The following is an 81,317-nucleotide window of genomic DNA, read 5'->3' as shown; positions in this document are numbered from 1 at the left end:
GTCAGTATTACTGACCTATACCGCATCAAATGTTCGTTTTTCTTTTACTTTCCACGTCGATAACGTGCGGCACGAATCAATGACCGGGCGCGCGTGACCCTTTTTCATCTTATCCTAGTGGCCGTGATCCAGGGGCTGACCGAGTTTCTGCCGGTCTCTTCCTCGGGGCATCTGATCCTGCTGCCTGAACTCAGCGGCATGGCGGACCAGGGGCAGGTGATCGACGTGGCCGTCCATGTGGGCACGCTCTTTGCGGTCGTGCTCTACTTCCGCGCAGACGTGGCGGTGGCCGTGGCCGGGGTCGGGCGGCTGATCCGGGGGCGGATTGACACCCCGGGAGCATTCCTCGCGCTGTGCCTGCTGATCGCGACGGTGCCGGTGATGGTGGTCGGGCTGGCGCTGAACCTGACGGGGCTTGACCAGGCCCTGCGGTCGATGGCGGTGATCGGCTGGACCATGCTGATCTTCGGGATCGTGCTCTACTGGGCGGACCAGAGGGGGCCGGTGACGCGCAAGGCCGGGGCCTGGACCCTGCGGCATGCGGCCATCATGGGCCTGTGGCAGGCGCTCGCGCTGATCCCGGGCACGTCACGGTCGGGCATCACGATCACCGGCGCGCGGCTTCTGGGCTACGGGCGGGAGGATGCGGCGAAATTGTCCATGTTGATGTCGATCCCGACGATCCTGGCCTCCGGCGGCCTGCTGGGCGTCGAGGTTGCGGCACAGGCCGATTGGGCCCTGCTCAAGGACGCCGCGATCGGGGCGGTTTTCGCGTTCGGCGCAGCACTCCTGGCGCTGACGCTGATGATGCGCCTGCTGCGCACGGTGAGTTTCACCCCCTACGTGATCTACCGCGTCTGCCTCGGCACGATTCTGCTGATCATCGCCTATTCCTGACGCCACGGAAGCCGATTTTTCCGCGGTGCAGCGTTTCCGAACGGCGGATTATCTTGTGGAAAGCTTCGGATTGTCAGGAAATTTATTACTTGAATTCAGAGCCTTGCAGGTCGCCTGGCGCAAAGTCTTAACAAACCATTAATTTCCTTGCGGGATGAGCGGATTTTCGCATACGAATTATCGAGTATTTCGTAGTGGAGTAATGGTTCCGTTCATGGGTCAATGTGTACGATCAGAACGGATTGGGTAAAAGACATTGACGGTGTTGTGTAACGAGTGGCCTTCGGGCGTGCTTTCATTGTCTTTGCGCGTTTTTCGTGTGTGCATCACTGCCCCCATTTCCCCGCTGAACACAAAGCGTTCGGGGAACGACCCGAACAGGTCTGACGAGGGAACAGTGTGATGACCACCACTTATGAGTTTACGGCATTTTCCGAGGACGATCTTGTCCGGCAGGGCACTATCGGAAAGGGTCTGGGTGTCGGCGACAAGTTCGTCATGCCCGCAGGGGCGACTTACACCATCTCCACCACGGATGACGACAACAAGCTATCCGGCGACAAGGACGATGATGCCACGGATTCCACGGGCCAGTATGCGGTCGTGAACGGTGTCGAGGTTCCCCACAAACAGGTCTACATCGAAAAATATTACGTGCTCAAAGGCTCGGACGGCAAGACCTACAAGCTCGCCGAGATCGAGATCGAGGATTACAAGGCTCCCGGCCAGGGCGATGATTTCTTCACCTTCATCGGGGACGTCCCCCCGGCCGGTGTCGAGCTGAAGGTCAAGGACGACAGCGGCAGCAAGGGCATCGAATACGCCAAACTGGGCGCGGGCCCTCTGGAAGGCGATACCGGCGGCAAGACCACCTTCGTGATCGAAGCCGAAGACATGAACGATAACGGCTTCCGCACGGTGCATGGAGATCAGGCCTCCGGCGGCGAACTGGTGAAGCTGGAGGGGCACGAGGGTCGGCTGTCGACCCATTTCGACGGCCCCTCGGCCACCTATGATCTGACGCTCTTTGCCCAGGACGAATGCGACGGGGAATCCCGGATCAAGGTGTTCATCAACGGCGTGCTGGTCGAGAGCTTCAAGCTGGACAACGACAATGACGGCGGCGGCAGCGACAATGGCGGCTTCAGCGCCTTCACCATCGAAGGTCTGCACATCCCCCAGGGCGCCAAGATCGAGATCAAGGCCGAGCGTGACGACGGTGAATGGGTGCGGATCGACAAGATCGAGCTGACCACCGACGACTCGGCCCCGGCCAACACCGCGCCGGTCTTCGACAACCTGCCCGACAACGGCATCCTGCATGTGGATGAGAACGAAACCGAGATCTTCAACATCGACAGCACCGATGCCGAGGGCGACAGCTTCACCTACAGCATCGTGGGCGGGCGCGACGGCGCGATGTTCGAGATCGACCCCCACACGGGCGAACTGAGCTTCAAGACCGCCAAGGATTTCGAGAATCCGACCTCCGGCGGCAACAACAACACCTATGACGTGACCGTGGCCGTCACCGACGAGAACGGCAACGCGACGACCAAGGACCTGTGGGTCAAGGTCAAGGACGTGGACGAGCCGAACCCGACATGCATCGTGATCGAAGCCGAGGACATGCATCTTTCGGGTTACTCCGTCGAGCATAATGGCGACGCCCATGGCGGGGCCAACATCAAGCTCGCCGAACATTGCGGCGTGGCGGAGACCGTGTTCTCGGGGCCCTCGGGCACCTATGACCTGAGTGTGTTCTCGATGGACGAGAACGATGGCAACGGCGCGATCGACGTGTTCGTGAACGGTCACTACGTGGACACGATCTGGCTCGACCAGGGCAATGACGGGCAAGGCGGCGCGAATTCCGGTTCGACCTTCTCCGAAGATGTCTTCCAGGACCTGATGTTGAACACGGGCGACGTGATCAGCCTCGTGGGCTACATGGATGGCGGCGAGTTCGCGCGGATCGACAAGATCGAGCTGTGCCAGGACGGCAAGACCTGCCCGCCGGATTTCCTGAAGCTCGACTTCTCGGGTCTGACCAGGGGCACCACCGTTTCGAACCAGTTCGAGGGCGTGACCATCACCGCCCAGAAGGCGGGCGACGGGGCCGGATCGCCCAACGACGCGATGATCTTCGACAGCAACAATCCGACCGGGGGCGATCACGACCTGGGTTATAACGGGCTGGGCAACATCCTGATCATCTCCGAGGACAATGACGCGTCCGATCCCGACGACAATGCCCATGGCGGCGTCATCACCTTCGACTTCGACGCGCCTTCGGACCTGCAGAACATCCGTCTGCTTGACATCGAGGAGAGCGGCGGGACGATCAAGCTGTTCGACGCGGATGGTACCCTGATCAAGACCGTGGGCATCCCGGCGGCGGGCGACAACTCCAACCAGCTGATCGATCTGGATGCGGCGGATGTCGGGTCCATGCAGATCCATCTGGTGGGCTCCGGCGCGGTCGATGACCTGTGCTGGAAGCCGGGCGAACCGGCACCGGAGCCGGCCTCCATCGCCGGGCGCTATTTCTGCGACGAGAACGACAATGACGTGGATGATGGCGAGCCGGGCGTCGCGGGGGCGACGGTCGAGTTGCTGGATGCGGCCGGGAACGTGGTCGCGACCACGCAGACCGACGACACGGGCGGTTACAGCTTCACCGGGCTGGACGCGGGCACCTATGCGGTGCGCTTCGCCCCGGACGCAACCGGCAAGACCTTCGTGGCGCAGGATGTGGGCAACGACGCCGATGACAGCGATGTCGATCCGACCACCGGGACCACCGGGCCGATCACGTTGATGGCGGGCGAGGACAAGACCGACGTGGATGCCGGGGTCGAGGATCCGGGTACGGCGTCGGTGGGCGACACCGTATGGTTCGATGCGAATGGGAACGGCCTGCTGGATGGTGGCGAGAATGGCGTGTCCGGTGTGAGCGTCACCCTGACCGGGGCTGGCGCCGATGGCGTTCTGGGCACGGCGGATGACACCAGTGTCACGGATGTGACCGACGGCAACGGCGAATACCTCTTCGAGGGGCTCGATGCCGGGTCCTACAAGGTGACCTTCGATGCCTCTACTACGGGGGGGCTTGTCTTCACGACCGAAGGTGCGGCGGCGGACGATGCGGTCGATGGCGACAGCGACGCGGACGCGACCACGGGCATGACCGAGGCGTTCGAGCTGAGCATCGGCGAGGCCGAGCGCGACATCGACGCGGGTCTGGTCGATCCGGGCACGGCGACCCTTGGCGGGCGCTATTTCTGCGACGACGACAAGGACGGGCTGGAGGACAGCGGCGAGCCGGGTCTTGTCGGTCTGACCGTCGAGCTGCTGGATGCGGCGGGTAACGTGGTGGATGACACCACCACCGGGGCGGACGGGTCGTACCTGTTCACCGGGCTGGAGGCAGGTACCTATTCGGTGCGGTTCCAGGCCGATCCCGATGGCAAGGAGTTCGTGGCCCAGAATGTCGGCAGTGACGACACCGTGGACAGCGACGTCGACCCCAGCACGGGTGTTTCCGATCCGGTCGTCGTCGGCGTGGGTGAGGACGTGCGCGACGTGGATGCGGGCGTGGCAGATCCGGGTACGGCGGCCATTGCCGGGCGCCTGTTCTGCGACGAGAACGACGACTCGGTCGACAATAACGAGCCGGGCGTCAGTGGCGTCGAGGTGCAGCTGCTGAACGCCGCGGGGGCCGTGATTGCCACCGCGACCACGGCAACCGACGGCTCCTATGAGTTCACTGGGCTGAACGCCGGGGATTACTCGGTGCGCTTCCCGACCGAGGTGGATGGCAAGGTCCTCGTGGACAGCAATGTCGGCGGCGATGACACCATCGACAGCGACGCGGACCAGGGCACGGGCGAGACCGGAACCATCACCCTGGCCATCGGCGAGCGGTCGGAAGACAACGACGCCGGGATCGAGGATCCGGGCACGGCATCCCTGGCGGGTCGCTATTTCTGCGACGAGAACGACAACGATCTCGACGACAACGAGCCGGGCATCGCGAATGCGCGGGTCGTGCTGCTCACCGCGGCGGGGGCCTTCGTGGCCGAGACGGTGACCGCGGCGGATGGCTCTTACGAGTTCACCGGTCTCGCGGCGGGGGACTACAAGGTGTCCTTCGCCCCGGATGTGCTGGGCAAGGTCTTCGTGGCGCAGGATGCCGGTGACGATGCCATCGACAGCGACGTGGATCCGAACACCGGCGAGACCGGCGTGATCTCGGTGGCCATCGGTGACGCGATCACCGACGTGGATGCCGGGGTCGAAGACCCGGGCACCGCGTCCCTGGGCGACAAGGTCTTCCTCGACGCCAACGGCAACGGCGTGCAGGACGCGGGCGAGGCCGGTGTGGCCGATGTCACCGTGCTGCTGCTCGACGAGACCGGTGCGGTGATCGGGACCACCGAGACCGACGATCTGGGCATGTACAGCTTCGGCGGCCTGGATGCTGGCACCTACGCGGTCCAGTTCGTGGAGCCGGACGGGTTCGACTTCACCACGCCGAATGTCGGGGGCGATGACACCGCCGACAGCGATGCGGAGGCCAGTGGCATCACCCAGCAGGTCACTTTGGCGATCGGCGAGAACAACCCGACCCTCGACGCGGGCCTCGTGGTCGAGAACGGCGATCCGACCCCCATGGACGACATGGGCAAGATCTGCGCCAACGAGCTTCTGACCCTCGATGTCCTGGCCAACGACACCGATCCCGATGGCGACAGCCTGACGATCACCGAGATCAACGGCAACGAGATCATCGACGGTCAGACGCTGGAGATCGACGGTGTGTTCGTGACCCTGAACGGCGGGTCCCTGACCTTCGACGGGGAAGCGGCCTTCGAGGCGCTCGACATCGGCGAAGAGGCAGACGTGACCTACAGCTATACCGTGACAGACGGGAATGGCGGCTTCGCCCAGGCGGATGTGGATGTCACCTTCTGCGGGACGGCGGAGGATCTTGCGGACATCGCACTCAGCTTGCCCGTGCAGGTAGAATACCAGATCATCGACGGCTACAACCTCGGGAACAGCGACGCCTATACTGTGCAGCTGACGAGCACAGATGCGCGCCTCGATGGGCTCATCACCGAGGCGGCATACTGCGTCAGCGCGTTCGATCCGGCAGCCGCAGGACCGGACTTTGCGACGGCCCCGGTTCTCGGCGGGAACCTGTTTGTGGCTGATGCAGCTCTGCTGCCGGACAATGTTCTGGACGGTCAGGTTGGGATTAATGGTCAAAGCGCCGAGGAAAATCTCGATCTGGTCAACTGGATCCTGAACCAGGACTTCGAGAGCCAAGGTTTTACAGACGCCGAGGTTCAGGCAGCGATCTGGGGCCTGACCGATAGCATTGATTTCATCCCTGGCATCTTCGGTGACCTTGAGGATGTTCGCGAGATCGTTGCCCTCGCAGAAGCGAACGGGGAAGGCTTTGAAGCAGGCGCTGGAGATGTGGTCGGTCTGATCATCGATCCGAACCCGGCGACAAGCACAAACTCACAGCCGTTCATCATCGGAGTGGAGTTCGACAATATCGACTGCCTCTGCTGAGTTCAAAACAAAGGGAGGCAGAATGCTTCTGCCTCCTGACATTCGCCTAAAGGCATTTTCGAATGGCGATGCGCCGCCTGTAATTCTTAGGACCTACTTTGCGCATGAAGGGGTCGCTCACAGGGAGTTTTCCCATGGTACGTACCGCACTTACGACGGCATCGATCACGATGTTCAGTGCAGTCGCAGCGTTCGCCACACCTACTGGTGGCTGCGACCCTCTTACAGGCGCAGGCTGCACACCCGTTCCGGAAATCAGCGCCCTCGAAGGCACTGCAGCGCTCGCCGCTGTTGTCGCCATCGTGGCTCTGGTCTGGGAGCGTCGCCGCCGCGCGGCCTGAGACCCCGTCTCAGACATGACAATCGGGCGGCCCCGGGGTGAGTTTTGCCACGGGGCCGTTCCATTTTGGCCCCTGTCCCGTCCGCTTTGCCAGAGATAGATCCCGCCATGAGCACCTTTTCCGAGACACCGCAGACCAGATCCACGCAGCGCCTCGCCTGGGGTGTGGCGGGCAGCCTCCTGGTGGTGGAGTTGTTGGTGATTTCCCTGCTCTACCAGCACAATTTCGAGTTTACCTGCCGCGACCTTGCTCCGGACGGGTTTTGTGCCTTTGCCAGCCGGATCGTGCCCCGCACCCTCGGGTTGCTGGCGGCTTTCGGCGTCTTCGCCATGGCTCACGGCGCCCTGGTGCAGGACACCCTGCGTGTGCCCGGCCCGATCCGCAGCGGCGTAAGCCTGAGCCTGGCGGGGTTCGCGCTGGCGCTGGCGCCGTGGTTCTTCCTGAGCGACGCCGCCAGCCCGGCGCTGGTCTTCGCGGGCGGTGCGGGGTGGCTTGTGGGCGCGGCGCTGGCCGGGATTGGCGCGGCCCTGATCCTCGCGCCCTGGCCCGCCTGGCGCGGGCTGATCGCGCAGAAGGGCGTCCTGCTCGCCACGCTGCTCGCGGCCGGCCTCGCCCTGCCGGAGCTGTCGGATCTGATCCAACCCCTGTGGCGCGCGGACTGGGTGACGGAGATCACCTTCCAGGCGGTCCTGTGGGTCTTGAACGCTGTGGGCTATGGCACGGAGGCCTACCCCGAGACCAAGATCATCGGCATCCTCGGCGCAACGGAAGCGGAGAATTTCTTCGTCGCGGTGGGGCCGCAATGCTCCGGCGTGGAAGGCTTCGCGCTGATCTCGGTGTTCCTGACGGTCTACATGCTGCTCTTCCGGCGGGATCTGGCCTTCCCCCATGCGCTGCTGCTGTTCCCGATCGGGATTGTGCTGAGCTGGAGCTTCAACGTGGTGCGGATCGCGGCACTCCTGAGCCTCGGATACGAGGTGTCACCGGATCTGGCCATCGGCGGGTTCCACAGCCATGCGGGCTGGCTCGCCTTCACCACGCTATCCGTGGGGCTGATCCTGGTGGCGCGGCATGTGGCGTTCTTCAACAGGGCCGAGGCGGTTGCCACCGCGCCCGCGCCGCTGCCGCCGTTCTTCGAGGATCCGGTGGCCGCCAAGGTGCTGCCCTTCGCGATCTTCATGGTGTCGGCGCTGCTGGCGTCGACCTTTTCCGAGACACCCAGCCTGCTCTACCCGTTCCGGGCGCTGGCCATGGCGGCGGCACTTGCGCTGTTCTGGTCCGTGCTGCGCGCGCTGCCCTGGCGGCTCGACGGGCTGGCGGTCGGATCCGGGCTGGCCATCGGGGTGCTTTGGATCGTCACCGGTCCGGAGGCGGGGAACGGGCCGCCGCCTTTCGGCGCGCTGACCGGCGGGATGCTGGCGCTGTGGATCACCGCCCGGGTGATCGGGACGAGCCTGCTGGTGCCGGTGATCGAGGAGCTTCTGTTCCGCGGCTACCTGCTGGAGAAGCTCGCGCCCGCCGGCAAGGGGCTGCGAATGGCGCTTGCGGTGGTGATCAGTGCGGGGCTTTTCGCGGTGCTGCATGACCGCTGGATCGCGGCGGGGCTGGCCGGGCTGGTCTTCGGCGCGCTGGTCTACCGGTCAGGCAATGTCACCGACGCCATCGTCAGCCACGGGGCTGCGAACGCCTCCATCGCGGCCTGGGCATTGGCGACGGGGGCCTGGCACATCATCTGAGCCGCGCCGGTTCGGGGCGCCCTCAGGTCCGCAGGTTCTTGCCGGATTTCTTCATCTCTTCGTACTGTCCCGCCGGGCGGAAGCGCCACAGGTACTCGGGCAGCACCGCCTCCAGCGCGACCGGCTCGATCCCCAGATCGTCGAACCCCATGGCATCCGCAGCGACCACGTTGTCCTTGGCTAGGTTGCGCACCTGGTCGTGGGTCAGCATGCCGTTGTGGATGATCCCCAGCGAGAGCTTCTGCACCAGGTCGAGGGTCATGCCCATCACATGGGCGACCGGGAAGGGGACGTTGACGATCAGGCGGCGGCGGTCGATGACAGAGAGCATATGCGCCATAAGCTCGCGGAAGCTGTTCACGTCGGGCCCGCCCAGTTCGTAGATGCCGGGTTTGGCCTGGCCGAGAGCCGCCTTCACCGCTGCGCGGGCCACGTCATCCACATAGACCGGCTGGAACTTCGTCTCGGCGCCGACCACGGGCAGGATCGGTCCGAGGCGCGACATGGAGGCGAAGCGGTTGAAGAACTGGTCCTCGGGCCCGAAGACGATGGAGGGGCGCAGGATCACGGCCTCTGGCATGGCCTGGAGCACCGCCTGCTCGCCCTCTGCCTTGGTGCGGGCATAGTCGCTCTTGGCGGCAGGGTCGGCCCCGATAGCGGAGATCTGCACAAACCGGCCGACGCCGGCCTCGGCAGACAGGCGCGCGACCCGGGCAGCACCGTGGCTCTGCACCAGGCCGAAGGTGTTCTTGCCGGTCTCCGACAGGATGCCGACGCAGTTGATCACGACATCGGCGCCGGTCACCGCGGCCTGTACAGAGGCATCGTCGCGGATGTTGCTCAGGATCGGTTCCACCTGCCCCACGGCGCCATAGGTGCGCACGAACAGGGCCTCGTTCGGGCGGCGAACCGCGACGCGTACGCGCCAGCCCTCTTGCGCCATGCGCCGGGCGATATAGCGGCCCACGAAGCCGGACCCTCCAAAGATGGTCACGAGTTTGGACATCTTGTGCTCCTTGATCCCGAGTCGTCTGAGGGTTTAGCGAGCGGGCAAAACCGCCACAAGGCGCAGGTCGTCGCGCCCCCGGCGCGCAAGGTCACAATGCCCCCGGCGCGCAAGGTCACAATGCCCCCGGCGCACACGGCAAAGATGGCCTCTGGGCAGGCGGATCGCGACCGGGATGCCGCGCCCCGAAAGCGGCGCGAAAAATCTCCGGAAATCACGAACGGGGCCGTTGACTCCCCCCGCAACCGGATGTACCTCCCCGGCTCACGACACCTGCCCAGGTGGCGGAATTGGTAGACGCGCTAGCTTCAGGTGCTAGTGTCCGTATGGACGTGGAGGTTCGAGTCCTCTCCTGGGCACCATTCCCCTTCCGCCGCCATTTCGCGAATTCACGAGGGGATCCCATGACCAATCATTTGCATTCACATGACCTGCCCGACGGGCTGGACCTCGGCCCCGTTGTGGCGATCGACACCGAAACGATGGGGTTGGTGCCGGCGCGTGACCGGCTCTGCGTGGTACAACTGTCGTCCGGGGACGGGGACGCGCATATGGTGCAGATCGCCCAGGGACAGACCGAGGCCCCGAACCTGACCCGGATGCTGACCGATCCCAAGGTGCTGAAGCTGTTTCACTATGCCCGGTTCGACGTCGCGGCCCTGGAAAACGCGTTCGGGGTGCGGACCGCACCGATCTATTGCACCAAGATCGCCTCGAAACTGGTGCGCACCTATACGGACCGGCACGGGTTGAAGGCGCTGCTCAGCGAGGTGCTGGGCGTCGATGTGTCCAAGGCGCAGCAAAGTTCGGACTGGGGGGCGCCGACCCTGTCGGCGGCGCAGCTGGATTATGCGGCGTCGGACGTTCTGTACCTTCACCGGTTGAAAGAGGCGCTGGACGGGATGCTGGCGCGCGAGGGGCGGACAGAGCTGGCGCAAGCCTGTTTCGAGTTCCTGCCCACGCGCGCCCGGCTCGATCTGGGCGGCTGGTCCGAGATCGACATTTTCCATCACTGAGTGGGGCCCATGAGCACCGACACCTTTCTCGACATCGCCCGCCGGGTCATCGCGGTGGAGGCCGAGGGCCTTGCGCAGCTGGCCGCCGGGCTCGACGACAGTTTCGCCCGCGCGGTCGATACGATCCTGAGCGCCAAGGGCCGGGTGATCGTGTCGGGCATGGGCAAATCGGGCCACATCGCGCGCAAGATGGCGGCGACTTTCGCGTCGACCGGGACGCCTGCGCATTTCGTCCACCCCGCCGAGGCGAGCCATGGCGATCTGGGAATGATGGCGGCGGGCGACGTGGTACTGGTGCTGTCGAACTCAGGCGAGACGCCGGAGCTCGCGGATCTCGTGGCCTACACGCGGCGGTTCCGCATTCCGTTGATCGGGGTGGCGAGCAATCCCGACAGCACGCTGTTGCGCCAGTCCGACGTGGCGCTGGTGCTGCCGAAGGCGCCGGAGGCCTGCGGGACCGGCATCGTGCCCACCACCTCGACCACCATGACCCTGGCCTTGGGCGATGCCCTGGCGGTGGCCCTGATGGAGCATCGCGAGTTCAGCCCCCAGAATTTCCGCGACTTCCACCCCGGCGGCAAGCTGGGCGCGCGGCTGTCCAAGGTCGGGGATCTGATGCACAGGGGCACAGAGCTGCCCCTGATCGCCGAAGACGCCGCCATGGGCGACGCCCTGCTGGAGATCAGCCAGAAGGGCTTCGGCGTGGTCGGGGTGACCCGGGACGGGCTGCTGACGGGCGTGATCACCGACGGGGATTTGCGGCGGCACATGGACGGGCTGCTGGGGCTCGCGGCGGGCGACGTGATGACCCGCGATCCCCTGACCATCACCCCCGACGCCCTGGCCGAAGAAGCCGTGGCGGTGATGAACGCGCGCAAGATCACCTGTCTGTTCGTGGTGCCTGAGGACGGGCCGAAGGCGCCTGCCGGGTTCCTGCATATTCATGACTGTCTGCGGGCCGGGATCGGCTGAGCCATGCCGCGCGCCGACAACCGCTATTCGCAGTTTGTCCTGGCGGCGAAGATCGTCCTGCCGCTGCTGGCGCTGGGGCTGTTGTCGAGCCTGTTCCTGCTGTCCGGCGTGCAGGATGGCGAGCAGACGATCCCCTTCTCGGATATCGAGCTGGAGGAAATCGTCGAGGGCCAGCGCATCCTGCGCCCGCGCTACCAGACGGTTCTGGACAGCGGCGCGCTCGCACGGTTCACCGCCGAGAGCGCCCGGCCCGATATCGGCAATCCGGACCGGTTCATGGCCAGCGAGATCACCGGACGCATCTTGCAGAATGACGGGCTTCAGGTCGATATTCGCGGCGCAGAGGGCGTGATGGACAATGCCAGCCGCACGGTCCGCATCGAGGGCGGACTGCGGCTGTCGCGCACCGACGGTTACACGCTCAGCACCGAAGGGGCAGAGGTGCGGCTGGACGGCCAATGGGGGGAGACCACGAGCGACGTGATCGTGCTCGGCCCCGGGCTGACCCTGAGCGCCGGGCGGGCACGGATGCAGCCCGACGCCGCGACCGGCAACCGGGAGGTGGTGTTCACAGACGGGGTGAAGCTGGTATATACCCCCCAGTGATTTCGGAGGCCGCATGGTGGATTTCAGACGCATCGCGATGTGCACGGCACTCGCCCTGGGCCTCGGCCTCCCCCTGCCCGCGCCGGTCTGGGCGCAAGGCTCCCAGGTGGCCCTCGGAACAGCCCGGGTGGACCGCGACGCGCCCGTGGAGATCGACGCGGACAGCCTGTCGGTGAACCAGCAGAACGGCAGCGCGGTGTTCTCCGGCAATGTCCAGGTGACGCAAGGCGCGCTGCGGCTGGAGGCGGACGAGGTGACCGTCAGCTACGACCCCGGGAGCGACACCACCGCCAGCGAGATCCGCGAGGTGCGCGCCGAGGGCAATGTCCTGATGGTCAGCGGACCCGATGCCGCCGAGAGCCAGAGTGCCGTCTACACCCCCGCCAGCAACGAGATCCGGCTGAGCGGCGACGTGCTGCTGAGCCAGGGTCCGGTGGTGATCGCGGGGGACGCGCTGGTGGTGGACCTGCTGACCGGGATCGGCGAGATGGAGGGGCGCGTCCGCACCGTCCTGCAGCCGGAATGAGCGCGGACGGACCGGACCTGTCGGTGACCGACGGCACCCCGGGGCTGCGGGTGCGCAACCTGCGCAAGAGTTACAAGCGCCGCCCGGTCATTCGCGACGTCAGCCTCGAGGTCACGCGCGGCGAAGCGGTGGCCCTTCTGGGTCCGAACGGGTCGGGCAAGACCACCTGTTTCTACGCCATCGCCGGGCTGCTGGCGCCGGAAGCCGGGATCGTGTCGATCGACGGGCGCGATGTGACGCTCCTGCCGATGTATCGCCGCGCCAAGCTGGGCATCGGGTATCTGCCGCAGGAAATGTCGATCTTCCGCGGGATGAGCGTCGAGGACAACATCCGCGCCATCCTGGAGGTCAACACGCGGGACCGGACCACCCGGATGGAGCGGCTGGAAGAGCTGCTGGCCGAGTTCAACATCGAGCACCTGCGCCGCACTTCGGCCCTGGCCCTGTCGGGCGGCGAGCGGCGCAGGGTGGAGATCGCGCGCTGTCTGGCCGCGGATCCGAAATACCTGCTGCTGGACGAGCCTTTCGCGGGGGTGGACCCGATCGCCGTGGGCGATATCCGGGCGCTGGTCGCCCAGCTCAAGACCCGTGGGATCGGCGTGCTGATCACCGACCACAACGTGCGCGAAACCCTGGAGATCGTGGACCGGGCCTATATCCTCCATGACGGGGTAGTCCTGATGAGCGGGACCAAGGACGAGGTCGTGCGCGACGAAAACGTCCGTCGGGTCTATCTCGGCAACACCTTCACGATGACCTGAGGCGCGCGATGCGGCACCGGGAGGGGCTGACGCTCCGGCAGCAACAACGCCTGACCCTGACGCCGGAAATGCGCACGACCCTGTCGGTGCTGCGGATGTCCGCCGCGGCGCTGGAAGAGTTGCTGGTGCGGCAGGCGGAGGAAAACCCGATCCTGAGCCTGCGCCGCCCCGGCCCGCCGCCGGCGGCACAGGCCACCGCCTACGAGGTGGCGCTGGACACCACCGTGGCCGAGGTCAGCCTCGGCGATCACCTGCGGGCGCAACTCGGGCTGATGAGCCTGGCGCCGCCAGTCCACCAGGCGGCCCTCGCCCTGAGCTGGTCCTTGACGGAAACCGGATACCTCGACAGCACGCCCGCCGAGATCGCCCAGGAATGCGCCCTGGACGAGGCGACGGTGCTGCTGGGCCTCGCGGCGCTGCAGGGCTGCGAGCCTGTGGGTGTGGGCGCGCGAAGCCTCGCGGAATGCCTGCGCCTGCAACTGGTGGACAAGGGGATTGCCCCGGCGGTCGCCGCCCGGGCGACAGAGGTGCTCGACCTGTTGGTGGGCAGCGATGTCGCCCGCGCCGCCCGCCGCACCGGCATCCCGGCAGAGGATCTGGGCGCGGTGATCCGGCTGCTGCCGGAGCTTAGCCCCTATCCCGGCCAGCGTTTCAGCCCGACGCCGCAGGTCAGCGCGCCCGACGTGGCGGTGCATTTCCCCGACGGCGCGGGCCCCGAGATCCGGGTGCTGCGCGGCCGCCAGAGCGACCTGGCCCTCGACCCCGAACTGATGGCCGCCGCCAGGCGCGAAGCAGCCGATACGGCACTGGCCCGCTACGGGGCAGAGGCAGAAGCGCTGCACCGGGCGCTTGGCTACCGGGCCAACGCGCTGGAACGGATCGTCGCCTTCCTGGTGGACTACCAGAGCGGATTCTTTCGCGAAGGGGGGGCAGCGATGCGCCCTCTGACCCGCGAGGTACTGGCCGCACGGCTGGGTCTGCACGCGGCCACGGTGGGGCGTGCTGTCGCAGACAAGACCCTGGCCCATGCGGGCGGCGTGATTCCCCTGTCGGCGTTCTTTTCTGCCCGTTTAGGCCCGGAAACGGGCGCTGCGACCAGTGCTTACGGGGTTCAGAGCCGGATCGCCGCACTCGTGGCCGCCGAATCCGAAGACGCGGTTCTCACCGATGGCGAAATAGCGCAGAGGTTGAAAAAGGAGGGCGTTGACATCGCCCGCCGAACTGTCGCCAAATACAGGGGATGCTTGAACATCCCGTCATCCTACGACCGCAAACGGCTGAACGCCGCGGCCCGGATGCGCGGCCGGATGATATCATCCGGGTAATCCCACTTCTTGCAAGTGGCTGTTTCTGCTCCGGATAACCGGACCGGCGCCGCTTGCGCACTCAGGGAGGCACTATGCGCTACCAAATCACCGGAAAACAGATCGACATCGGCGAGGCTCTGCAGCGCCACGTGAAAGCGGAACTCTCGGAGGTTGTGGGCAAGTATGCCGAGCGGCCGACAGATGCCAATGTCGTGTTTTCCAAGGACGCCTATAATCACGTCTGTGAAGCCACGGTGCACCTGTCCACCGGACTGACCGCGCAAGCCAAGGCCTCGGCCCACGAAATCTATGCCGCTTTCGACAAATGCAGCGAGAAAATGGAGAAACAGCTGCGCCGATACAAGCGCAGGTTGAAGAACCATCACCGGGACCGCACCGAACCCGTTGCACTTTCCGGCGCGTCTACCTATATCCTCGATGGCTCGGAGGGGTCCGATGAGCATGAGCCGGAGACCCTGCAACCAATCATTGTCGCCGAAATGGAGACAACCATTCCGTCAGTTTCGGTCGGGGAGGCCGTGATGCAGATGGAACTGGCCGAGGCACCCGTACTGGTGTTTCGCAATGAGGGACACGGTGGGATCAACGTCGTATATCGCCGGGATGACGGCAACATCGGCTGGATCGATACCAAGATGGACAGCTAACCCCGCCAAGTGACACGGCGGAGACAAGAGCGATCGGAATGGATTTATCGAATTTGCTCGTGCCGGAAGCCGTGAAGGTGATCGGGCATCTGAGCAGCAAGAAGCGCTTGATGCAGGAGCTGAGCGACATCGTCTGCGATGCGTACGGGGTGTGTCCGGTGAATGCCGTGGACGCCCTTCAGGAGCGCGAAGCATTGGGGCCGACCGGGGTCGGCCACGGCGTGGCCCTGCCCCATGCGCGGCTCCGTGACATCGACCGGGTGGTCGGTGTGTTCGTACGCCTCGACAAACCCTTGCCCTTCGATTCGGTCGACCGGCAGCCCGTGGACCTGGTCTTCGGGCTGTTCGCACCCGAAGACAGCGGCGTGGCGCATCTCAAGGCGCTGGCGCTGGTGTCGCGGACCCTGCGCGACCCGAATATCTGCGCCAAGCTGCGGGCCAATGGGGATCCAAGCACGCTCTATACGGTTCTGACCGAAAGCGAGAGCACCCGCGCCGCCTGAGCCTGCCCGGCTCAGGCCTTTGTCGGCGTCCAGGGGCCGAACCCGAAACTGGCGTAATCCACACCGTAAGCCGCCTGCGCGGCTTTTTCCATGTCCGGTGTATATAGCGCGCCGAGATTGCCAGTCTCGAAAACCACCGGCACGTCCGGTGCCGGGCGCCCGGCGCGCGCGGCGAGACCCGCGAGATCCGTCTGCAGCGTCGGACCATCGCGCAGGATCACATCCGGCATCGCGACCTGGGCCATGCCCTGCAGCACCGTCATCTGCGCCGCCCAGGACGGGTCGATCCGCAGGCTGGTCTGGGCCGCCAGGTTGGGCTTGAGAAACTTCAGAAATCGCAGGAAGGCCTTGCCGATCCGGTCCGGGTCCACCTCGTCGGCCGGGAAATGCTCCGGCAGGGGCAGCTTGTAGGCGGCGATCAACCCATGGCGCAACTCGGCATAGGCCTGCAATCCGCTGGGCAGGATACGGGTGACAAAGGCCGTGTGGGCGCGGGCGACGGGATGGCGCAGCACCGTGAAACAGCGTGCGTTCGGATGCGCCTGGCGCCAGGCGCGCAGGTCTTTCTGGCGCATACCCGTGATCAGTGCGTCCTTGGGCACCCCGTCCAGCGCGGCCATCCAGGCCAGCACCGGGTCGGGCTCCGGCCCCGCCATGGGCAGATAGAGCAGCCCCGTGTCGGGACAGGCGACATAGCTGGGCACCGCGGGTCCGCGCGGCGGCGCGGAGGGGGGCAGATGGTCGATCCCGAACGGGTCGAGCCCCGCCACCGCCGCGCGCAGGACCGCCATATCCGTCACCTTCCCCTCCAACGGTTCGGGGTTCTGGCGTTTCAGTGTGCGTTCGGGGCGTGCAAGCCGGTGAGGCGAGCCCAGATAGGCCAGCGCGCCATTGATCACCTCGATCTGCTGCAGATCCTCGTAGCGCAGGGTCAGCGCGGTCTGCCCGGCGCGGGCCAGCCCTTGCCGCACGGCGGTGAAGTAATCGGTCTGATCCGCCAGGAAAGTCGCAAATCCCGGCCCGTCGAAATCGATGGCGGGCGTGTCGATCTGGCCCTTGGCGTCCGTGAGCACCCACTGGTTCGACGCCAGCGCCCGGCAATAGGAGACATAGCTGTCCAGTGGATTGCGCGTCAGGATGATCTTGCCCGCGCGCGGGTCGGCAAGTGCCCGGTCGCGCACCCGCTGGTCATGATCGTGAAACAGCCGAAACCCCGGCAGGCCCACGGTTTCTTCCCGGATGCGCGCGATCAGGGCGTCCGGGTCGGCCTCGCGCTGCGCGAGGGTGAGGCCGAGGAACGACTCCTGCCCCTCATGGGCGATGAAATAGGGGTTGTAGAGCTCGCCGTAGCAACGCAAGTCCGGCGCGGCGTTGAGGTTCCGCTCCAGGTAGTTGGAACCGGTGCGCATCCCGGCGAAGATCACGAAATAGTCGAAGCGATCGGGCATGGCGGGTCAAGTCACCAGATAGGGTTTGGCGGGCGTCGTCGGCTGCCCGAGCCCCGCGGTGTCGAGCGGGAAATCTCCGGTCAGGTAGGGCTTCATCCCGGCGTTCTTGAGCGCCTGCAGGAAGCCGCCGAACCCCGCCAGATCGACCAGCGGCGGGGGCGCAGCGAGGCGGCGCTGGGACACCGGCGTCATCTGGTCGAGCACGTCCTGAAGCTGCCCGACCGGGTCGGCCACGAACTCCGCCAGGGAGGTGACACGCACCCGACTAGGCAGGCCCCGGCGGCGCAGCTGGCCGAGGAAGTGGTCCTCGACCTTCTGCATCCAGGCCGCCTCCCGCCTGGCATCGCGGAAGGGCAGGTCCGACCGGAAAAGTTTCAACGCCCAGGCCCCGGTGATGATCGAGATATGGGCGTTGGGGTCCCACATCATGTAGTCATTCAGGTCCTGCCGGTCATAGGGGGCAATCTGGAAACACTGGGGCTCCCCGCGGCTGTTCCAGATCAGGTTGGTCAGGAAGGCCTGCGGGTTGTAATCCCGCAGGCTGACCGCATCCGACAGACCGCCATTGAAACACCGCACCCTCTCGGCGAATTGCACCTCGGTCCAGTCGAACAGATGCCCGTGAACCCGCGCGCCGCTGCGTTGGGCGAGCCAGGGCGCGAAGCCCTCGATCACCTCGTCATAGCCCTGGAAGGCGAAATAGGGGGCGGCGGTCTTGCCCGACTGCCAGGTATCGCTGGGAAAGCGGCTCTGCATGAAGAGCCCGGGTCGCCCTTCGCGCCCGCGCTGCATCGCCTCCTCGAAGGTCTGCTCGATCCGGTGCGGGTCGCTCGGCCCTTGCTCGGGCGCGCCCAGCGCGGGGTCGAGCAGTTGCGCATAGAGCCTGTCGGCCCGGGGCCAGACCTTGCGCAGCAGGAAGCAGTCCGACTGGCCCACCAGGTCGAGATGGTCGTCGTAGAACACGAAGGGTTTGCCCTGGGTGTCGAATTTCGACAGCATCAGAGACCGGCTTTCGATCTGCGTGGAGACCCGACGCACGAGGGTCTGGAAGTAGGACTCGTCCGGGATCCAGACGCGGGCGAAGTAGCCTTCGAACTCCGCCCGTCGGGGGTCTTCGAGGATCGCCTCCAGGCTGCGGCGGGTCAGGCACCACCATTGCGAGCCCAGATGCGGCACCAGGCCCTTGGGCACGCGGCGGCGCACGCCCAGACGGCGCTGGATCTCGACATACTTGTCGAAGAGCTTGCGCCGGGTCCGCCAGGAGAACGGGAAGCGCAGCGTGAAACGCTCCTGCTGCAGGCCGCCGATGGTCCAGGGCACGTCCGAGACGGTAACCGATTCGATGAAATCCGTGTCCGGGCGCGCGCCGAGGAAATCGAGCAGCCGGTCGAGCGGACGCAGCGGCAGGCAATCGCCCGAGACCAGCGAGACATGGGTGACCTGCGCAAACCGGTCGAGCAGGATCTGTGCCGCGTCCTGGGTCGCGGCCACCATGGACCAGAGCCCCCAGCCGCATTAATGCACCCGCATCAGGTGCACCAGCGGCTGATCCGCCAGCCGGGTCTGCAGCGCGGTGAAGTCCCCCTGCGGGGTCTTGCGGTCGATATGGATCACAATCGGGCAGTCGAAGCTCGCGAAGTAGCGCGCAAGTTGCTCGACACGGCCCAGCTCCGCATGGGCAAGCATGACAAAGCCCAGTTTGACCGGCGCGCTCATGCCCAGTTGCCCTTGGACAGAAGGCCCAGGATTTCGAGCTGCCGCCAGGAGACGTATCGCTCCGACATCTCGGTCCAGAGCGATGGCGCGCCCTGCTCGGTCAGCGTTTCGGCATAGGCCTTGTATTCGCGGCCCTTGGCGTAATGTTCCTGGCGCACGACCTCCTCGGCGGATTTGGCCACGAAGGTGTCGAGGAACTTCGTGTGCAACAGGCAACCCGAAATCCGCTCCCCCCCGCCGGTCTCGTAGACACGGTTCAGGCCGCGGGGCAGCAGCATATGGGTGCTGTCCACATATACATAGCTGCGATCCCATTTCACCAGCGGGATCTTGTTGAGCGCCGGCGCCGCCTCCGGCGTGTCGGTGAAAAAGGTGCGCGCCCGCGGCCCGCCCTGGATCCACAGGTTGCCGAATTCGGGATTCTGCGAAATCGTGTAATTGCCGCTGTCGAACCAGCAGGCCAGCTCCAGCGGATTCTGCCCCTCGCGGTAGGTCACGCTGTCCAGCGGCCCCTTGGGATAGAGGTCGAGCAGCATCGCAGGCAGCGCCCGCAGCCGCGACGCCTCCATCCAGTCGGTGAGCGCGCGCAGGGGCCGGGTTTCGCAGAAGGGATAGATCAGGAACTCGTCCACATCCACGGTCAGGCACCAGTGCTTGTGGCCGTATGTCCGCTGCAACCAGGTCAGCCAATCCACCCCGTAGCGCGCCCGGCGGTAGCTGTCCGGCGTGGACCAGAGCGAGACATCGGGCTGATCCGCCAGGTAGCTGGTGGAGCCGTCGTCGGAGCCGTTATCGACGATCAGGAAGTGGTCGATCCCCTGCTTGCGGTAGTAATCCAGGAAGTAGGGCAGGCGGATGCGTTCGTTGCGCAGGGTGACGAAGGCGAGGATGTCGGACGCGCCGATCTCGCCCGTGCGGTTTTCAACGACCGTCAGTTGGCGTCGGCGGCGAAAGCCGCGCCAGAGCAAGCGCTTGCGCCGCAGGCGCCTCTTGTACTGTTCGATCACGCTCACGCGGTTCGGTGCCTCGTCATCGCCTCTGCGACCGCTTCTGGCTGCGCTCAGCCGAACACCCGGGCGAAGTGCTGCTCCCAGGTGAACCGGTCCAGCAGGGCCTCCACAGCGGTCGGATCCGGTTTTGCACAACCTTGCTTAATTTTTGATGTCCAAGCGTAGCTGTCCCCGGGGGCCACGTAAACGGGCAAGGCCCCGAGGGTCTCGCGCAGCACGGGCAGATCGCTGCAGATCACCGGCACGCCCAGGGCAATGGCCTCCAGCGGCGGGAAGCCGAAGCCTTCGGCCACGGTGGGAAACAGCAGCGCCTCGGCCCCTTCGATCAGGCCCGCGACTTCCGGATCCAGGGCATCGTTGATCTCGTGGATATGAACACCGCGCAGCGGGTCGGCGTCCAGCGCGGCGAAGACCTTCGCCGGATACCAGCCGCGCGCACCGCAGAGAACGAGGTCCGGCATGGCGCTGCCCGTGGCGGTTGCCTGCCGCCAGATCTCCAGCAGGAAGGTGATGTTCTTGCGCGGCTCCAACGTCCCCAGCGCCAGCATGTAGGGCCGGGTCAGCCCGTGCCGGGCGGGGGCCTTGGCGTCGGGCTCCGGCAGGTCGAGCCCGAAGGGCGCCACGCACCAGCGCGCGTCCTCCGATCCAAGCCCCAGGTGGCGGCACCCGGCCTGTTGCACGGCCCAGGTGGCGGTGATGATCCGATCCGCATGTGTGCGCATCGCGCGCAGGCGCTTGTCGAACCGCGCGGCGGAGGCCGGGGTCACGAGATCGGGAAAGTCGCAGGGAATGGTGTCATGCAGCACCATGTCGATCCAGCTGCGGCGCAGACCGCGCAGGGCCATCGCGACCGGGCCATCGAAATTCGTCTCGCCCACGTTCAGGTAATGGGCCCCGTCGGGCAGGCATTTGCGCAGCATCCGGCCCAGCCCCGAACGCGGCGCCCGCGCGATGGAGAGCGCGCGCAAGGTCGTCTCGACCCCCGCGCGCGCCTTGGAGCGGTGGCGCGCCAGCCGGGACAACAGGTCCGGACGCCCCCAGGAGATCGTTTCATCGGCCACGGCATCGCAGAGCGGCTGCAACCCCGCGCGATCGAGCAGCAGGTAGCCGAAGCCGGACCGCACCAGCCCATAGGGCATGTCCGGTTGCGACAGAACAAAGCGTAGATAGGCCGCCTCCACCCGGTCGACGCCGGACAAGCGCCTGTCCCCGATCCGCGAGGCCAGCCGGGTCACGTCGAGCAACAGGGGCAAGGGATCCTGGTTCAGGCGCATGCCCTCCGCCGCCATCGGGGCGCGAAGTTACTCGGCCGCTTTGCGCGCGAAGGCCAGCTCCTGCAGGAAATCCGACAGCTCGTCGCGCAGATCCGGGCGCGCCAGGGCGAAGGACACCGTCGCCTGCAGAAACCCGGCCTTGGAGCCGCAGTCATACCGCTGGCCCGAAAAGCGGAAGCCGTAGACATTGTTCTTGCTGGTGATTTCCTGCGCAATGGCATCGGTCAGCTGGATCTCGCCCCCGGCGCCGATCTGGCCCTTGTCGAGGTTGTCGAGAACCTCCGGGCTGAGAATGTACCGCCCGATCACCGCCAGGTTCGAGGGCGCGTCTTCAGCCTTGGGTTTCTCGATCATGCCCTTGACCCGCACCACGCTGCCCATGTCCTCTTCGACATCGACGATGCCATAGGCCGACGCCTTGTCCATGGGCACTTCCATGGTCGCAACCATGTTGCCGCCAAGCTCCTGGTAAGCCTCGACCATCTGCGCGAGGCAGGGTTTTTCGGCGGCGATCACGTCGTCAGGCAGGATCACGGCGAAGGGCTCGTTGCCCAGCAGTCGCCGCGCGCACCAGACCGCATGACCGAGGCCCAGCGCGCGGGTCTGCCGCACATAGGCGATGGCGCCGCTGTCCATGTTGGTGTTGCGCAGGATCTCCAGCAGCTTGGTCTTGCCCTTATCCTCGAGCGTTTGTTCGAGTTGAGGGGCGGCGTCAAAGTAATCCTCGAGCGCGCTCTTGCCGCGCGACGTGACGAAGATGAACTCCTCGATCCCCGCCGCCCGCGCTTCGTCGATCGCATACTGGACGAGCGGACGATCCACCAGGGTCATGATTTCTTTCGGCACCGACTTGGTGGCTGGCAAAAATCGCGTGCCCATACCAGCAACGGGAAAGACAGCGGTTTTGACACTACGAGACATCATGCGTTCCTATTCAAATATGACCTGTTGGCGACCGCATTTTGCACGGTATCGGACGCAAAGCACAACAGCCAGCGCCGCCCCAGGTGTGTTCTGTTGTTGCATTGCAGCATTGTCCGACAACACATGCCTTGGGCTAACGCGTCAAATCCTAACATGGTTCCCGACTCGGATGTCGCTATATTCCGCCTGTAAATGGTCGAGAACATGACGATTGGCTGTCATCTGACGCTTTGAAAGCGGGAGGTTGTGCAGCCAAAGCCCGGGTGCGCGGAAAACCACCTGCGGACGCGACAGGCGTCCCGCCGGGATCACGACCGTGGCGACGCCCCCGGCCTCTGCCGCTCTTTCTGCAGCTGCGAAGGCGCAGGGGTCCCCGCGCCCCTGGGCAATCAGCCAAACCGCCTCGACCGCTCCGGCGGAGGCGTTGCGGGCTGCGGCATCCTGGGAAAACAGCCGTCCGGCCTTCTCGAAAGATGTCTCGGGAGGAGGGACCGGTACGCGATTCGCCTGGGCCACCCCACGGTCGAAACTGCGCAGGAGCGACCAGACCTGATCGGGCAGGCACCGCCCGGCGACCATCGCCCGCACCAGGCGCATGCGCTGCCGCTCCCGGTGGGCGGCGACGGCGTCCGCCACCGCGTCCGGCGCGTGGGTTGCCGCAAAGAGCGCCGCGCTCCGCCCGACCGCGACCAGGCTGCGGGGCAGGCGGTCCGCGCGCCGGTAGGGCCCCGGCGCAAGGCTGTGATGCACCTGGGCCCGGGGGGCATAGGCGACCCCCTGCCCGGCGGCGGCGAGCCGCAGCACGAGATCGCTCTCGTCCAGGAAATAGCGAAACCGGGCATCGAACCCGCCAACCGCGCGCAGCGCCTTGGCGGCCACCGCAAAATTCGTCCCCATCGCCCCTGGCACGGCACCGTCTTGGGCAAAAACGTGGCCCGGCACCTCCGGCACGGGGGTCATCGGCCGCGACAGCCCGTCGGGGGTCAGCCACTCGCCGCGCCACTGGAACGCCAGCCCATCAGGTCCGCGCACATATCCCGCCGCAAGCCCGACGCCCGGCACCTGCAGGGCCGCGATCAGCCCCGCGAGCCAGCAGGGCTCTGCCACCGCATCATCGTCGAGAAATGCCACCACCGGGGCGCGCGCCGCCGCCACGCCCGCATTGCGCGCCGCGGCGATATTCGCGGCCTCGAAGGGTGCGAACCCCACCCGCGCCAGCCCCGGCCCGGCCACCACCGCCTGCTGCGCGGCACGGTCGCCCACCACGATCACCTCGAACCGCGGGCAGGTCTGGAATTCCAGCGACAGAAGGCAGCGCGCAAGCTCCGGCCCGCGACCGCGGCTGACGATGACGACACTCGCCTGCGGCGTCACGCCTGTCCCATCTTGGCCAGCATCGCCTCGATCCGGGGGACGTCCTCGGGGTTGTTGAGCTCCCAGAAGGCGCGGCCGCGACCCTCCACCTCGACGCAGAGCACCTTGCGGCCGTTTTCGAGAAAGCGCAGCTGCTCCAGCCCTTCGAGGGTCTCCAGCGGGCCGACCGGCCAGGTACCGTACGCGACCAGCGCATCGGGGCGGTAGGCATAGAGACCCACATGGTGAAAGACCGGCGTGGGCGCGTCGGGCGCGTAGCTGTCACTGGTAAAGGGGATCACTTCCTTGGAGAAATAGAGCGCGTGATTGTCCCGGTCGAACACGGCGGTGGTCCCGCCCACCCGGCCCGCGCGGCGATCCTCCAGAAACCCGGCCAGGGCCGCGCCGTCGCAGCGCAGCACCGGCGTGGCCAGCGCCGCGTCCGGGGCCGCGCGCAGCCCCGCGACCAGGTCCGACACGAACCACGCCGGGGTCAGGGGTGCATCGCCCTGCAAATTGACGACGATCTCGGGGGAGATCCCCAGCGCGGTCAGCGCTTCGGCGCACCGCTCCGTCCCGTTGCGGCAGGTATCTGAGGTCATCACCGCCTCGGCCCCGAACCCCTCGGCATGACTGCGGATGCGGTCGTCATCGGTGGCCACCACGACCCGGTCCACGCCCTCGGCGGCCATGGCCGCGTCCCAGCTGCGCCGGATGAGCGAGCGCGCGACCCCCGTGGCCCCACGCAACTCCACCAGCGGCTTGCCGGGATAGCGGACCGACGGGTACCGCGCCGGGATGACCACCAGAACCGACATCAGGCGGCCTTCAGGTCCACGCCCGGGGCATAGGCGATGAAGAACGGGTTGGCATAGTCGGCCTTGCCATAGGTCAGCGGCGTGTGATCGTCGAATCGCACGACATGACCACCCGCGCCCAGCAGCACCGCGTGACCAGCGGCGGTGTCCCATTCCATCGTGCGGCCGAGGCGCGGATAGAGATCCGCCTCCCCCGTCGCCACGAGGCAGAACTTCAGCGAAGAGCCGGCGGAGGTCATGTCCTTGACCCCGTACTTGCCGATATAGTCGTCAGTGGCCTGATCCCGGTGGGATTTGGAGGCCACCACCATCAGCGCATTATTGTCCGGCGTCGCGACCGAGAGCGGTTTGACCGTCCCGACGGTGTCCTTGTCGAAATCGCCGGTCTCTTCGACCGTGGTGCCATCGGCCTGCGTGAAGAACAACCGCCCCTTGGCAGGTGCGTAGACCACCCCGCGCACGGGCGTGCCGTTTTCCACATAGGCGATGTTGACGGTGAAATCGCCGCGGCGATGGACGAATTCCTTGGTACCGTCCAGCGGGTCGACGATGAAGAAGCTGTCCGCGGCCTGGCTGTGGGAGGCGGCCTGCTCCTCGGTCACGCAGAGCACATCGGGAAAGGCCGCCTTCAGCCCCGCGGAGATCAGCGCATCGGCGGCCTCGTCGGCGGCGGTGACGGGGCTGTCATCGGGCTTGGCGCGCACGTCGAAATCGTCGGAGGTGTAGATCTCCATGATGGCATCCCCGGCCTCCAGGGACAGCCGGCGCAAAACGGGCATTACGGTCTCGAAATCCATCAGAAACTCCTGTGTCGCGATCGAACGGGGCGGCGCGGCGACCGCGATCATTGCCCACATGGTTATTTTTTCTATGCTGGTGCCTTAAACGATCCGCAACCATTGTGTTGTCATGTCGGACAGAGTGTCACTGGAAGGAAACGGTCGCAGCCGGTGTTCTACGTCAAGGAAAGCTCGTCCTCGCTGGCCGGGGCCTATCGCACTCTGACGCTGATTTATCACGCCAGCGTGCGGAGCGTGCGCATCACCCATGGCAATGCCATGATGAGCCTGTTCCTGAACGTGTTCCAGACCATCGTCTTCGTGATGGTGTTCTACCTGATCTTTCAGTTGATGGGCATGCGCAGCGCCGGTTTGCGCGGCGATTTCATGATGTACATCCTGACCGGCGTGTTCCTGTTCATGATGTTCAACAAGACCATGGGCGCGGTCTATGGCTGCGAGGGGCCGACCTCGCCGATGATGAAGCATCGCAACATGAACACCATGATCAGCATCGGCGCCGCCATGCTGAGCAGCCTGTACATTCAGGTGCTGTCGCTGTTGATCGTGCTGGTTGGCTATCACCTGGTGACCCACAATGTGGAGATTGCCGACCCCGGGCGCGCGGGCCTGATACTGCTTCTCACCTGGCTCAGCGGGGCCGGGATCGGCATGGTGTTTCTCGCCGCGAAACCCTGGGCGCCCGAGGCGACCAAGACCGTGCAGATGATCTTCAGCCGGATCAACATGTTCGCCAGCGGCAAGATGTTCGTGGCCAATACCCTGCCTGCCTTCATGCTGCCGCTTTTTGCCTGGAACCCGCTGTTCCACCTGATCGACCAGATGCGCGGCGCGGTATTCGTCAACTACCTGCCCCGCAACACGAACCTGGACTACCCGCTCTGGCTGATGGTGGCGTGCCTGATGATCGGCCTGATGGGGGAGTTTCACACCCGCCGCCGCGCTTCGCTGAGCTGGTCCGCGGGCAAATAGGGGCGGTGCGGGACAGGGCGCGCGCCGCTGTCAGGTGACCACACGGAGGGTCAGGTTGATCCGCCCGCCTTCGGGCAGGAGCGTGGAGCTGCCCGGTTTGATCCGGTCGATCCCGTGATGGATCAGCCGCGCCTCTCCGCCCATCACTGCGACATCGCCCGATTCGAGCCAAAGCGATTCGGTCGTGCCCCCACGGCTGGTGGACCCGACCCGGAACCGCGCCGCATCGCCCAAAGACACCGACAGCACCGGCTGGCTGAAATCGGCCTCGTCCCGGTCCTGGTGCAGGCCCATCTTCGCGTGGGCATCGTAGAAATTCACGAGGCAGCACTCAGGCCTGCGCGCCTCCGGCACGAGCCTGTCCCAGATCGTGAGAACCGAGTTCGGAATATCCGGCCATGCGCCCCCGCCCGGATGCGTCGGCGCATAGCGATAGCCTTGGCGGTCGGACACCCAGCCGAACCGTCCGGCCGCCGTCATACGCACCGACATCGCCTTGCCCGACGGGGTCACCGGGCGATAGAACGGTGCCGCCCGGGCCACCCCGCGCAGATCCTCCACCAGGGCTTCCTGCGCGGCGCGGTCCACAAACCCCTTGTAAATCGCGACCCCGCGCAGGCGCAAATCCGGCGCAATAGCATCGGGCACAATCGGCTTTTTCTCCATTTCTGACCCTTTCTGCACCGGGGGGGCGCTTGCAGCACCCCAACCCCCTCCTTATATACGCCGAGAACTTGATCGCGGGCCCCGTGATCTTTCAGGGATCGGAGACGAGAGGCCGCTCACGGATCTTGCCTCCAAACAATCGCCTAGATGAAAGGGAACATCGCAATGGGTAAAGTCATTGGTATCGACCTCGGCACCACGAACTCGTGCGTTGCCATCATGGACGGCTCGCAACCGCGGGTCATCGAAAACTCCGAAGGGGCGCGGACCACGCCCTCCATCGTCGGCTACACGGACGACGAACGGCTCGTGGGCCAGCCGGCCAAGCGCCAGGCGGTCACCAACCCGGAAAACACCGTCTTTGGCGTCAAGCGCCTGATCGGGCGTCGGTTCGACGATGCAGATCTGGAAAAAGACAAGAAGAACCTGCCCTACGCCGTGGTGAACGGCGGAAACGGCGACGCCTGGGTCAGCGTGAAAGGCGAGAATTTCTCCCCCGCGCAGGTCTCGGCCCTCATCCTCAAGAAGATGAAGGAAACCGCCGAAAGCTATCTCGGCGAGGATGTCACCCAGGCGGTCATCACCGTCCCGGCCTATTTCAACGACGCCCAGCGCCAAGCGACCAAGGACGCGGGCAAGATCGCCGGCCTCGACGTGCTGCGCATCATCAACGAGCCGACCGCGGCGGCGCTCGCCTACGGCCTCGACAAGTCCGACACCCAGACGATCGCGGTCTATGACCTCGGCGGCGGTACGTTCGACATCACGATCCTGGAAATCGACGACGGCCTGTTCGAAGTGAAATCCACCAACGGGGACACCTTCCTCGGCGGGGAAGACTTCGACATGCGGATCGTCAATTACCTGGCCGACGAGTTCAAGAAAGAACATGGCGTCGACCTGACCAAGGACAAGATGGCCCTGCAGCGCCTGAAGGAAGCCGCCGAGAAGGCCAAGATCGAGCTGAGCTCCTCGACCCAGACCGAGATCAACCAGCCGTTCATCTCGATGGACCCCAATGGCGGCCAGCCTTTGCACATGGTGATGAAGCTCACCCGCGCGAAGCTGGAAAGCCTGGTGGCCGACCTGATCAAGGCCTCGCTGAAGCCGTGCAAGGACGCTCTGAAGGATGCCGGGCTCAGCACCTCGGACATCGACGAGGTGGTTCTGGTCGGCGGCATGACGCGGATGCCGCGGGTCACCGAGGAAGTGTCGAAGTTCTTCGGCAAGGAGCCGCACAAGGGCGTGAACCCCGATGAGGTCGTCGCAATGGGCGCTGCGATCCAGGCCGGTGTTCTGCAAGGCGACGTCAAGGACGTGGTTCTGCTGGACGTGACGCCCCTGTCCCTGGGTATCGAGACCCTGGGCGGCGTGTTCACGCGTCTCATTGACCGCAACACGACCATCCCGACCAAGAAGTCCCAGGTCTTCTCCACCGCCGAGGACAACCAGAACGCCGTGACGATCCGCGTGTTCCAGGGCGAGCGCGAGATGGCGGCCGACAACAAGATGCTCGGCCAGTTCAACCTTGAAGACATCCCGCCCGCCCCGCGGGGGATGCCGCAGATCGAGGTGACCTTCGACATCGACGCCAACGGCATCGTCTCCGTGTCGGCCAAGGACAAGGGCACCGGCAAGGAGCAGAAGATCACGATCCAGGCGTCCGGCGGTCTGTCCGACGAGGAGATCGATCAGATGGTGCGCGACGCCGAGGCCAATGCCGACGCCGACAAGCAGCGCAAGGAACTGGTCGAGACCAAGAACCAGGCCGAGAGCCTCGTGCATTCGACGGAGAAGTCCCTCGAAGAGCATGGCGACAAGGTCGATCCCTCGACCGTCGAGGCGATCGAACTGGCGGTCTCCGCGCTCAAGGAAACGCTGGAAGGCGACGATGTGGGCAAGATCAAGTCCGGCATCCAAAACGTCACCGACGCGGCCATGAAGCTCGGCGAGGCGATCTACAAGTCGCAGCAGGAAGCCGCGGGGGAAGAAGCCCCCGAGGCGGATGGCGACAAGGCACGCGAGGTCGACGACGACATCGTGGACGCCGATTTCGAAGACCTGGACGACCGGAAGCAGGGCTGAGCCCCGCGAAACGGACCCCTGCGCCGACCCGTGACTTGCGGGTCGGCGCGTGCGTTTAAGTGAAGGAATCCGGTCATGGCCAAACGCGACTATTACGACGTCCTGGGCGTGTCCAAGGGGGCGTCTCCCGACGAGATCAAGAAAGGCTTTCGCAAGAAGGCCAAGGAGCTGCACCCGGATCGGAATTCGGACAACCCCAATGCCGAAGCGCAGTTCAAGGAGGCCAACGAGGCCTATGACATCCTGAAGGACCCCGACAAGAAGGCCGCCTATGACCGCTATGGTCACGCGGCGTTCGAAAACGGCTCCGGCGGGCCGCGCGGGCCCGGCGGCTTCGGCGGCCAGGGACAGGGCGATTTCGCCTCCGCCTTTTCGGACGTGTTCGAGGACCTCTTCGGCGATTTCATGGGCGGCCAGCGGGGCGGCGGACGCCAGCGGGCCGCGCGCGGCTCGGACCTGCGCTACAACCTTCGGATCACCCTGGAGCAGGCCTTCATGGGCATGCAGAAAACTATCTCTGTCCCCGGCACGGTCAGCTGCAGCGCCTGTGAGGGCACAGGCGCCGAGGGCGGCGCGGAGCCCGTGGTCTGCCCGACCTGCTCCGGCATGGGCAAGGTGCGCGCGCAGCAGGGCTTCTTCACCATCGAGAAAACCTGCCCGACGTGTTCTGGTATGGGTCAGATCATCAAGAACCCCTGTCAGGCCTGCCGAGGGGCCGGGCGCGAGGAAAAGACCCGCGCGCTCAGCGTCAATATCCCCGCAGGCGTGGAAACCGGCACCCGGATCCGGCTCGCGGGCGAGGGCGATGCGGGTGTGCGGGGCGGTCCGTCGGGGGATCTCTATATCTTCATCGAGGTCGAAGAGCACCGGATCTTCCAGCGCGAAGGCCTCGACCTATATTGCCGCGTCCCGGTCAGCATGACCTCAGCAGCACTTGGCGGCGACGTGGAAGTGCCCACCATCGAAGGCGGCCGCAGCCGGGTGAAGATTCCCTCCGGCAGCCAGTCGGGCCGGCAGATGCGCCTCCGCGGCAAAGGCATGCCCGCCCTGCGCGGTGCGGGCACCGGTGACATGTTCATCGAGCTGGCGGTGGAAACCCCGGTCAACCTCACCATGCGCCAGCGGGAGCTCTTGCGCGAGTTCGAGGCCGAGAGCCAGGACAACCAGCCCGAGACCTCGAAGTTCTTCAAGACCGTCAAAAGCTTCTGGGACGGGATGAAGAGTTAACCTTTCGGAAAGCATCGCGCGGCAGGGTAGCCCCCATGCCGCGCGCCCATGCCTTTCACGAATCCCCCCTGCCGCTCTTCGGTGACGCACGCCCTGTGGCACCCGCCCCCGCGCGGCAGGAGAAAACCCCATCCTACCTCAAGGATCACCGCAAGCGTTTGCGCGAACGCTTCCTCGCGGGCGGGGCGGAGGCGATGCCGGATTACGAGTTGCTGGAGCTTGTTCTGTTCCGTGCCATTCCCCGGCAGGATGTCAAACCGCTTGCCCGGCGCCTGATCGAGGAATTCGGCGATTTCACCCATGTTCTGGCCGCCCCCCTGCCCCGGCTGCGGGCCGTGGACGGGGTGGGTGAGGCCGTGGCGCTGGAGCTGAAGATCGTGGAGGCCGCCGCCCATCGGCTGGCCCGCGGCAAGGTGTTGCAACGCCCCGTGGTCTCGAGCTGGGACGCCTTGCTGGAATACTGCCAGACCGCCATGGCCCACCTGGATACGGAACACTTCCGGGTGCTGTATCTCGATAACAAGAACGTGCTGATCGCGGACGAGGCGCAGGCGCGGGGGACCGTGGATCACGTGCCCGTCTATCCGCGGGAGATCGCCAAACGCGCGCTGGAGCTGAACGCCTCGGCCCTGATCCTGGTGCACAACCACCCCTCCGGAGACCCCACCCCGTCGGAGCAGGACATCACCATGACCTACGCGATCCGCGACGCGGCCGAGGTGCTCGGCCTGCGGCTCCATGATCACCTGGTGATCGGCAAGTCGCGGGAGGTCAGTTTCCGCGCGGAGGGCTACCTGTAGCGGGCAGGCGCCAGACATCGATCCGCCGGTTCATCGACGCGGCCCAGGGCGCATCGGCGCAGGCCACGGGCAGGGCCGGGCCCAGGGCCGCCACCTCGATCTCCAGCGGCGCGCGCCCCCCGCGCAGCGCGGCAAGCTCGACCAGCAGCTGACCTGCGTCCGCCTCCGCCTGCGCGCGGGTCGGGGCATGGGCGGCGAGAAGAAAACGTCCGTCTTCGGCCTCCGCCAGCATCTCCAGCGCCGCCGCCGACAGGGCACGACCGCCCCGATCCGCGGCATCGGGCCGGAAGGTCAGGCCAAGCTGGGTCGCCTGCCCCAGCCGTCGCGCCACCTCCTGCAGGCGCGGCAGATCCGCATCCGAGGCCCCGGCCAGGGCCCGCAGCACCCGCGCGGCGAGGTCCGAGGCGACCGGCGCCAGCGACGGTTGCGCAAACCCGGCCCGGTCCACAACGCGCCCGGCGGCCTCGCTGTCCAGAAACGCCAGGAAATCGGCCAGATCCAAGGGCATGCGCCGCTCCGGCAAATAAGCGGTGAGCGGCATCGCCCAGGGGTAGCGCCCCAGGGTCAGGGCCGCACGCGTGGGCGCATGGGTGAGCCCGCAGGCCCCGGCCAGCGGCAAGGCCTGCGCCGGGCCGCGTTCTGACAAGGCGACGAGGCCCAGGCCCGAGGGCTGCTCCCGCACCACGGCGGCCAGGCCCGCACCCTGTTCGTGGTAAGTCACCGGGGCCGCGGGCAGGGCCCCGTCCGGACGCAGCTTGACCAGATCCCCGCCATGGGCCCGGGCATGGAGCCGCAGCGGCCCCTCGGCGAAGCCCAGCGCGCGCCAATCGGGCGCGGACATATCCCAGAGGGCCAGCACCTGTGCCGGATCGACCGGCTGCCGCGGACGACGCGGCGACGTCACCGCCACCAGAGCATCCCAGGCCAGAACCCGCTCCTGCCCCGGCGCGGAAAGATCGCCGAGCCCGGCATCCCGCGCGACGCTCAACTCCGCCTCCGAGATCAACCGGTCCGCGAGCACCATGTCGGCCTCACCCACGGCGAGATCCGCGAAGCCTTCGCCGCTCAGGGCGAGGCGCAGGGAAATGGGGAAGCGGCGCGGCGTGGTGTCATCGCCCAGCGCGAAACGGATATGGGTGGCGTCCAGGTCTTCGCGCCGCAGCGGCAGATCCCGCGCCCGGGCATAGGCCTGGATCAGGGCGGGCAGAACGACCGCGCCGGGTCCGAAAGCCGAGGTCACCGCGAACCCGGTCGTCTCGTTCGCCGCCGGGCAGGCCGCCCCGGCGCAGTCCACCTGCGCCGCGGACAGGGTCAGCACCCCCTCGGGCGCGTCGACGCGGTAAAAGCGGCCATCGAAAGCCACCAGATCGCCGGTCACGGAAAACCCGTCCGACCGCGCGGTCAGCGTCACGGGCTCGGCCAGGGCCGCCCCCGGCGACAGGCAAGCCGCCAGGACCAGCCCGGCGAGACGGGCGCTCAGGTGTAGCGCCCGTGGCAATGCTTGAACTTCTTTCCGGACCCGCAAGGACAGCGGTCGTTGCGGCCCGGGTTGCCCCATGTGGTCGGATCGCTCTCGACGAAGCCCTCCGCGGGCGTGCCCTCCTCGGCCTCCGCCCCTGCCCCGGCCATGGCCGGTTGCGGCTGGCGCGCAGCCTCGTTCGCCGCCTGGGCCGCGGCCTGCTGGGCCGCGATCTGGCGCATCATGGCCTGCTGCTCTTCCTCAGTCAGGGGGCGGATCTTGCCAAGCTTGTCGGTCACATCCACCCGCAAACTGTCGAGCATGCTCTCGAACAGCTGGAAGCCCTCGGTCTTGTACTCGTTCAGCGGGTCGCGCTGCGCATAGCCACGGAAACCCACGACGGAGCGCAGATGCTCCAGCGTCAGCAGATGCTCACGCCATTTCTGGTCGATGGTCTGCAACAGGAGTTGCTTCTCGATCCGGCGCATGTTCTCGACACCGAATTGCGCCGCCTTGGCCGCCATGAACTCGTCGGAGGCCTTCTCCAGCCGCTCGCGAATGATCTCGTCATCCACGCCCTCTTCCTCGGCCCATTTGATAACGTCGGTATCGGCGCCGACCTTCTCCAGGATCGCGGCATAGAGCCCTTCGACATTCCACTGGTCCGCATAGGATTTCGGCGGAATGAACTCGTCCACCAGGTCGTTGATCACCTGGTGGCGCATGTCGCGGGTGATCTCGGCCACGTCGTCGGTTTCCATGATCTCCATCCGCTGGGAAAAGATGGTCTTCCGCTGGTCGTTCATCACGTCGTCGAATTTCAGCAGCTGCTTGCGGATGTCGAAGTTGCGCCCTTCGACCTTCGCCTGCGCCTTCTCCAGCGACTTGTTCACCCAAGGGTGCACGATCGCCTCCCCTTCCTTCATGCCGAGCGAGCTGAGCACCTTGTCGAGCCGTTCGGACCCGAAAATCCGCATCAGGTCGTCTTCGAGCGACAGGAAGAAGGCCGACCGCCCCGGGTCGCCCTGACGCCCCGACCGGCCGCGCAGCTGGTTGTCGATCCGGCGGCTCTCGTGCCGTTCAGTGGCCAGCACGAACAGGCCCCCGGCCTCCAGCACCTTGCGCTTGTTCTCGGCCACCTCGGCCTCGATCCGGGTGCGGATCTCGTCGGGGTTGGCCTCCGGCGTTTCGGCCAGCGCCTGCAGCACGCGCATCTCGACATTGCCGCCGAGCTGGATGTCAGTGCCGCGCCCGGCCATGTTGGTGGCGATGGTCACCGCGCCCAGCTTGCCCGCATCGGCGACGATCTGCGCCTCCTGCTCGTGCTGGCGCGCGTTCAGCACGTTGTGCGGCACGTCCTCTTTCTTCAGAAGCTGCGACAGGTACTCGGACTTTTCGATCGAGGTCGTGCCGACAAGGATGGGCTGGCCCTTTGCATGGGCCTCCTTGATGGTCTTGACGATGGCGTCGAACTTTTCCTGCACGGTGCGATAGATCTGGTCGTGCTCGTCCTCCCGCTGGATCGGGCGGTTGGTCGGCACCTCGACCACGCCGAGCCCGTAGATCTCGGCGAATTCCTCGGCCTCCGTTGCCGCGGTCCCGGTCATCCCCCCGAGCTTGTCGTAAAGGCGGAAGTAGTTCTGGAAGGTAACGGATGCGAGCGTGACGTTCTCGGGCTTGATCTCGACGCCCTCCTTGGCTTCCAGCGCCTGGTGCAGCCCCTCGGACAGGCGCCGCCCCGGGGTCATCCGCCCGGTGAACTCGTCGATCAGAACGACTTCCCCATTGCGCACGATATACTGCTGATCCTTGTTGAACAGCTTGTGCGCGCGCAGGCCCTGGTTGATGTGGTGCACGATGGTGGTGCTCTCCGGATCATAGAGCGACTGCTCCTCCGGCAAGATCCCCAGTGCATGCAGCCGGTCCTCGAGGAACTCGTTGCCCTCGTCTGTGAAGCTGACGCCCCGGGTCTTCTCGTCGATGGTGTAATGCTCTTCGACCAGCTCGGGGATCACCTTGTCGATGGTGACATAGAGGTCGCTCTTGTCCTGGCTCGGACCAGAGATGATCAGCGGCGTCCGCGCCTCGTCGATCAGGATCGAATCGACCTCGTCCACGATGGCGTAATGATGCCCGCGCTGGGACATCTGGCTCAGCTCGGACTTCATGTTGTCGCGCAGGTAGTCGAAGCCAAGCTCGTTGTTGGTGGCATAGGTGATATCGGCGGCATAGGCCGCGTGCTTCTCATCCTCTTGCTGGAACGGGACGACCACGCCGCAGGTCATGCCCAACTGGGCATAGACCTTGCCCATCCACTCAGCGTCCCGGCGGGCGAGGTAGTCGTTGACCGTGACGATATGCACGCCCTTGCCCGTCAGCGCATTGAGATACGCCGGCAGGGTCGCCACCAGGGTCTTGCCCTCGCCGGTCTTCATCTCGGAAATATTGCCCTGGTGCAGGAAGATCCCGCCCATCAGCTGCGTGTCGAAGGCCCGCAGGCCCAGCGCGCGGCGGGCCCCCTCTCGGGCGTTGGCGAACGCCTCCGGCAGCAGATCGTCGAGGCTCTCGCCCGCCGCGATCCGCTGCTTGAATTCCTCGGTTTTCGCGATCAACCCGGCGTCGTCGAGGGCCTGGAATTCAGGCTCCAGCGCGTTGATCTTGGCCACCAGGGGGCGTACCGATTTGACCTTGCGATCGTTCGGCGTGCCGAAGACCTTTTTGGTGATGGTTCCAAGACCCAGCATTGTCGATTTCGTACTCCGGTTTAGGCCGTCTCGACCTATCGTGAACTCTGCCCGAAGCTCCGCGCTTGCCCACGCCTCGGCTGCGGCTTACAAACGGCATCAGAGACGGTGCGGCCAAAGGGCCCCCGGGGACATACCGCATCTAAGGGCCTGCCCGGAAACTGTCAACGTGGCCTTGTGAACAAGGCAAAAACGCTGCCAACGCGCGCGCAACAGGAGACACCCTCGTGAACATCATTCGGAAGCCCCTCGCCAGGCTCGCGCTTGGCCTGACCTTGCTGAGCCCCGTGGCCGTCCAGGCCCAGGATGCCGACACGGTTCTGGCAACCGTCGGCGGCGAGGAAATCACCCTCGGCCACCTGATCGCTGTGGCAAGCAGTCTGCCCACGCAATTCCAGCAACTGGCCGACGATCGGCTGTATTCCGGCCTTCTGGAGCAGATGATCCGCCAGGTGGCCCTGGCGCAGTCCATGGGCGACTCGCTCTCCAAGGAGCTGGAGCTGTCGCTGGAAAGCCAACGCTGGGCCCTGATGGCGAATTCGATCATCGACGGCGCCATCGAGGCCGCCGTGACCGAGGAGAGCGTGCAGGCCTTGTATGACGCGGAATTCGGTAACATCGAGCCGGAGAAAGAATTCAACGCCTCTCACATCCTGGTGGAAACCGAGGAGGAGGCCCAGGCACTGGTGACCGAACTCGAAGGCGGTGCCGATTTCGCGGAACTGGCAAGAGCACGGTCCGTCGGCCCGTCGGGACCCAATGGCGGGGAACTTGGCTGGTTCGGGCCGGGGATGATGGTGGCCCCGTTCGAAATGGCCGTCATCAGGATGGAACCCGGGACCGTATCCGAGCCGGTGGAAACGCAATTCGGCTGGCACGTGATCCGGCTGAATGACATCCGCGACTCTGCCGCCCAACCCCTCGAAGAGGTACGGGGCAGGCTCGAAGAGCGCTTGAGTGAAGAGGCGGCCCAGGAAGTCGTGGACTCGCTGGTCGCGGCAACCGAGATCACCCGGTCCGAGGCGGAGATCGACCCGGCCCTGATCCGCGACACTTCCCTCCTGGACTGAGCCACTCTTTATCGAACGGGCCGGGCCGCGCCCCGGCCCCTCCAGTTGCGCGCACGCCCCTTGCCCGGATCCCGCCCATGGCCAAATACCCGACCTCCCCGCTCGCCCCGGCAGCGTTTCCCGACCTGCCGGTGATTTCCGGCGTCTCTTTCGCCACGGCCGAGGCCGGTGTGCGCTATGCCGGGCGCCGCGACGTGATGCTGGCGCTGTGTGCCCCCGGCAGTGTGCTCGCCGGGGTGTTCACCCGCTCCGCCACCCGCTCGGCCAATGTGTGCGACTGCCAGGCCAAGATCGACGGTGACGGACCGGAAGGCGCGGCGATCGTCGTGAATTCGGGCAACTCCAACGCCTTTACCGGCAAGGCAGGCGACGAGTCCGTCGCCGCGATCAGCGACGCGGTGGCCGGGGTGCTGGGCCTGCCCGCGGCGCGGGTCTTCACCTCCTCCACCGGGGTGATCGGCGAGCGTTTGCCCCATGACCGCATCACCGCCAAGCTGGCCGACCTGGCCGCCGCCCTCGACCCCGCGGGCATCGCCGAGGCTGCCGAGGCGATCATGACCACCGACACCTTCCCCAAGGGCGCCGGAGCCGAGATCGTGATCGACGGCAAACCGGTGCGGATCGCGGGCATCGCCAAGGGGTCCGGCATGATCGCGCCGGACATGGCCACCATGCTGGTCTACATCTTCACCGATGCGGCGATCCCGCGCGCCGACCTGCAGGCGTTGCTGTCGCGGCTGACGAACCGGACCTTCAACTGCATCACCGTGGACAGCGACACCTCCACCTCCGACACGCTGCTGCTCGCGGCGACGGGCGCCTCGGGGGTCGATGTGACCGGGTCCACCGCCTTCGAGGTCGCCCTGCATGGCGTTATGCTGGACCTCGCCCACCAGGTCGTGCGCGACGGCGAAGGGGCCACGAAGTTCGTGACCGTCCGCGTGACCGGCGCCTGCACCGACGCGGATGCTCGCACCCATGCCCTGTCCATCGCCAATTCGCCGCTGGTCAAGACCGCCATCGCGGGGGAGGATCCGAATTGGGGCCGGGTGGTCATGGCCGTGGGCAAGTCCGGCGCCGAAGCCGACCGCGACCGGCTGACCATCCGGTTCGGCGACATCCTCGTGGCCGAGAATGGCTGGGTCGCGCCCAGCTATACCGAGGCCGCCGGTGCCGCCTACATGCAGCGCGAAGAGATCGAGGTTGCGGTCGATCTGGGCCTCGGAACCGGGGCGGCGACCGTCTGGACCTGCGACCTGACCAAGCGCTACATCGAGATCAACGCGGACTACCGCTCGTGAAGGTGGTTCTCGTCTCGGCGGTGGCCCTGATCGATGCCGATGGCCGGGTTTTGCTGGCCCAGCGGCCCGAAGGTAAATCCATGGCCGGGCTCTGGGAATTTCCCGGTGGCAAGGTCGAACCGGGCGAAACGCCCGAAAACTGCTTGATTCGGGAGTTGCGCGAAGAGCTCGGGATCGAGACCTGGAACAGTTGCCTGGCCCCGCTAACCTTCGCGTCGCACAGCTATGCCGACTTCCACCTGCTGATGCCGCTCTTTGCCTGTCGGAAATGGCAGGGTATCCCGAAACCTGTTGAAAATCAGGCCCTTAAATGGGTCGCGCCGAACAAGCTCCGGGAGTATCCGATGCCGCCCGCGGATATTCCGCTGATCCCGATCCTGCGCGATTGGCTATAGGCATCTTTCCAAAGTGCACAGGATGTAACCTTCTGCCGCAACTTTCGTAATAGATAAGTGGCAGTTTTTAGATGAATTCAATGAATACGAATGCTATATTTAAGGTGTACCACACTGGAGACACACATGCTTCGTACCATCACTCTCGGAAGCTGCGTTTCCATTCAGGGCCTTTTTGTGAAGGCTCTGGATAACGGTCGGATCGTCGTGCGCGTCGGAACGCGCACCTTCGAAGGTTTGCCGATCGGACGCGCAGCATAGAAGTTTCGCGAATTCTCACGCCAAAAAAGGGGTGGCCGATCTGGCCACCCCTTTTTCGTTTTCCTGACTGGAACCCGCAGATCACTCCAGGTTGCGTTCGACCTCTTCGCGCTCGAAGATCTCGATGACATCGCCGGGGCGAATGTCGTCGTAGTTCTCGAACGCCATGCCGCATTCCTGGCCGGATTGCACTTCCTTGACCTCGTCCTTGAAGCGCTTCAGCGTCTTCAGCGTGCCTTCGTGGATCACCACGTTGTCCCGCAGCAGACGCACCCCGGCAGAGCGGCGCGCAATACCGTCGGTGACGAGACAGCCCGCGACCTTGCCGACGCCCGAGACCTTGAAGACCTCCCGGATCTCGGCATAGCCGATGAAGTTCTCGCGCACCTCCGCAGACAGAAGACCGCTGGCCGCTGCCTTCACGTCATCCACCAGGTCGTAGATGATCGAGTAGTACCGGATCTCCACGCCCTTCTGCTGGGCAGCGTTCCGCGCAGGCGCATTCGCCCGGACGTTGAACCCGAAAACCGGCGCGCCGGAGGCTTCGGCCAAGCCGATATCGCTCTCGGTGATCGCCCCGACCCCGGAATGGAGCACCCGCACCCGCACCTCTTCATTGCCGATCTTCTCCATCGTCTGGACGATGGCCTCGGCAGAGCCCTGCACGTCGGCTTTCACAACGATCGGCAGTTCGGCGACAGTCTCGTCGGACTTGGCCTTCGCCATGAGCTGTTCGAGCGTCGTGGCCGCCCCGGCCGCGGCGCGCTTCTCTTTTGCGGCGCTCTCGCGGTACTCGGCGATCTCCCGGGCCTGGGCCTCGGTTTCGACCACGTTCAGAACGTCGCCCGCCTCGGGCGTGCCGTTCAGACCCAGCACCTCGACCGGCACCGACGGTCCGGCTTCGTCGACCCGCTCGCCCTGATCGTTGATCAGCGCGCGGACCTTGCCCCACTGCTCGCCCACAACGAAGATGTCACCGCGGCGCAGGGTACCCTTCTGAACGAGCACGGTCGCGACCGGACCGCGGCCCACGTCGAGCTGCGCTTCGATCACGGCACCCTCGGCAGCCCGGTCCGGGTTCGCCTTGAGTTCCAGAATCTCCGCCTGCAGCGCGATCGATTCCAGCAACTGGTCGAGACCCGTGCCATTGATCGCCGAAACCTCGACATCCTGCACGTCGCCCGACAGCTTCTCCACGATCACCTCGTGTTGCAGCAGGTCGGTCCGCACCTTGTCCGGGTTGGCCTCCGGACGGTCGATCTTGTTGATCGCCACGATCATAGGGACCTTCGCGGCCTTGGCGTGATTGATCGCCTCGATGGTCTGGGGCATCACGGCATCATCGGCCGCCACCACCAGAACAACGATATCGGTGACCTGCGCGCCGCGCGCCCGCATCGACGTGAAGGCCGCGTGGCCCGGCGTGTCGAGGAAGCTCAGCTTGGTGCCGTCATCGGTCGTGACCTGATAGGCCCCGATATGCTGGGTGATCCCACCGGCTTCGCCCGCCACGACCTTGGCGTTGCGGATCGCATCCAGAAGCGAGGTCTTGCCGTGGTCGACATGGCCCATCACGGTGATGACCGGCGGACGCGGCTGCATGTCGGCCGGGTCGTCCTCGACCGTCGCGATCACGTCTTCCACATCGGCGTCCGAAACCCGGACGACCTTGTGGCCGAATTCCTCGATGATCAACTCGGCGGTGTCGGCGTCGATGGACTGGTTCTGCGTGACCATCATGCCCATCTTCATCAGCGCCTTGACCACGTCGGCCACACGTTCGGCCATCCGGTTGGCAAGTTCCTGCACCACGATGGTTTCCGGCAACTGCACGTCGCGGACGATCTTCTCGCGCTCCTGGCTGCCGCCCATCGCCTTGCGGCGTTCGCGTTCCTGCTTGCGCTTCATCGCAGCCATGGACTTCTGACGCCCGCCATCGCCCGAAAGCGCCTGGTTCAGGGTCAGCTTGCCGGACCGGCGGCGATCGTCGCCCTTGCCCTTCTGTTCCTTGCGGGGCTGGGCGCGGTCGGCGGTGCGCTCCTTTCGCGGTCCGGATCCGGTCTTGCCGGCACCACGGGCCTCGGCGGCCTGGGCGGCTGCGGGATCCATGGTCGCGGGATCGTCGGCCTTGCTGCGCGCCGCGGCGGGCTTGGAGGACGCGTCGGCCTCCGCCTTCTTGCGGGCCTCTTCTTCTTCCTCGGCCTTCTGGCGGGCGCGCTCTTCGCGCTCCTGCTCTTCGCGTTCCTTCGCCTCGATCTCGGCCCGACGGCGCGCGCGCTCTTCTTCGCGGGCCTTTTCCTCGGCCGCGCGGCGCTCCGCCTCTTCGGATTCGTTGGCTTTCGCAGCCCGCAGGGCGCGCAGGCGGCGCTCCATCTCGGCATCGGTCGCATTGCCGGGTTTCTTGGGATCAGACCCGCGACCACCCGAGGCGGACGCACCCGGCTTCGGCACCAGAACGCGCTTGCGCTTGGTTTCCACCACGACGTTCTTGGTCCGGCCGTGGCTGAAGCTCTGCTTCACCTGACCCGTCCGAGACCCGCCACGGAGTCCGAGTGTTTTCTTGCCGTCTGTATCACTCATACGTCTGTCGTATCCTTTCCGGCGGCGGATCCGCCGTCATCGTTTTCGCGGACGCCTGAGAGCCGCGTGGCTTCCTCTACAACACGCGTTGTGAGTCCACCAGTCGTTAAGGCGCCATGTATCACACTATCGCGGCCAAATGCCAAACCCAATTCCCGGGCGGTCAGCCATCCGATGTAGCTTGCCGGGCCGTCGGGCGGCCGCAGCTTCGTTTTTCCCCGTTCGGACCCGTCGGAGGCCTGCAAGAGCACCACCGCCTCGCCCAGATCGAGGCTGCCGCGGACCTTCTCGAACCCGCAGATCGCCTGCCCCGCCTTGCGCGCCAGCGCCAGGGTCGCCTGCACCCGCGCGCGCAGGCCGCGCTCCACCTGATCGACCAGGTCGGCCGGGGTCTTGACCGGGGCCTTGGCCGCGCGCGGAAACAGGTTCCGGGACACCGCACGCTCCAGCGCGGCGCGATCGGCCTTCACCCAGATCCCGCGCCCGGGCAGCTTGCCCGCCAGGTCCGGCACCACCGTGCCGTCCGGGCCGATGACGAACCGGATCAGCGCGGCCTTCGGCAGCACCTCGCCCGTGGCGATGCACTTGCGCTCCGGTCCGGCGCTGCGATCCTTCTGGCGGCCTCCGCGGGTCATGGCCCAGCCCTGCGACCGCAGGCTCAGACCTGCGGCGCCCCCTCTTCGGTCTCGGCTTCACCTTCGGCCTCGGGATCGGCGTCTTCCTCGATCTCCAGGTCCTCCGGGTTGACCCAGCCGAGCTGCACGCGTGCCGTCATCACCAGAAGCTGCGCCTCTTCGAGGGACACGTCGAACTTCTCCAGCACGCCTTCGTCCTTCACGCGCTCGCCATCGACCGTGGTCCAGCCGCCGGCCAGCTCCCAGTCGGCACAGGTCGCGAAGTCTTCGAGCGTCTTGACCCCGTCTGCGGCGAGGGCTTCCAGCATTTGGGGCGTCAGGCCCTCGAATTCAACCAGGCTGTCCTCGACGCCCATCTCGCGCGCCCGCTCCAGGGCCTTCTTGGCCTGCTCTTCGAGGAATTCGCGGGCCCGGGTCTGCAGCTCCTCGGCGGTGTCCTCGTCGAACCCGTCGATCACCAGCAGCTCTTCCTGCTCGACATAGGCCACCTCTTCGAGGTTGGTGAACCCTTCGGAGACCAGCAGCTGCGCCAGCACCTCGTCCACGTCCAGCGCTTCGACGAACATGTTGGTGCGCTCGGCGAACTCGGCCTGACGACGCTCCGATTCCTGCGCCTCGGTCATGATGTCGATGTCCAGCCCGGTCAGCTGGCTGGCCAGACGCACGTTCTGCCCGCGCCGCCCGATGGCGAGGCTGAGCTGCTCGTCCGGGACCACGACCTCGATCCGTTCCGCATCCTCGTCCAGGACCACCTTGCTCACCTCGGCGGGCTGCAATGCGTTCACCAGGAAGGTCGGCTGGTCCTCGTTCCACGGGATGATGTCGATCTTCTCGCCCTGAAGCTCGTTGACCACCGCCTGCACGCGGGAGCCGCGCATACCGACGCAGGCGCCCACCGGGTCGATGGACCCGTCATAGGAGATCACGGCGATCTTCGCGCGGCTGCCCGGGTCCCGGGCCACGGCCTTGATCTCGATGATGCCGTCATAGATTTCCGGCACTTCCATCTTGAACAGCTCGGCCATGAATTCCGGCGCGGTGCGGCTGAGGAAGATCTGCGGCCCGCGCACTTCGCGGCGCACATCCTTGATGTAGCAGCGGATGCGGTCATTGGGCCGGTAGCTCTCGCGCCCGATCTTCTCGTTGCGGCGCAGCACGCCCTCGCCCCGGCCGATGTCGACGATGACATTGCCGTATTCCTCGCGCTTGACGACCCCGTTGATGATCGTGCCCGCGCGGTCCTTGAATTCCTCGTACTGGCGGTCGCGTTCGGCCTCGCGGACCTTCTGCAGGATCACCTGTTTGGCCGACTGGGCGGCGATCCGGCCCATCTCCACCGGCGGCACCTGGTCGACGATGGTGTCACCGACCTTGGGATCGTCGAGATAGGGCTTGGCCTGCTCCACGGTCAGCTCGGCCTGGTAATTCTCCAGCTCCTCGTCCTCGACCACGGTGCGCACGCGGGTGAAGGTCGCCACGCCGGTCTTACGGTCGATCGACACACGGATGTCCATCTCCGAGCCGTAGCGCGACTTGGCGGCACGGGCGAGGCTCTCTTCCATGGCCTCGATCACGAGGCCCGGGTCGATCATCTTCTCGCGCGCCACCGCCTCGGCGGTCTGCAACAGCTCCAACTGGTTGGCAGAGGTGATTGCCATCTGTGTCTCTCCCTTACGCGGTATTCGCGGGTGGTTCATCATCGCCGTCGATGATGGTCTGGATTTCGTCGAACTGGGCTTCGTCCACCTGGCCCGCATCCTTGCGGCCTTTCAGGACATCCCGGATCAGGTCGTCGGTCAACACGAGCTTGGCGTCGCTGAGCCACTCGAATTTCAGCCCGATGGTGCCTTCCTCGATCTCGATCAGCACCTCGTCGCCCTCGGTCCCGGCCAGCGCGCCCTTGAACCGGCGGCGGCCCTCGATCAACTCGGTGGTCTCGATCTTCGCCTCGTAGCCCACCCAGGTGTCGAAATCCTTGAGCCGGGTCAGGGGCCGGTCGATGCCGGGGGAGGACACTTCGAGCGTGTAGTTGTCCTCGATCGGGTCCTCGACATCGAGCGTGGCCGACACCTCGGTCGAGATCCGCGCGCAATCGTCCACCTCGATCCCGCCCTCGGGCTTCTCGGCCATGATCTGCAGGGTCGGGGACTTGCCGCTCATCACCCGCAGCCGCACCAGCTCATAGCCCAGATCCTCGATCACCGGGGTGACGAGGGCGGCGATACGCTGGTCGAGGGTGGTTTTCGCGATCAGGTCGGACAAGAGGGGTCTCCACTCCCGGCATTCGGGAATAAAAAAACGGGCCGTGCGGCCCGTCGAATGTGTCGGTGGAGGCTTCGGTTTGGACCCGCAGCCGCCGCTGTTGAGGCTCATATACGCCCGAATCCCCGGCGCGACAACCCCTCCCGCACACGCTCAGGCGTTGAGGTCCTCCAGAAGCCGTGCGTGCTTCTTGGTCTGGGCCAGAAGGTCGCCGAAGGTCTCGATCCCCTTGGCCTGCAACATCGGGAGCAGCTTGAGGAACACCTCCGTCGTGGCCAGGGCATCGCCGAGTGCGGTGTGCCGCGCCTCTTCGGGGATGGTCACGTTCAGCCGCTCGGCCAGCGCGTCCAGCGAATGCTGCTCGGTCTGACCGTAGATCACCGCCGACAACAGCACCGTGTCCAGCACCGGATGATCGAACCGCGCCCCGATCTCGGCCTGCTTGCGATAGAAGAACGCCATGTCGAAGGGCGCGTTATGGGCGATCAGCACCGCGCCATCGGCAAAGCCGTGAAACGCCCGGCCCGCGGTCAGGAAATCCGGCGCATCCGCGACCATGGCATCGGTGATCCCGTGGATATTCGTCGCCGACAGCGGGATCGGCCGCCCCGGATTGACCAGGGTGTCGAACATCTCGGTCTTGACCATCTTGCCGTTCACCACCCGGCAAGCGGCGATCTGGCAGACCTCGTCGCCGCGCTCGGGCAGCAGCCCCGTGGTCTCGGTGTCGAAGATCACGTATTTCAGATCGCCGAGCTTGCAGTCCATCACGTCCTGGGACGGGCGCGCATGGAGCAGGTCGAAATCGAAGGCGGTCTCCCGCGGCATCAGGATCGGCGTGGCGCAGGCCGTATCGACCATCGGCGCCTCGCGCAGGGTCAGGATATAGCCCGGCTGCAGCGCACTGTCGGGCAGCGGCTCCACCAGCCGCATCCCCACGCCGAGCCGCAGCTTGCCCTCATTCACCTCCAGCCGCATGTCCGCGCAGCTTTCGCGCGGCTGGGCCAGCAGTTGCGCATAGGCCGCCTCCACCGGCGCGGCATCCAGCACCGAGGCCAGGCACCGGTCGAGCCCGATACCCCCGAGTGGCCGCAACAGGTCCCGCGCCCGACCGTTGTAGAACACCACCTGGTGCTGGGCATTGCACAGCACAACGCCCGTGGGCAGATCGTTCAGCACCGCTTCGAGATGGTTCTTCTCCGCCGCCAGCAGGGTGGTCTCGCGCATCACCGCCTGGGCCAGACTGTTTTTCATGTCACTCAGGTTCGCCGTGACCGCCGCCGCCGCGGGGGCAAGGTCGCCGAGGTATTTCGCCTTGTTCTGATCGAGGTCGCGCTCGATATCCGCATGGGCCCGGGCGCGCATGTCCGTGGCCAGAGATTCCAGGGCCTTGGCGACGTTTTCATCGAACAGCATCCAGACCCAGGTCACCAAGGCCAGGATCGCGAACCCCGCCACCGCCCCGCTGGTCACGAAGGCCGAGAGCGCCGCGGCATCGCCCAGCTGCCGGTACCCCAGCACCAGCGCACCGGACACCGCCAGAATCCCACCCGCCGCCAGAAACGCGAAAAACAAAAAGACACGCAGCCGTAAACTCAGAGTTCCCAACATCGCACTCCCCCTTTCGTGCCTCAGGTGCAAACAGCCTCCAGCAAGGGGTCATCCGCCTCCACAGAGACCCAATCGGCGTTCAGAACCGCACCCTTATCATCGAATTCCGTATCATCGGCCAGTTTCGCGCGCCTTGACCCACCGCAATCGACCACGACCGGGATCTCGGCACCCGGCGCCCAGCGCCCCATGAAGAGCATCGGCACGAGGATCTGGTCCGGCAGTTTCTCGTTGCGCAGGACACGTGCCAGATCGACCGCCGCGAACTTGTCCACGAAAGGCGCGGCATAGGTCCAGGGCCGGTAGAGCGCCTGGGACTCGTTTGTCGACACGATCAGGACCCCCTCTGGCAGTTGCGCCTTGGTCCGGGGATACCAGCTGTATTCGCTCCAGATCGTGAACCCGATCATCGCGGCCCCGGCCGCAAGCGGCACGAAGGCCCGCGACAGGCGCCGCCCGGTCAACAGGTTCGCCAGCAGGACCAGACCCGCGGCAAGAAATCCGATGGCGAAGGTGGCGATCAATTCCAGAAACATCTGCGCGCGTCCTCAGGCCAGGCCACCGCGACCGGACCCGGCGGCGGATTGCATTGTGCGGATGACCACGAAGGCGTCCCGCAGGTGGCTGCGTTCGAAATCCGATAGCGTGGTCGGCGACATGAAGTTGTCCGGCGCCTCCCCGGCGCGCACCTGTCGCGCCTGGTGTTGCAGCCGGGTTTCCGCGATCAGGTCATAGGCATCCAGCAGATCCGCCGCCCCGGAGGGGGAGATCACCTTCTCGTCGCGGGCGGCAAGCAACCGCGCCCGGGTGTTGACGGCCGTCAGCCTCCCGCGCAGCGCGTAGATCCGGCCGAGATCGACCACGGGCACCACCCCGTTATGCTTGAGGTCCAGCGCGTTCTTGTGCTCGCCCGAACGGATCGTGGCGAAACCCCGGAACATGCCCAGCGGCGGCGTATGCTTGAGCGAGTTGGCGATCATGTGGGTGACGAAGATGCTGTTGGCCGAGGCGGCCGCGAGGGTCTCGTCCTGCAGGTTGGCGAACAGGCTGTCCTCCCCGCCGATGGGCCGCAGGTCGAACATCACCGAGGCGAGCATCTGCGCCTCGGTGTCGGGCTGGGCGATCCAGCCCTGGAAATACTGCTTCCAGACCCGCAGCGGCTGGCGCCAGCGATCCGCCGTGGCCATCATGTCGCCAGGACAATACACGTATCCCGCCGCGTTCAGCCCGTCGCAGACGAAGCTGGCCAGCGCCTTGAAATAGCCGTCCATCTCGGGCGTCATCGCGTCGTCGAGGATCAGGCAGTTGTCCTGGTCGGACACGCCCGTCTGCTCCTGCCGGCCCTGACTGCCGCAGGCCAGCCACAGATAGGGCACCGGCGGCGGGCCGAGCTTTTCCTCGGCCAGCGCCAGCAGGCGTCGGGTGGCGGCATCCGCGATATCGGTGATCAGGCGCGTGACCACCTCGTGCGGGTTGCCCGCACCCACCAGCTGCGCCAGCAGCTCCGGCAGGCGCTTGGTCACCGCCGCGATGCCCGAAGGCGTGTCGGCATAGACGATGTCATGGACCAGCTGCGCCGAGGACAGCGCCTGGAACCGGATCAGGTCGGTCTGGGTGACGATCCCCACCAGCGTGCCTTTGTCGGTGATCGGCAGATGCCCGATCCGCCGCTCCAGCATGGTATGCAGCACATCCGAGCCCAGGGCATCGGGCGGCAGGGAGATGATCTTGCGCGCCATCACCTCCGAGACCGGCGCATCGTTCGCCAGCCCTTCGGAGACGACGCGCGCCATGTCGCGCACGGTGACGATACCGACCAGCCGCCCGCCTTCGAGCACGGCCAGCGACGACACCTTCTTGGCATGCATCAGATGGGCGGCGCGCTGGATGGTGGCGTCGGCGGTGATGCCCAGCACCTGCCGGGTCATCAGCTCGGAAATCCGCGCCGTGGCGAGATCGGTCTTGCGGGTCTCGGCCCCGCGGGACCGGTTGAAAAACTTGGCAATGGCCGGGTGTACGTCGACCAGCTCGTGAAACGCCTCCGCCGGCACGAGCAGCATGTCGGTATCGCTGGCCGCCCGGGCGTTGGTCACCGCCACCCCGTCGCGGGCCAGCCCGCGTTCGCCGAAACTGTTGCGGCTGCCCAGTTGCGAGATTTGCGCGCCGGTCTCGTCGGTGATCTCGACCTCGCCCGACACGATCACATAGACCCCGCGACACGGCTCCCCGAGGGTATAGATCTTCTCGCCCGCGGCCTGTGTGACGACCTCCACCTGCCCGGCCAGGATGGCAAGCTCCGCATCGGTCAGGCTGTCATAGGGGTGCACATGGGCCAGAAAGCTCTGGATCTTCGTCAGGTCCTGCAAAATCGCTCACCGTTCATCTGGAAGGGGGCCTTTCGGACGACCACGCCCCGGCCTTGGAAAGGTCGGGACGCGGCAATGTTCAGGATGGGGACGGGGCAGGCACGGCCCGCTCCGTCCGGACAGATCAGTGATCGACGGCCGCGCCGGCACCCCTGGGGATGCGCACGCTTTCGACGAGATCCTGGATCTCCTGCGGCGGCTCTTCGGTGGCACGGCTCACCAGGATCGCCACGGCGAAGTTCAGCAGCGCGCCGATCGGCCCGAAATGGGTCGGCGGGATCCCGAACAGGTAGTTGGACGCCGTCGGCTCGAGGAAGTTGGTCCCCGGGACGAAGAAGATGCCCAGATACGTGAACAGGTAGGCACAGGTGCTGATCAGACCCACGAGCATGCCCCAGGTCGCACCGCTTGCGTTGATGCGCTTGGAGAAGATGCCCATCATCAGCGCCGGGAACAGCGTCGCGGCGGCCAGACCGAAGGCCAGCGCCACCACCTGGGCCGCAAAGCCCGGCGGATTGAGCCCCAGATAGGTCGCCACCACGATCGCACCGGCCATCGAGATCCGGGCCGCGAGCAGCTCGCCCTTCTCCGAGATGGACGGGTTGAACACGGTCTTGATCAGGTCGTGGCTGATCGCCGACGAGATGGCGAGCAGCAGGCCCGCCGCCGTCGACAGGGCGGCCGCGATACCGCCCGCCGCGATCAGGGCAATGACCCAGCCCGGCAGGTTGGCGATCTCCGGGTTGGCCAGAACCAGGATGTCCCGGTTGAAGTTGGTCAACTCGTTACCCTGCCAGCCAGCCGCCTCGGCGCGTTCCGTCATCGACGGGTTGGCGTCGTTGTAGTACTGGATCCGGCCGTCGCCGTTCTTGTCTTCCCAACCCAAAAGGCCGGTCTGCTGCCAGGTGTTCATCCAGGCATATTCCGGATCGTTCTGGATCATCTCGATGGTCACGGCTTCGCCCTGCGTGCCTTCCGGCCACATCAGGTCGGTGATGTTCAGCCGCGCCATCGCACCCACCGCAGGCGCCGTCAGATACAGCAGAGCGATGAAGACGAGGGTCCAACCGGCCGAGATGCGGGCATCCGCCACGCGCGGCACGGTGAAGAAGCGGATGATCACGTGCGGCAGACCCGCGGTCCCGATCATCAGCGACAGGGTGAACAGCGCCATCAGGAAGGGCGAGCTGCCCGTGGTGTAGGCGTTGAAGCCGAGATCCGTCAGCAGGCCGTCCAGGGTGACCAGAAGCGGCTCGCCCGCCCCGACCTGGCCCGGCGCCATGTTCGAGAACAGACCGAGCCCCGGGATCGGGTTGCCGGTCAGCTGCAGCGAGATGAAGATCGCCGGGATCGTGTAGGCGATGATCAGAACGACATATTGCGCCACCTGGGTGTAGGTGATGCCCTTCATGCCGCCGAGAACCGCGTAGACGAACACCACGCAGGACGCGGTGACCAGGCCCGTCGTGCTGCTCACTTCGAGAAAGCGCGAGAAGGCCACGCCTGCGCCGGTCATCTGGCCGATCACGTAGGTGGTCGAGATGACGATCAGGCAGATCACGCCGACGACGCGTGCCTTGGTCGAGTAGAACCGGTCCCCGATGAATTCCGGCACGGTGAACTTGCCGAACTTGCGCAGGTAAGGCGCCAGCAGCAGCGCCATCAGCACGTACCCGCCGGTCCAACCCATCAGGAAGCTGGAGTTGGAATAGCCCACGAAGGCGATCAGGCCCGCCATGGAGATGAAGGATGCCGCGGACATCCAGTCCGCCGCCGTGGCCATGCCGTTGACCACCGGGTTGACACCGCGTCCGGCGGCATAGAACTCCGAAGTCGATCCGGCGCGCGCCCAGATCGCGATACCGAAGTAGAGCGCGAACGACAGCCCCACGACGATAATGTTGAGTGTTGTCTGATCCATGTGTCCCTAAGCCTTTGTTATTCTTCGACGCCGAATTCTTTGTCGAGCTTGTTCATGCGCCATGCGTAGAAAAAGATCAGCGCGAGAAAGACGAGGATGGACCCCTGCTGTGCGAACCAGAAGCCCAGGTCGGTGCCCCCGATCGGGATGCCCGACAGAAGCGGCCGCAGCAGAATGGCAAAGCCATAGGACGCGACTGCCCATATGACGAGGCACCATGTGATGATGCGGATATTGGCTGCCCAATACGCGTTAGTTGAAGAATTATCCGCCATTGCGGTCACTCCCTTTTTCTAGATGCAAATCGCGTCTCTGCGGACCTGGGTCCCACGTCGCGCTATTGCGGTTGCTCCGTACTCCGGCGCCCCCTCTCCCAAGGGAGCGCCGATCCTCCTCAGGATGTCGCGGACCCGACAATTCCTGCCAGTTGCTCTGCGACTATCCCAATCTCTCCCATCGCGTCCACTTTCCTCAGCACGCCTTGTGCCTCGTAGTATCCGATCAGGGGGGCCGTCTGCACGTGATAGGCCTTGAGCCGCTCGCGCACCGTGTCGGCATTGTCGTCAGCCCGACGTGTCATATCCGTGCTGCCACACTTATCGCAAGTCCCTGATTTTGCGGGGACCTTGAAAGTATCATGGTAACCTTCGCCGCAGCCGCCACAGGTGAAGCGGCCGGAGATCCGGCCGACCATCGCCTCGTCGTCGACGACGAGCGCAATTGCCGCATCGATGCCCTGGCCCGCGTCGGACAGCAGCGCATCGAGCGCCTCTGCCTGGGCCGTGGTGCGCGGGAACCCGTCGAGGATCACACCGGCCTTCACGTCCCCCTCGGCCAGCCGATCCTTCAGGATCGCCAGAACGATCTCGTCGGACACCAGCGCCCCGGCTTCCATTACCGCCTTGGCTTCGCGCCCGGCCTCGGTGCCGGCCGCCACGGCTGCCCGCAGCAGATCACCGGTGCTGAGCTGGATCAGGCCGAACTTCTCTTCGAGCATTCGCGCCTGGGTACCCTTGCCGGCACCCGGCGGGCCCAGCAGGATCACGTTCACCGGCTTGGTCTGTGTCAGTGTCGCGCCATCCATGCCCCTCATCCTTTCTTGTTCATTCTGTTTTCGATGAGGTCTTCGACGACGGAGGGGTCTGCGAGGGTTGAGGTGTCGCCCAAGGCGCCGAAGTCGTCTTCGGCGATCTTGCGCAGAATGCGGCGCATGATCTTGCCCGACCGGGTTTTCGGCAGGCCGGGGGCCCACTGGATCAGGTCCGGGGCGGCGATCGGGCCGATCTCGGTGCGCACCCAGGTGCGCAGCTCCTTGCGCAGCTCCTCGGAGGGCTCCTCGCCATTCATCAGGGTGACGTAGCAATAGATGCCCTGGCCCTTGATGTCGTGCGGATAGCCCACGACCGCGGCCTCGGCGACCTTGGCATGGGCCACCAGCGCCGATTCCACCTCGGCTGTGCCCATCCGGTGGCCCGACACGTTGATCACGTCATCGACCCGCCCGGTGATCCAGTAATACCCGTCCGCGTCCCGGCGGCAGCCATCGCCCGAGAAGTAATACCCCTTGTAGTCCGAGAAATAGGTCTTCACGAACCGCTCGTGGTCGCCGTAGACCGTGCGCATCTGGCCCGGCCAGCTGTCCTTGAGGCACAGCACCCCCTCGCATTCGGTCTCGGTGATCTCGGCGCCCGAATGGGGGTCGAGCACCACCGGCTGCACCCCGAAGAACGGCAGGGTCGCCGAGCCCGGCTTGGTCGCGATCGCGCCGGGCAGCGGCGTCAGCAGGTGCCCGCCGGTCTCGGTCTGCCACCAGGTGTCGACGATCGGGCAGCGGCCCTTGCCGACCAGGTCGTTGTACCAGTTCCAGGCCTCGGGGTTGATCGGCTCGCCCACGGTGCCGAGGACGCGCAGGCTGCTCAGGTCGCATGTCTCGACGAATTCCGGCCCCTTGGCCATCAGCGCCCGGATCGCGGTGGGGGCGGTGTAGAACTGGGTGACCTTGTGCTTGTCGCAGACCTGCCAGAAGCGGGAGGCATCGGGGTAGGTCGGCACGCCCTCGAACATCACCGTGGTGCCGCCATTGGCCAGCGGCCCGTAGACGATATAGCTGTGCCCCGTCACCCAGCCCACATCCGCCGTGCACCAGTAGACATCGCCCTCATGCACGTCGAAGACGTATTTCTGGGTCATCGCCGCATAGAGCAGGTAGCCCCCCGAGGAATGCACCACCCCCTTGGGCTGGCCCGTGGAGCCCGAGGTATAGAGGATGAAGAGCGGATGCTCGGCCTCCACCTCGACCGGGTGCTGGACCTCGTCGGCCTCCAGCATCAGCTCGTGATAGTCGAAATCGCGCCCGTCCACCCAGGTGGTCTGCCCGCCGGTGCGCTTGACCACCAGCATCTTGACGTCGTCGCGGGTGTGCAAGAGCGCCGCGTCGGCGTTGGATTTCAGCGGCGTCTGGCGCCCGCCCCGGGGGGCATAGTCCGCGGTGATCAGCAGCCTGGCATCGGCCCCGTTGATCCGCGCCGAGAGGGCATCGGGCGAAAAGCCCGCGAAAACAATGGAATGGATCGCGCCGATCCGGGCACAGGCCAGCATCGCATAGGCCGCCTCGGGGATCATCGGCATGTAAAGGATCACCCGGTCGCCCTTGCGCACGCCGAGATCCTCCAGCACGTTGGACAGCTTGCAGACCTGCCGGTGCAACTCGCGATAGGTGATGTGCTGGGCAGGCTCGGCGGGATCGTCCGGCTCGAAAATGATCGCGGTCTGATCGCCCCGGGTCGCCAGATGCCGGTCGATGCAATTGGCCGCCACGTTCAGCGTGCCATCCTCGAACCAGCGCACATGCACGTCGTCATGGGCGAACGAGGTGTCCTTCACCTTCGTGTAGGGCTTGATCCAGTCCAAAGACCGCCCATGCTCCCCCCAAAACCCCTCAGGATCCGAAACCGACGCCGCATACATCTCAGAATACTTCGATGAATCGATATGGGCGTTCGCGGCGAACTCTTCCGATACCGCTTTGATGATCTCGCCCGATGCGATGGGTTTCTGTTCGGTCATCTGGATTTCCCCTCCTGAGACGTGACGTCAGACTTGCGCGGAAGGGGTAGCATGCTTTGTGAAGCTCACAACAACTTACTGTTTTCGGGGGATTTTTCTGTAAACAAATTCCTATTTTGCAAATAATGCTGTAAACTTATTAACCTCACGGTAATTTTTCCCGTAATTCAAGGGGTTTGGGCGAAATTGTGCTGGGGACCGAGATTTGCCGCCGGATTTCCAAATACGGCGCGTTGCCGCAGTTAGGGCTAACGCATCGGGCGCTTAAGTCGCACGTAACCATTACTGGGTAGTGGTCCGCGGGTCCGGCCACGCTGGTTCTCGATCAATTTGCCCTGCGACCAAAGTCTCAAGACCCGCGAATCTGTCAGCCTTGCGGACCTGTTTTCAGCTCCGCCACCAGCGGCGCGCAAGGCGCGCATGGGCGAGATCCCAGCCCTCCCCGGTGCGGTCCGGACGTCCGACGCGGTCGGAGACCACCAGGTTCGCATCCCCCACCGCAAGGATCAGCGCAGGCCCCGCCTCCACCGCCCGCGCCAGCAGCTCGGGCCGCTCGGCAGGCAGCGCCCAGCGCCCGGCGACGGGGGTCGTGCCCCCGGGACCGCGCAGGGCGATGCGGAGCGTCCAGTCCAGGGTGGCGCGCATCGGCCCGCGCCGCACCCGCAGATGGGCGGGCGTACCCGGACCCGCCAAAGCCGGGGCCAGGCCCAGACCGCGCAGCTGCCCGGCCAGGGCACCGACCACGCGCGCCCCTTCGGCGCCCAGATCCGGGTCCATGGCAAGATGCAGGGGGCGGCCCGCAAACCGGGCCAGCTCGGCCCGGGCGGCCTCGGGATCGCCCGTATGGGCCAGCGCCGGGCGCAGCCCCTCCGCACGGGCCAGCGCGCCGCGGTCGAGCCCGGCGCGCAGCCCGCGCAGCAGGGCGGTTTGCGCCATGGGGGATCCGGCCGGACCCGCGGTCAGCTCGATATACTCCGTCGCCGGCAGGGCCAGCACCTCCAGCCCCCTTGCCCGGGCGAGCCGCGCCAGCTGCGCTTGGGGCAGCCGGTCGATCACGTCCACCCGCCCCTCCAGCAGCGCGCGCGCACGGTGATCCGCGTCGGGCAGGGCCAGCACCTCCACCGTGTCGAACCAGTTGCCCGCCTCCTCGCCAGACGGCCCGCCCACGCGCTCCGCCAACAGGCGGTCGCCATCGAGGCTGACCAGCCGGTAAGGACCGGTGCCGACCCCCTGGGCGAAGGCGTCGGCCAGCCCCGCGGCAGGGCCGATCAGCAGCACGGGATCGCTCAGCAGGTAAGGGAAATCCGCGTTCGGCGCATGCAGCGCGAAGCGGATCCGATGGGGCGAGAGCGCCTCCATCCGCGCCACCAGCGCCCGCAGGCCGAAGCCCGGCGCGCCCGGCGCCAGATGCAGGTCGAGCGAGGCGATCACGTCCTCGGCCACCAGCCCCGGGCCGTGATGGAACCGCGCCTCCGGATCCAGATCGACGGTCCAGACCGCCCCGCCGCGGCTGGGAACCCAGGCGGTGGCGAGACTGCCCTGCAGCAGGCCGTCCGGCGCGATCTCGGTCAGCGTATCGAAGAGCAGGCCCGCCCCGGTCAGGCTCTGGAACAGGCCGAAGCCCGCCTGCGGGGTCCAGCGATGGCCGCCCGGCCGCCCGCTCAGCCCCACGCGCAACCGCCCGCCGCTGCGCGCCCCCGCGGCCACCGGCATCCCGCCGGCGGCAAAAAGCGCCGCGGCAAGACCGGTTTTCAGCAGTTTGCGTCGGGTTGCGGTGTCCATAGGGGCTCGCGGCTCTGGCTGTGTCACTCCAAGGATATAGGGCATTTCTGCCCGGCGCGACAGGTCAGTTGGACGGGCGCCGTCCATAGCGCAGCCGGTCCATCACCCGCACCAGCTCGGCGCTGATGCCGGATTCCGACAAGGCGTGCCCGGCAAGCGGGATCATCCGCAGGTCGGTCTGCGGCAGCGCCTCGGCGATCTGCCAGGCGCCCGCGGGCGGGCAGATCATGTCGAAGCGCCCCTGCACGATGGTAATCGGCACATCCGCAAGCCGGGGCAGGTCGCGCAGGATCTGGCCATCCTCGTCGAGGAACCCCTTGTTGAGGAAATAATGGTTCTCCAGCCGGGCGAAGGCGCGGGCGTATTCTGCCGGGCTCTCGCCGGTCAGCCCCTCGGAATGGATCGAGGCCAGCGCGTTTTCCCAGGCCGACCAGGCGCGGGCATAGCGGGTCTCTTCCATCATGTTACCGCTGAAAAGCCGTTTGTTATAGGCCGCGATCAGGTCGCCGCGCTCTTCCTCGGGGATCAGGTTGACGAAGCGTTTCCACACATCGGGCCAGAACTGCGCCGCGCCGCCGCCATAGAACCAGTCGAGCTCGGCGTCGGTCATCAGGAAAACGCCCCGCAAAATCAAGTGGGTAACGCGGTCGGGATGGGTCTGTCCGTAGATCAGCGCGAGGGTCGCGCCCCAGCTGCCGCCGAACACGTCCCAGGCGTCGATCTCCAGGGTGGTGCGAATCGCCTCGATGTCGTCCACGAGGTCCCAGGTGGTGTTCTGCTCCACCGAGGCATGGGGGCGGGAGCGGCCGCAGCCACGCTGGTCGAAGAGCACGATCCGGTAGGTATCGGGGTCGAAATAGCGCCGCATGGCCGGGCTGCAGCCGCCGCCGGGGCCGCCATGCAGGACCACCACGGGGATGCCTTGCGGATTGCCGCATTGCTCCACATAGATCCGGTGCCCGCCGGAGACCGGCAGCACGCGCTGGTCGTAGGGATCGAGCGGCGGGTAGAGATACTCCGCTGCGTGTTTTTGGCTCGCCGCTCGTGTCATCGCTGCTCTATATAGTGCTGAGATCCACCCACCCCATCCTTCGCAAGTTGCATCAGAGAAGTCCATGACAACCAACACGCAGACCGTCGATACTTCGGAACTGGCCAAGTTCGAGGCCATGGCCGCCGAATGGTGGGACCCGATGGGCAAGTTTCGCCCACTGCACCTGATGAACCCGGTACGGCTGGACTACATCACCCGGCAGATCGCGGCGGAGTATGGGCGCGACCTGAAATCACCCAATCCGTTCAAGGGCTTGCGCATTCTCGACATCGGCTGCGGCGGGGGGCTTCTGGCCGAGCCCATGGCGCGGCTGGGGGCCACGGTGGTGGGCGCGGATGCGGCCGAGGGCAACCTGCCCGTCGCACGGCTGCATGCGGAGAAATCCGGGCTGGAGATCGATTACCGCCACACCACGGCGGAGGCGCTGGTCGCCGCCGGGGAGCAGTTCGATTCGGTGCTGAACATGGAGGTGGTGGAGCATGTGGCCGACCCGCTGGCCTACCTGACCGCGTGCAAGGACCTGCTGAAGCCCGGCGGGATCATGCTGTGCTCGACCCTGAACCGGAACCCCAAGAGTTTCGCCATGGCGATCGTGGGGGCCGAATACGTGCTGAAATGGCTGCCCAAGGGGACCCATGACTGGCGCAAGTTCCTGACCCCCGACGAGCTGACGAAGCTCTTGGAACAGGCGGGGCTGGAGCCGGTGGACAAGAAGGGCATGGTGTTCAACCCACTGTCGCAGCAATGGTCCCTGTCGGACCGGGACCTGAGCGTGAACTACGTCACCGCCTCGATCCGGCCCGCCTAACCCCATAAAATTTCGGTGTAAACCCCGCGTCGGATCGGCGTCGGCCCACTGTCGGACAAGTGTCGGGCAAGTGTATGGCACCTCCGCACGGTGGTGCGGCGCCCCACGCAACGGCAAGGGCCGCGACCCCGCCCGTGCGGGCGGGCGGGGTCGCGCGCGCCGGGGCTCAGTCGAGGCCCATGCAGGACGCGTAGAAGGTCGTGGTCGCGGGCCAGTCGGAGAAGATGCCTTCGACGCCCACATCCTGGGCCAGCACGTCGATCAACTCGTAGACCACGCCGTCGCTGTCGGTCACGTCGGCGATGGACTGGTAGTACCAGCCGCCCCCGGTGGCCAGCGGGCCGGAGCGTTCGACCGTCCAGGTGATGATGTTCAGCCCCGCCGCCTGCGCCTGCACCGCCAGTTCGGAGGGCACGATGGCCCCGTCGCGGGTGGTCACCAGCATCCAGGTGGGCGGCGCGATGTAGTTCACGCCCATCGCCTTCAGCTCTGCCATGGTGTTGGGCCAGGTGGCCGGGTCCATGGGGGAGTAGCCGTCGATATTGTACTCGTCCATCAGGTAGACGGCCTGCGCGCCGAACTCCGGCTCCGCCGAGATCCAGTAGAGCACGTCGTCGAGGTTGAAGCTCTGCAACCAGACATCCGAGGCCGGGATGCCGGCGGCCTTGTACTCGTCCACCAGCTTCTGGGCGTAGTCCTCCTGGGTGAAGCCGTTGAAGGGCATCTCGACCGAGGGGCTTTTCAGCTCGGGCGTGAATTTCGCGCCGAGGGATTTGAACAGTTCGATCGACTCCGCATGGGTCATGATGCCCGTGGGCTCGCCCGCATAGAGATCCGTGCGCCAGCCCGCGGTGCCGTCGAGATAGGCCTCGACGCTGGTGGCGGCGCGGTTGGCGGCGTCCATTTTCGGCACCAGCGTGCGGTACTCGGCCAGCGTAATCTCGGAGGTGCGGCACTCGGCAGTGGCGTTCTGGTCGCCGGAGGCGGGGGTGAACGGGGTCACGCAGGTCTCGGCCAGGGGTGTGGCGAGGATGTTGGTCGTGGTGTGCAGGTCGTTCTGGGCGTGGCGGCAGACCAGTTCCAGATCCTTGGTGAAGGTCACGTCGCATTCCAGGATGCCCGCCCCCATGCGCGCGGCGGCGAGGTTCGACGCCACCGTGTGTTCGGGAAATTGCAGGGGCGCGCCCCGATGGCCGATGGAGAAAAGCGTGCGCTTGGGTTCCTGCCCCATGCAGGACATGAGTTTTTCCTTGAGCGGGCCGTCCTCCATCCGGTCGACGAGGTAGAAGGGGCGCGGGCCCAGCTCGATCACGTCGGCGGTCTGGGCCAGGGCCGGTGCGGCGGCCAGGCCGGTGGCAAGCAGTGTCAGGATATGTCGCATGGTCTCCCCCATTTATGCGTCTCAGGCCCCCGTGTGCCCGGGGGTCCGTGACGACAGTATGAAGGTTTGTTGAACCTTAGGCGACAGTCGCGTTAGTTGCCGTAGCTTTGCTTCTGGCTGTCGAACAGCTGGGCATAGAGCCCGTTTTTGGCGAGCAGTTCCGCATGGGTGCCCTGTTCGACCAGCGCGCCGGTTTCCAGCACGTAGATCCGGTCGGCGTCGATCACCGATGACAGCCGATGCGCGACCATGATGGTGGTCTTGCCCCGGGCGAGCCGTCCGAGGGCGCGCTTGACCTTGTCCTCGGTTTTCTGGTCGAGGGCGGAGGTCGCCTCGTCCAGCAGGATGATCGGGGCGTCGCGCAGGAAGGCGCGGGCGATGGCGATGCGCTGCTTCTGGCCGCCGGAGAGCTGCGCGCCCTTGGGGCCGACCGGCAGGTCGCCGCGCTCGGCGATGACATCGGCAAGTTCGGCGGCCTCGGCGGCGGCGCGGACCTCGGCATCGGTGGCGTCGGGGTTCACGTAGCGGATGTTGTCGAGGATCGAGCTGTTGAAGATCACGATGTCCTGGGCGACCACGGAGAACGCCTGCCGCAGGTCGGAGATGCGGATCTTGTTCACGGGGATGTCGCCGATGCGAACCGTGCCGCCGATCGGGTCGTAGAGGCGGCCCAGCAGGCTGAGGATCGTGGTCTTGCCCGAGCCGGTGGGCCCGACGATGGCGGTGACCTGCCCGCCGCCGAAGGTGAGCGACAGGTCGCGGAAGAGCGGGCGGTCGGGCTCGTAGCCGAAGGTCACGTTGTCGAGGGTCAGGTCCGCGCCGGTGTCGAATTCGGACACCGCGTCGGGGGCATCCACGATGCCCGCGCGTTCGTCATAGAGCCCGCGCACGAGGCGCAGTTGCACCAATGCCCCCTGGAGCGAGACGACGAATTGCGCGATGCGGCGGCCCGGGTCGAAAATCAGCACCAGCCCGATCAGGAAGGCGATGATCGCGGCCCCGTCCACGTCGAAGGCGGGGCTGATCACCATGTAGCCGCCGCCGCCGATCACCAGCATGTAGACAAAGGCCGCGGCGAAATCGATGCAGGGCAGGATCACCGCTTGGGCGGCGTTGCGGCGGATGGTCAGGCGGCGCAGGCGGCTGGTGGATTTGACCAGCCGGTCCTCTTCAACCTCTTCCTGACCCGCGATCTTGACCGTGCGCATGCCGGACATGGTCTCGTCGATGGTCGAGATGTAGTCGCGCATGGCGTTCTCGGTCTGGGCCTGGACCAGTTTCACCTTTCGCGACACCAGCTGCATGGTCAGGATGATCACCGGGAAGACGATGGCCGCGCTCGCGAAGAGCAGGGGCTGCTGGTAGGCGAGATAGATCGACACGATCACCACGGTGGCGATGTCGCGCCCGGCCTTCACCGTGGTCTGGCCGACGAAATTGCCCAGACCTTCGACCTGGCCCACGAGTTTCTGGATCATGGCGGCGGGGGGCGTGTGTTCGAAAAAGGCGAGATCCAGTTCCATCAGGTGGTGGATCAGCTCCCGGCGGAGCTTGGCCACCGCATCGGCGGCGATCCAGACGCTGACCCGGGGGATCAGGTAGCTCATCACGCCGCGAAACGCGAAGACGCCGAACACCGCGGCACAGATCACCACCAGATCGCGCAGGGTGCCGCTGTCGAAGATGACGCGCAGGCCGCTTTCGGTCAGGCGGAGGAACTGCTGGTAGACGAAGCCCTGGGCGATGACCATACCGAAGACCACGATCAGCCAGGGCAGCTTCTCGCGCAGGTAGCCGCGCCAGAACCAGGCGATGTTGGCCTTGTCCTCGGGGGTGAACATCGGCTCGCGCCGGGGCTTGTCCGCGGGGGCAGGAGACTGGGTGTCGGGCGCTGTCATGGCCTGTCGGCTATCGCGAAGGGGGGCGGGTCTGTCAAGGCGGGGGGGATCGGTGGCCGGGGGTCACCGGCTGCCGCGCGGGTCGCCGAAACGAGAACGCCCGGCAGTGCCGGGCGTTCGGTGATCAAGATATCGTGCCGATCACTCGGAGAGCGACTTGATATAGGCATACAGGTTCACGGCATCCTCTTCCTTGCGGACGCGGAAGCTCATCTTGCCGCGCTCACCGGTGCCGGTGACTTCCTGCATGTAGCCGGTCGGGTCCTGCAGATAGGCGACGAAGGTGGCCTCGTCATAGACCACGCCCTGCTCGTTCGCTGCGAGCAGCAGATCGCTGTAGCGGAAGTCTTCGACCGAGCCGGCGGTGCGGCCGGAAACGCCGTAAAGGTTCGGGCCGGTCTTGGCCGCGCGCCCGGCAAGGGTGTTGCCATCGGCATCCTGCACGACATGGCAGGACTGGCACTGGCGGAAAGCCTTCTCGCCCTCGGCGGCATCGCCGGTGGCCGCGAGGTCATCGGCGAGCACCGGTGCGGACATCGACGTCAGCATCAACGTGGCGGCGGCTACGATAGTCAGTTTCATGTTTCCCTCCCAGGGGGCTGGTTAAACCGTGTTGGGGTAATACGCCCGAAACGGGAGGAAAGTTCAACCGGACTTTGGACCTATGGGCGGCGGCGTTACGCCACCGCCTGGGAGATCGCGCATTGCTTCCACAAAACCTCCAGCGCGGAGACCAGGTGGCGCAGGTCGTCCACCGAATGATTCGGCGAGGGCGTGAAGCGCAGACGCTCGGTCCCCTTGGGCACGGTGGGGTAATTGATCGGCTGCACGTAGATGCCGAACTCGTCCATCAGGTAATCCGACAGCATCCGGCATTTCACCGGGTCCTTGATCATCACCGGGATGATGTGGCTCGGGTTGTCGATATGCGGGATGCCGGCGCGGTCGAGCATCTGGCGCAGCTGGGCGACGCGGACCTTTTGCAGGTCGCGCTCGGCGCTGCTTTCCTTCAGGTGCCGGATCGAGGTTTGCGCCGCGGCCGCGACCGCCGGGGGCAGGGCGGTGGTGAAGATGAAGCCCGACGCGAAGGAGCGGATGAAGTCGCAGAGTGTCTTGCTGCCGGTGATGTAGCCACCGACCACGCCGAAAGCCTTGCCCAGCGTGCCCTCGATCAGGGTGACGCGGTCCATCACGCCGTCCCGTTCGGCGATGCCCGCCCCGCGGGGGCCGTACATGCCCACGGCGTGCACCTCGTCGAGATAGGTCATGGCGCCGTATTTCTCGGCCACGTCGCAGATCTCGGCGATGGGCGCGATGTCGCCATCCATGGAATAGACGCTCTCGAACGCGACGATCTTGGGGCAGTTGGCGGGCAGGGCCGCGAGCTTGGCCTCGAGATCGGCGGGGTCGTTGTGTTTCCAGATGACGACCTTGGCGCGGGAGTGGCGCATGCCTTCGATCATCGAGGCGTGGTTGAGTTCATCGGAGAGAATCACGCAGTCGCGCAGCCGGGCGCCGAGGGTGCTGAGCGCGGCCCAGTTCGACACGTAGCCGGAGGTGAACAGCAGCGCGTCTTCCTTGCCGTGCAGATCCGCCAACTCGTCTTCGAGGAGCCGGTGATGGTGGTTCGTGCCGGAGATGTTGCGGGTGCCGCCCGCGCCCGCGCCGCACTGGCCGATCACCTCTTGCATGCGTTCCACCACCTTGGGGTGCTGGCCCATGCCGAGATAGTCGTTCGAGCACCAAACGGTGATCTGTCGCTTGCCGTCTTCGCCATGGCACTGCGCCTTGGGGTGTTGGCCGCATTCGCGCTCGAGCTCTGCGAAAATGCGATAATTGCCTTCCTCTTTCAGCTGGTTCAGCTGGGTGGCAAAAAGGGCGTCAAAGTCCATGGGCGTCCTCACTCCGTCTTATCCGAAAATCTTACAAGTTAGACAGTTTGAGTGTCAATTAAAACTTACACCTTCCTGAACCTCATGGCGCACAGAAGGGGGGTGGGCAGCGCCGACGCGCCGCCCTGCCATGTGCTGGCAGGAGGAGAGATCGGGATTCAGAGGGATCGATTCGAAAGGCAGGCCGCGGGGGCCCGCGGTGTCAGCCCTGCTTTTCCTTGGCGGGCATGTCCTTGGCGGGCATCAGCCAGCGCCAGAGCTTTTCATCCGGCAGGGGCACGACCATCAGCCAGTGTTCCAGGAGCGCCAGCGCGGTGAACACGGCCAGCAAGGTGAACCCGACGGTCGCGGCCGCGGTTTCGGCGGCATAGAGCCGCTCGAACCAGCAGGTCATGGCGAAGGTCAGCGCCGTGACGGAATAGGGAAAGAGCCAGTTGATCGGCCGGATGCGAAAATGGCTCGGCAGATGCGACAGGGGGGTGGGCAGAAACTCGGTATTGATCTTCCTGACGCCGAGGAAAAGGTTCAGCTTGGCGCTGATCCGGGCGATGAAGAGGACCGAGAAGGTCCAGAAGCCGAACTTGTTGTCGGCCCCCCAGGCCGTGATTCCCATCACGATGAGCACGGTCAGCAGCAGCATCTCGTGATAGGCGATGGTGCCCCAGGCGCGGAAGAAACGCTCGAACTCGGAACAGCCCTCGGGGCAGTCGTAGGAATTCGGACCGGTGATGATGCCGGCGAGAAAGGCATGCTCGATCCAGCCCCAGACCAGCAGCGCCGAGGCGAAGGCGATCCAGACGCCGGGCACGGTGGCCTCGGTCAGCGAGGCCGAGAAGCCGTAGACCCCGAGCAGGCCGAAAGGCGCGGTCAGGATCACCGACCGCAGGTGGGCGCGGGGCCCCCGGCGGTCGGCGTGTTTCACGATGCACAGGATCGCCCCGGTGGCGAACCACCAGATGAACATGGCGCAAAGCGCGATGATCCAGGGCGAGCTGAACATCAGTAGGCGGGCTCCAGCCGGGTGTCGGTCGGCACGTCATGCTTGTGCGCCGGGATCGTGTAGAGCGCGACGAAGGCCATCGCGGCCCGCGTCCCTGCGGAGGCCTTGCCGATCAGGCCGCCGAGGCCGCCCTTGGCCTTGGCCGCCGCCATGTCGCGGGAGGCCTTTTCCATCCGCTTGAGGTTCGGCATCCAGCGCGGATGGTCGATATCCAGCGTGATCGGGTAGATCTGCTTGGAGATCTCGGAGGTCTTCTTGAAAACCTCCTGGCCGTACCAGTCGGTATCCACGCCCAGCGCCTTGTGGAAGGCGGGCCGCTGGTGGTCGCGCACATACATGGTCGAGTAGACCGCCGTGAGGAAGAACTTGATCCAGAGCACGTTGCGCCCGGTGGTCAGTTTCGGGTCGCTCTTCATCAGCAGGGCGAAGGCCTCGCCATGGCGGAACTCGTCATTGCACCACTCTTCGAACCATTTGAAGATCGGGTGGAAGCGGTGCTCCGGGTGGGCTTGGAGGTGGCGGAAGATCGTGATGTAGCGCGCATAGCCGATCTTTTCGCTGAGGTAGGTCGCATAGTAGATGAACTTCGGGCGGAAGTAGGTGTATTTCTTCTGCTGGGTCAGAAAGCCGAGGTTCACCGCGATGCCCGCCTCGCGCAGGGCGTCGTTGATGAAGCCCGCATGCCGCGCCTCGTCCCGGGCCATGAGCTGGAACAGCTGGGTGATGTCCTTGTTGGAGCCGCGGCGCTTCATTTCCTTGTAGAGCACGCAGCCCGAGAACTCGGCGGTGCAGGAGGAAATCAGGAAGTCGATGAATTCCTTGCGCAATTCCGGATCCATCCCGTCCCAATCGACATGGTCCCAGTCCTCGTTTTTCTTGAAATGGCCCTTGTTGGGGTCGGATTCCATCTCGGCGATGAGCGGATCCCACTCGTCGCGGATGCTCTCGACCGAGATGGCGTCCATCTCGTCGAAATCGGTGGTGTAGAAGCGCGGGGTCAGGAGCGTGTCCTGCATCGCCACTTCGGTCGCCTTCTCGGAGGTCATCCCCTCTTCGGCGACACCGTGATTGGAAACGGAAGACGTGGCGCCGTTCAGGGTTGCTGGGGTCTGGACGTTCATAGCGTGACCTCCTCGGAGAATGAAAATTCGCAAAGTTCGATGAATTCGAGATCGCCGGTCATCCGGGTCCAGAGACGCTCCAGGCCACTGGCGCGGGTGATGACGGCTATGCGGTCCTCGGAGACCACTTCACCGTAGGGGGCCATGATTTCGGCCCCTTGCACCAGCACTTCGTCGCCGGGATAGACAACGGCGCCGTTATTGAACTTCACGTGGGCGGACAGCTCTTCGAACCGGTGGCTGATGCTCACGGTGCACGGAGCGGTTTCGCGTGTCTTGGTGAAAAATCCCATGTCTCAGCCCTCCTGGATCGGGGTGTAGAGCAGCCGCTCGAACGCGGCGGTGTTGTCCATGCCGAAGCCGATCAGCTTGGCTTCCCAGCCGGTGGCCGGGTCGATCAGTGCGAGATGGCCGTCCTCGTAGCGCACGAGGCGCACGGGCGCGCTGTCGACGACGCCGACTTTCATGCGCTCGCGGGACAGGGCCCGGGTCATGCCGGCGATGAAGCCGCCTTCCTCGGGCGACAGGTCCGCCACCAGGCGGCCTTCGCCGTCCAGAACGCGGGCCGCGCCGTTCATCTCGCCAAAGATCTGGATCATGCGCTCTTCCACGATCGGCTGATCGGGGAACTTTGCCTCCAGGGGTCGGTCGGTGATGCGTGCATAGGCCACGAGGACCAGGCAGGCGACCACCAGAAAGAGCATGGCGCGCAGCAGGAGGGTCGGAATCATCTCCTTGTCGCGGCGCGCGAGCTCATGGGTTGCGGGGTCGTTCATCGGACAGGGATCCTTATTCTGCGGGCATGGGCACCGCGCCGGATGCGGTCTGCGCATCCACGGTGGCCTTGCCGGTTTCGGGCTGGGCTTGGGTCTTGGCGCGGAACACCGCGCTTTCGGCGGCCTCTGCGATGATCTCGGCCACCTTGGCCGCATCGGGGATGCAGCGCAGGGCAGGCTCGGGGTCGCGGATGTGCCAGGGGCGGATATGGGGCCAGCAGTTGAGGTAGCTCATGCGCGTGTCGCCCGTGAGCTTGAGCGCGATGGTCCCCGTGCCGGACTTGCGCAGGTCAAGGTCGGCCGACCCGATCCAGCGGTAGGGGAAGTTGTAGGTGATCGTGAGCGCCGCCCCGATCCGCATGGCGATGCGGCGGTTGGTGACCGTGTAGATCGTGGTCACCGCCTGGGTCCAGGCGATCGCGGTAAGGATACCGCAGACGATCAGGCCGAGGATCAGGAAGGGGATCATCCCTTTCAGGCTGGTCAGGGTGTCGTGCTGCGCCATCAACGCCACCGAGCGCCAGGCCCCGAGGAACACGAAGTACCCCATGACCCATTTCAGCGCCAGGCTCTCCTTGGCGAGGGCCCACCAGTTCGGTTTGCCCTGCCACAGGATGGTTTCGCCCTCGGGGGGCAGTTCAGGGAGCCCTTCGACAGGCTCGAAATGGAAATCGTCGTGATGGTCTGACATCGCGAAAGGCTCCCGTGTTTGTCGTTACAATTGCGGCTCAAGGCGGGACTCGTCGGCATAAAGGGTGCCGCCCGCGTAGTAGGCCATGATCTTGTCTTCCTCGAGCAGGGTGACCTGGTTCGGGGACTTGGTTTTCGGCACGTTCTTGAAGTGCTTGCCGTAGATCGAGCGGACCTTCACCCGGTCGGACTTGATCCGCACCATTTCACGCTGCACGAGCCGCTTGCCGTCGCCCCATTCGGGGTCGAGCTCGATCTCGAGGTAGCGGACGAGCTGCTCGGCTTCGTCGATCCACATGTCGGAGACCAGGCCGACGATCTCGCCGTCCCCCGCCATGACCGGCAGGCCGCGCGGGTCGGTCCCGGCGGACACGCCGAAGCCTTCGGCGGCCGACATGGGCACGATCTTGGGGTGACCGTGGGCGTCCAGTTCCGGCACGTCGCGCCGCTTGGACCAGCTGGCCGGGCCCACCCCGTCGAGCATGGGATCGCCCGTGGGTTCCATCGGGAAGCCGTTGCCATGGGCCGTCTTGCGCAGGGCGAGATTGTCGCGCCGCTGCACGTCTTCGCCCGGCAGTGTCAGCTCGCCACGGCCATGTTGCAGCTTGAAGGTTTTCTCCTTCGGGAGCGGGAACGGCCCCTGGTTGGCGGCGGTGTTGCCGTCGTCATCCTCGAGGGGGTAGCCCTCGCGCATGTTCTCGGTCTGCAGATAGTAGATCAGCAGCGCGAAGAAGCCGTAGAACAGCCAGAGCGAGAGGCTGGCGAGGTCGAAATTGCCGAAGAATGTCTCTTCCATGGAGGTATCCTTTCGTATCCGGCGTCAGGTCGGGAAATCGGCGAGCCCGATCTTGCCGGTCTCCCCTGTTGCATGGTCGTTACGGGTCAGCGCATGGGCCCGCACGAGCGGCCCCAGGGCGATGAGGGTGATGAAGATCAGGGCGATCTCCAGGTGGTAGACCACGGAGTAGCCCGTGGAGGGATCGTTGAGCGCTTCGCCCCAGGCGCCGGTGGACACGGCGGCATTCACCACGTCGCGGATCGTGCCGCCCAGGGCCACGCCCACACCGACCGCGGTGGCCTGTGCCGCGCCCCAGGCGCCCAGCGCCAGGCCGCGCCCGGCCAGCCCGTCCGCCGGCATGGTCATGGCCGCGGTCAGGGTCGCGACGGAGAAGAGCCCGCCGCCGAGGCCGATCAGGCCCGCCCCGACGAAGAACAGCTCGTTGGAGCCCATGGGGGCCGCGAAGATCACCGCCGAGAAGGCCGCCAGACCGATCAGCAGCCCGCGTCCGCACATCCGGAACGGGTTGATGTCGTCCTTGAGCCAGCGCGCGGCCATAGCAAAGCCGATCAGCGCGCCCGCCGCCCACATCGCGGTCAGGAAGGTGGTGGCCGAGACCGACAGGCCGAGGATCTCGCCGCCGTACGGTTCCAGCAGGACGTCCTGCATGTTGAAGCCGAGCGTGCCGAGGAACACCACGACCAGCAAACGGCCCGCCTGCCCGCCCGCGGCGAAGTCGTCCCAGGCCGCGCGGAAGGAGGGGCGCGGCGCGGCGCGTTCCTCGGCGGTCGTCGGGAAGACGATCTCCTGTTTCCAGAGCGCGATCAGGTTCAGGATCAGGGTCGCGCCCGCGGTGGCCTGCACCACCTGGATCAGGCGAATGCCGCTGAAATCGCGCAGCAGCCAGCCGATGATCACGGCCGAGACGCCCATGCCCAGAAGGAACATCACGTAGAGCAGCGCCACCACCCGCGGCCGGGTTTCGTCCGTGGCCCGGTCCGAGGCGAGCGCGAGCCCCGCGGTCTGTGTCATGTGCAGCCCCAGCCCCGTCATCAGGAAGGCCAGCGCCGCCAGCACCTCGCCGGCGAAGGGGATGTCGATATAGACGTCCCCGCCCAGCACCAGCAAGCAGGACGGCATGATCGCCAGCCCGCCGAACTGCCACAGGGTGCCGAACCACATGTAGGGCACACGCTTCCACCCGATGGCGGATTTGTGGGTGTCGGAGCGGAACCCGAGGAGCGCCCGGAAGGGGGCGACGAGGACCGGGATGGCGATCATCAGCGCCACCAGCATGGCCGGCACGCTGAGTTCCACGATCATCACCCGGTTCAGGGTGCCCAGCAGCATGACCGTGGCCATGCCGACCGAGACCTGGAACAGGCTCAGGCGCAACAGCTGGCCCAAGGGCAGCTGGTCGCTGGCCGCGTCTGCAAAGGGCAGAAACTGGCTGGCGAGACGCTTGGTCTGGGCCTTGGTGAAGATCATGCCCGGTACTCCAGACAGGTGGAAATGTAGAAGCCGGAGGTCACACGCTCGACTTCGCGGATGGCCCCGCGGGCGCCCGTCTCGGCGGCGGCCTTCGACAGCCGCGCGGGCGCATGGGGGATCATGGTCGGGGACCGGTCGCCGCGCGGGAAGAGCTTGCCCACCCCCCAGAAGGTCATCAGGAACGGGGTGCGGGGGGCGACGGTGAAGATCACCGAGCCGCGCACCCGGGGGCAGAACTTCGCCAGCGAGGCACCGATATCCTGTGCTTCGTAGTAGATCAGACTGTCCATCGCCACGACATGATCGAAATCACCCAAGGAGGGATTGTGCATGTCTCCGGAGGTAAAGGTGACCTGGCCGCGATGGGCATCCGGGAGGCGCTTTTCAGCGATCTCCACCAGGCTCGGCGAGATGTCGATGGCCACGACGTCCGCCCCGCGGGCGGCCAGTTCGGCGGTCATCTGCCCCGCGCCGCAGCCCGCATCCAGCACGCGCTTGCCCGACAGGTCCGCGGGCATCTGCGCCAGCATGATGTCGCGCATCCGGTCCCGGCCCGCGCGCACGGTGGCGCGCACCTTCGACACGGGCGCGTCCGATGTCAGACGCTCCCATGTCTTGGTGGCGGTGCGGTCGAAATAGTCCTCGACGCGCGTCAGGGTCTGGTCGTAGGCGGGCATTACCGGGCTCTCCGCAGGGGGTGCCGAGGGGTCACGAGGGTCGTCATCAGTCGAATCCGAGCAGCTCGAAGATTTCACGGTCGGGCAGCGGCGCAGGCGCCAGGGGCTCCGTGCCGTTCCACAGGGTCTCGGCCAGGCGGATGTATTCCTTGCGGACCTGCACCACGTCCTCGGCATCTTCCATTTCGAACAGGGTCTTCTTCTTGAGCCGCGAGCGGCGGATCGCATCCAGGTCGGGCATGTGCGCGATCCGATTGAAGCCCACGGTCTTGCAATACCGGTCGACCTCGTCGGTCTCGCGGGAGCGGTTGGCGACGCAGCCCGCCAGCCGCACGGAGTAGTTCTTGGACTTGGCCTGCACCGCGGCAATGATGCGGTTCATCGCATAGATGCTGTCGAAATCATTCGCAGTGACGATCAGTGCCCGGTCCGCATGTTGCAGGGGCGCCGCGAACCCGCCGCAGACCACGTCACCAAGCACGTCGAAGATCACCACATCGGTGTCTTCCAGCAGGTGGTGCTGCTTCAGCAGCTTCACCGTTTGCCCCACCACGTACCCGCCGCAGCCGGTGCCGGCGGGCGGCCCGCCGGCCTCGACGCATTTCACGCCGTTGAACCCTTCGAAGACGAAGTCTTCGGGGCGCAGTTCCTCTGCGTGGAAATCCACCTCCTTGAGGATGTCGATCACCGTGGGAACCAGGCTCCCTGTCAGGGTGAAGGTGCTGTCATGCTTGGGGTCGCAGCCGATCTGCAACACGCGCTTGCCCAGCTTGGAGAAGGCGGCCGACAGGTTCGAGCTGGTCGTGGACTTGCCGATCCCGCCCTTGCCGTAGACCGAGAACACCTTGGCGCCTTCGATCTTCATCGAGTCGTCCTGATGCACTTGCACCGATCCTTCGCCGTCCTCGCCCTTGAGAACCGGGGGGGCTGTATCCAGTGGGCTCATGTCATCATCCCTTTCAGTTGCGGCCTCATGGTCATTCCGCCGCGATTGTGATGCCTTCGAGGGCATCCTCGATTTCGTCTGCTGCGTCTTGAAGGGCGGCCAGCGTGTCTGCGTCCGGCTGCCAGTAGTCCCGTTCGAACGCCTCGATCAGGCGGTTCGCCATGCGCGCGCTGGCCTGGGGGTTCAGGTCCGCCAGCCGTTTGCGCATCTCGTCGTCCAGCACGAAGGTCTCGCTCAGGCGCTGGTAGACCCAGGGCTCGACCTGGCCGGTGGTGGCCGACCAGCCCATGGTGTTGGTCACCTGGGCCTCGATCTGGCGCACGCCTTCGTGGCCGTGCTTGAGCATGCTTTCGAACCATTTGGGGTTCAGGGACCGCGACCGGGTTTCCAGCGCGACCTGTTCCTTGAGGGTGCGCACCTTGGCGGAGCCGCGGGTCTGGTCGCCGATATAGACGGCCGCCTCCTGCCCGCCCTTGGCGCGCTTGACCGCGCGGGCGATGCCGCCGAGCGTGTCGAAATAGTGATCCACCGTGGTCACGCCCAGCTCGACCGACTCGAGGTTCTGGTAGGCGATGTCCACGTCGCGCAGGGTCTTTTGCAGCAGTTCGGGATTGGCCGAGGCCTTGCCCGAGCGGCCATAGGCGAAGCTCTTGCGCGCCTCGTAGGCATCGGCCAGCTCGTCCTCTTCGCCGAAGGAGGAGCTGTCCACCAGGGCGTTGACGTTGGAGCCATAGGCCCCTTCGGCGTTGGAAAAGACCCGCAAAGCGGCGGTTTCCATGTCGCAGCCCATCTCGGCGGCATAGGCCAGCGCGTGGGCGCGGACGAAGTTCTGCTCCACCGGCTCGTCGGCGACAGCACAGAGATACGCGGCTTCGGCCAGCATCTTGGTTTGCAGGGGCAGCAGATCGCGGAAGATGCCCGAGAGAGTCATGATCACGTCGATGCGCGGGCGGCCAAGTTCGGCCAGCGAGATCAGTTCGGCCCCGCAGAGCCGGCCGTAGCCGTCGAACCGGGGCCGCGCGCCCATCAGGGCCAGCGCCTGGGCGATCGGGCCGCCGTCGGATTTGATGTTGTCGGAACCCCAGAGCACCAGCGCGATGGACCGCGGCAGGGTGTCGTGGGTTTCCAGAAGCACCTCGGCCTGGCGCGCGCCGTCCTGCATGGCAAAAGCGGTGGGCATGCGGAACGGGTCGAACGCGTGGATGTTGCGGCCCGCGGGCAGCACCTCGGGGGAGCGGATCAGGTCGCCGCCGGGCACCGGCGAGACATAGCGCCCCGACAGTGCCTTCATCAGGCCCTGCAACTCGCCATCCTGCTTCAGCAGATCGGCGACCCGCGCCCGGGTCTCGGGCGACTGGTCGGGCATCACGTCGAGATGGGCCTCGATCTCGGCCTCGGTGGGCGCGCGGCCCACGATATGCAGCCCGTCGGGGATCAGGGCATCCTCGGTCTCCAGCAGCTTGAGCCAGAGGGTGTCGGGGTTGCTGCCGTCCATATCCACCGCCTCGGCCTGCTGGGCGATCAGGGCGGCAAGCTCGGCGCGTTCGTCGGCATCGGGGGCGAGGCCCCGGTAGCGCGCCATGCTGTCCTTCAGCTCCGCCAGTCCCTTGTAGAGACCCGATGTCGCGAGCGGCGGGGTCACATGGGTGACGGTCACGGCGTTGGACCGGCGCTTGGCCAGGGTCGCCTCGGACGGGTTGTTGGAGGCATAGAGATAGACATTCGGCATCTCGCCGATCAGCCGGTCGGGCCAGTCGCGCGCACCGAGGCCCGCCTGCTTGCCCGGCATGAATTCCAGCGCGCCGTGCATGCCGAAATGCAGCACCACGTCGGCGGCATAGGTGTTGCGCAGCCACATGTAGAACTGGGTGAAGGCGTGGGTGGGCGCGAAGCCGCGCTCGAACAGCAGGCGCATCGGGTCGCCCTCGTAGCCGAAGGTCGGCTGGACGCCCACGAAGACATTGCCGAAATGCTGGCCGAGGATGAACACGCCGCGCCCGTCGGACTGGATCTTGCCGGGGGCGGGGCCCCAGACGTCTTCGATCACCGCGAGCGGCGGGGTATTGGCGACGATATGATCGGCGCTGACATGGGCGGCGACATTGGCCTCCTGCCCGTATTGCTTGGCGTTGCCTTGCAGCACGGCGGCGCGCAGGGCGTCGACGCTCTCGGGCACCTCGACCTCGTAGCCTTCGGCCTTCATCCGGGCGAGGGTGTTGAAGAGGCTCTCGAACACGCTGAGATAAGCCGCCGTTCCGACAGCGCCGGCATTGGGCGGGAAGCCGAACAGGACCACGGCGACCTTCTTGGCGGCGTTTTCCTTGCGGCGCAGGGAGGCGAGGCGCACGGCCTTCTCCGCCAGCACGTCGATCCGTTCGAGGCAGGGGGACATCGCCTTGGTGTTGCCCGGGGACTGGCAGCGGTACTGACAGCCGGTGCAGCGGTCCTCGCCGTGGCGGCCCGCGAAGACCGTGGGGTTGGTGGCCCCGTCGATCTCGGGCAGGGCGATGAGCATGGTGGTCTCGACCGGGCCGAGCCCGCCCGCGGCGGCGGCCCACTGGCCGAGCGTCTGGAATTCCAGCGGATGGGCAGCGATATAGGGGATGTCGAGGTCTTCGAGCACCTCGACCGCGGCGGCGCTGTCGTTATAGGCCGGGCCGCCCACGAGGGAGAAGCCGGTGAGCGAGACCATGGCGTCCACGGTGGCCCCGCGGGCGTCGCGGAAATACCGTTCGATCGCCGGGCGACCGTCGAGCCCGCCCGCGAAGGCCGGGATGACACGCACGCCGCGGGCCTCGAATGCGTCGATCACCGCCTCGTAATGGGCGCTGTCGCGGCTGAGGATGTAGCTGCGCATCATCAGAAGGCCGATGGTGGCGACCGGCTTGGCGGTGCCGGGCAGTTCCGCGAGGTCGGTGAAGACGCGGGCCGGATGCGACGGGTGGAAGAGCCCCACCTCGGGATATTCGATCGGCGGTTTGGCGGTGACCTCGGACCAGCCCGGGCGGCGGGCATAGGCCGAGATCAGCATCCGCAGCATTTCCTCGGTGTTCTCGTCCGAGCCGTCCAGCCAGTATTGCATGGTCAGGAAGTAGTTGCGCAGGTCCTGGGCCTTGCCCGGCAGGAACCGCAGGATCTTGGGCAGGCGGCGCAGGATCTTCATCTGCCCTTCGGAGGAGGAGGTCTTCTTGGTCTTGGGCTTGAGTTTCTTGAGGATCGCCATGGCGCCCGAAGCGGGCTTGGACAGGTCCACATCGCCCATCTTCGTGAGGTTGACGAGCATCTGGTCGGCGATGACGCAGACCATTGCATCGCAGGCCGCGCGGCGGGCGCGCAGGGCGGGCAGGATCGCCTGGATCTGGTCGTCGAGGAAGATCAGGTTGACGACGACGATATCGGCCTCGGCGATGGCGGCCTTGGTGGCCTCGAGCGCGGCGGGGTTTTCCGTCCATTCGCCTGTGGCGTGGACCGAGACCTGCAGGCCCGGGAAGTCCTTTTGCAGGGCCGCATTCACCCGCGCGGCAGGGCCGAGCACGTGACTGTCCAACGTGATAATCACGAACCGGTAGGGGGTCGGCGCGAGGCCGGTCCCGGGGAGGGTCGAGTTATCGAGCATAATGGGCCTTCGCCTCGTAAAGCGTGTCGACGCTGATCTCGGTGACGCCCTGTTCGAGGGCGTATTTCTCGGTGTTGCGCTTGGCCTTGCCGCGCACGAAGAAGGGGATCTTCTTCAATTCCTTTTCCGCATCGGCGAGCCAGACGGTCACGTCGCCGCCGGTGGCGGCTGGGGCATCCTGCGACGGGGCGGCGGTTTCCTCGGCCATCGAGGCCTCGGCCCCCGCGGCGGCGGATGCCGCTGGCGCGTCGTGCATGGGTTTGGGTGCATGGCCGCCGTGGTGGGACGGCCCGGCGGCATCGTGGAACTCGAAATCCTCGCGGAACATGGCGAGCAGGTGTTCCTCCAGCCCCATGACCAGCGGGTGGATCCAGGTGTCGAAGATCACGTTCGCGCCCTCGAACCCCACCTGGGGGGAGTAGCGCGCCGGGAAGTCCTGCACATGGACGGGTGCGGAGATCACGGCGCAGGGAATGCCCAGGCGCTTGCCGATATGGCGTTCCATCTGGGTGCCGAGGATCATCTCGGGCGCGGCCTCTTCGATGGCCTTCTCGACCTCGAGATAGTCGTCGGTGATCAGCGCCTCGAGGCCGAACTCCTTGGCGAGCTTGCGGATGTCGCGTGCGAACTCGCGGTTGTAGCAGCCGAGCCCCACCACCTCGAACCCCATCTCGTCGCGGGCGATGCGGGCGGAGGCCTTCACATGGGTGGCGTCGCCGAAGAGGAACACGCGCTTGCCGGTCAGATAGGTGCTGTCGACGGACGCGCTCCACCACGGCAGGCGGAGGCGGTTCTCATCCGGGGCGCCGGTCACGCCGGTCAGCCCCTGCACCTCGGCGATGAAGTCGCGGGTGGCGCCGACGCCGATGGGCACGGTTTTGGTATAGGGCTGCTGGAAGGCGCGCTCCAGATGGCGGCAGGCGGCCTCGCAGGTCTCGGGATAGAGCATGACGTTGAAATGGGCGGCCCCGAGCCGGGCGATATCCGACGGGCTGGATCTCATGGGCGCGACCACGTTCACATCCACGCCCATCTCGGACAGAAGGCCCGTGAGCTCCTCGACATCGTCGCGGTGACGGAAGCCGAGGCCCGTGGGGCCGAGGATGTTGCACGACACGCGGGCGGTCTTCTCGACCGGCTTGGCCAGCGCGCGGACGATCTGGAAGAAGGTCTCGTCGCAGCCGAAGTTTTCCTTGCGCTGGTAGCTGGGCAGTTCCAGCGCGATCACCGGGATCGGGAGACCCATGGTTTCGGCCAGGCCGCCCGGGTCGTCCTGGATCAGTTCGGCGGTGCAGGACGCGCCGACGATGATCGCCTCGGGCTTGAACCGCTCATAGGCGTCGCGGCAGGAATCCTTGAACAGATGCGCCGTGTCGGAGCCGAGATCGCGGGCCTGGAAGGTCGTGTAGCTGACCGGCGGGCGGTGGTCGCGCCGCTCGATCATGGTGAAGAGCAGGTCCGCATAGGTGTCGCCCTGGGGCGCGTGGAGCACGTAATGCAGGCCGGTCATGCCGGTGGCGACGCGCATGGCCCCCACATGGGGCGGGCCTTCGTAAGTCCAGACGGTGAGTTTCATTCCGCCACCTCCAGCCGCAGCTTTTCACGACGCCGGATCGGGCGGGCGAAGAGCCCGGCGAGATCGCCTGCCTGTTCGTAGAAATGAACCGGGGTGAAGACGAGCTCGATCGCCCATTTGGTGGTCAGCCCCTCGGCCTCCAGCGGGTTGGCGAGGCCCAGCCCACAGACCGTCAGGTCGGGCCGGGCGGCGCGACAGCGGTCGAGCTGCATGTCCACGTCCTGGCCTTCGGACAGGGTCGGGCCGGCGGCGAGGAGGTCCAGATCGGGACCGACGAGCCCCTTGTGAATGTAAGGCGCGCCCACCTCGATCGCGGCCATGCCGCATTCGCGGGTCAGGAAGCGCGCGAGGGGAATTTCCAGCTGGCTGTCGGGGAAGAAGAAGATCGACTTGTCCCGCAGGGTCTCGGCCGCGGCGGCGATGGCCTTGCGGGCGCGGGCGCGGGGGGCGGCGGTCACCGCCTCGAAGGTCTCGTCCGAGACGCCGAACTCGCGCGCGATGGCCCGGAGCCACAGGGTGGTGCCCTCTTCGCCGAAGGGGAAGGGCGCGTCGATGCGGCGGGCACCGCGGCGGTCCAGCGCCGAGCAGGTCTCCCCGAGGAAGGGTTGCAGGACCGCGTAGACCGTGTTGGGACCGACGCCGGGGGTGCCGTCGGCACGTGGCGCGGGCAATACGCGGACCGGGCCGATGCCCATCTTGTCGAGCAGGCCGAGCGCCTGGTCCTCGACCACGTCCGGCAGCGCGCCGACCAGAAGCAGCTCGCGCGCCTCGGTTTCGGGCAGCACGGGCACCATGGATTCCAGGCAGGCGTCCTCGCCCTGGGTGAAGGTCGTCTCGATGCCGGAGCCGGAATAGTTCAGCACCCGCACATGGGGCGCGAATTTCCGGGTCAGCCGTTCGGCGGCACGGCCCAGATCGAGCTTGATCACCTCCGACGGGCAGGAGCCGACGAGGAAGAGCTGCTTGATGTCCGGGCGGCGCGACAGCAGGCGCTCGACCTCGCGGTCGATCTCGTCCTGGGCGTCGGCGAGCCCGGCAAGGTCCTTCTCTTCGAGGATGGCGGTGCCGAAGCGCGGCTCCGCAAAGATCATCACGCCCGCCGCCGATTGCAGCAGGTGCGCGCAGGTGCGCGAGCCCACCACGAGGAAGAAGGCATCCTGCATCTTGCGGTGCAGCCAGATGATTCCGGTCAGGCCGCAGAACACTTCGCGCTGACCGCGCTGCTTGAGGATGGGTGTGTCGCGGCAACCCGGGGCTATGGTCGTAACGGGCTTGTTCATGCCATCGCCTCCGCTTGCAGGCGCGCCATGCGGAGCTTCCAGAGGAACTGCCCGGCATTCACGACATAGACAAGGTAGGCCGCCAGCGCGATCAGCATCTGGCCCTGGGGCGGGATGGTGCCGCTGAGAAAGGCCCAGACATAGAGCGTGTGGAGGGCGATCACGAAGAAGCTGACCACGTCCTCCCAGAAGAAAGCGGGCGCCAGAAGGTACTGGCCGAAAACGACTTTCTCCCAGATCGCGCCGGTGATCATGATCGCGTAGAGGAACCCGGTCTTGATCAGGATCGAGATCGAGGCGAGCACGTAGCCCTCACCGGTCATCATGTAGCGCACTACGAGCACGAGCGAGATCGCGAAAACGAGAAACTGCAGCGGCGCGAGAATCCCCTGAATCAGCGTCCAGACAGACTCGTCGCGGCGCTTCTTCTGTTCGGGCGTATAGAGTCCGACCCTGTTTTCTTGGGTGTTCAGACCGGTTGACATCCGGCGACTCCCCCTCCGGTAAATGACTGTTTTGTCGAATTTACATATGAGCAGTTGAAAGTGTCAACTAAAACTTACACAATGCTGGGGAATACTGGAGAAGAGACAGCACGGGTGATTCGGCCATGAAAGACCTAATAAACAAAGAGAATATGCGCGCCGAATCCTCGCCGGACGCCGAGGTGGCCGCCTTCCGGGCGCTGGTGTCCAATAACTTTGACAATAGTGGTCCGGTGCGCGATACTGACACAGGAAAAATGTCCACCCCGGACAACCTGCAAGATCCCATAGACACCCCGGGGCGGACCGGGGCTGGCGTGGAAGATCTGCATCACTCACATGGATCCGGCCTGCCCGGCTCGAACATTCACCTCTCGCCCGGTGAGGTCGAGCGACTCGCCGCGAAGGCACTGCAGGTTCTTGCCGAGACACCCGAAGGTGCCCGGCAGGACGCGCCGCTGGCGCAGCTCTTTGCGCTGACCGAGGCCTATATCGCCTTCGACGAGGTGGCCCGGCACGAGATCCTGGCCCGTATCATGAAACGCGGCGTGACCGCGAATGATGTGATCGAGGCTGTCGTTCCCGCCACCGCGCGCTATATGGGTGAGTTGTGGTCGACGGATAAGCTGAGCTTCGCGGATGTCACAATCGGCACCGCCCGGCTGCAGGAAACGGTCCGCAACATCGGCACCCGCCGCATCGAAACGCGGGACACCGACGCGGAAGGCCCGGCGATCATGCTGATCGTGCCGCGCATCGAACAACATACTCTGGGTGTGTTTGTGGTAGCCGAGCAGTTTCGGCGGCTCGGCGTTCGGGTCCACATGACGCTTGGAAACAATCAGGCCGAGATCCTGCGCCTGGTGCATCTGAACAACTTCGCACTTGTCGGTGTCACCGCCTCGTGTCGCAGAACACTTGCATCGGTTCGCGATTTGGTGAAAACAATCCGGACTGGCGTGCCGCGTATCACACCCATCGTGATAGGTGGCCCGGTTACAGATCTAGGCCTCGACATCATCGCAATGACCGGCGCCGACTTTGTAGCCGGGAGCGCCGAGGAGGCATTACGGCTTTGCAAGATCGAAACGACGCAACAACCAAGACTTGAATCGTAACCGTGCTTGAGCCCGGATGCCCCGGGCCGACAGGAGTCAGTAATGAACACGCGGGAAAGAGATTTCTGGGACGACCGCTCTGCACCGCGTATTGCGCCGGAGCACTTCAACGAAATTGTCGCGACGGCCGCGGATCTGGCCATCGTCCTCGATCTCAAGGGGACGGTCCAGTCCCTTGTCGTCAACCCGCTCAACCCGACGATCGGGCGCCTCGACCACTGGCAGAAGCGCGACATACGCGAGTTCCTGGCCGAGGATTCCCTCGCCAAGCTGGAAAAGCAACTGTCCGCCTATCAGCAAGGCGAGGTTCCGCCGACCGATGCGATCGAGGTGAACCATTTCGACAATGCGAACTGGGAATTCCCGATCCGCTACACCCTCCATCGGACCGGGGACGAGAACCTTATCCTGATGCTCGGGCGCGACCTGCGCCCGGTGGCGGAGTTGCAGCACCGGCTGGTGAAGGCGCAATTGGCGCTGGAGAAGGACTACGAATCCCACCGGGATTACGAGACCCGCTACCGCGTGGTGATGGAATCGACCCGCGACCCGCTGGTGCTGGTGGATGCCTCCAGCGGCCGGATCACCGACATGAACAGCGCCGCGGCCCAGGTTCTGGGCGCCGAGGCGGATGCCCTGGTGGGCAGCCTGTTCGGCCATGAGTTCAACGGGCTCAAGCGGGGCGAGTTGCTCGACCAGCTGATGGGCGCGGCGACCTCGGACACCAATTCCTCGGTCACCGCCCACACCAAGCGCACGGCCAAGGAGTTGAAGATCCAGGCACGGCTGTTCCGCGCCTCGGGCGACAAGACGCTGCTGTGCCGGCTCGAAGGGGCCGGGGCGCAGGAGGTCATCGCCGAGGAACTGAGCGAGGTTCTGACCCTGCTGTTCCGCGAAGGGGCCGATGCGGTGGTCTTCACCGACCCGACCGGCATGATCCGGAACGTGAACGAAGCCTTCCTGAACCTGACCGATGTCGGGCAGTTGGGCGACATCAAGGGCAAGTCCCTGAGCGATTTCCTCGCCCGCGGTTCCGTCGACCTGAAGGTGATGATGGACAACGCGTCCCGTCACGGGTCGATGCCGGTCTATTCCACCCGGTTGGAGAGCGCTTATGGCTCGCAACTGTCGGTGGAAATCTCGGCCACCCACCTGGAGGCGCGCCAGAACGGCGGATTTGCCTTCGTGTTCCGCGATGCCTCGCGGCTCGAAGTGGTGCGCGATGCCGCGCCGGTGAACGGCGCCGTGTCCGGCGAAGCGATGCAGAACGTGATGGAACTGGTCGGGTCCGCCCCGCTCAAGGACATTGTGTCGGCCACCACCGACGTGGTGGAGAAGATGTGCATCGAAACCGCCGTCGGATTGACCCGGAACAACCGGGTGGCGGCGGCCGAAATGCTCGGCCTGTCGCGCCAGAGCCTCTATGTGAAGCTGCGGAAATACGGGCTTCTGAACAAGGGCGGCGACGAATAGGCGTTTGCCGGCCCTCTCGGGCGCCTGCGACAAAATAAAAGTGTAAATCCAGCTAGACAGGCTTGCTGCGACTCACGTTGTAGTGTTTGATTTACACATGAGTGTCAGCCTTGATTTACAGCCCCGAAAACTGCCCGAGCCGTCCGCGGCCCTGGAGCTGATCAAACCCATCACCTGGTTCCCGCCGATGTGGGCCTATGCCTGTGGCGTGGTCTCCAGCGGGGCCTCGATCACCGAACATTGGGGGCCGCTGGTCCTCGGCGTTCTGCTGGCCGGGCCCATCGTCTGCGGCATGAGCCAGGCGGCGAATGACTGGTGCGACCGCCATGTGGACGCGATCAACGAGCCGAACCGCCCGATCCCCTCGGGCCGGGTGCCCGGACGCTGGGGTCTGTGGATCGCGCTGATGATGTCGGCGCTCGCGCTGGTGGTGGGTCTCGCCCTCGGACCCTGGGGGTTCGGGGCGACAGTGCTGGCCGTGATGGCCGCCTGGGCCTATTCGGTCGAGCCGATCCGCATGAAACGATCCGGCTGGTGGGGGCCGGGGCTGGTTGGCCTCAGCTATGAAAGCCTGCCCTGGTTCACCGGCGCTGCGGTGATGGTCACCGGCGCGCCCAGCTGGGAGATCGTGATCGTCGCGATCCTCTATGGCCTGGGCGCCCATGGCATCATGACCCTCAACGATTTCAAGGCCCTGGAAGGCGACCGGCAGATGGGCGTGAACTCCCTGCCCGTGACGCTGGGGCCGGAGCGGGCCGCGAAGATCGCCTGCATCGTCATGCTGATCCCGCAACTGGCGGTGATCGGGCTGCTCTTTGCCTGGGGTCTGAGCGACCGGGCGTTGGTGGTGCTGGCGCTGGTGGTGCTGCAGCTTTGGGCGATGCGCGAGATGATGGAAGACCCCAAGGGCCGCGCGCCCTGGTATAACGGGACCGGCGTTCTGTTCTATGTCTCGGGGATGATGGTCACCGCCTTCGCCCTGCGCGGGCTCGGGGGCGTCTGAGATGCTGGGCTGGCTGTCGATCTTCCGGATGGGGCTGGTGCAGCTCTGTCTCGGGGCGGTGGTGGTCCTGACGACATCGACCCTGAACCGGCTGATGGTGGTCGAACTGGCCCTGCCCGCGGTCCTGCCCGGCCTGCTCGTGGGCCTGCATTACGCGATCCAGTTGAGCCGACCCCATTGGGGCTACAAGTCTGACACGGGCGGCAAGCGCACGCGCTGGATCATCGGCGGGATGGCGGTGCTGTCCTCCGGCGCGATGCTGGCGGCTTATGGCGTGGTGCTGATGGAGGCTGCATTCCTGCCCGGATTGCTGGCCTCGATCCTGGCCTACACGCTGATCGGCGTGGGCGTGGGCGCGTCGGGCACGTCCTTGCTCGCCCTGCTCGCAACCGCGACCCATCCGCGCCGGCGCGCCGCGGCGGCCACGATCACCTGGCTGATGATGATCGCGGGCATTGCGGTGACCGCGGGCACTGTGGGCAGCTTCCTCGACCCCTATTCCCCGGCCCTGTTGCTGAAAATCGTGGCCATCGTCACCCTGGGCGCGGTCGTTCTTACCACTGTCGCAGTCTGGGGCATCGAGCGGCGGATCACCGTCACCGCCCCGCGGGAGACCGCCCTGCCCTTCCTCGACGGGCTGCGGGAAGTGTGGTCCGAGCGCAAGGCGCGCAATTTCACCATTTTCATCTTCCTGTCCATGACCGCCTATTTCATGCAGGAGCTGATCCTCGAACCTTACGCAGGCCTCGTCTTCGCCTTCACGCCGGGGCAGTCCACGTCCCTCAGCGGGGCGCAGAATGGCGGCGTGTTCCTGGGCATGGTGCTGGTGGGCGTCTGCGCCACGGGCCTGCGCTGGGGATCGCTGAAATTCTGGGTGATCGCGGGCTGCATCGGCTCGGCCGCGGCGCTGGCGCTGATCACCGCGCTGGGACAGGTGGGGCCGACCGCCCCGCTGGTACCCGCGGTCGTGTTCCTGGGCTTTGCCAACGGCACCTTCGCCGTGGCCGCCATCGGCGCGATGATGCAGCTGGCCGGCGAGGGCCGCGAGGCGCGCGAGGGGACCCGCATGGGTCTCTGGGGGGCCGCGCAGGCCATTGCCGCGGGGTTCGGCGGGCTCGTGGGGGCGGCCAGTGCCGACCTGCTGCGCGCCGTGACCGCCACGGATGCCGACGCGTTCGGCGCCGTCTTTGTTTTCGAAGCCGCCCTCTTCCTCGTTGCGGGCCTGATGGCCTGGCACGTGGTGGATGGCGTGCGACAGTCGCGCACCGCTCGGACCGACGGTGCCTTGGTTCCCGGAGAATGAGGGGGAAATTGGAATGACCTATGATGTTGTTGTGGTCGGAGGCGGCCCGTCCGGTGCCACCGCTGCCGAGGACCTGGCCCGCGCGGGCAAGAAGGTCGCCCTGATCGACCGCGCCGGGCGGATCAAACCCTGCGGCGGCGCGATCCCGCCCCGACTGATCGCGGATTTCGACATCCCCGAGAGCCAGATCGTCGCCAAGATCAACACCGCCCGCATGGTCTCGCCCACGGCGCGGCACGTGGACATCCCCATCGAGAACGGCTTTGTCGGCATGGTCGACCGGGAGTTCTTCGACGAGTTCCTGCGCGACCGCGCCGCCAAGGCGGGCGCGGACCGGCACACCGGCACCTTCCTGCGGATCGACCGGTCGGAAAAGGGCACCTGGGTCGTCTATCGCGACAAGACCAGCCGCGAAGAGGTCGCGATCCGCACCAAGCTGATCATCGGCGCGGATGGCGCGCGGTCGGACGTGGCCCGGGC

67 protein-coding genes, 1 tRNA gene and 1 pseudogene (1 of these 69 running past the window's edge) are annotated in these 81,317 nt (G+C 65.8%); 27 read left to right on the top strand and 42 right to left on the bottom strand.

Features of this window, described 5'->3' with window-relative positions; all coding sequences use genetic code 11:
* Positions 1-93: 93 nt before the first annotated feature.
* From DSHI_RS18185 to xrtE, 4 genes are all read left to right on the top strand, one after another.
* Complete coding sequence (locus DSHI_RS18185; protein ID WP_012180249.1) at positions 94-897, top strand: undecaprenyl-diphosphate phosphatase; 804 nt, start codon at positions 94-96, stop codon at positions 895-897.
* Positions 898-1,299: 402 nt separating this feature from the next.
* Complete coding sequence (locus DSHI_RS21525; protein WP_012180248.1) at positions 1,300-6,483, top strand: SdrD B-like domain-containing protein; 5,184 nt, start codon at positions 1,300-1,302, stop codon at positions 6,481-6,483.
* A 134-nt stretch (positions 6,484-6,617) separates the two neighbouring features.
* A complete protein-coding gene (locus tag DSHI_RS22520; protein ID WP_162017717.1) occupies positions 6,618-6,824 on the top strand; it encodes a hypothetical protein in 207 nt (68 codons plus the stop codon).
* A gap of 107 nt (positions 6,825-6,931) precedes the next feature.
* Positions 6,932-8,560 (top strand): exosortase E/protease, VPEID-CTERM system, encoded by a 1,629-nt coding sequence (gene xrtE, locus DSHI_RS18175; protein WP_044028142.1) that lies wholly within the window; start codon positions 6,932-6,934, stop codon positions 8,558-8,560.
* 22 nt (positions 8,561-8,582) lie between these two features.
* Here xrtE and DSHI_RS18170 read toward each other — a convergent pair whose 3' ends face one another.
* Positions 8,583-9,566: a complex I NDUFA9 subunit family protein gene (locus tag DSHI_RS18170; protein ID WP_012180246.1), complete on the bottom strand. Its 984-nt coding sequence runs from the start codon at positions 9,564-9,566 to the stop codon at positions 8,583-8,585.
* A gap of 275 nt (positions 9,567-9,841) precedes the next feature.
* On the opposite strand from DSHI_RS18170, the gene DSHI_RS18165 reads away from it, so the two are divergent.
* From DSHI_RS18165 to DSHI_RS18125, 9 genes are all read left to right on the top strand, one after another.
* Positions 9,842-9,928 (top strand) — tRNA-Leu (locus DSHI_RS18165).
* A 42-nt stretch (positions 9,929-9,970) separates the two neighbouring features.
* Positions 9,971-10,582, top strand: a complete 612-nt coding sequence (locus DSHI_RS18160) for a ribonuclease D (RefSeq protein WP_012180245.1) — start codon at positions 9,971-9,973, stop codon at positions 10,580-10,582.
* Between the two features lie 9 nt (positions 10,583-10,591).
* Positions 10,592-11,554: a KpsF/GutQ family sugar-phosphate isomerase gene (locus tag DSHI_RS18155; protein ID WP_012180244.1), complete on the top strand. Its 963-nt coding sequence runs from the start codon at positions 10,592-10,594 to the stop codon at positions 11,552-11,554.
* 3 nt (positions 11,555-11,557) lie between these two features.
* On the top strand, positions 11,558-12,160 hold the full coding sequence (locus tag DSHI_RS18150) for a hypothetical protein (RefSeq protein WP_012180243.1): 603 nt from the start codon (positions 11,558-11,560) through the stop codon (positions 12,158-12,160).
* A gap of 13 nt (positions 12,161-12,173) precedes the next feature.
* Positions 12,174-12,686 (top strand): lipopolysaccharide transport periplasmic protein LptA, encoded by a 513-nt coding sequence (lptA, locus tag DSHI_RS18145; RefSeq protein WP_012180242.1) that lies wholly within the window; start codon positions 12,174-12,176, stop codon positions 12,684-12,686.
* Positions 12,683-13,447, top strand: a complete 765-nt coding sequence (lptB, locus tag DSHI_RS18140; protein ID WP_012180241.1) for an LPS export ABC transporter ATP-binding protein — start codon at positions 12,683-12,685, stop codon at positions 13,445-13,447. Before lptA ends, lptB begins: the two co-directional genes overlap by 4 nt.
* A gap of 8 nt (positions 13,448-13,455) precedes the next feature.
* Positions 13,456-14,772, top strand: coding sequence for an RNA polymerase factor sigma-54 (locus DSHI_RS18135; RefSeq protein ID WP_012180240.1), 1,317 nt, complete (start codon positions 13,456-13,458; stop codon positions 14,770-14,772).
* Between the two features lie 74 nt (positions 14,773-14,846).
* The gene (hpf, locus tag DSHI_RS18130; RefSeq protein WP_012180239.1) at positions 14,847-15,422 is read left to right on the top strand and encodes a ribosome hibernation-promoting factor, HPF/YfiA family; all 576 of its coding nucleotides are present in this window, start codon (positions 14,847-14,849) and stop codon (positions 15,420-15,422) included.
* A 38-nt stretch (positions 15,423-15,460) separates the two neighbouring features.
* Positions 15,461-15,925 (top strand): PTS sugar transporter subunit IIA, encoded by a 465-nt coding sequence (locus DSHI_RS18125; protein WP_012180238.1) that lies wholly within the window; start codon positions 15,461-15,463, stop codon positions 15,923-15,925.
* An 11-nt stretch (positions 15,926-15,936) separates the two neighbouring features.
* Here the strand turns inward: DSHI_RS18125 and DSHI_RS18120 are convergent, their stop codons facing one another.
* The 8 genes and pseudogenes from DSHI_RS18120 to cysQ all read right to left on the bottom strand — a co-directional run bounded on the left by DSHI_RS18120 (position 15,937) and on the right by cysQ (position 25,265).
* Entirely contained in the window at positions 15,937-17,373 is a 1,437-nt protein-coding gene (locus tag DSHI_RS18120; protein ID WP_012180237.1) for a hypothetical protein, read from the bottom strand.
* A gap of 6 nt (positions 17,374-17,379) precedes the next feature.
* Positions 17,380-19,089, bottom strand: a pseudogene (locus DSHI_RS23180) (DUF5927 domain-containing protein).
* A complete protein-coding gene (locus DSHI_RS18110; protein ID WP_012180235.1) occupies positions 19,086-20,102 on the bottom strand; it encodes a glycosyltransferase family 2 protein in 1,017 nt (338 codons plus the stop codon). Before DSHI_RS18110 ends, DSHI_RS23180 begins: the two are co-directional and overlap by 4 nt.
* A gap of 47 nt (positions 20,103-20,149) precedes the next feature.
* Positions 20,150-21,373 (bottom strand): glycosyltransferase family 4 protein, encoded by a 1,224-nt coding sequence (locus DSHI_RS18105; RefSeq protein ID WP_157865357.1) that lies wholly within the window; start codon positions 21,371-21,373, stop codon positions 20,150-20,152.
* Positions 21,374-21,400: 27 nt separating this feature from the next.
* Entirely contained in the window at positions 21,401-22,294 is an 894-nt protein-coding gene (gene galU / locus DSHI_RS18100; RefSeq protein ID WP_044029181.1) for a UTP--glucose-1-phosphate uridylyltransferase GalU, read from the bottom strand.
* A gap of 144 nt (positions 22,295-22,438) precedes the next feature.
* Complete coding sequence (locus DSHI_RS18095; RefSeq protein ID WP_012180232.1) at positions 22,439-23,671, bottom strand: glycosyltransferase family 2 protein; 1,233 nt, start codon at positions 23,669-23,671, stop codon at positions 22,439-22,441.
* The gene (locus DSHI_RS18090) at positions 23,668-24,468 is read right to left on the bottom strand and encodes a 3-deoxy-manno-octulosonate cytidylyltransferase (protein WP_012180231.1); all 801 of its coding nucleotides are present in this window, start codon (positions 24,466-24,468) and stop codon (positions 23,668-23,670) included. The genes DSHI_RS18095 and DSHI_RS18090 overlap by 4 nt, the downstream gene beginning before the upstream one ends.
* On the bottom strand, positions 24,468-25,265 hold the full coding sequence (gene cysQ, locus DSHI_RS18085) for a 3'(2'),5'-bisphosphate nucleotidase CysQ (RefSeq protein ID WP_012180230.1): 798 nt from the start codon (positions 25,263-25,265) through the stop codon (positions 24,468-24,470). Before cysQ ends, DSHI_RS18090 begins: the two co-directional genes overlap by 1 nt.
* Positions 25,266-25,418: 153 nt before the next feature.
* Here cysQ and DSHI_RS18080 point away from each other — a divergent pair, with 153 nt between their 5' ends.
* Positions 25,419-26,240, top strand: a complete 822-nt coding sequence (locus tag DSHI_RS18080) for an ABC transporter permease (RefSeq protein WP_012180229.1) — start codon at positions 25,419-25,421, stop codon at positions 26,238-26,240.
* 30 nt (positions 26,241-26,270) lie between these two features.
* On the opposite strand, the gene DSHI_RS18075 is transcribed toward DSHI_RS18080, so the two are convergent.
* Positions 26,271-26,906: an alpha-ketoglutarate-dependent dioxygenase AlkB family protein gene (locus tag DSHI_RS18075; RefSeq protein ID WP_012180228.1), complete on the bottom strand. Its 636-nt coding sequence runs from the start codon at positions 26,904-26,906 to the stop codon at positions 26,271-26,273.
* 165 nt (positions 26,907-27,071) lie between these two features.
* On the opposite strand from DSHI_RS18075, the gene dnaK reads away from it, so the two are divergent.
* The 3 genes from dnaK to radC all read left to right on the top strand — a co-directional run bounded on the left by dnaK (position 27,072) and on the right by radC (position 31,018).
* A complete protein-coding gene (gene dnaK, locus DSHI_RS18070) occupies positions 27,072-28,991 on the top strand; it encodes a molecular chaperone DnaK (RefSeq protein WP_012180227.1) in 1,920 nt (639 codons plus the stop codon).
* Positions 28,992-29,066: 75 nt separating this feature from the next.
* A complete protein-coding gene (gene dnaJ / locus DSHI_RS18065) occupies positions 29,067-30,218 on the top strand; it encodes a molecular chaperone DnaJ (protein WP_012180226.1) in 1,152 nt (383 codons plus the stop codon).
* Positions 30,219-30,253: 35 nt separating this feature from the next.
* The gene (gene radC, locus DSHI_RS18060; protein ID WP_012180225.1) at positions 30,254-31,018 is read left to right on the top strand and encodes a RadC family protein; all 765 of its coding nucleotides are present in this window, start codon (positions 30,254-30,256) and stop codon (positions 31,016-31,018) included.
* Here radC and DSHI_RS18055 read toward each other — a convergent pair.
* Both DSHI_RS18055 and secA read right to left on the bottom strand, forming a co-directional pair.
* Positions 30,990-32,516, bottom strand: a complete 1,527-nt coding sequence (locus DSHI_RS18055; protein ID WP_012180224.1) for a PstS family phosphate ABC transporter substrate-binding protein — start codon at positions 32,514-32,516, stop codon at positions 30,990-30,992. The genes radC and DSHI_RS18055 overlap by 29 nt on opposite strands.
* A complete protein-coding gene (gene secA / locus DSHI_RS18050; protein WP_012180223.1) occupies positions 32,495-35,221 on the bottom strand; it encodes a preprotein translocase subunit SecA in 2,727 nt (908 codons plus the stop codon). Before secA ends, DSHI_RS18055 begins: the two co-directional genes overlap by 22 nt.
* A gap of 227 nt (positions 35,222-35,448) precedes the next feature.
* Between secA and DSHI_RS18045 the strand changes: the two genes are divergently transcribed.
* The 4 genes from DSHI_RS18045 (at position 35,449) to DSHI_RS23005 (ending at position 38,248) form a co-directional block, all read left to right on the top strand.
* Positions 35,449-36,291: a peptidylprolyl isomerase gene (locus DSHI_RS18045; protein WP_012180222.1), complete on the top strand. Its 843-nt coding sequence runs from the start codon at positions 35,449-35,451 to the stop codon at positions 36,289-36,291.
* Positions 36,292-36,368: 77 nt separating this feature from the next.
* On the top strand, positions 36,369-37,592 hold the full coding sequence (argJ, locus tag DSHI_RS18040; RefSeq protein ID WP_012180221.1) for a bifunctional glutamate N-acetyltransferase/amino-acid acetyltransferase ArgJ: 1,224 nt from the start codon (positions 36,369-36,371) through the stop codon (positions 37,590-37,592).
* Positions 37,589-37,987: an 8-oxo-dGTP diphosphatase MutT gene (mutT, locus tag DSHI_RS18035; RefSeq protein WP_012180220.1), complete on the top strand. Its 399-nt coding sequence runs from the start codon at positions 37,589-37,591 to the stop codon at positions 37,985-37,987. Before argJ ends, mutT begins: the two co-directional genes overlap by 4 nt.
* 126 nt (positions 37,988-38,113) lie before the next feature.
* Positions 38,114-38,248, top strand: coding sequence for a hypothetical protein (locus tag DSHI_RS23005; protein ID WP_085930426.1), 135 nt, complete (start codon positions 38,114-38,116; stop codon positions 38,246-38,248).
* An 81-nt stretch (positions 38,249-38,329) separates the two neighbouring features.
* On the opposite strand, the gene infB is transcribed toward DSHI_RS23005, so the two are convergent.
* The 13 genes from infB to pip form a co-directional block, all read right to left on the bottom strand.
* Entirely contained in the window at positions 38,330-40,828 is a 2,499-nt protein-coding gene (gene infB / locus DSHI_RS18030; RefSeq protein WP_012180219.1) for a translation initiation factor IF-2, read from the bottom strand.
* Entirely contained in the window at positions 40,825-41,463 is a 639-nt protein-coding gene (locus tag DSHI_RS18025) for an RNA-binding protein (RefSeq protein WP_012180218.1), read from the bottom strand. The genes infB and DSHI_RS18025 overlap by 4 nt, the downstream gene beginning before the upstream one ends.
* A 23-nt stretch (positions 41,464-41,486) precedes the next feature.
* The gene (nusA, locus tag DSHI_RS18020; RefSeq protein WP_012180217.1) at positions 41,487-43,121 is read right to left on the bottom strand and encodes a transcription termination factor NusA; all 1,635 of its coding nucleotides are present in this window, start codon (positions 43,119-43,121) and stop codon (positions 41,487-41,489) included.
* Positions 43,122-43,134: 13 nt separating this feature from the next.
* Positions 43,135-43,725 carry a ribosome maturation factor RimP gene (gene rimP, locus DSHI_RS18015; protein WP_012180216.1) on the bottom strand — a complete coding sequence of 197 codons (591 nt, stop codon included), beginning with the start codon at positions 43,723-43,725 and terminating at the stop codon, positions 43,135-43,137.
* Between the two features lie 153 nt (positions 43,726-43,878).
* Entirely contained in the window at positions 43,879-45,336 is a 1,458-nt protein-coding gene (locus DSHI_RS18010) for a 3'-5' exonuclease (protein ID WP_012180215.1), read from the bottom strand.
* A gap of 20 nt (positions 45,337-45,356) precedes the next feature.
* On the bottom strand, positions 45,357-45,872 hold the full coding sequence (locus tag DSHI_RS18005) for a hypothetical protein (RefSeq protein ID WP_012180214.1): 516 nt from the start codon (positions 45,870-45,872) through the stop codon (positions 45,357-45,359).
* A 12-nt stretch (positions 45,873-45,884) separates the two neighbouring features.
* Positions 45,885-47,702, bottom strand: a complete 1,818-nt coding sequence (locus DSHI_RS18000; RefSeq protein ID WP_012180213.1) for a DUF294 nucleotidyltransferase-like domain-containing protein — start codon at positions 47,700-47,702, stop codon at positions 45,885-45,887.
* 124 nt (positions 47,703-47,826) lie between these two features.
* Positions 47,827-49,623 (bottom strand): sodium:solute symporter family protein, encoded by a 1,797-nt coding sequence (locus DSHI_RS17995; protein ID WP_012180212.1) that lies wholly within the window; start codon positions 49,621-49,623, stop codon positions 47,827-47,829.
* A 17-nt stretch (positions 49,624-49,640) separates the two neighbouring features.
* Positions 49,641-49,898 (bottom strand): DUF4212 domain-containing protein, encoded by a 258-nt coding sequence (locus tag DSHI_RS17990; protein WP_012180211.1) that lies wholly within the window; start codon positions 49,896-49,898, stop codon positions 49,641-49,643.
* 119 nt (positions 49,899-50,017) lie between these two features.
* Positions 50,018-50,707, bottom strand: a complete 690-nt coding sequence (locus DSHI_RS17985; RefSeq protein ID WP_012180210.1) for an adenylate kinase — start codon at positions 50,705-50,707, stop codon at positions 50,018-50,020.
* A 5-nt stretch (positions 50,708-50,712) separates the two neighbouring features.
* A complete protein-coding gene (gene acs / locus DSHI_RS17980; RefSeq protein ID WP_012180209.1) occupies positions 50,713-52,689 on the bottom strand; it encodes an acetate--CoA ligase in 1,977 nt (658 codons plus the stop codon).
* 387 nt (positions 52,690-53,076) lie between these two features.
* Complete coding sequence (locus tag DSHI_RS21520; protein WP_050757864.1) at positions 53,077-54,471, bottom strand: ABC transporter substrate-binding protein; 1,395 nt, start codon at positions 54,469-54,471, stop codon at positions 53,077-53,079.
* Positions 54,472-54,535: 64 nt separating this feature from the next.
* Positions 54,536-55,522 (bottom strand): prolyl aminopeptidase, encoded by a 987-nt coding sequence (pip, locus tag DSHI_RS17970; RefSeq protein ID WP_012180207.1) that lies wholly within the window; start codon positions 55,520-55,522, stop codon positions 54,536-54,538.
* Positions 55,523-55,586: 64 nt separating this feature from the next.
* Here pip and ubiG point away from each other — a divergent pair, with 64 nt between their 5' ends.
* Positions 55,587-56,333 carry a bifunctional 2-polyprenyl-6-hydroxyphenol methylase/3-demethylubiquinol 3-O-methyltransferase UbiG gene (ubiG, locus tag DSHI_RS17965; protein WP_012180206.1) on the top strand — a complete coding sequence of 249 codons (747 nt, stop codon included), beginning with the start codon at positions 55,587-55,589 and terminating at the stop codon, positions 56,331-56,333.
* A gap of 166 nt (positions 56,334-56,499) precedes the next feature.
* Here ubiG and DSHI_RS17960 read toward each other — a convergent pair whose 3' ends face one another.
* The 17 genes from DSHI_RS17960 to bchF all read right to left on the bottom strand — a co-directional run bounded on the left by DSHI_RS17960 (position 56,500) and on the right by bchF (position 75,940).
* Positions 56,500-57,714 (bottom strand): glycerophosphodiester phosphodiesterase family protein, encoded by a 1,215-nt coding sequence (locus DSHI_RS17960; RefSeq protein WP_012180205.1) that lies wholly within the window; start codon positions 57,712-57,714, stop codon positions 56,500-56,502.
* Between the two features lie 92 nt (positions 57,715-57,806).
* The gene (locus DSHI_RS17955; protein ID WP_012180204.1) at positions 57,807-59,612 is read right to left on the bottom strand and encodes an ABC transporter ATP-binding protein; all 1,806 of its coding nucleotides are present in this window, start codon (positions 59,610-59,612) and stop codon (positions 57,807-57,809) included.
* 141 nt (positions 59,613-59,753) lie between these two features.
* Positions 59,754-60,194: a c-type cytochrome gene (locus DSHI_RS17950; protein ID WP_012180203.1), complete on the bottom strand. Its 441-nt coding sequence runs from the start codon at positions 60,192-60,194 to the stop codon at positions 59,754-59,756.
* A gap of 95 nt (positions 60,195-60,289) precedes the next feature.
* Entirely contained in the window at positions 60,290-61,504 is a 1,215-nt protein-coding gene (hemA, locus tag DSHI_RS17945) for a 5-aminolevulinate synthase (RefSeq protein ID WP_012180202.1), read from the bottom strand.
* A gap of 202 nt (positions 61,505-61,706) precedes the next feature.
* A complete protein-coding gene (puhE, locus tag DSHI_RS17940; RefSeq protein ID WP_012180201.1) occupies positions 61,707-62,504 on the bottom strand; it encodes a putative photosynthetic complex assembly protein PuhE in 798 nt (265 codons plus the stop codon).
* The gene (gene acsF / locus DSHI_RS17935) at positions 62,504-63,625 is read right to left on the bottom strand and encodes a magnesium-protoporphyrin IX monomethyl ester (oxidative) cyclase (protein WP_012180200.1); all 1,122 of its coding nucleotides are present in this window, start codon (positions 63,623-63,625) and stop codon (positions 62,504-62,506) included. Before acsF ends, puhE begins: the two co-directional genes overlap by 1 nt.
* Entirely contained in the window at positions 63,622-63,918 is a 297-nt protein-coding gene (locus tag DSHI_RS17930) for a hypothetical protein (protein ID WP_012180199.1), read from the bottom strand. Before DSHI_RS17930 ends, acsF begins: the two co-directional genes overlap by 4 nt.
* 3 nt (positions 63,919-63,921) lie before the next feature.
* Positions 63,922-64,401 carry a photosynthetic complex assembly protein PuhC gene (gene puhC, locus DSHI_RS17925; RefSeq protein ID WP_012180198.1) on the bottom strand — a complete coding sequence of 160 codons (480 nt, stop codon included), beginning with the start codon at positions 64,399-64,401 and terminating at the stop codon, positions 63,922-63,924.
* Positions 64,402-64,414: 13 nt separating this feature from the next.
* On the bottom strand, positions 64,415-65,092 hold the full coding sequence (gene puhB, locus DSHI_RS17920) for a photosynthetic complex putative assembly protein PuhB (protein WP_012180197.1): 678 nt from the start codon (positions 65,090-65,092) through the stop codon (positions 64,415-64,417).
* Between the two features lie 24 nt (positions 65,093-65,116).
* On the bottom strand, positions 65,117-65,887 hold the full coding sequence (gene puhA / locus DSHI_RS17915) for a photosynthetic reaction center subunit H (RefSeq protein ID WP_012180196.1): 771 nt from the start codon (positions 65,885-65,887) through the stop codon (positions 65,117-65,119).
* A gap of 24 nt (positions 65,888-65,911) precedes the next feature.
* The gene (locus DSHI_RS17910; protein WP_012180195.1) at positions 65,912-67,357 is read right to left on the bottom strand and encodes a PucC family protein; all 1,446 of its coding nucleotides are present in this window, start codon (positions 67,355-67,357) and stop codon (positions 65,912-65,914) included.
* The gene (bchM, locus tag DSHI_RS17905; protein ID WP_012180194.1) at positions 67,354-68,037 is read right to left on the bottom strand and encodes a magnesium protoporphyrin IX methyltransferase; all 684 of its coding nucleotides are present in this window, start codon (positions 68,035-68,037) and stop codon (positions 67,354-67,356) included. The genes DSHI_RS17910 and bchM overlap by 4 nt, the downstream gene beginning before the upstream one ends.
* 46 nt (positions 68,038-68,083) lie before the next feature.
* Positions 68,084-68,983 (bottom strand): ferredoxin:protochlorophyllide reductase (ATP-dependent) iron-sulfur ATP-binding protein, encoded by a 900-nt coding sequence (gene bchL / locus DSHI_RS17900; protein WP_012180193.1) that lies wholly within the window; start codon positions 68,981-68,983, stop codon positions 68,084-68,086.
* A gap of 31 nt (positions 68,984-69,014) precedes the next feature.
* Positions 69,015-72,599 carry a magnesium chelatase subunit H gene (locus DSHI_RS17895; RefSeq protein WP_012180192.1) on the bottom strand — a complete coding sequence of 1,195 codons (3,585 nt, stop codon included), beginning with the start codon at positions 72,597-72,599 and terminating at the stop codon, positions 69,015-69,017.
* Positions 72,589-74,175 carry a ferredoxin:protochlorophyllide reductase (ATP-dependent) subunit B gene (gene bchB / locus DSHI_RS17890; protein ID WP_012180191.1) on the bottom strand — a complete coding sequence of 529 codons (1,587 nt, stop codon included), beginning with the start codon at positions 74,173-74,175 and terminating at the stop codon, positions 72,589-72,591. The genes DSHI_RS17895 and bchB overlap by 11 nt, the downstream gene beginning before the upstream one ends.
* Positions 74,172-75,455: a ferredoxin:protochlorophyllide reductase (ATP-dependent) subunit N gene (locus DSHI_RS17885; protein ID WP_012180190.1), complete on the bottom strand. Its 1,284-nt coding sequence runs from the start codon at positions 75,453-75,455 to the stop codon at positions 74,172-74,174. Before DSHI_RS17885 ends, bchB begins: the two co-directional genes overlap by 4 nt.
* Positions 75,452-75,940, bottom strand: coding sequence for a 2-vinyl bacteriochlorophyllide hydratase (gene bchF, locus DSHI_RS17880; RefSeq protein ID WP_012180189.1), 489 nt, complete (start codon positions 75,938-75,940; stop codon positions 75,452-75,454). Before bchF ends, DSHI_RS17885 begins: the two co-directional genes overlap by 4 nt.
* A gap of 125 nt (positions 75,941-76,065) precedes the next feature.
* Between bchF and DSHI_RS17875 the strand changes: the two genes are divergently transcribed.
* The 5 genes from DSHI_RS17875 to DSHI_RS17855 form a co-directional block, all read left to right on the top strand.
* The gene (locus DSHI_RS17875) at positions 76,066-77,058 is read left to right on the top strand and encodes a cobalamin B12-binding domain-containing protein (protein ID WP_083768409.1); all 993 of its coding nucleotides are present in this window, start codon (positions 76,066-76,068) and stop codon (positions 77,056-77,058) included.
* 42 nt (positions 77,059-77,100) lie between these two features.
* Entirely contained in the window at positions 77,101-78,531 is a 1,431-nt protein-coding gene (gene ppsR, locus DSHI_RS17870) for a transcriptional regulator PpsR (protein WP_012180187.1), read from the top strand.
* Between the two features lie 97 nt (positions 78,532-78,628).
* The gene (chlG, locus tag DSHI_RS17865) at positions 78,629-79,534 is read left to right on the top strand and encodes a chlorophyll synthase ChlG (protein WP_012180186.1); all 906 of its coding nucleotides are present in this window, start codon (positions 78,629-78,631) and stop codon (positions 79,532-79,534) included.
* A 1-nt stretch (position 79,535) separates the two neighbouring features.
* Positions 79,536-80,837, top strand: coding sequence for a BCD family MFS transporter (locus DSHI_RS17860; RefSeq protein WP_012180185.1), 1,302 nt, complete (start codon positions 79,536-79,538; stop codon positions 80,835-80,837).
* Between the two features lie 13 nt (positions 80,838-80,850).
* Positions 80,851-81,317 carry the beginning of a geranylgeranyl diphosphate reductase gene (locus DSHI_RS17855; protein ID WP_012180184.1) on the top strand. Its footprint extends 718 nt past the window's final position, so the window shows 467 of its 1,185 coding nt (coding positions 1-467); it begins with the start codon at positions 80,851-80,853; its stop codon lies beyond the right edge, outside the window.

It is taken from the genome of Dinoroseobacter shibae DFL 12 = DSM 16493 (genome assembly GCF_000018145.1).
In the GTDB taxonomy this organism is placed as follows: Bacteria; Pseudomonadota; Alphaproteobacteria; order Rhodobacterales; family Rhodobacteraceae; genus Dinoroseobacter; species Dinoroseobacter shibae.
This window is presented reverse-complemented; position numbering and strand designations above follow the sequence as displayed.

What these genes read in the sequence shown, in the direction of transcription:
- DSHI_RS18075 (WP_012180228.1), bottom strand. Translation starts at nt 26,906, where the DNA reads ATGGAGAAAAAGCCGATTGTGCCCGATGCTATTGCGCCGGATTTGCGC.
- DSHI_RS17995 (WP_012180212.1), bottom strand. Translation starts at nt 49,623, where the DNA reads ATGGATCAGACAACACTCAACATTATCGTCGTGGGGCTGTCGTTCGCG.
- nusA (WP_012180217.1), bottom strand. Translation starts at nt 43,121, where the DNA reads ATGGCAATCACCTCTGCCAACCAGTTGGAGCTGTTGCAGACCGCCGAG.
- bchB (WP_012180191.1), bottom strand. Translation starts at nt 74,175, where the DNA reads ATGAAACTCACCGTCTGGACTTACGAAGGCCCGCCCCATGTGGGGGCC.
- DSHI_RS18105 (WP_157865357.1), bottom strand. Translation starts at nt 21,373, where the DNA reads ATGCGCCTGAACCAGGATCCCTTGCCCCTGTTGCTCGACGTGACCCGG.
- DSHI_RS18125 (WP_012180238.1), top strand. Translation starts at nt 15,461, where the DNA reads ATGGATTTATCGAATTTGCTCGTGCCGGAAGCCGTGAAGGTGATCGGG.
- DSHI_RS17985 (WP_012180210.1), bottom strand. Translation starts at nt 50,707, where the DNA reads ATGGATGGCGCGACACTGACACAGACCAAGCCGGTGAACGTGATCCTG.
- cysQ (WP_012180230.1), bottom strand. Translation starts at nt 25,265, where the DNA reads ATGGATTTCGAGACCGTAATGCCCGTTTTGCGCCGGCTGTCCCTGGAG.
- lptB (WP_012180241.1), top strand. Translation starts at nt 12,683, where the DNA reads ATGAGCGCGGACGGACCGGACCTGTCGGTGACCGACGGCACCCCGGGG.
- DSHI_RS18120 (WP_012180237.1), bottom strand. Translation starts at nt 17,373, where the DNA reads ATGCCCGATCGCTTCGACTATTTCGTGATCTTCGCCGGGATGCGCACC.
- argJ (WP_012180221.1), top strand. Translation starts at nt 36,369, where the DNA reads ATGGCCAAATACCCGACCTCCCCGCTCGCCCCGGCAGCGTTTCCCGAC.
- lptA (WP_012180242.1), top strand. Translation starts at nt 12,174, where the DNA reads ATGGTGGATTTCAGACGCATCGCGATGTGCACGGCACTCGCCCTGGGC.
- DSHI_RS18170 (WP_012180246.1), bottom strand. Translation starts at nt 9,566, where the DNA reads ATGTCCAAACTCGTGACCATCTTTGGAGGGTCCGGCTTCGTGGGCCGC.
- DSHI_RS18090 (WP_012180231.1), bottom strand. Translation starts at nt 24,468, where the DNA reads ATGTCGGTTCTGGTGGTCATCCCGGCGCGGTACCCGTCGGTCCGCTAT.
- galU (WP_044029181.1), bottom strand. Translation starts at nt 22,294, where the DNA reads ATGTCTCGTAGTGTCAAAACCGCTGTCTTTCCCGTTGCTGGTATGGGC.
- pip (WP_012180207.1), bottom strand. Translation starts at nt 55,522, where the DNA reads ATGACACGAGCGGCGAGCCAAAAACACGCAGCGGAGTATCTCTACCCG.
- puhB (WP_012180197.1), bottom strand. Translation starts at nt 65,092, where the DNA reads ATGTCAGACCATCACGACGATTTCCATTTCGAGCCTGTCGAAGGGCTC.
- secA (WP_012180223.1), bottom strand. Translation starts at nt 35,221, where the DNA reads ATGCTGGGTCTTGGAACCATCACCAAAAAGGTCTTCGGCACGCCGAAC.
- chlG (WP_012180186.1), top strand. Translation starts at nt 78,629, where the DNA reads ATGAGTGTCAGCCTTGATTTACAGCCCCGAAAACTGCCCGAGCCGTCC.
- DSHI_RS17910 (WP_012180195.1), bottom strand. Translation starts at nt 67,357, where the DNA reads ATGATCTTCACCAAGGCCCAGACCAAGCGTCTCGCCAGCCAGTTTCTG.
- DSHI_RS18010 (WP_012180215.1), bottom strand. Translation starts at nt 45,336, where the DNA reads ATGTTGGGAACTCTGAGTTTACGGCTGCGTGTCTTTTTGTTTTTCGCG.
- hpf (WP_012180239.1), top strand. Translation starts at nt 14,847, where the DNA reads ATGCGCTACCAAATCACCGGAAAACAGATCGACATCGGCGAGGCTCTG.
- DSHI_RS17960 (WP_012180205.1), bottom strand. Translation starts at nt 57,714, where the DNA reads ATGCGACATATCCTGACACTGCTTGCCACCGGCCTGGCCGCCGCACCG.
- DSHI_RS18135 (WP_012180240.1), top strand. Translation starts at nt 13,456, where the DNA reads ATGCGGCACCGGGAGGGGCTGACGCTCCGGCAGCAACAACGCCTGACC.
- DSHI_RS17860 (WP_012180185.1), top strand. Translation starts at nt 79,536, where the DNA reads ATGCTGGGCTGGCTGTCGATCTTCCGGATGGGGCTGGTGCAGCTCTGT.
- DSHI_RS17930 (WP_012180199.1), bottom strand. Translation starts at nt 63,918, where the DNA reads ATGGGATTTTTCACCAAGACACGCGAAACCGCTCCGTGCACCGTGAGC.
- DSHI_RS18155 (WP_012180244.1), top strand. Translation starts at nt 10,592, where the DNA reads ATGAGCACCGACACCTTTCTCGACATCGCCCGCCGGGTCATCGCGGTG.
- hemA (WP_012180202.1), bottom strand. Translation starts at nt 61,504, where the DNA reads ATGGACTTTGACGCCCTTTTTGCCACCCAGCTGAACCAGCTGAAAGAG.
- DSHI_RS18160 (WP_012180245.1), top strand. Translation starts at nt 9,971, where the DNA reads ATGACCAATCATTTGCATTCACATGACCTGCCCGACGGGCTGGACCTC.
- DSHI_RS17990 (WP_012180211.1), bottom strand. Translation starts at nt 49,898, where the DNA reads ATGGCGGATAATTCTTCAACTAACGCGTATTGGGCAGCCAATATCCGC.
- puhA (WP_012180196.1), bottom strand. Translation starts at nt 65,887, where the DNA reads ATGGAAGAGACATTCTTCGGCAATTTCGACCTCGCCAGCCTCTCGCTC.
- DSHI_RS18025 (WP_012180218.1), bottom strand. Translation starts at nt 41,463, where the DNA reads ATGACCCGCGGAGGCCGCCAGAAGGATCGCAGCGCCGGACCGGAGCGC.
- DSHI_RS18005 (WP_012180214.1), bottom strand. Translation starts at nt 45,872, where the DNA reads ATGTTTCTGGAATTGATCGCCACCTTCGCCATCGGATTTCTTGCCGCG.
- ubiG (WP_012180206.1), top strand. Translation starts at nt 55,587, where the DNA reads ATGACAACCAACACGCAGACCGTCGATACTTCGGAACTGGCCAAGTTC.
- dnaK (WP_012180227.1), top strand. Translation starts at nt 27,072, where the DNA reads ATGGGTAAAGTCATTGGTATCGACCTCGGCACCACGAACTCGTGCGTT.
- DSHI_RS21520 (WP_050757864.1), bottom strand. Translation starts at nt 54,471, where the DNA reads ATGGACACCGCAACCCGACGCAAACTGCTGAAAACCGGTCTTGCCGCG.
- bchM (WP_012180194.1), bottom strand. Translation starts at nt 68,037, where the DNA reads ATGCCCGCCTACGACCAGACCCTGACGCGCGTCGAGGACTATTTCGAC.
- DSHI_RS17955 (WP_012180204.1), bottom strand. Translation starts at nt 59,612, where the DNA reads ATGACAGCGCCCGACACCCAGTCTCCTGCCCCCGCGGACAAGCCCCGG.
- DSHI_RS18150 (WP_012180243.1), top strand. Translation starts at nt 11,558, where the DNA reads ATGCCGCGCGCCGACAACCGCTATTCGCAGTTTGTCCTGGCGGCGAAG.
- DSHI_RS17950 (WP_012180203.1), bottom strand. Translation starts at nt 60,194, where the DNA reads ATGAAACTGACTATCGTAGCCGCCGCCACGTTGATGCTGACGTCGATG.
- infB (WP_012180219.1), bottom strand. Translation starts at nt 40,828, where the DNA reads ATGAGTGATACAGACGGCAAGAAAACACTCGGACTCCGTGGCGGGTCT.
- radC (WP_012180225.1), top strand. Translation starts at nt 30,254, where the DNA reads ATGCCGCGCGCCCATGCCTTTCACGAATCCCCCCTGCCGCTCTTCGGT.
- DSHI_RS17895 (WP_012180192.1), bottom strand. Translation starts at nt 72,599, where the DNA reads ATGCTCGATAACTCGACCCTCCCCGGGACCGGCCTCGCGCCGACCCCC.
- bchL (WP_012180193.1), bottom strand. Translation starts at nt 68,983, where the DNA reads ATGAGCCCACTGGATACAGCCCCCCCGGTTCTCAAGGGCGAGGACGGC.
- puhC (WP_012180198.1), bottom strand. Translation starts at nt 64,401, where the DNA reads ATGAACGACCCCGCAACCCATGAGCTCGCGCGCCGCGACAAGGAGATG.
- acs (WP_012180209.1), bottom strand. Translation starts at nt 52,689, where the DNA reads ATGACCGAACAGAAACCCATCGCATCGGGCGAGATCATCAAAGCGGTA.
- DSHI_RS23005 (WP_085930426.1), top strand. Translation starts at nt 38,114, where the DNA reads ATGCTTCGTACCATCACTCTCGGAAGCTGCGTTTCCATTCAGGGCCTT.
- ppsR (WP_012180187.1), top strand. Translation starts at nt 77,101, where the DNA reads ATGAACACGCGGGAAAGAGATTTCTGGGACGACCGCTCTGCACCGCGT.
- DSHI_RS21525 (WP_012180248.1), top strand. Translation starts at nt 1,300, where the DNA reads ATGACCACCACTTATGAGTTTACGGCATTTTCCGAGGACGATCTTGTC.
- DSHI_RS22520 (WP_162017717.1), top strand. Translation starts at nt 6,618, where the DNA reads ATGGTACGTACCGCACTTACGACGGCATCGATCACGATGTTCAGTGCA.
- DSHI_RS17875 (WP_083768409.1), top strand. Translation starts at nt 76,066, where the DNA reads ATGAAAGACCTAATAAACAAAGAGAATATGCGCGCCGAATCCTCGCCG.
- puhE (WP_012180201.1), bottom strand. Translation starts at nt 62,504, where the DNA reads ATGTTCAGCTCGCCCTGGATCATCGCGCTTTGCGCCATGTTCATCTGG.
- bchF (WP_012180189.1), bottom strand. Translation starts at nt 75,940, where the DNA reads ATGTCAACCGGTCTGAACACCCAAGAAAACAGGGTCGGACTCTATACG.
- DSHI_RS17885 (WP_012180190.1), bottom strand. Translation starts at nt 75,455, where the DNA reads ATGAACAAGCCCGTTACGACCATAGCCCCGGGTTGCCGCGACACACCC.
- xrtE (WP_044028142.1), top strand. Translation starts at nt 6,932, where the DNA reads ATGAGCACCTTTTCCGAGACACCGCAGACCAGATCCACGCAGCGCCTC.
- dnaJ (WP_012180226.1), top strand. Translation starts at nt 29,067, where the DNA reads ATGGCCAAACGCGACTATTACGACGTCCTGGGCGTGTCCAAGGGGGCG.
- acsF (WP_012180200.1), bottom strand. Translation starts at nt 63,625, where the DNA reads ATGAACGTCCAGACCCCAGCAACCCTGAACGGCGCCACGTCTTCCGTT.